The 113596-nt window shown below is 60.8% G+C and carries 104 protein-coding genes and 1 pseudogene (1 of these 105 cut by a window edge); 64 read left to right on the forward strand and 41 right to left on the reverse strand.

Translation table 11 applies throughout. The annotated features are described in order from the left end of the window. Positions 1-1177, reverse strand: a 1177-nt coding sequence (locus BM160_RS08010) for an acyl-CoA dehydrogenase (protein WP_092003225.1), incomplete at its 3' end; no start/stop codon positions are given. Between the two features lie 161 nt (positions 1178-1338). On the opposite strand from BM160_RS08010, the gene BM160_RS08015 reads away from it, so the two are divergent. The 7 genes from BM160_RS08015 to BM160_RS08045 all read left to right on the forward strand — a co-directional run bounded on the left by BM160_RS08015 (position 1339) and on the right by BM160_RS08045 (position 8886). Beyond that, a complete protein-coding gene (locus BM160_RS08015) occupies positions 1339-2232 on the forward strand; it encodes a LysR substrate-binding domain-containing protein (protein ID WP_092003228.1) in 894 nt (297 codons plus the stop codon). A 577-nt stretch (positions 2233-2809) separates the two neighbouring features. After that, positions 2810-3868 (forward strand): beta-keto acid cleavage family enzyme, encoded by a 1059-nt coding sequence (locus BM160_RS08020; protein ID WP_092003231.1) that lies wholly within the window; start codon positions 2810-2812, stop codon positions 3866-3868. A gap of 216 nt (positions 3869-4084) precedes the next feature. Continuing rightward, positions 4085-5065 carry a quinone oxidoreductase family protein gene (locus BM160_RS08025; protein WP_092003234.1) on the forward strand — a complete coding sequence of 327 codons (981 nt, stop codon included), beginning with the start codon at positions 4085-4087 and terminating at the stop codon, positions 5063-5065. A gap of 27 nt (positions 5066-5092) precedes the next feature. Next, positions 5093-6088 (forward strand): Bug family tripartite tricarboxylate transporter substrate binding protein, encoded by a 996-nt coding sequence (locus BM160_RS08030; RefSeq protein ID WP_092003237.1) that lies wholly within the window; start codon positions 5093-5095, stop codon positions 6086-6088. A gap of 443 nt (positions 6089-6531) precedes the next feature. Then, on the forward strand, positions 6532-7848 hold the full coding sequence (locus BM160_RS08035; protein ID WP_092003240.1) for an MFS transporter: 1317 nt from the start codon (positions 6532-6534) through the stop codon (positions 7846-7848). 43 nt (positions 7849-7891) lie between these two features. Beyond that, positions 7892-8542 (forward strand): DsbA family oxidoreductase, encoded by a 651-nt coding sequence (locus BM160_RS08040; protein ID WP_092003243.1) that lies wholly within the window; start codon positions 7892-7894, stop codon positions 8540-8542. Continuing rightward, positions 8539-8886 (forward strand): Rieske (2Fe-2S) protein, encoded by a 348-nt coding sequence (locus BM160_RS08045; protein WP_092003246.1) that lies wholly within the window; start codon positions 8539-8541, stop codon positions 8884-8886. Before BM160_RS08040 ends, BM160_RS08045 begins: the two co-directional genes overlap by 4 nt. Positions 8887-9040: 154 nt before the next feature. On the opposite strand, the pseudogene BM160_RS22180 reads toward BM160_RS08045, so the two are convergent. The 3 genes and pseudogenes from BM160_RS22180 to BM160_RS08055 all read right to left on the reverse strand — a co-directional run. Further along, positions 9041-9145: pseudogene (locus BM160_RS22180) on the reverse strand (IS5/IS1182 family transposase); the annotation flags it as partial. A gap of 69 nt (positions 9146-9214) precedes the next feature. Then, positions 9215-9469: a hypothetical protein gene (locus BM160_RS08050; protein WP_092003249.1), complete on the reverse strand. Its 255-nt coding sequence runs from the start codon at positions 9467-9469 to the stop codon at positions 9215-9217. 10 nt (positions 9470-9479) lie between these two features. Further along, positions 9480-10331, reverse strand: coding sequence for a DNA/RNA non-specific endonuclease (locus BM160_RS08055; protein ID WP_092003252.1), 852 nt, complete (start codon positions 10329-10331; stop codon positions 9480-9482). A gap of 294 nt (positions 10332-10625) precedes the next feature. Here BM160_RS08055 and BM160_RS08060 point away from each other — a divergent pair, with 294 nt between their 5' ends. From BM160_RS08060 to BM160_RS08075, 4 genes are read left to right on the forward strand one after another with little or no spacing between them, the layout of a single operon-like run. After that, positions 10626-10901: a DnaJ domain-containing protein gene (locus BM160_RS08060; protein ID WP_092003671.1), complete on the forward strand. Its 276-nt coding sequence runs from the start codon at positions 10626-10628 to the stop codon at positions 10899-10901. Between the two features lie 45 nt (positions 10902-10946). Next, positions 10947-11510, forward strand: a complete 564-nt coding sequence (locus tag BM160_RS08065; RefSeq protein WP_092003254.1) for a hypothetical protein — start codon at positions 10947-10949, stop codon at positions 11508-11510. 40 nt (positions 11511-11550) lie between these two features. Beyond that, the gene (locus BM160_RS08070) at positions 11551-12309 is read left to right on the forward strand and encodes a hypothetical protein (protein WP_177218953.1); all 759 of its coding nucleotides are present in this window, start codon (positions 11551-11553) and stop codon (positions 12307-12309) included. A 36-nt stretch (positions 12310-12345) separates the two neighbouring features. Beyond that, positions 12346-13641: a hypothetical protein gene (locus tag BM160_RS08075; RefSeq protein WP_092003260.1), complete on the forward strand. Its 1296-nt coding sequence runs from the start codon at positions 12346-12348 to the stop codon at positions 13639-13641. Positions 13642-13653: 12 nt separating this feature from the next. Here BM160_RS08075 and BM160_RS08080 read toward each other — a convergent pair whose 3' ends face one another. Further along, positions 13654-14301, reverse strand: coding sequence for a tRNA-uridine aminocarboxypropyltransferase (locus tag BM160_RS08080; RefSeq protein WP_092003263.1), 648 nt, complete (start codon positions 14299-14301; stop codon positions 13654-13656). A 25-nt stretch (positions 14302-14326) separates the two neighbouring features. Next, positions 14327-14995 carry a fumarylacetoacetate hydrolase family protein gene (locus BM160_RS08085; protein WP_177218954.1) on the reverse strand — a complete coding sequence of 223 codons (669 nt, stop codon included), beginning with the start codon at positions 14993-14995 and terminating at the stop codon, positions 14327-14329. Between the two features lie 259 nt (positions 14996-15254). Between BM160_RS08085 and queC the strand changes: the two genes are divergently transcribed. Next, complete coding sequence (gene queC, locus BM160_RS08090) at positions 15255-15980, forward strand: 7-cyano-7-deazaguanine synthase QueC (protein ID WP_092003269.1); 726 nt, start codon at positions 15255-15257, stop codon at positions 15978-15980. A gap of 209 nt (positions 15981-16189) precedes the next feature. Here the strand turns inward: queC and BM160_RS08095 are convergent, their stop codons facing one another. The 8 genes from BM160_RS08095 to ilvA are packed head-to-tail and all read right to left on the reverse strand — an operon-like array spanning position 16190 to position 24966. Continuing rightward, complete coding sequence (locus BM160_RS08095; protein WP_092003272.1) at positions 16190-17803, reverse strand: MFS transporter; 1614 nt, start codon at positions 17801-17803, stop codon at positions 16190-16192. Further along, complete coding sequence (locus tag BM160_RS08100; RefSeq protein WP_092003274.1) at positions 17803-19632, reverse strand: ABC transporter ATP-binding protein/permease; 1830 nt, start codon at positions 19630-19632, stop codon at positions 17803-17805. The genes BM160_RS08095 and BM160_RS08100 overlap by 1 nt, the downstream gene beginning before the upstream one ends. Before the next feature lie 32 nt (positions 19633-19664). Next, on the reverse strand, positions 19665-20594 hold the full coding sequence (locus BM160_RS08105; protein ID WP_092003277.1) for a 5'-nucleotidase: 930 nt from the start codon (positions 20592-20594) through the stop codon (positions 19665-19667). A gap of 34 nt (positions 20595-20628) precedes the next feature. Further along, on the reverse strand, positions 20629-21183 hold the full coding sequence (locus tag BM160_RS08110) for a histidine phosphatase family protein (RefSeq protein ID WP_092003280.1): 555 nt from the start codon (positions 21181-21183) through the stop codon (positions 20629-20631). A 19-nt stretch (positions 21184-21202) separates the two neighbouring features. Then, positions 21203-22048: an adenosylcobinamide-GDP ribazoletransferase gene (locus BM160_RS08115; protein ID WP_092003282.1), complete on the reverse strand. Its 846-nt coding sequence runs from the start codon at positions 22046-22048 to the stop codon at positions 21203-21205. Between the two features lie 6 nt (positions 22049-22054). Next, positions 22055-23116, reverse strand: a complete 1062-nt coding sequence (gene cobT, locus BM160_RS08120) for a nicotinate-nucleotide--dimethylbenzimidazole phosphoribosyltransferase (protein ID WP_092003285.1) — start codon at positions 23114-23116, stop codon at positions 22055-22057. After that, positions 23079-23333 (reverse strand): cysteine-rich CWC family protein, encoded by a 255-nt coding sequence (locus BM160_RS08125; RefSeq protein ID WP_092003288.1) that lies wholly within the window; start codon positions 23331-23333, stop codon positions 23079-23081. Before BM160_RS08125 ends, cobT begins: the two co-directional genes overlap by 38 nt. A 10-nt stretch (positions 23334-23343) precedes the next feature. Next, complete coding sequence (ilvA, locus tag BM160_RS08130; protein ID WP_092003291.1) at positions 23344-24966, reverse strand: threonine ammonia-lyase, biosynthetic; 1623 nt, start codon at positions 24964-24966, stop codon at positions 23344-23346. A 243-nt stretch (positions 24967-25209) separates the two neighbouring features. Between ilvA and BM160_RS08135 the strand changes: the two genes are divergently transcribed. Continuing rightward, positions 25210-25668, forward strand: a complete 459-nt coding sequence (locus BM160_RS08135) for an OsmC family protein (RefSeq protein WP_092003293.1) — start codon at positions 25210-25212, stop codon at positions 25666-25668. A gap of 87 nt (positions 25669-25755) precedes the next feature. Here the strand turns inward: BM160_RS08135 and coq7 are convergent, their stop codons facing one another. Together coq7 and BM160_RS08145 are read right to left on the reverse strand one after the other, a co-directional pair. Continuing rightward, a complete protein-coding gene (gene coq7 / locus BM160_RS08140) occupies positions 25756-26388 on the reverse strand; it encodes a 2-polyprenyl-3-methyl-6-methoxy-1,4-benzoquinone monooxygenase (RefSeq protein ID WP_092003296.1) in 633 nt (210 codons plus the stop codon). Between the two features lie 104 nt (positions 26389-26492). Next, positions 26493-27737, reverse strand: a complete 1245-nt coding sequence (locus tag BM160_RS08145; protein ID WP_092003299.1) for a porin — start codon at positions 27735-27737, stop codon at positions 26493-26495. A gap of 536 nt (positions 27738-28273) precedes the next feature. Here BM160_RS08145 and BM160_RS08150 point away from each other — a divergent pair. From BM160_RS08150 to BM160_RS08160, 3 genes are all read left to right on the forward strand, one after another. After that, on the forward strand, positions 28274-29377 hold the full coding sequence (locus BM160_RS08150) for a porin (protein ID WP_092003301.1): 1104 nt from the start codon (positions 28274-28276) through the stop codon (positions 29375-29377). Between the two features lie 167 nt (positions 29378-29544). Continuing rightward, positions 29545-30351 carry a DUF3047 domain-containing protein gene (locus BM160_RS08155; RefSeq protein ID WP_092003674.1) on the forward strand — a complete coding sequence of 269 codons (807 nt, stop codon included), beginning with the start codon at positions 29545-29547 and terminating at the stop codon, positions 30349-30351. Between the two features lie 64 nt (positions 30352-30415). After that, on the forward strand, positions 30416-31759 hold the full coding sequence (locus tag BM160_RS08160; protein ID WP_255368732.1) for a M20 aminoacylase family protein: 1344 nt from the start codon (positions 30416-30418) through the stop codon (positions 31757-31759). 114 nt (positions 31760-31873) lie between these two features. On the opposite strand, the gene BM160_RS08165 is transcribed toward BM160_RS08160, so the two are convergent. Further along, positions 31874-32719 carry a MurR/RpiR family transcriptional regulator gene (locus BM160_RS08165; protein WP_092003303.1) on the reverse strand — a complete coding sequence of 282 codons (846 nt, stop codon included), beginning with the start codon at positions 32717-32719 and terminating at the stop codon, positions 31874-31876. Between the two features lie 264 nt (positions 32720-32983). Further along, the gene (zwf, locus tag BM160_RS08170) at positions 32984-34465 is read right to left on the reverse strand and encodes a glucose-6-phosphate dehydrogenase (protein WP_092003306.1); all 1482 of its coding nucleotides are present in this window, start codon (positions 34463-34465) and stop codon (positions 32984-32986) included. A gap of 150 nt (positions 34466-34615) precedes the next feature. Between zwf and tal the strand changes: the two genes are divergently transcribed. Continuing rightward, positions 34616-35563, forward strand: coding sequence for a transaldolase (tal, locus tag BM160_RS08175; protein ID WP_092003309.1), 948 nt, complete (start codon positions 34616-34618; stop codon positions 35561-35563). A gap of 9 nt (positions 35564-35572) precedes the next feature. Next, positions 35573-37150: a glucose-6-phosphate isomerase gene (gene pgi, locus BM160_RS08180; RefSeq protein ID WP_092003311.1), complete on the forward strand. Its 1578-nt coding sequence runs from the start codon at positions 35573-35575 to the stop codon at positions 37148-37150. A 140-nt stretch (positions 37151-37290) separates the two neighbouring features. Here pgi and groL read toward each other — a convergent pair whose 3' ends face one another. Beyond that, positions 37291-38943: a chaperonin GroEL gene (groL, locus tag BM160_RS08185; RefSeq protein ID WP_092003314.1), complete on the reverse strand. Its 1653-nt coding sequence runs from the start codon at positions 38941-38943 to the stop codon at positions 37291-37293. A 49-nt stretch (positions 38944-38992) separates the two neighbouring features. Beyond that, on the reverse strand, positions 38993-39283 hold the full coding sequence (locus tag BM160_RS08190; RefSeq protein WP_092003317.1) for a co-chaperone GroES: 291 nt from the start codon (positions 39281-39283) through the stop codon (positions 38993-38995). 226 nt (positions 39284-39509) lie between these two features. Here BM160_RS08190 and BM160_RS08195 point away from each other — a divergent pair, with 226 nt between their 5' ends. After that, positions 39510-39944 (forward strand): universal stress protein, encoded by a 435-nt coding sequence (locus tag BM160_RS08195; protein WP_092003320.1) that lies wholly within the window; start codon positions 39510-39512, stop codon positions 39942-39944. 101 nt (positions 39945-40045) lie between these two features. Here the strand turns inward: BM160_RS08195 and metK are convergent, their stop codons facing one another. Next, complete coding sequence (gene metK / locus BM160_RS08200; protein ID WP_092003324.1) at positions 40046-41227, reverse strand: methionine adenosyltransferase; 1182 nt, start codon at positions 41225-41227, stop codon at positions 40046-40048. Positions 41228-41394: 167 nt separating this feature from the next. Between metK and BM160_RS08205 the strand changes: the two genes are divergently transcribed. Continuing rightward, positions 41395-42270, forward strand: coding sequence for a lysophospholipid acyltransferase family protein (locus BM160_RS08205; RefSeq protein ID WP_092003327.1), 876 nt, complete (start codon positions 41395-41397; stop codon positions 42268-42270). Continuing rightward, positions 42267-43163, forward strand: a complete 897-nt coding sequence (locus BM160_RS08210; RefSeq protein WP_255368734.1) for a lysophospholipid acyltransferase family protein — start codon at positions 42267-42269, stop codon at positions 43161-43163. Before BM160_RS08205 ends, BM160_RS08210 begins: the two co-directional genes overlap by 4 nt. Positions 43164-43262: 99 nt before the next feature. Here BM160_RS08210 and yihA read toward each other — a convergent pair whose 3' ends face one another. Then, positions 43263-43976, reverse strand: coding sequence for a ribosome biogenesis GTP-binding protein YihA/YsxC (gene yihA / locus BM160_RS08215; RefSeq protein ID WP_092003682.1), 714 nt, complete (start codon positions 43974-43976; stop codon positions 43263-43265). A 191-nt stretch (positions 43977-44167) separates the two neighbouring features. Here yihA and BM160_RS08220 point away from each other — a divergent pair, with 191 nt between their 5' ends. The 5 genes from BM160_RS08220 (at position 44168) to BM160_RS08240 (ending at position 50258) form a co-directional block, all read left to right on the forward strand. Beyond that, positions 44168-44803, forward strand: coding sequence for a c-type cytochrome (locus tag BM160_RS08220; protein WP_092003330.1), 636 nt, complete (start codon positions 44168-44170; stop codon positions 44801-44803). Between the two features lie 176 nt (positions 44804-44979). Further along, a complete protein-coding gene (locus tag BM160_RS08225) occupies positions 44980-47163 on the forward strand; it encodes a cytochrome c biogenesis protein ResB (protein ID WP_092003333.1) in 2184 nt (727 codons plus the stop codon). Further along, positions 47160-48524, forward strand: coding sequence for a c-type cytochrome biogenesis protein CcsB (gene ccsB / locus BM160_RS08230; protein WP_092003336.1), 1365 nt, complete (start codon positions 47160-47162; stop codon positions 48522-48524). The genes BM160_RS08225 and ccsB overlap by 4 nt, the downstream gene beginning before the upstream one ends. Positions 48525-48609: 85 nt before the next feature. Continuing rightward, entirely contained in the window at positions 48610-49608 is a 999-nt protein-coding gene (gene msrP / locus BM160_RS08235) for a protein-methionine-sulfoxide reductase catalytic subunit MsrP (protein WP_092003339.1), read from the forward strand. After that, positions 49608-50258, forward strand: a complete 651-nt coding sequence (locus BM160_RS08240) for a protein-methionine-sulfoxide reductase heme-binding subunit MsrQ (protein WP_092003342.1) — start codon at positions 49608-49610, stop codon at positions 50256-50258. The genes msrP and BM160_RS08240 overlap by 1 nt, the downstream gene beginning before the upstream one ends. A 61-nt stretch (positions 50259-50319) precedes the next feature. On the opposite strand, the gene lysA is transcribed toward BM160_RS08240, so the two are convergent. After that, complete coding sequence (gene lysA, locus BM160_RS08245) at positions 50320-51606, reverse strand: diaminopimelate decarboxylase (RefSeq protein ID WP_092003345.1); 1287 nt, start codon at positions 51604-51606, stop codon at positions 50320-50322. A 138-nt stretch (positions 51607-51744) separates the two neighbouring features. Beyond that, positions 51745-51960 carry an LPS translocon maturation chaperone LptM gene (locus BM160_RS23145; RefSeq protein ID WP_092003347.1) on the reverse strand — a complete coding sequence of 72 codons (216 nt, stop codon included), beginning with the start codon at positions 51958-51960 and terminating at the stop codon, positions 51745-51747. Positions 51961-51972: 12 nt separating this feature from the next. On the opposite strand from BM160_RS23145, the gene cyaY reads away from it, so the two are divergent. Next, the gene (gene cyaY / locus BM160_RS08255) at positions 51973-52308 is read left to right on the forward strand and encodes an iron donor protein CyaY (protein ID WP_092003350.1); all 336 of its coding nucleotides are present in this window, start codon (positions 51973-51975) and stop codon (positions 52306-52308) included. 64 nt (positions 52309-52372) lie between these two features. Here cyaY and BM160_RS08260 read toward each other — a convergent pair whose 3' ends face one another. Then, a complete protein-coding gene (locus BM160_RS08260; RefSeq protein ID WP_092003353.1) occupies positions 52373-54793 on the reverse strand; it encodes a penicillin-binding protein 1A in 2421 nt (806 codons plus the stop codon). Between the two features lie 256 nt (positions 54794-55049). Between BM160_RS08260 and BM160_RS08265 the strand changes: the two genes are divergently transcribed. The 36 genes from BM160_RS08265 (at position 55050) to tatC (ending at position 89702) form a co-directional block, all read left to right on the forward strand. After that, entirely contained in the window at positions 55050-56129 is a 1080-nt protein-coding gene (locus BM160_RS08265) for a pilus assembly protein PilM (protein WP_092003355.1), read from the forward strand. After that, positions 56126-56743 carry a PilN domain-containing protein gene (locus tag BM160_RS08270; protein ID WP_092003358.1) on the forward strand — a complete coding sequence of 206 codons (618 nt, stop codon included), beginning with the start codon at positions 56126-56128 and terminating at the stop codon, positions 56741-56743. The genes BM160_RS08265 and BM160_RS08270 overlap by 4 nt, the downstream gene beginning before the upstream one ends. A gap of 23 nt (positions 56744-56766) precedes the next feature. After that, positions 56767-57441 (forward strand): type IV pilus inner membrane component PilO, encoded by a 675-nt coding sequence (locus BM160_RS08275; RefSeq protein WP_092003361.1) that lies wholly within the window; start codon positions 56767-56769, stop codon positions 57439-57441. After that, entirely contained in the window at positions 57438-57989 is a 552-nt protein-coding gene (locus BM160_RS08280; protein ID WP_092003363.1) for a pilus assembly protein PilP, read from the forward strand. The genes BM160_RS08275 and BM160_RS08280 overlap by 4 nt, the downstream gene beginning before the upstream one ends. Further along, the gene (gene pilQ / locus BM160_RS08285; protein ID WP_092003366.1) at positions 57986-60139 is read left to right on the forward strand and encodes a type IV pilus secretin PilQ; all 2154 of its coding nucleotides are present in this window, start codon (positions 57986-57988) and stop codon (positions 60137-60139) included. The genes BM160_RS08280 and pilQ overlap by 4 nt, the downstream gene beginning before the upstream one ends. Before the next feature lie 151 nt (positions 60140-60290). Further along, a complete protein-coding gene (locus BM160_RS08290; RefSeq protein WP_092003369.1) occupies positions 60291-60854 on the forward strand; it encodes a shikimate kinase in 564 nt (187 codons plus the stop codon). Between the two features lie 51 nt (positions 60855-60905). Further along, positions 60906-62021 carry a 3-dehydroquinate synthase gene (gene aroB / locus BM160_RS08295; protein WP_092003372.1) on the forward strand — a complete coding sequence of 372 codons (1116 nt, stop codon included), beginning with the start codon at positions 60906-60908 and terminating at the stop codon, positions 62019-62021. Between the two features lie 85 nt (positions 62022-62106). Then, positions 62107-63306 carry a deoxyguanosinetriphosphate triphosphohydrolase gene (locus BM160_RS08300; RefSeq protein WP_092003375.1) on the forward strand — a complete coding sequence of 400 codons (1200 nt, stop codon included), beginning with the start codon at positions 62107-62109 and terminating at the stop codon, positions 63304-63306. A gap of 253 nt (positions 63307-63559) precedes the next feature. After that, entirely contained in the window at positions 63560-64684 is a 1125-nt protein-coding gene (locus BM160_RS08305; protein ID WP_255368736.1) for an ABC transporter substrate-binding protein, read from the forward strand. 93 nt (positions 64685-64777) lie between these two features. Then, positions 64778-65476, forward strand: a complete 699-nt coding sequence (locus BM160_RS08310; protein ID WP_092003685.1) for an REP-associated tyrosine transposase — start codon at positions 64778-64780, stop codon at positions 65474-65476. Between the two features lie 192 nt (positions 65477-65668). Further along, on the forward strand, positions 65669-70405 hold the full coding sequence (locus BM160_RS08315; RefSeq protein ID WP_092003381.1) for a glutamate synthase-related protein: 4737 nt from the start codon (positions 65669-65671) through the stop codon (positions 70403-70405). Between the two features lie 98 nt (positions 70406-70503). After that, positions 70504-71970, forward strand: a complete 1467-nt coding sequence (locus BM160_RS08320) for a glutamate synthase subunit beta (RefSeq protein WP_092003384.1) — start codon at positions 70504-70506, stop codon at positions 71968-71970. Between the two features lie 312 nt (positions 71971-72282). Beyond that, complete coding sequence (locus BM160_RS08325; RefSeq protein ID WP_092003387.1) at positions 72283-73122, forward strand: ABC transporter ATP-binding protein; 840 nt, start codon at positions 72283-72285, stop codon at positions 73120-73122. Beyond that, on the forward strand, positions 73119-73913 hold the full coding sequence (gene mlaE / locus BM160_RS08330; protein ID WP_092003390.1) for a lipid asymmetry maintenance ABC transporter permease subunit MlaE: 795 nt from the start codon (positions 73119-73121) through the stop codon (positions 73911-73913). Before BM160_RS08325 ends, mlaE begins: the two co-directional genes overlap by 4 nt. Positions 73914-74051: 138 nt before the next feature. Then, positions 74052-74564, forward strand: a complete 513-nt coding sequence (mlaD, locus tag BM160_RS08335; protein WP_092003393.1) for an outer membrane lipid asymmetry maintenance protein MlaD — start codon at positions 74052-74054, stop codon at positions 74562-74564. Beyond that, complete coding sequence (locus tag BM160_RS08340) at positions 74561-75337, forward strand: MlaA family lipoprotein (protein WP_092003397.1); 777 nt, start codon at positions 74561-74563, stop codon at positions 75335-75337. The genes mlaD and BM160_RS08340 overlap by 4 nt, the downstream gene beginning before the upstream one ends. A 161-nt stretch (positions 75338-75498) precedes the next feature. After that, positions 75499-76155: an MlaC/ttg2D family ABC transporter substrate-binding protein gene (locus BM160_RS08345; RefSeq protein ID WP_092003400.1), complete on the forward strand. Its 657-nt coding sequence runs from the start codon at positions 75499-75501 to the stop codon at positions 76153-76155. A 10-nt stretch (positions 76156-76165) separates the two neighbouring features. After that, a complete protein-coding gene (locus BM160_RS08350) occupies positions 76166-76447 on the forward strand; it encodes an STAS domain-containing protein (RefSeq protein WP_092003403.1) in 282 nt (93 codons plus the stop codon). 101 nt (positions 76448-76548) lie between these two features. After that, positions 76549-77502, forward strand: a complete 954-nt coding sequence (locus tag BM160_RS08355) for an ABC transporter ATP-binding protein (RefSeq protein ID WP_092003405.1) — start codon at positions 76549-76551, stop codon at positions 77500-77502. Beyond that, positions 77499-78254 carry an ABC transporter permease gene (locus BM160_RS08360; protein ID WP_092003407.1) on the forward strand — a complete coding sequence of 252 codons (756 nt, stop codon included), beginning with the start codon at positions 77499-77501 and terminating at the stop codon, positions 78252-78254. The genes BM160_RS08355 and BM160_RS08360 overlap by 4 nt, the downstream gene beginning before the upstream one ends. A gap of 135 nt (positions 78255-78389) precedes the next feature. Then, positions 78390-78635 carry a BolA family protein gene (locus BM160_RS08365; RefSeq protein ID WP_092003410.1) on the forward strand — a complete coding sequence of 82 codons (246 nt, stop codon included), beginning with the start codon at positions 78390-78392 and terminating at the stop codon, positions 78633-78635. A 15-nt stretch (positions 78636-78650) separates the two neighbouring features. After that, positions 78651-79925 carry a UDP-N-acetylglucosamine 1-carboxyvinyltransferase gene (murA, locus tag BM160_RS08370; RefSeq protein WP_092003414.1) on the forward strand — a complete coding sequence of 425 codons (1275 nt, stop codon included), beginning with the start codon at positions 78651-78653 and terminating at the stop codon, positions 79923-79925. Further along, positions 79922-80572: an ATP phosphoribosyltransferase gene (gene hisG / locus BM160_RS08375; protein ID WP_092003417.1), complete on the forward strand. Its 651-nt coding sequence runs from the start codon at positions 79922-79924 to the stop codon at positions 80570-80572. The genes murA and hisG overlap by 4 nt, the downstream gene beginning before the upstream one ends. 17 nt (positions 80573-80589) lie before the next feature. Beyond that, positions 80590-81933 (forward strand): histidinol dehydrogenase, encoded by a 1344-nt coding sequence (hisD, locus tag BM160_RS08380; protein ID WP_092003420.1) that lies wholly within the window; start codon positions 80590-80592, stop codon positions 81931-81933. Next, positions 81930-83015 (forward strand): histidinol-phosphate transaminase, encoded by a 1086-nt coding sequence (gene hisC / locus BM160_RS08385; protein WP_092003422.1) that lies wholly within the window; start codon positions 81930-81932, stop codon positions 83013-83015. The genes hisD and hisC overlap by 4 nt, the downstream gene beginning before the upstream one ends. Continuing rightward, positions 83012-83620 carry an imidazoleglycerol-phosphate dehydratase HisB gene (gene hisB, locus BM160_RS08390; RefSeq protein ID WP_092003425.1) on the forward strand — a complete coding sequence of 203 codons (609 nt, stop codon included), beginning with the start codon at positions 83012-83014 and terminating at the stop codon, positions 83618-83620. Before hisC ends, hisB begins: the two co-directional genes overlap by 4 nt. 99 nt (positions 83621-83719) lie before the next feature. After that, a complete protein-coding gene (gene hisH, locus BM160_RS08395) occupies positions 83720-84388 on the forward strand; it encodes an imidazole glycerol phosphate synthase subunit HisH (RefSeq protein WP_092003428.1) in 669 nt (222 codons plus the stop codon). 67 nt (positions 84389-84455) lie between these two features. Next, positions 84456-85196, forward strand: coding sequence for a 1-(5-phosphoribosyl)-5-[(5-phosphoribosylamino)methylideneamino]imidazole-4-carboxamide isomerase (gene hisA / locus BM160_RS08400; RefSeq protein WP_092003431.1), 741 nt, complete (start codon positions 84456-84458; stop codon positions 85194-85196). A 197-nt stretch (positions 85197-85393) separates the two neighbouring features. After that, positions 85394-86173 (forward strand): imidazole glycerol phosphate synthase subunit HisF, encoded by a 780-nt coding sequence (gene hisF, locus BM160_RS08405; protein WP_092003433.1) that lies wholly within the window; start codon positions 85394-85396, stop codon positions 86171-86173. 127 nt (positions 86174-86300) lie between these two features. Further along, positions 86301-86690 carry a phosphoribosyl-AMP cyclohydrolase gene (gene hisI, locus BM160_RS08410; RefSeq protein ID WP_092003688.1) on the forward strand — a complete coding sequence of 130 codons (390 nt, stop codon included), beginning with the start codon at positions 86301-86303 and terminating at the stop codon, positions 86688-86690. Positions 86691-86704: 14 nt separating this feature from the next. Then, on the forward strand, positions 86705-87097 hold the full coding sequence (locus BM160_RS08415) for a phosphoribosyl-ATP diphosphatase (protein ID WP_092003436.1): 393 nt from the start codon (positions 86705-86707) through the stop codon (positions 87095-87097). 53 nt (positions 87098-87150) lie between these two features. Then, the gene (locus BM160_RS08420) at positions 87151-87501 is read left to right on the forward strand and encodes a DUF4870 family protein (RefSeq protein WP_092003438.1); all 351 of its coding nucleotides are present in this window, start codon (positions 87151-87153) and stop codon (positions 87499-87501) included. 55 nt (positions 87502-87556) lie between these two features. After that, a complete protein-coding gene (locus BM160_RS08425) occupies positions 87557-87916 on the forward strand; it encodes a histidine triad nucleotide-binding protein (RefSeq protein WP_092003441.1) in 360 nt (119 codons plus the stop codon). A 164-nt stretch (positions 87917-88080) separates the two neighbouring features. Further along, positions 88081-88326: a Sec-independent protein translocase subunit TatA gene (tatA, locus tag BM160_RS08430; RefSeq protein ID WP_092003443.1), complete on the forward strand. Its 246-nt coding sequence runs from the start codon at positions 88081-88083 to the stop codon at positions 88324-88326. A gap of 49 nt (positions 88327-88375) precedes the next feature. Then, the gene (gene tatB, locus BM160_RS08435) at positions 88376-88843 is read left to right on the forward strand and encodes a Sec-independent protein translocase protein TatB (protein WP_092003446.1); all 468 of its coding nucleotides are present in this window, start codon (positions 88376-88378) and stop codon (positions 88841-88843) included. A gap of 70 nt (positions 88844-88913) precedes the next feature. Beyond that, positions 88914-89702 (forward strand): twin-arginine translocase subunit TatC, encoded by a 789-nt coding sequence (gene tatC / locus BM160_RS08440; protein WP_092003449.1) that lies wholly within the window; start codon positions 88914-88916, stop codon positions 89700-89702. 413 nt (positions 89703-90115) lie between these two features. Here tatC and BM160_RS08445 read toward each other — a convergent pair whose 3' ends face one another. The 9 genes from BM160_RS08445 to ltrA form a co-directional block, all read right to left on the reverse strand. Next, positions 90116-90721 (reverse strand): histone H1-like DNA-binding protein, encoded by a 606-nt coding sequence (locus BM160_RS08445; RefSeq protein ID WP_092003452.1) that lies wholly within the window; start codon positions 90719-90721, stop codon positions 90116-90118. Positions 90722-90918: 197 nt separating this feature from the next. Next, the gene (locus tag BM160_RS08450; protein ID WP_092003455.1) at positions 90919-92106 is read right to left on the reverse strand and encodes a ribonucleotide-diphosphate reductase subunit beta; all 1188 of its coding nucleotides are present in this window, start codon (positions 92104-92106) and stop codon (positions 90919-90921) included. A gap of 145 nt (positions 92107-92251) precedes the next feature. Continuing rightward, positions 92252-95176, reverse strand: a complete 2925-nt coding sequence (locus BM160_RS08455; RefSeq protein ID WP_092003458.1) for a ribonucleoside-diphosphate reductase subunit alpha — start codon at positions 95174-95176, stop codon at positions 92252-92254. A 419-nt stretch (positions 95177-95595) separates the two neighbouring features. Further along, complete coding sequence (gene ampD, locus BM160_RS08460; RefSeq protein WP_092003691.1) at positions 95596-96198, reverse strand: 1,6-anhydro-N-acetylmuramyl-L-alanine amidase AmpD; 603 nt, start codon at positions 96196-96198, stop codon at positions 95596-95598. After that, positions 96185-97627, reverse strand: coding sequence for a sigma-54-dependent transcriptional regulator (locus BM160_RS08465; RefSeq protein ID WP_092003461.1), 1443 nt, complete (start codon positions 97625-97627; stop codon positions 96185-96187). The genes ampD and BM160_RS08465 overlap by 14 nt, the downstream gene beginning before the upstream one ends. Positions 97628-97631: 4 nt before the next feature. Next, positions 97632-99338 (reverse strand): ATP-binding protein, encoded by a 1707-nt coding sequence (locus tag BM160_RS08470; protein ID WP_092003463.1) that lies wholly within the window; start codon positions 99336-99338, stop codon positions 97632-97634. Next, positions 99339-99578 (reverse strand): PP0621 family protein, encoded by a 240-nt coding sequence (locus tag BM160_RS08475; RefSeq protein WP_092003466.1) that lies wholly within the window; start codon positions 99576-99578, stop codon positions 99339-99341. Further along, positions 99575-100393, reverse strand: coding sequence for a cytochrome C assembly family protein (locus BM160_RS08480; RefSeq protein WP_092003469.1), 819 nt, complete (start codon positions 100391-100393; stop codon positions 99575-99577). The genes BM160_RS08475 and BM160_RS08480 overlap by 4 nt, the downstream gene beginning before the upstream one ends. A gap of 117 nt (positions 100394-100510) precedes the next feature. Beyond that, complete coding sequence (gene ltrA, locus BM160_RS08485; protein ID WP_092003472.1) at positions 100511-102232, reverse strand: group II intron reverse transcriptase/maturase; 1722 nt, start codon at positions 102230-102232, stop codon at positions 100511-100513. Positions 102233-103290: 1058 nt separating this feature from the next. On the opposite strand from ltrA, the gene ffh reads away from it, so the two are divergent. Next, positions 103291-104649, forward strand: coding sequence for a signal recognition particle protein (gene ffh / locus BM160_RS08490; protein ID WP_092003475.1), 1359 nt, complete (start codon positions 103291-103293; stop codon positions 104647-104649). Between the two features lie 110 nt (positions 104650-104759). Here the strand turns inward: ffh and mdoH are convergent, their stop codons facing one another. The 7 genes from mdoH to BM160_RS08525 form a co-directional block, all read right to left on the reverse strand. Next, entirely contained in the window at positions 104760-106739 is a 1980-nt protein-coding gene (mdoH, locus tag BM160_RS08495; RefSeq protein ID WP_092003477.1) for a glucans biosynthesis glucosyltransferase MdoH, read from the reverse strand. Then, positions 106715-108292: a glucan biosynthesis protein G gene (locus BM160_RS08500; protein ID WP_177218955.1), complete on the reverse strand. Its 1578-nt coding sequence runs from the start codon at positions 108290-108292 to the stop codon at positions 106715-106717. Before BM160_RS08500 ends, mdoH begins: the two co-directional genes overlap by 25 nt. Before the next feature lie 170 nt (positions 108293-108462). Next, positions 108463-109878, reverse strand: a complete 1416-nt coding sequence (locus BM160_RS08505; protein WP_092003480.1) for a sigma 54-interacting transcriptional regulator — start codon at positions 109876-109878, stop codon at positions 108463-108465. Then, positions 109875-110531, reverse strand: coding sequence for a hypothetical protein (locus BM160_RS08510; RefSeq protein ID WP_092003484.1), 657 nt, complete (start codon positions 110529-110531; stop codon positions 109875-109877). Before BM160_RS08510 ends, BM160_RS08505 begins: the two co-directional genes overlap by 4 nt. Further along, positions 110515-111936, reverse strand: coding sequence for a sensor histidine kinase (locus BM160_RS08515; protein WP_092003487.1), 1422 nt, complete (start codon positions 111934-111936; stop codon positions 110515-110517). The genes BM160_RS08510 and BM160_RS08515 overlap by 17 nt, the downstream gene beginning before the upstream one ends. A 23-nt stretch (positions 111937-111959) precedes the next feature. Beyond that, entirely contained in the window at positions 111960-113303 is a 1344-nt protein-coding gene (gene miaB, locus BM160_RS08520) for a tRNA (N6-isopentenyl adenosine(37)-C2)-methylthiotransferase MiaB (RefSeq protein ID WP_092003490.1), read from the reverse strand. A gap of 77 nt (positions 113304-113380) precedes the next feature. Further along, positions 113381-113596, reverse strand: partial view of a hypothetical protein gene (locus BM160_RS08525; RefSeq protein ID WP_092003493.1) — the final stretch only. The gene runs 240 nt beyond the window's last position; the window shows 216 of its 456 coding nt (coding positions 241-456); the start codon falls outside the window, past its right edge; its stop codon occupies positions 113381-113383.

Raw genomic sequence — 113596 nt, forward strand, 5'->3', positions numbered from 1 at the left:
AGAAAGCGGCGATGCCGGTGATGGCGCGGCCCAGGATGAGGGCGTGCACGTCATGGGTGCCCTCATAGGTGTTGACCACCTCCAGGTTGACCAGATGGCGGGCCACGCCGAACTCATCACTGATGCCGTTGCCGCCCATCATGTCGCGCGCCACGCGGGCAATGTCCAGCGCCTTGCCGCAGCTGTTGCGCTTGAGGATGGAGGTGACTTCGACCGAGGCCGTGCCCGCATCCTTCATGCGGCCCAGCTGCAGGCAGCCCTGCAGGCCCAGGCTGATGTCGGTCAGCATGTCGGCCAGCTTTTTCTGGATCAACTGGTTGGCGGCCAGGGGGCGGCCGAACTGGTGGCGGTCCAGTACGTACTGACGGGCGCGCTGGAAGCAATCTTCGGCCGCCCCCAGGGCGCCCCAGGCGATACCATAGCGCGCGCTGTTCAGGCAGGTGAACGGGCCCTTGAGACCGCGCACGTCGGGGAAGGCGTTTTCTTCCGGCACGAACACCTCGTCCATCACGATTTCGCCGGTGATAGAGGCACGCAGGCCCACCTTGCCGTGGATGGCGGGCGCGCTCAAGCCCTTCCAGCCCTTTTCCAGGATGAAGCCGCGAATCGCGCCTTCGTCGTCCTTGGCCCAGACGACAAAGACGTCGGCGATCGGGCTGTTGGTGATCCACATCTTGGCGCCGCTCAGCGAGTAGCCACCGGCCACTTTCTTGGCCCGGGTGATCATGCTGCCCGGGTCAGAGCCGTGATTGGGCTCGGTCAGGCCGAAGCAGCCCACCCATTCGCCGCTGGCGAGTTTGGGCAGGTATTTCTGCTTCTGCGCTTCGGATGCAAACTCATTGATGGGCACCATCACCAGGGAAGACTGCACGCTCATCATGGAGCGGTAGCCGCTATCGACCCGCTCGACCTCGCGGGCCACCAGGCCGTAGCAAACGTAGTTCAGGCCAGAGCCGCCATACTGCTCGGGGATGGTGGCGCCCAGCAGACCGAGCTCGCCCATCTCATTGAAGATGGCGCGATCGGTTTTTTCATGGCGAAAGGCGTCCTGCACACGCGGCAGCAGGCGCTCCTGGCAGTAGGCGTGAGCTGCGTCGCGCACCTGGCGCTCTTCATCGCTGAGTTGCTGGTCCAGCAGGAAGGGGTCGGACCAGGAAAAATGGGGGTTCTTGCTCATGGCTTGCCTCTTTACGAAAAATTGTGATGTCTTCATCATACTTTTGAGGTCTCAAGCCAATCAACCGATTGTTTCTCAGTCTCTTATGAGGTTTTGTATTAATTGGGCAGTGCTGATGCAAAATGAGGCGGTCTGCCCAGCTCTTCCATGAGGCTCCACTTATGCGCCGCAAACTTCCTTCCACCCAGGCCCTGAACTGCTTTGAAGCCGCAGCAAGGCACCGTAGCTTCACACGTGCGGCGCAGGAGCTTGCCCTGACGCAAGGGGCCGTATCACGCCAGGTGGCGGCACTGGAGGACTTTGTCGGGGTGACGCTGTTCAAGCGCAGCCAGCATGGCATGACGCTAACCCCTGCCGGGGAGAATTACGCACGCCAGGTGTCGCGCCAGCTGGACTCCCTGGAGCGCGACACGCTGGACCTGATGGGGCATCAGGGCCAAGGCGACAGCCTGACGCTTGCGGCCGTTCCCACCCTGGCGTCGCGCTGGCTGATTCCGCGCCTTCCGGGCCTGGCACGCGAGCAGCCGCAACTGCAGATTCACATCGAAACGCGCACTCGCCCCTTTCTTTTTAGCGATACGGGGGTTGATGCTGCGCTTTACGCCGGTACGCCAGAGCAGATACGCCAATGGGCGGGCACGCACGCCACGCTGCTTTTCCCAGAGGATGTATTGCCGGTATGCAGCCCAGAGTTACTAGCAGATATGGGCGAGGTGAGCCCTGAGATCTTGGCGGGCATGCCCTTGCTGCAGCAGGCCACGCGTCCAGAGGCCTGGCGAGACTGGTTTGACGCTCAGGGAATCTATGCAACCCGCGCCATGGCAGGCCCCAGGTACGAGCTTTTTTCACTGCAGGCGGCCGCTGCGAGTTGTGGCCTGGGCGTGGCACTGATGCCAACGCTGCTGATTCAAGCCGAATTGGCAAGCGGTGCCCTGGTCGTGGCTTGCCCCAGACCTTTGCGAGGTCAACGCGCTTATTACCTGGTGCAGCCCGACTTGCCGGAGAGAGCTGCGCTGATTTGCTTCAAGGAATGGCTGCTGAGACAACCGCATTAGGTGCGCGGTCTCGCAGACTCGCAACGTTTTTTCACCAAGTGGGAAAAAGCGGCACTGCTGCCCTGAACTTCGAAGGGCTACAGAACTTGGCAGCCTTCAAGGCGAGCCGAATCTCATAAATAAATGGCACACCAAGGTGCCGTTTCGCCAAGCGCTCAAAAACCGGCCATCAATCCTTAACAAACGCTTTCTGGCGCTTGTTCTTGACGGCTGGCAGCAGCACAATTACCAGACGCAGCACAGCAGCGTCTGGCAGATGCGAGCGCGTCACAAAAAACGCCCCAGTCGCCGTGTGCCGGCAGTCAGGCGCGGAGCCGGTTTCCCTCCATCCTGGGCCCAGGAGGATCAGGAAAAGGCCCAGCCGCAAGGGAGCGGTTTCGCCGCCCAGGTTGACGAACTTCTAGCTTTTACGCGGGATGGGCTTCTGTCATGAAAAGCCAAGTCAAAGACATGAAAAGACAAGTGAAACATGGCGCAAAGCCAGATGATTCACTCCTCACTACTGATTAATCCTTAAAGTTTTTTCATCTAGTTCGACCTTCTCAATATTGAAATTTCAACTTGGAGACCCTTCATCATGAACTTCCTTGACGGCCATCTTTATCCTGAGAACCAGCAGCCTCTGATCATCACCGCCGCGCCTTATGCGCCGGGCTGGATTCCTTCAGACTTTCCGGAAGATATCCCCATCACCATGGAAGAGCAGATCCAGAAGGCGGTGGATTGCTACGAGGCCGGCGCCACCGTGCTGCATCTGCACGTGCGTGAAGCCGATGGCAAGGGCAGCAAGCGTCTGTCCATGTTCAACGAGCTGATCGCCGGGGTGCGCAAGGCGGTGCCCGACATGGTGATCCAGGTGGGTGGCTCCATTAGCTTCGCACCTGAAGATGATGGCTCGGCCGCCAAGTGGCTGAGCGACGACACGCGCCACATGCTGGCCGAACTCACGCCGACGCCCGACCAGGTGACGGTCACCGTCAACACGACGCAGATGAACGTGACCGAGCATGCGGGCGAAGATGACTTCCGTGGTGTTTCGCGCGGCTTCCCGCACCTGTACAACACCTACAAGGACATGATCGTGCCCTCGAACCCCAGCTGGGCCGAAGAGCACATCCGCCGCCTGAGCGCCGCAGGCATCCAGAGCGCCTTCCAGTGCTACAACATCAACAGCTTTGAAACGATCGAGCGGATGATTCGCCGTGGCGTCTACAAGGGCCCCGTGGTGATGAACTGGGTGGCCATCAGCGGCGGCATGGACCAGGCAAACATCTACAACCTGGCCAACTTCCTGCGTGCTGCGCCCGATAACGCCGTGATCACGGTGGAGAGCTCGGTGCTCAATGTGTTGCCCATCAACATGATCGGCATGGCACTGGGCCTGCATGTGCGTTGCGGCATTGAAGATGTGCTTTGGAACCAGACCCGTACGGGCAAGGCCAGTTCCGTCGATCAGATCAAGCAGTTGGTGCGTATCGCCGGCGAATTTGGCCGTCCGATTGCGACAGGAAAGCAGGCTCGCGAGATTCTGAAGATTGGTGTCTTCTACGAAACGGCGGATCAGACGCTTCAGGAAAATGGCTTTGCGCCCAATCGCAAGGGCGGCAATCAAGGCTTCCTGCGCAAGCCGGACTGAAGCCTATGGGGGAATTGACATCACGTGCAGGATGTGAACCCCCCATGGACCGGACTCCTGGCACTTCCCGATGCAGGAGTCCGTCATGCCCAATGGGCAAGGGAATTCGGCTTACACGTCACCAGCATTGAAGTCTGGGCGTGGAAAAGTCAGGGTGAAGCCAGGAATGGCAAGCCGCAGATGAATTTTGATAGTTGATACATAACAGGAGACAACATGGCAAAAGTCGTGAAATTCTACGAAACGGGCGCGCCCGAGGTACTTCGTTTTGAGGACGTTGAAGTTGGTGAACCGGGGCCGGGAGAGGTTCGCCTGCGTCATGTGGCCGTGGGCCTGAACTTTGCCGATACCTATTTTCGTAGCGGCATCTATCCGGTTCCGCTGCCCAGCGGCATAGGCAACGAGGCGGCCGGCGTGGTCGAGGCCGTCGGTGCCGGCGTGAGCGATTTTGTGGTCGGTGACCGTGTGACTTACACGGGCTTTACCAACACGCTGGGCGCCTACAGCACGGAGCGGCTGATTTCCACCGCACCGCTGATCAAACTGCCCGAAGGCATCAGCTGCGAGACCGCGGCGGCCATGACCATGCGCGGTTTGTCTGCTTCCTACCTGTGCCGCAGGATTTACCCGTTCCAGGGCGGTGAAACCATCTTGCTGCATGCCGCCGCCGGTGGCGTGGGCCTGATCGTGTCCCAGTGGGCCAAGCTTCTGGGCCTCAATGTGATTGGAACCGTCTCCACCGAGGCCAAGGCCGAAGTGGCACGTGCCCATGGTTGCGACCACATCATCAACTACAGCCATGAAGACGTTGCCAAGCGCGTGCGTGAGATCACCAACGGCGTGGGCGTCTCTGTGGTTTTTGACAGCGTAGGCAAAGACACCTTCATGTCTTCGCTGGACTCGCTCAAGCGCCGCGGTTTGCTGGTGTGCGTGGGCACGGCCTCCGGAAAAATTCCTCCGTTCGACCCTGCCATCCTGGCCCGCAAAGGCTCGGCCTACATCACCCGTCCGGGCTTGGCCGACTACATCGCGGATCCGGCCGAAAAGGCGGAACTGGTCGGTGAGCTATTTGGCCACGTGGCGGCAGGTCGCATCAGCATCGAGATCAATCAGCGCTACGCCCTCGAAGATGCAGTGCAGGCGCATCGTGATCTTGAAGGCCGGAAAACAACCGGCTCATCCATCTTCGTTATTTGAGAATTCCGCTTACTAAGGTGAACTTCCATGATATTTAATTCATTGAAACTGCGAGTCCTGGCGATAGCTGCACTGTCCTTCGTAACGGCGGTAACGCCTGCCATGGCGCAGGAATGGCCTAACCAACCCATACGCTTGATAGTCCCTGCGCCGCCTGGCGGCATCATCGACAATGTGGCTCGTTCGCTGGCTGAACAATTGCGGACCAATCTAGGTCAGCCCGTGTTGGTGGACAACAAGCCAGGTGGCTCGGCCGTCATCGCCGAAAGGGCGCTGATGAGCGTGCCTGCCGATGGATACACCTTGATGGTGGCGCCATCGAGTCTCTTGACCGACTTTCCGCTCAGCGTCAAGACGCCTTTTGACCCGGTCAAGACCTTCACTTACGTCGCTGCAGTCGCCAATATGGTTCATGTTTTGGTGGCGAATCCAAATTTCCCGCCAAACGACGTCAAAGAAGTGAATGAATACGCCAAGCGCAATCCCAAGTCAGTCAGCATAGCGAATGTCAGCGTCGGCACACGTTCGCATTTTCTTGGTGAAATGCTCAAGGAAAAAAGTGGCGATAGCATCTTGGTCGTTCCCTACAAGGGCTCGGCTCCTGCCATGGTTGATTTGATGGGCGGCCAAGTTCAACTGAGCTTCGAGACCGTGACCGGTAGCGTTGTCCAAACGATCAAGAGTGGAAAAATCAAGGGACTCGCCGTCATATCGCCCACGCGCTCCCCGTATCTGCCCAATGTTCCCAGCTTTGGCGAACTGGGCTTGTCTGATTTTGTCCTGGCCGATGCGAGCATCGGGGTCTTTGTGCTGAGCAGCATGTCCAAGCCGCTGACCGATCGTATTCAGCGCGAAGTGGTAAAGGCCGTGCATTCACCAAAATTGCGCGAGATGCTTGCTGCGCAAAGTCTTGATATACCCAAAGATGCTTCCATCGAGGAGCTGCGGCAGAAAATGGCCGTGACCACGGAACAAAATCGAAAAATCATAGAAAAACTCAAGCTCCAGATTAATTCCAATTGAGCCTGGCGCCGGCAATCGAGCGGATAGCTGGCGGGGATTGTCGAGCTATCCGTCCGGCCATCCCCACTGGAAACGCTTTGTATGAACAGGCATGGCCTCCACCAAGGAGATAGTGGGGAGTCAGCCTCTAGCCTCGGCATCTTGACCTCTGGTAAATGCGTTACTCCAGACGGGTTTCGGTGGGGCGGTCAGGCTGGCGATTGCCGGCGATGCGGCTGCAGCACGGCAATGCGGCCGTTGGGATGCGTCGGTAGGCGCTCGAACGCATCTCTGAGCTAGACCCAGGGGCTAGGGCGCAGGTGGTGGTCAACAGCGTTGGCCGGAACGCTTTCATGGCGCAGCTCGATTCATCCAAACGCCGCGGCCTGATCAAGACGGCGCCATCCAAACCACAAATTCCAAGCCGCTTAACGCATGGCTAAAGAAGGTATCAGGAGACAAGCATGACCCCTATCGATATGGACACAAGTCCGCAAGACGGCTACCTCGTCGGCCAAAAGCACGCCTGGTTCGCTTTCGCCATGACCTTCGCGCTCATGATGTTTGACTACATCGACCGGCAGGTAATTGCGTCGCTGTTTCCGCACATCAAGGCGGAATGGCATCTTAGCGACAGGGAGCTGGGTGGGCTGGTGTCCATCATCTCTATTGTGGTGGCGGTTGGCAGCATTCCGGTGGCGTTGCTGGCGGACCGTGTGAGCCGTGTCAAGAGTGTGGCGGTCATGGCCACCATCTGGAGTTTGGCCACCATCTCCTGCATGTTTGCGGGCAGCTACGCCCAGCTGTTTGTGGCGCGGGCCGTGGTGGGTGCGGGCGAGGCCGGATACGGCTCCGTGGGTGCGGCGCTGATCTCCAGCCTGTTTCCCAAGCGTCTGCGTGGCGCCTTGCTGGGCGCCTTCTTTGGCGCGGCCTCGGTAGGCTCGGTGCTGGGTGTGTTACTGGGTGGCGCCATTGCCGCCAAGTGGGGCTGGAAGACCGCCTTTGGTGTGGTGGGCGTGCCCGGACTGGTGTTGGCCTTGCTGTATCTGTTGGTGCGCGATTACAAGACGGTGGCACTGACCCCCAAGCTGGACCAGGTCACCCGTTCGACCAGCGGCACCATCAAGCACATCTGCAGCGCCCTGGCGCGCACCCGCACCCTGCTATGGGTGTGCTTGGGAGGCGCCATGCAACTGATTGTGGTGTCGGCCGTCTGGTCCTGGATGCCCAGTTACCTGAACCGCTTCCATGGTATGACCCCTCATGAGGCCTCCACACAGGCGGCGATTGTGATTCTGGTGAGTGCGGTGGGCAATGTGTTCTGGGGCTATGTGGTGGACCGTATGGGCCTGCGCCGCTCCCGCAACAAGCTGACCTCGCTGGCGGTTTTGTGTGTGATCACCACGCTGGTGTTGGTGGTGGCTTTTTCCGCCACTCAGTCGGGTGCGGCGCAAATCAAGCTGATATTGCTGGGCTGCTTCTTCATGACCTGTACCCTGGGTGCGGCGTCTGGCATCGTGATCGATGTCGTTCACCCCGGCATGCGCTCCACCGGCTCTGCCGTGCTGGCGCTGTTCTCCAATCTGTTGGGCCTGGCCATAGGCCCGATACTGGTCGGTGTGCTGTCCGACATGTGGAACCTGCAGCAGGCCATGCAGGTGGTACCTGTCTTCAGCGTGGTAGCTGCCGTGTTCTTCATAGCCGCCGCGCGCTGCTATGACCGTGATGTAAGCCGCGTCCAGGGCATCCATCTGGATGCTCTTCCAGCCCACGCGACCTGATCTTTCATCTGGTCTTTTACCTGAACTGAAGCGAGATTGAAACGTGAGCCAAGAACTTGTCATTGATGTTTATGTCGACCTGATCTGTCCCTGGTGCCTGATAGGCAAGCGCCATTTGGACCAGGCGCTGGCAGAGCTGGCCCGGACCGATCCTGAGGTGGCGGTGGAGGTGCGCTGGCATTCGGTGCAGTTGCTGCCGGAGCTGCCAGTGCAGGGCAGGGATTTCACCGAGTTTTACATTCAACGCAAGGGCAGTGCACAGGCGGTACGCCAAGGCCAGGAGCGGGTTCAGCAGGCAGCCTTGGCTGCCGGGGCCGAGGTGAATTTCGCCATCATCGCCCGCATGCCCAATACGCTGCTGGCGCATCAGCTGCTGGCGTTTGCCCGTACGCGCCAGACGCCCCCTCAGCATGTGCAATTGCTGGAGCGTTTGCTGGCAGCGCATTTCAGCCGGGGCGAGGATTTGGGCGAGCGCGCCACCTTGTTGGCCATTGCCCAGGACTTTGATCTGCCCTTGGCGGAGTTAAGCCACTGGCTGGAGTCCGGCATGGGCAAGCCTATGCCTTTGGACGTACCCGGCGTGCCCTTCTTTGTATTCAATCAGCGGCTCGCCCTGTCTGGTGCGCAGCCGCCCGAGCTGCTGCTCACTGGCATGCGCGAAGCCCTGGAGGCACCTCTCTCGCTGCGTGCATGAGCGAGCTGGTGCACATACCGCAGCACAAGCTGCCTGCACCGGGCAGCCGTTCCATCGTGCGCGAAGCTGGCCTGTGCCTGGCCTTGTTCCACGTGGACGGCAAGCTCTATGCCATTGATGACTCCTGCCCACACGCCGGCGGCTCGCTGGTGATGGGTCTGCTCGAAGACATGCAGGTGCGCTGCCCGGCTCATGGACTGAAATTTGATATCCGCACCGGGTGCATGCCCTATGGAGGTGGCATGCGCGTGCGCAGCTATCCGGTCACTGTGGTGGATGGGCAGACTTTTGTCAGCCTGCACCAAACTCCCGAATGCAAAACCGGAAGATTAGGGGCATTCTGATCAAGCCCTGCCGGACATCCGGCGCTAATGTTGTCGGCACTCAAACCTGCTGTTCAAGCTGAATTGGCGCCTTGGGCGAGGCTTTGACTCCCTCCCCGGCAGGTTGGCTCCTGGCACCTACCGCCACATGGGCCTTCATGCCGAAATACCATTACTGCTTGCCCTTCTTGCTCTGGAGCATCTAGGGATCCCGGCTCTGGCTGCCGTTCTTGGTGGAGCTGGGGGCGGCGATCAAGGATGCATCCATGATGGTGGCAGCGGTGCGATCTTGTTTCAGGTCAAGGTGGATTGATCAGACCGCTGCCGCACACCAAACGGTTTTCAGACCTCAGGCAAACGGATTTTTCACCGTTTGAGCGGGCTGGATCTCAATGCTTTGCGGCAACTGGCTTTGCGCCTCCAGGGCTTTAAGCACCTGGCCTATCAGCGATTGCAGCTCTTTGGCCAGAGCCAGGCCCGCCAGGTCTTTGGTCAGCACCAGCTCGCCGCTGAGGCTCACGCGGTCGAGCCGATTCTCGAGCTCGAGGCCGCCCAGTCGAATGACGTCGGCTTCGTTCTCGAAGGGCTTGAAATGATGGTGCATGGCGGCTTTCCTATTGGGCTGCTTTGTGGATGGCGTCAAGAATACGCCGGCCGAAATCGCGCAGGGGAAATTCCTCTTCGGGCTGATTCTTGCGCTTCTTGCCGCGCTGGGCGCTGGGCTTGGGCAGCGTCATGCCGGCGTCGCGAATTTTCTGCGGCAGCCCTGGCAGCAGGCTGACACCAATCATCTTTTCCAGATCCGTCACCGTCAGCGCCGAATATTCGCTGGTTTCGTCGTTGGTGATCAGGTAGGCGCCGGCGCGTTGCTGCTTCGGGCTGTAGAGCATTTTCCAGAGATGCGTGGGCACCAGCACATTGCCGATTTTTTGCAGCTCACCGCCTAGGAAGGCCGGCCCGGAGATGACGTAAAGCTCGCCTTCCTTGCTGGCCAGTTGCCGGGTCGCGCCTTCTATGGCGGCCCACACGCCGGCGTTGTTGGCATGAACCTGCGGCACCATGTTGGCCAGGCTGAAGCTTTCGGCCTGGGCGGAACGGCTCGGCATGTCGGCATTGGGGCTCAGGTGGCCGCGGTCATAGCCGGAACGCGCGTAATCGCTGAGCTCGGCGCGCTGGCTGGCGGGCAGCGCGGTTTCGGCATGAAAGGAATCGCGACGCGACAGGGTTTTGGCCGCCTCCAGGTTTTGCCGGGTCAGGTACTCGGCCGAATAAAGCGGGGTGCGGCTGATGCCCGAATGCAGTATGGCAAAGGCCTGAAAGCAGACCTCCTGGGTGCGTGGCTGGAGCTTGGGGTTGGTGATGCTGGGCGACTGACCGGCGGGGAAATGCTGGGGGCAAGCGGTTTTTGACCAGGCTGATGCGCAGACGCATGCAGCCAACGAAACGAAGGCTAGAACTCGAAACATGTGGGAAATGGGGTTGCATGTGCAACCAAGAAAAAGGAGCTGCACTATAGTGCACGCAGCCAGCGCCGAATGCCCTTCAAGCCGCGGGAAGCGATTTTTTATTCTTCTGGCGCAGGGCAATACGCCTACGCATGCGCAGTCTTTAACGGGTGCTGAAGGTCCGGTTTGCGCCAGTCAAGCATAATTAGCACCTTGCGCCTCGCGCATTTCGGTGTAACCCTTCAGGCCAAGGGAACCGTTCAGCATGCCGTGTTTGCCTCGCGCTTCCGGTTTCAGCAAAAAACCACGGCACGCATGACAGATCACTACAGCACCCTTGGGCTCAGCAGCGCAGCGACGCTGGCAGACGTTAAAAAAGCCTTTCGCCAGCAGGCATCCCTCTGGCACCCCGACAAAAATCCGGCTGCGCAAGCGGCAGAGCGTTTTCGGGCGGTGCAAGAGGCTTACGACGTGCTCTCTGATGCCGACAAGCGCCAAGCTTACGACGACAACCGCCGCCGCAACCTGCTCGACAGTCCTATCGATACGGCACGCGAGATCTGGAAAAACTATTTAAAGCCACTGGTGTGATGCCAGTGCGACAACCAAGACCCCAGCCATGAAGACCTCAGCCGAATGACGATTTCTCCCTTTTTCCTCAATTTGCGATCGGCCTACCGGGCTGAAATGGATGACTTGCGGTTTGACTCCGACGGCCGCGATGTGTTGCGCCAGCGGCTGACCGAAAAACGCCGGGAAATCGGCTTTCTCATTCAGATGATGGAACTCAGCCCCGAGATGGTGGCGGTGATTTTTCATCAGGGCTTTGCCTTCAGGCAGCCGGCCGTGATGGATCAGTTGCTCCGCCATGACGTCGATGCCTTTCCGGACTGGCGCAGCGTGGCCGAGGGCATTGATCTGGCGCCCTGGGCGCAGGACCTGGCCCAGGTGGTGCTGGATGCGCCAGGGGGCGAGCGCTTTCTGACGGTGGCTGCGGCGCTGCACTACATGGCTGGCAAGCCCGATGCGCATGCCGGTCATGGCGGGCATGAGGATGCCGACGCCGATGACAACGACAGTGATGATGATTTGGACGAGTTCGATGCCGATGAAGACGGCGACGCGCCGGGCGACGCCCGTGCCCGCAATGAGGCCGGTGCCGACTGGCTGGTGGCACAGGGCTTCGAGCGCAAAGACTGAGTCCCGCAATTGACAGACCGACTAGAAAAGAGACGCCTTGATGAACCACCTTGCCCTGATTGAAAAAACCCAGTCCCTGATTGCTGCCGGCGATATCGTGGCGGCCGAATTTGCCCTGGTCGAGCTGGCTGACACCGAAGGTGATGCGGCGCTGATGGTGGTGTTGGAGCAGCTTCCGCCCAAGGACATCCTGGCTGTGATACGCGAATACGACAACTCCAAGGAGTCGGTGGTCAATCTGCTGGTGACGCCCGAGCAGTTCGCGCGCGCGGTGGTGATTGAAAAGCAATACAAGGACCTGACCCGCACTCACTTGCGGGGCATGGTCAATTCCATCATCTTCAGGGAGGGCGCCGATCCGCTGGAATTCCTGAATGCGATCGGCGACCTGGAAGGCGGCAGCGAAGCCTTGGCCGACTACTTCACCGAGAAATGGGATCGTGTCGAATCCTTTGCCTGCACCGGCACGTTTGACGCGATGCGGGACACCGGCGAGCTGCTGTCCAAGGCCGCGCTGCTGGCTTCGGCCTACGAGAGGCCGCAGATCGAACAGGATGAAATTGCCGACCACGACTGGATGGAGCTGGCCTGGCTGTTGCGCTATCAGTGTCCGGACCTGTTCATCGAAATGCTGACCGTGCTGCGCGCCAAGGCCCGCGCCCACGCCGCCGGACTTGAAGAGGACGAAGACGAAGAGGAAGAGCTGGAAGAAGATGATGGCAAGGTCGAGACCGGCGATACCGATAGAGGCAAGGCCACGCCTGCCGCGCGCGATTCTGACGAGGAATCTGCGATCTGATGCGGCGCTGAGCCTAGATTTCAACCACTGTTCACCATGCCCATGCAAGCTTGCGTCTCGCCCGCTGCCGTTTCGCTCTACGATGCGCGGCCATTTTTTGAAAAAGCGCTGCAGTTCGGCGTGCAAAACGGCATCCTGGATCGCCAGAAACTCGACGCCATCAGCACTGACGCCCCCAAAGGCATGGTGCAGATTGCGCGTTATTTCGGCAACGAGTTTTTGCGCCCGGATCTGGAAAAGGCCAAGGACCGCATCGTCAATCTGGTCAGCCTCTACCTTGAAAGCAGCAGCGGTGGAGACTTGCGGCTAGCCGCCGAGTCGCTGCGCGACCATTCCTTTTTGTCCCGCTCCAAGGGCGGCTCGGACATGCTCAAGGCGCTGCTGGCCTTGCCCGAGAGCAATGGCTTTGACGCCGAGCTTGAGCAGAGCGATCCGGGCGCCCCGGTGAAGGGCCTGGCCGAGTGGTCGCTGAAAAGCCTGGCCGACTACCAGGCCGAGTTGGCCAGACGCCAGCCCATCAAGCAGGAAAAAGACGCCGCCATCTGGCTGGCCGGGCAGCTGGGCCTGGAGCTGGCCGAATTGGAAGACGCCCACACCCATGCCGAAGCGGTGATTCGCACGGCGCTGCTGGTTTTTTCCACCAAGGGCTCGGAATGGCCCGATTGGGTCGAGTTTGAAAAGATGCTGGCCGGGCTGCGCACGAAGAGCCGACCGGCGCCAAACAGCGTCGCTGGCAAAACAGAGAAGGCCGCAAAGACGGGACGTTTTTCCATGGTCGTGCCGGAAAACCTGCCCGATGAATTCAGGGAGGTGGTGCTGGCGCTTCAGCCATCCATCCTTGCCGACCTGGCGCTGCTGCTTGACAGCCCGCTGCCCGCCAGGGCGCTGTTTGCCATGGATGGCGATGAGCAGGCGCCGCCGCTGCTGGGCCGTTATTTCTGGCTGGAAGACCTGGCCAGCGAACTCGATCACCATGAGCGCAGCGTCTCCGCCGCCTGGGACAAGGTCACCGGCGGCAACGGCGACGAAGGCTCGCTCCTGACCCTTCTCGTCTGTGTGGCGGCCGGTGCCGCACCCAAAACCGTGCTGAGCGAAAAAAGCGCCGCCGCTCTGGTGCGCAAGATTCAGAAAGCCGGCGCCAAGCCAGGCTTTGATCCGGCGCTAAGCAGTCAGTACCTACGGGACTGGGCGCCCGCCCATTACCAGGACGACTATCTGCAGCTATGGGCGGACTTTGTGGAAGAGTCGCAGTCCACCTTGCAAAGCGATTCGACTTTTGCACTGCAAGATGCCTTGGCCTTGCTGCGGCGCGAGTGCCATGTGAAGTCGTGAGCCGGTGAAACGCTAAGCCCGATAGTCCCACTGCTGCGCGACAAAGCCGTCAAACGCCGCCAGCAGGGGGGCATAGGTTTGGGCATCTCCCTCCAGCTGGGCCAGCGCGGCGCAGGTCGCCTCCAGGGTAGATAGCTGGTCGGGTTTGTGGGCCTTGCGAATCCGGTAGTGCGAGGCTGGCATGTCCTGCAGCGCCAGCCGTGGCAGCTGTTGCAGCAAGGGGTTGCAGTAGAGCATCTTGCGGCTCTTGCGCCAGGTGCCATCGAGCACGATCAGCCGCAATTGGGACGGCTCGTGCAGCAACCCGGGCGCCAGGGCCGGCGGCGCGGGCAGGCCCAGCGCCTGCTCTTGCGGCGAGTCCGGATACAACAAAATCGTCTGCGCCGGTACCTGCGCCCTGGCCTGTGGCTGCAGGGGCGCGCTGATCAGGGCTTGCAAGATCTCCTCAGTAAATACTTCACCGCAAACCAGGGCGCTGTGCGGCAAGCTCAGGTGCAAGAGCCGCGCCGTGCCCTTGGCCTGCTTGACTTCCAGGGGATGCTGCAACACCACCACCTCTACCTGGTGGGCCACGGGCGTGATCCACTGGCAGATGCAGCTGCTTTGCGGGCGCAGGCAGACGGGGCAGTGCCGGCGTTGAACTGAGCTCGAAGCAGTCATCAGTGTTGGATTAATGGGAGCGTGCTCATGGCTGCCTGGCCGCAGCAAAGCTCAGCTCAAAGCGGGCCAACCCGCCATAGTCGAAACGCACGCGGCGCTGCAGGGGCAGCTCCAGCACGCCGGCATAGGAGCCGGTGATGACGGTTTGCCCGGCCAGCAGGCCCAGGCCGCGCTCGCGCAGAAAGTTGGCCAGCCAGTAAAGCGGCGCGCGCGGCTGGCCGTTCGGGTGGCGCGCCTGAGCCTGCTGGACCGGCTCGCCCTCGATTTGCCAGCTCAGCTCAAAGGCCGGCGCTTCCGTTGCAGCAAGTGCCGGGCCCAGCCACAGGCCGTCGTTGACCAGGCCATCGGCCAGCAGTTCGGGGAAGGGCAGGTCGGCAAGGCTGAGGTAGCGGCTGGCGCAGATTTCCAGGGCGGCGTGTACCGAGCCCACGGCCGCATCCACTTCCTGCTCGCTATAGGCCTGCGCGCGCGCCGGCAGGTCCCGGGCCACCACATAGGCGATTTCCGGCTCGACCTTGACGCTGTCCACGCCAGGCCGGGTCAACACGGCCGCCTGCTGGCTGATGCCGGGGGCGTAAATCGGCGCCACGACCAGCTTGCCGGGGCCGGGCAGGGCGGCTTTCCAGCCGCCTATGGTCAGTGCCAGGCGGCGGCTCACTTCTTGTTGCACCTGCCAGCCGTCTTCTAGATCCACGGGGCGGCAGTTCTCGGGCAAACGCGGCCCGGCCATGGCGTGCTTGCGCCTCACTATTAATTCGATAGCTGCTTGGGCAATATATTCGGACGCTAGAGGCATATTTGATGATAGATTCAGCTGAACAACGGCCTTGGAGAAAGGCGCCAAGGCCTGGGTGAGGCGCTGGGCCTCATAGGTATTTCAGTGTAGTGCGGGCGTCCCGGGCATTACCGGCTTAGTAAAATCAGTCCTGGCCTGCTTTCAAAATCACACAAATATGCACACCTCAGCACTGGTTCTTTTTTCGGGCGGTCAGGACTCGACCACCTGTCTGGCGCAGGCGCTGTCCAAATACGAGCGCGTCGAAACCATCGCCTTTGACTACGGCCAGCGCCACAAGGTGGAGCTGGAATCGCGCCTCAATGTGCTGCGCGAGATCAAAAGCCGGTTTCCGCAATGGGCCAGCCGTATGGGCGAAGACCACCTGCTGGATATGGCCGTGCTGGGCCAGGTCAGCGACACCTCGCTGACACGCGACATGGCTTTCAAAATGGAAAGCTCTGGCCTGCCCAACACCTTTGTGCCCGGGCGCAATCTGTTATTTTTGACGCTGGCCGCGGCCCTGGCCTACCGGCGCGGCCTGCAGGTGCTGGTCACCGGGGTTTGCGAGACGGACTTTTCGGGCTACCCCGATTGCCGCGACGACACCATGAAGGCCATGCAACTGGCGCTGTCGCTGGGCATGGACAAGCGCTTTCTGATCGAAACGCCCTTGATGTGGATTGACAAGGCCGACACCTGGGAGCTGGCCCATGCGCTGGGCGGCGATACCCTGGTCGAGCTGATCATTGAGCACACCCACACCTGCTATCTGGGCGACCGCATTCACCGCCATGCCTGGGGTTATGGCTGCGGTCAATGCCCGGCCTGCGAGCTGCGCGCGCGTGGCCACGATCGCTATGCCGAGCGGCGCCTGTTTGCCACCACCTTCCAGGGGAAATAGGCGGCCAGAAAGGCCGCAGGCGTGGCGACAAGCGTGGGGCAAGGGCCGCAGCGCAGGGCCGCCCCAAGCCAGGCCAGCCCCCTCGGGGGGCAGCGCAGAATGCGTAGCGATAAGCGTGAGGGCTATCTTCGCCGCCGGGCCGCCCCAAGGCGAAGACGCCCCCTCGGGGGGCAGCGCAGTACGCGTAGCGACAAGCGTGGGGGCCTTATTTACTCCGCCCGCATCAAGTCTTCCACCACGCAACGGGTGATCAGCGGCGGCTCCGCGCCTAGGTGAAAGGCCAGTTTGCGTTCGCGCAGTATCACGTCGCTGGTCGTCACACGGTCAAAGCGCCGCAAGTGCTCGGTCCATGACTCGTCCACGATGTGCTCCAGGAAACGTCCGGGCTGATTCACATCGCGCAGCAATTCCCACTCCAGCGCCCCCTGGCGCAGGCGGCTGCGGCGGCTTTCATGCATCAGCGCGCGAAACTCGTCGCTGCGTTTCGGATCAATCAGGTATTCAATCGTGATGATCATGCGGCCCACGCCGGGCGGTGCCTCGACCACCGGTGTTTTGCTATCGCGCGAGGGCGTCAGGTCTTCCTCGGTGCTGAGGCCGGGCACCAGGCGCTGGGCCAGCAGCATGGAGATGCTGCCGCTGACGGCCGCCACCAGCAGGCCGGTGGAGATGCTGCTGAGCGTGGCCACCTGGCCCCACAAGGCGGCGCCCAGAGCGCTGGCACCCATGATGGCCATCTGGTACATCGACATACCGCGGGCGCGCACCCAGTCGGGCAGCGAGAGCTGGGCCGACACGCTGAGCGAGTTGGCGCAGGTAATCCAGGCCATGCCATTGAGCAGCATGGCCGGCACGGCGATATAGGCATTCGGCGCCAGAGCCATGGCGACAGTGGATACCGACTGCAGCATGGTGGCGCGCAGCACCAGCGTGCCCGGCGTCATCATCCGGCGCAGGCGCGGCAGATACATGGCGGCGACAATGGCACCGGCTCCCATGGCGGCCAGCAGCAGGGTGAAGGTGCCGGCACCGCCGCCGTGTAGGCCGCGTGCCACCAGCGGTAGCATGGCCAGCAGGGCGGTTGAGTGCAGGAAAAACAGCGCCACTTGCAGCAGCACCGAGCGCAGCTGGACGGACTGGCGCACATACTGCAAACCCACGCGCATGGCGCTGCCCAGGCGCTCGCGACCCAGCGGGTGGGGCACATGTTCGCGGCGCCAGCGCATCAGGGCAAAGCCCGAAGCCACCGACAGCACGGCATTGAGCACGAAGACCCAGTGGGTGCCGGCGCTGGCAATCAGGGCGCCGGCCGCCAGTGGGCCAACGATGCGCGAGGCATTCATGGCCACGCCGTTCAGCGCCAATGCCGCCGGCAGTTGCACGCGCGGCACCAGCTCGGGAATGATGGCGGAAAATACCGGCCAGCGCATGGCCAGGCCAACGCCGTTGGCAAAAATCAACGCCAGCAGCAGGGGCGGCGTCATGACGTCGGCGATCACGGTGATGCACAGCACGGTAGCCACGCCCGCGACCCAGAACTGAGTCATGATGAAGTAGCGCCTGCGGTCCAGGATGTCGGCCAGCGCACCACTGGGCAGGCCCAGCAGGAACACCGGCAGGGTCGAGGCCGACTGCACCAGCGCCACCCACAGCGGCGAGCTGGTCATGGAGGTCATCATCCAGGCGGCCGCCACGTCGTTCATCCACATGCAGGTGTTGGCAACCAGCCAGGTGCCCCACAACAGGCGAAACGCCGGGTGCTGGATGGGCGCCCAGGCCGACAGGGCGTCGGCCGGCGGCGGCTGGGTGCTGTGTTCTGACATCAGCGGTTGTCCTGTATCTGGCTTTCCTGCAGGTGGAACAGGGCGGGCGAGTTGGGCGGCAGTTTTTCCAGTTCCCAGCGCTTGCCGTGAAACGCCGCCACGGCCGGCCTGTGGGCAATCGACACCAGGCTGCCATGCATGGCCTTGACCTGGGCCAGCAGCTTTTCGTAAAGGGTCTTTTCGGCCGCCTCGTCCAGCGCGCTGGTGGCTTCGTCGGCAAAAATCCAGCTTGGTTTTTTCAGCAGCACCCGGGCAATCGCCAGGCGCTGCTGCTCGCCGCCCGAGAGCTTCTGGGTCCAGGCGTCTTCATCATCGAGCCGGCTGGTCAGCTGCGGCAGCAGTGCCTCCACCAGCGCCTGCTTCAAGGCCTCGTCGCTGTATTGCGCGGCCGGCTGTGGATAGGCCAGTGCATCGCGCAGGCGGCCATCGGGAAAATAGGGGCGCTGCGGAATGAACATGGCGTTGGCCGGCAGCTGGGTCTGGCCTCTGGCGAAGGGCCAGATGCCCGCCAGGGCACGAAACAGCGTGGACTTGCCGCTGCCGGACGGGCCTTTGAGCAGCACGCTCTCGCCCGGGCCGGCCCGCAGCGACACACCGCTCAGCAAGGTCACGCCGGTCGGCAGTTGCAAGGTCAGCTGGTGGGCCGCCAGGGAGTCAATGCCGGCCAGTGGAGTTTCTCTGTTTGCTATTAAATTGCTAGCTGTCTGCGCGCGTCCCTGTTGGGCTACACGCGTAATATTATCTTCAAAACTGGTCAGGCGGTCGGTCGTGGCGCGCCAGGCGGCCAGGCTGCTGTAGTTGTCGACCAGCCAGCTCAGCGAGTCCTGCACGCGGCCAAAGGCCGAGGAGATCTGCATCAGCTCGCCCAGCTGGATGGCGCCGCTGAAAAAGCGCGGCGCCGCCACGATGAAGGGAAAGACCACGGCGGCCTGGCCGAAAAAGCTGGTGAACCAGACCAGATTTTTCTGCTTTTTGATCAGCTTGAGGTAGTTGGCCAGCACGGCGCCAAAGCGGGTATCGAGCTGCGCACGTTCCACGGTTTCGCCCCGGTCCAGCGCAATTGATTCGCTGTATTCGCGCACCCGCACCATGTGATGGCGAAAGTCGGCCTCGTAGCGCTGCTGCTGGTAGTTGAGCTTGATCTGCGGCCGGCCTATGTAGTGCGTGATCAGGCTGCCGACGGCGCAGTAAAGCACCGCCATCCAGACCATAAAGCCCGGAATGCTGTAGCTGCTGCCGCCCAGGCTGAAGGCGAAGACGCCCGAGAGCGACCACAGGATGCCGACAAAGCTCAGCAGCGTGACCACGGCATTCAACAGCCCCATGCTGAGCGAAATGCTGTAGGTGGTGAAGAGGTTGATGTCTTCCTGAATCCGCTGATCCGGGTTGTCGGGCGTGCTGGCGGCGTCTTTGTCGCTGCCGGAAAAGCGCGCCAGCTCCAGCTGGTAAAAGGCATGGTTGGTGAGCCAGCGCTGCAGGTAGTGGCCCGTCATCCAGGCGCGCCAGCGCAACTCCAGCAACTGCGTCAGGTAGAAGCGGTAAACGGCGATCAGGATGAAGGCAAAGGCCAGGTAGGTGAAGCGCCCCAGCTGCGTCCAGAACACCGGCTGATTCTTGTTTTGCAGCGCGTCGTAAAACACCCGGTTCCAGTCGTTGAGCAGCACCAGCATGTAGACCGCTGCCAGGTTGAGCAGCACGATGGCGGCCAGCAGGCCGCGGGCCTTCCATTTTTCCTCGGAATGGAAGTAAGGGGCCGACAGGGCCCAGACCCGGGCACCGAAGTGTCTGAAGTCTCTGAATTTTTGGGCTAGGCGTGAAAGCAGGTTCATGCAGGCGTCTCTTGCTCGATGTTGTTATGAAATCAGTGCTGCGGATTGGCAACGCCGCTGGCCACATGGCCGGACGGCACATGCTGGGCGGCCGAATCGACGTGGCCGGTCTGGTCGTCAAAGAAAAAATCGGGTTCGAACTCCTTCAGGAATTCGCCCTTGGGCAGGCCGCCCAGAAACATGGCTTCATCGACCTCGATGTTCCAGTCCATCAAGGTGCGTATGGCGCGCTCGTGCGCCGGGGCGCTGCGGGCCGTGACCAGCGCGGTGCGTATGCGCATTTGCGGCGTGCCCTCTTGCTGCAGCCGGTGCAGCGCCTTGAGCAGCGGCATGAAGGGGCCGGGCGGCAGCGGCTTGGCCGCCAGCTTGCGCTCATGCTTTTGAAAGGCGTCCAGGCCGTCGCGTTGGAACACTCGCTCGGCCTGGTCGGAGAACAGCACGGCGTCGCCGTCAAAGGCAATGCGCACCTCGTTGGGATAGCTGTTCCTGGCGTGGACAGAGTGCGTGGCGACGGTGGCGGCGGCAAAGCCGGCCACCAGCGCAGAGCGCACGTCTTCGGGGTTGGCCGACAGGAATAGATTGGCCTGCAGGGCGCGCAGGTAGTTGTAGGGCGCTCTGCCCTTGGTGAACACGCCGCGCTCGAGCTTGAGCTTGTTGACATCGGCCGAGCGAAAAACCCGCAGGCCGGACACCGGGTCGTTGCGCGACAGCATCACGACTTCCACCCGCTTCACATCGGTGTTGAAGGCCAGCAGCTTCTTGATCAGCGAAAAGGCCACGCCGGGCTTGGCCGGCAGATCCAGCCGCTCCAGTTGCAGCTTCATGTAGGCGTCGTCCGGGTGGCTGCCTTGTGCCGGGGCTTGCGCCTGCGCGGCTTCATAGACGCGGTTTTCCTCTTCAAAATCGAACAGGGCGCGCGAGGAGATCGCCACCACAAGCTGACCATCGAGATTTGCTGCCATAGGAATGCTTTGACCTTGGTCTGTAATGTGCGGGTTAGCCGATTGGCAAATCCACTGTCTGCCATTGTCCATATTTCGGCGCCTCCAGCGGCCACTGCGCGGCACTGGCGATGTGGCGCTGGCCGCGGCTCAGCAGTTGCACTGCCCGCATCACGCCGGCGTGGGTGATCCACAAGGTGTCGCCAGTCGCAGGCAGCGCATCGAAGGCCCAGGCGATGCGGGCCATGAAGGCGCTGACACTTTCGCCATGCCGGCCCACGGCGTAGTGCGCAAAGTCATCGGTCCAGGCTTGCAGCTCGGACTGTGCAATCGCCTGCCAGGCCAGGCCTTCCCAGCGGCCAAAATCCATTTCTCGCAGGCGGGCGTCGGTTTTATAAGTCAAATCTGGCCTTAGCCCTTGCAGCGCCTGCGCAAGCTGCTCACATCTTTGTAGCGGAGAGCTGACCACATGGAGGCCGTGGGGGAGCTGCGCGGCGAGTTGCAGGGCGCAGGCGGCGGTCGCGCCGGCGTCGGCCGCTACATCGAGTTGGCCGTAGCAAATACCCGCTGCAATCAAGGGCTGAGCGTGACGGACCAGCCAGAGTTTCATGAGCGTTGGGTTTGTGTTGTCACAAACTAACGGCCAGACCCAGGTAAAAAGCGATTTCGCAAACCTGCTGCGTGGCGCCCAGGCAATCGCCGGTAAAGCCTTGCAAGCGGCGCGTGAAAAAGCGCAACATCCACAGCAGCGCCAGCCCGGCAAAACTGCAGGCCACTAATAAATTCATAGCGTCCAGCGCAAGGCTGGCAAGGGCTAGGGCCGAAAAACACCATGAAAAAGCAACCAACAAGCTGGCCAGCGAAATCTGGTCGGCCAGCGGCTTGGATTTGGAGCTGGCGGTGTCGCCCACATGCGGCAGCAGGCGAATCATCAGCAGCGGCAGACCGCGCGAAACGACATGGCCTATCCACAGCGCGGCGCAGACATACCAGCCGTCAAAGGGTGATGCATCCCCGGCGACCGGTGTGCCTTCCACCGTGCCCAGCAAGGCCAGCAGCGCGGTTTTACAGAGCAGCACCAGCACCAGCGCCATGGCGCCAAAGGCCCCCACGCGCGAGTCCTTCATGATGTCCAGCGCACGCTCGCGCTGGTAGCTGCCGCCCAGGCCATCGGCCACGTCGGCCAGGCCGTCTTCATGAAAGCCGCCGGTCAGCAGCACCGTGGCGACAGTGGAGAGCGCGGCGGCCACCAGCGGCGTGAAGGTGCTGTCGGGCAGCAGGGCTTGCAGCAGCGTATAAACCGCCGCCGCCACCGTGCCCACCACCACACCGACGCCGGGAAAGTGGCCGGCGCTGGCGCGCAGCAGCTCGGGGCTGTAGCCGACCCAGTCGGCCAGCCGTCCGGTGATGGGGATGCGGGTGAAGAACTGAACGGCCAGCAGATATTGACGCAGGAACTGGCTGATCGACGTCATGGGGGGTTATTCGCCGGCTTTGGCGCTGATGCCGGCGGATTCGAAGCTGGCCATCTGGTTGAGGAAGTTGGCGGCCGACTGCAGCAGCGGCCAGGCCAGCAGCGCCCCCGTGCCTTCGCCCAGGCGCAAATCAAGTTCCAGCAGCGGCTTGGCCTGCAGCTGCGCCAGCAGCAGGCGATGGCCGGTTTCGGCGGAGCGGTGGCAAAACACCAGGTAGTCGCGCACGGCCGGCACCAGGGCGTGGGCGACCAGCGCGGCGGCGCCGGCGATGAAGCCGTCGACCAGCACGACGCGGCGCTGGCTGGCCGCCTGCAGCATGGCGCCCGCCATCATGGCGATTTCAAAGCCGCCCAGGGCCGCCAGTTCGGCCAGCACATCCAGCGGCTGGCTGGCGGGGTGGCGCGCCAGGGCCAGTTTGAGCACGCCCTGCTTGTGCAGCAGCTGCGGGTCGCTCAGCCCGGTGCCGCGTCCGGTCGCGTCTTCGATGCGCGTGCCGGCCAGCCGCGCCAGCAGCAGCGCCGCCGCCGAGGTGTTGGCAATGCCCATCTCGCCCAGGGCCAGCACATTGCCCGGCAGGGCCTGCACCACCGCCATGCCGGCGCTCAGCGCCGCCTCGGCCTCGGAGCGCGACATGGCCGCTTCATGGCAGAGGTTTTTGGTGCCGTAGGCGATCTTGCGCGGCAGCAGCTGCGGATGCGCCGGCAACTCGGCCGCCACGCCGGCGTCCACCACCTGCAGCGCAAAGCCGTGCTGGCGGGAAAACACATTGATGGCGGCGCCGCCGGCCAGCATGTTGGCCACCATTTGCACCGTCACGGCCTGCGGGTAGGCCGACACGCCTTCGGCGGCAATGCCGTGGTCGGCGGCGAACACCAGCATTTGCGGCGCATGCAGCGCAGGCGATTCGCTGCGCTGGATCAGGCCCAGCTGCAGCGCCAGGTCTTCCAGCGCCCCCAGCGCGCCCAGCGGTTTGGTTTTGTGGTCTATCTTGTGCTGCAGCCTGGCCGCCAGCGCGGCATCGTTGGTGGGCTCAATCGGGGGCAGGCGAAAGGGCGTTTTTTCGTTCATCGGTGATTTGTTTCAGGCAGGCGGGGCAATAGCAGGAGGCGGCTGCCGCGCCGTCCTGGCTTGGCGCGGGCGGCTTGCGGGCTTCCGGCACCGGCATCACATGCGGCAGTTGCATGCACCAGCATTCGGCGTCGCCCGCCACCATGCCGCAGCGCAGGCCGGCGCCGCAACGCGGGCAGACCGAGGTGTTGGGCAGGGTGGGCGCTGGCGAGGTCATGACGATGGCTTTAGCTTTTCAGAAACAGCCGGTACACCGGATTGTCGGTTTCTTCCACGTGGGGGTAGCCCAGAGTGTCCAGAAAGGCCTTGAAGGCCTTGTTGTCGGCCTTGGGCACTTGCAGGCCGACCAGAATCCGGCCGTAGTCGGCGCCCTGGTTGCGGTAGTGAAACAGCGAGATGTTCCAGCCTGGCCGCATGCTGGACAAAAACTTCATCAGCGCGCCGGGACGCTCGGGAAAGACAAAGCGCAGCAGGCGCTCATCTTTGGACAGCGCGCTGTGGCCGCCCACCATGTGGCGGATATGTTCCTTGGCCAGTTCGTCGTGCGTGAGGTCCAGCGCCTTGAAGCCGTGGCGTGAAAAATTGGCCGCAATCCGGGTGCTTTCGCCCCTGGCCGAGGTGGTCAGGCCGACAAACACATGAGCTTGGGCCGCGTCATTGATGCGGTAATTGAACTCGGTGACGCTGCGCGGGCCGCCGGGCAACTCGCCAATCACCTCGCAAAAGCGCCGGAAGCTGCCGCGTTCCTCAGGAATCGTCACCGCGAACAGCGCTTCGCGCTCCTCGCCCACTTCGGCGCGCTCGGCGACAAAGCGCAGGCGGTCGAAGTTCATGTTGGCGCCGCACAAGATCGCGGCATAGGTTTCGCCCTTGGTCTTGTGCGTGGCGACGTATTGCTTGATGGCGGCCACGGCCAGCGCGCCGGCCGGCTCGACAATGCTGCGGGTGTCGACGAACACATCCTTGATGGCGGCGCAGACGGCGTCGGTATCGACGGTGATGAAGTCGTCCACCAGGTCACGGCTGATGCGGAAGGTTTCCTCGCCCACCAGCTTGACCGCCGTGCCGTCCGAGAACAGGCCCACGTCGTTGAGGGCAACGCGTTTTTTCGCGCTCACCGACTGCATCATGGCGTCGGAATCGTTCATCTGTACGCCTATGACCTTGACCTCGGGTCTTACCGCCTTGATGTAATTGGCCACGCCGGAAATCAGCCCGCCGCCGCCTATGGCGACAAATACCGCATCGAGCCGGTTGGAACCCAGGGTTTGCAGCTGGCGCAGGATTTCCATGGCAATCGTGCCCTGGCCGGCAATCACGTCCGGGTCGTCAAAGGGGTGGACAAAGGTCAGGCCGCGTTTTTTCTCCAGCTGTACGGAATGCGCATAGGCGTCCGAGTAGCTGTCGCCGTGCAGCACGACCTCGGCGCCCCAGCCTTTGACGGCGTCTATCTTGAGCTGCGGCGTGGTGGTGGGCATGACCACCACGGCACGCGTGCCCAGTTTTTGTGCGCTCATGGCCACGCCCTGGGCGTGGTTGCCGGCCGAGGCGCAAATCACGCCCTTCTTAAGTTGCGCCGGGCTCAGGTGCGCCATCTTGTTGTAGGCGCCGCGCAGCTTGAAGCTGAACACCGGCTGCTGGTCTTCGCGCTTGAGCAGCACCGTGTTGTTCAGGCGCTGGCCCAGGTTTTTTGCCGGCTCCAGCGCCGACTCCACGGCCACGTCGTAGACGCGTGCCGTCAGGATTTTTTTCAGGTAGTCAGCGGGTGTGAGCTTCTTGGGAGCGGGTTTCCCGGCCGGCTTGGCGGAGGAAGATGAGGGGCTGGCAGAAGGTTTTGTCTTGGATGGCATGTTTTTTCTCGCAGCCGGACATCATAGCGGGCAAGAAAAAAGGCCCAGACCTTGCGGTCTGGGCCTGTAAATCCACCCTTTGAGGAGGTGGAGGAGACAACCAGTGCAAAAATACGAAAAATCAGTATTGATGCGATGGTGTAATTATAGAGGAGTGATGTTGCGCCGCAGCATATGTGTGCAGCGAAAATGTCACGTTTTCCGACTTTTAACCATGAATATTTTGCATAAGGAGTGACGGTAATGGAATGCACAGTGAGCTGGACAGGGAACAAGGCCGCCACCGGGTCGAGCTCCGGCATGACTTTTCTGGCTGAAACCGGCAGTGGCCACACCCTGGTGATGGATGGCGCGCCCGATGCCGACAAGCCGGAAAACGGCGGCGCGAATCTGGCACCGCGTCCCATGGAAACCGTGCTGGCGGGCACTGGTGGCTGCACCGCTTATGACGTGGTGTTGATTCTCAAGCGCGGACGCCACGATGTGCGCGGCTGCTCGGTCAAGCTCAGCTCTGAAAGGGCGAGCACCGAGCCCAAGGTGTTCACCAAGATTCACATGCACTTCGTGGTCACCGGGCACGGCCTGACGGCCAGTGCTGTGGAGCGCGCCATTGCCATGAGCCACGACAAATATTGCTCGGCCACCATCATGCTGGCCAAGACGGCAGACATCACCACCAGCTTCGAACTCATCGAAGTTTGAAGCTGTTTTGGCCTCTGGCGCCCGTCTGACGGGCGCTGCCAGCTATTTAAATAGTAGCAATGGCGGACCTTAAACCTGGCAGCGGTTTCAGATGTAGTGCGCGGTGCCGGTCATGACCCTGGCCGCCGAACGCATCAGCGCCTTGACCGGCGCCGGCAGTGGCAGTGCGCCGGCACCCTCCGCCTCGCGGGCATGCGCCGCTTCGTCGTCCTTCATTTGCGCCACGATGGCGCGCGACTCGTGATCGCCTTCGGGCAGGCGTTCCAGGTGGCTGGCCAGGTGGGCTTCAACCTGGCGTTCGGTTTCCACCACGAAACCCAGGCTCAGGCGGTCGCCCCCCAGCCGGCTGGCCAGCAAGCCCAGACCGAAGGCGCCGGCGTACCACAGCGGATTGAGCAGTGAAGGCCGCGCCCCCAGTTCGTCCAGCCTGTCCTTGGTCCAGGCCAGGTGATCGCCTTCTTCGCGGCTGGCTTGCAGAAAATGCTGGCGCAGCAGCGGGTCGCGCGTACCCAGCGCCTGCGCCGCGTACAGCGCCTGTGCGCAGACCTCGCCGACATGGTTGACCCGCATCAGCGCGCCGGACAAGGCCTTGTCCTGTGTGTTCAGCTCGGTACTTTGGCTGGGTAGGGTGGGGCAGGGTCGGCTGGCGCGGGGTTTGGCAAACAAGGTACGCAGCGCGCCGTCGGCAGCGTTCAGGGCGGTATCAAGGGCTGGTGTCATGGGCCAATGTTAGCGCCCTCTTGAAAAGTCGGCGGCCACAAAAAAGCCCCCGAAAGGGGGGCTTGGTCGCTGGCCGTGTCCGGGCGTCAGGCCGGAACCGGGTTTTAGAAGGAGTGGCGAATGCCCAAGGCCAGGTTGGTGGAGCCCACGCCAGCCGCAGAAGTCACGCCGCCCAGAAAGCCGTTGCCGCCTGGGGCAGCCTGGCCGGTGCCCTTGTTGTTGAAGCGTGTCAGCACGGCGTTCAGGTTGGTGCGCTTGGACAGCGCGTAGGTGTAGGTTGCACCGTAGGAGTCGGTGTCGGCGTTGACCGGGCGTTTGTCATCCAGTCGGTTGAAGGCCACCACAATGGTGTGCGGTCCCGTCGTCACTCTGTAGCCGATATGCATCAGCTTGGCATCCTGACGAAACGCTATGTTGTAGGCGTTTTGGAACACCGGTCCAGCGGTAACAAAAAATGGCGTCAGGCCGGTGGGGTTGTCGTCTTTGATGGTGGCGTAATGACCATACACAGTGCCTGGTCCGAGGTCGATGGTGGCGCCCAAGACGTTGTTGGTCAGGGATTTTTGGCCATTTTCGTTTTTCTTCTCGTTGTGACCAAAGCCGACGGAAAAGCCGTTGCCCTTGTACATGGCCATACCGCCCAGGAAACGGCCGGTCGGGTTGCTGGCGCTGGTTTCTGCGGCGCCGTACATCAAGGTGGCGGTGAGGCCGCCGGTTTGAATCCCGTATTGCAGCGTGTTGCTCAGGCGGATGTCAAACGCAGCCGGTAGGCTGGCAACTTGGCCGGCAGCCAGGCTGGATTGAGTTTGCGATGCGTCGAAAGCGGCCCCGGTCAGATAGGCTGGCGTGTACTGGCGGCCCAGCGTGAAGGCGCCAATTGGCGTAATCAATCCGGCGAATGCCTGGCGATCAAACAAATTGCCGGCAAGATTGACGCCAAATGCGTTGGCGCCAATGGCATTGTTGATGGCGGTGACGGTTCCGTTCGCCACGGGTGCTGGAATGACGCCGGGTAAATTGGCCAAAACAGTCGCTGAAACACGGTCTGGAAGTTGACCGATAGGCGAGTTGGGGCGATTCGTGACGGATCCCGTATCCAGCTCAAGACGGTTTTCCAGTGTAAAGATGGCCTTGTAACCACCGCCCAGGTCTTCGGTACCACGCAGACCGAAGCGCGAACCTTCCATGATGCCGCTGGCAATACCGTTGAAAGAGCCATTTTTCAGGCCGCTGACGTGGTTGAAGCCGGCGTCAAGCAGTCCATAAACGGTCACGGTGCTTTGCGCCATGGCGGCCGAAGCAGACAAAAGTCCCATCACCGCAGTGGCGACAAGCGTCAGTTTTTTCATGGAATCTCCAGGAGTTGTAGTTAGGGAGCGTTGCGCGGCGACCCTGAAGCACGCAAGGCCGGCCCGACGACTTGAAGGTTAGTAGTGACACCACAAGCCGTAAAGAGTGGTGTTGTCCGGTGTATCTCTTTGACGACAGGGGAAAACCCTGCGTTGACTACGACGACCTGAGTCTGAAGCGTGGGAACGCTGATGCTGCTGGGCGGCCGCTTTTCCGCTCTGTCGCGCCAGGCTTTTACGCTATGCGCGGTGCTCTGTCATGAGCACATGGTTCGCCGAGATGGTGTTAATTAGGCCTTCAGCTCTATTCTTTGCGCTGTGTTGTATAGGCTTCACGGTGAAATATGAATTGTTGTGCACATGCAACGAATGCGGCGGTTTTTCCATGATTTTTTTGCGAAACGGGGCTGGGTCTGGTGCAATAGACCCAACTTCCCGAAAGGGGGTTGGCCCGGGACTCTGGGGGAGTCAAGAAGACGTAAGTCGGAATAAGTCCCCGTGCCGGAGCCCTATGTTTAACCTTGGAGAAATTTTCAATGAAAAAGACCCTTATCGCTTTGGCCGCTCTCGGCGCAATGGCTGGTGCCGCTCACGCTCAATCCACCGTGACCCTGTACGGTTTGCTCGACGCTAACTTCCAAAGCTACAAAACCAACATCGTCGGTGCTGGCGGCGTGGTTCAAAACATCACCCAGACCAAAATTGACTCCGGCGGCCTGAATGGTTCCCGTTGGGGCCTGCGCGTCAGCGAAGACATCGGTGGCGGCATGGCCGTGATCGGTAACGTTGAAAGCGGTTTTGACCTCTCCACCGGTGGTTCCAGCCAGGGCGCCCTGTTTGGCCGTCGTGCCAACGTTGGTATCTCCAGCGGCTTCGGCAAGCTCGAAATCGGTCGTAACACCAGCTCGTACGACGACGTCGGCGCTGATTACACCATGATGGGCGCTACGATTTTTGATCCATCGGGCACCAACAACGGCGTTGCAGCCAATGCAACCGGTGTTGCTTCGCTGATCGGCGGCCACAACACGACCTGGATTGGTTACAACTCGCGTTTCAACAACAGCGTCAAGTACACCAGCCCTAACTTCAGCGGCTTCAGCGCTGGCGTCATGTACGCTTTCGGCGAAGACAAGACCCAGGCTAACAACGCCAGCAAAACCGTGTCGGCTAACCTGAAGTACGCTAACGGCCCTCTGCTGGTTTCCGGCGGCTACCAGTCTGAAGCGGCACAAAACTCCGTGGGCACCCTGGGCGGCAAGCCTGCTCTGGAAAACACGCTGTTGAGCGTTGCGTATGACTTCGGCGTTGCCAAGGTCGGCGCTGGCTTCAACCGTGCCAAGTTCAAGGACTTCGCTGTTGGCAAGTCTTTGGCTGCACAAAAAGAGTGGAGCTTGAGCGTGGCCGTGCCCCTGGGCGCTACCACCATCAGCGCTGGTTACGCACAGTCCAAGGGTGACGATCTGGGCAAGAGCACCGGCTACGGTATCCAAGCTCTGTACTCTTTGAGCAAGCGTTCGACCCTGTACGCAGGTGCCGCAAGCTCCAAGACCTACGACAAGCTGGCTGCTTTGGCTCCTGTCGGCAGCAACGTCGGTCGTACCACGACCTACGGTGCTGGTCTGCGCCACACGTTCTAATTTGAAGCTGGCTTAACGCCAGTTTTGAATCAGGATCTAAGCCACCTCGGGGTAACCCGGGGTGGCTTTTTTTATGACGAAGGCGGGCTGCGCATCGGCGTAGGCCTTCTCCCTGCCCAAGCAGCGCAGCGCTCGTCAGGCCATTCCCTACTCAGCTATTGGTGACCATGAGTTTTTTACCCGGTTTTGATGCAGTGAGACGGCCGCAATACTTGTTGGTGGCCCTGTGCTTGGGCTTGCTCGGCGCCTGCTCCAGCCTGGCCCCCCAGGAAGCGGCGAATCAGGATATTGAGTGGCTGGCGGCAGCGCCAGCCAAGGGGGCGTCGGCCACGTGGCAGCAGCATAGGTTTCCGGGCAAGCAGGCGACGCTTTACCGGGCCACCCGGCTGGATGGCCGCCAGGCGATTCAAAGTGTTTCCGACAATTCAGCCAGCATGCTGCGGCAGAGCTTGCGGGTCGAGCCCGCCGACTTGGGGGCGCTGCGGTTTTCCTGGAAAGTGCCTGAACTCATCAAGGGCGCGGATTTGAGCCAACGCGATTCCGGCGATTCTCCGGTACGGGTGGTACTGGCGTTTGAGGGCGACCGGTCGAGTTTCTCTGCCAAAAATGCCATGCTGTCGGAGTTGGCGCAGGCCTTGACGGGCGAGCCCCTGCCTTATGCCACGCTGATGTATGTCTGGGGCAATCATCGCGAGCCTGGCAGCCTCATCATCAATCCGCGCACCGATCGCATCCGCAAGCTGGTGCTCGAATCGGGGCCGCAGCACTTGGGCCGCTGGCTGGATTACGAGCGCGATATTCGCGCTGACTATGAAAAGGCTTTTGGCGAGGCACCCGGTGCACTGGTGGGCATAGGCATCATGACGGACAGCGACAACACCCGGCAGCGCAGTACCGCCTGGTATGGTCCGCTGACCTTGCTGGCCAAGCCCGTGGCTGGGGCGACACAGTCTGTGGTATCTAGCCAACCCTGAGGCTTACGGTGTCAAGCTTTCGGGGCTAGTATTTGACTCTTGCTGAACTCGGAATTGAACTGACATGCGCACTCCGGCCCTTTTTGAAAAAAACTTATCGTCTGTTCCTGCTGATGGGGCCGATGCCTTGTCTGTCGAGGCCGGCAGGGGGCCTGCCCAGTGGCGCGCCAGCGGCCGTGCCTTTGCCCAGATCGCGCAATTCCATCCCGAGCTGACGGCGTTTCGCCGTGATCTGCACGCGCACCCCGAGCTGGGCTTTGAAGAGGTCTATACCTCCAGCCGCGTGGCCCACGCGCTCAAGCTGTGCGGTGTGGATGAGGTGCACACGGGCATAGGCAAGACCGGCGTGGTGGCGGTCATCAAGGGCCAGCAAAACGGCGGCAGCTCAGGCTCCGGCGTTAGGCCCATGGTGGGCTTGCGTGCCGACATGGATGCGCTGCCCATGACGGAGCACAACGAGTTTGGCTGGAAGTCCGCCAAGCCTGGGCTGATGCATGGCTGCGGTCACGACGGCCACACCACCATGCTGGTGGGCGCGGCCCGCTATCTGGCCGAAACCCGGGCCTTTGCCGGCGATGCCGTGCTGGTGTTCCAGCCCGCCGAAGAGGGGCGCGGCGGCGCCGATGCGATGATCAAGGACGGGCTGTTTGAGCGCTTCCCGGTGCAGGCGATTTACGCCATGCATAACTGGCCGGCCATGCGGCCCGGCACCATAGGCATCAACCCCGGACCCATGATGGCGGCGGCCGATCGCGTCACGATTGAGATTACCGGCAAGGGCGGCCACGGCGCTCATGCCTACCTCACGATAGACCCGGTGCTGGTGGCGGCGCACATCATCACGGCGGTGCAGAGCATAGTCTCGCGCAATGTGAAGGCCATGGACAACGCGGTGGTGAGCCTGTGCGCCATGCACGCGGGAGATCCCGGCGCCATGAGCGTGGTGCCCGGCAGCGCCACCCTGGTGGGTACTGTGCGCACCTTCAAGCCCGAGGTGCAGGATTTTGTGGAGCGGCGCCTGAGTGAGCTGTGCACTGCGGTGGCTCAGGGCTTTGGTGCCACCGCCACGGTGACCTATGAGCGCATTTACCCGGCCACCATCAATTCGCCGGCCGAATACACGCTGGCCGCCAGCGTGGCCGATCAACTCGTCGGCCCGGAAAACGTGGTGCGCGATCTGGAGCCCAGCATGGGCTCTGAAGACTTCTCCTTCATGCTCAAGGTCAAGCCGGGTGCCTATCTGCGGCTGGGGCAGGGGGAGCAGTTGCCCGACGGCCAGGGCGGCCTGATAGGCGGTGTTGGCAGCCGCTTTTTGCATAACAGCTGCTACGACTTCAACGACAGCGTGCTGCCGCTGGGCTCGGCTCTGTTTGCCGGCATTGTGGAGCGCTCACTGCCCTTGCCCTGAAGTCTGCAGTTTCTTGAGTGCTATTGATTAAGTAGCTTCTTGCGCTTGCTGTGATTGCGCTACAGCCACTTTTTATTAAAATTTCAAGAACTGGCGCCGGCCACAAGATGACGCTCAGGCGTAGCGTTTGTTGCGCAAATTGTTTTTCATTTCCTGCAGCAGTGGCTGCAGCTTGGCGCCTATGCGCAGCGCCACGCAGGTCGCCAGAATGTCGATGATCATCAGGTGCATCAGGCGCGAAACCATGGGGCTGTAGCGGTCATAGCCTTCGGGGTGGTCGGCCGCCAGATGGATGTGACCGGCCGCAGCCAGCGGTGAGCCGGTGACGGTGATGACGATGGCGGTGGCGCCGTTCTTGCGGGCAATGTCGCAGGCATCCATCAGGTCACGCGTGCGGCCGGAGTTGGAAATCACCACCACGCAGTCGCCCGGCCCCAGTAGCGAGGCGCTCATGACCTGCATGTGGCCGTCGCTATAGGCAATGCTGGTGATGCCCAGGCGGAAGAATTTGTGCTGCGCATCCTGCGCCACGATGCCGGAGTTGCCAACACCGAAAAACTCTATGCGCTTGCCGCTGTGATAGGTGGCCAGCAGCGCCTGCTCGGCTTTTTCGAGGGCGCTGCTGCTGGCGTCGTTGCGGTATTTCAGGAAGGCCGCCACAGTGTTGTCTATGACCTTGACCAGCACGTCGCCGGTCTTGTCGTCGGCGTCCACGCTGCGATGAATAAAGGGCACGCCCTCGCTGACGCTGCCCGCCAGTTTGAGCTTGAAGTCTGACAGACCGTCATAGCCCATGCTGCGGCAAAAGCGCACCACGGTGGGCTTGCTGACATGCGAACGGCTGGCCAGCTCGGTGATGGGCAGGTTGGCAAAGGCGCGCGGATCGACCAGCACCAGGCGGCCAACCCGCTGCTCGGCCGGGGCCAGCGAGGGCAGGGAGGCTTTGATTCGGTCAAGCATTGGAATGGCCCCCACGGTTGTTCACTGCGTGTAACTCCCTGCCCCCTGAGGGGGCCGCCCCGCCTGCGGCCCGGCAAAGCCGGTTCCGCGGCTCGGACTGGGGTGTTGAAGACCAGCGACTTGCAACGTACAGAGCACCACACGCAGCAAGCCATCGTGGGGATGGATGCTGCAAGCCGGGGCCGCGGGACTGGCTTTGCCAGACCGCAGGCGCAGCGGCCCCCTCAGGGGGCAGCGCATTACGCGCAGCGAAAAGCGTGGGGGTTAACATTCTTCGCTCCAGCAGTAGTTGTCCCGGGCAATCATGGCACTGGCGGCACTCGGCCCCCAAGTGCCCGCTGCATAGGGGCGTGGCCTGGTCGGCTCACTGTTCCAACTGTCCAGAATCGGCTCGACCCAGCGCCAGGCTTCTTCCTGTTCGTCGCTGCGCACAAACAGGTTGAGCCGCCCGTCAATCACATCCAGCAGCAGCCGCTCGTAGGCGCCCACGCGTCCCGAGCCAAAGCGCTTGTCAAAATCCAGGTCCAGCTGAACCGGCGCCAGGGTGGGTATGCTTTTGCCCGGCCCATTGCCGGGCCGCTGGTCGGCGCCCTGCGCCAGCAAATGCAGTTCCAGCCCGTCCTTGGGCTGTAGATTGATGACCAGCCGGTTGCCCACGTTGGGGCTGCTCAGTGGCACCTTGAAAATCGCATGCGGTGCCGGCCGGAAGTTGACCTCAATATGCGCATCAGCGGCGGCCATGCGCTTGCCGGTGCGTATGTAAAACGGCACGCCGGCCCAGCGCCAGTTGGCGATCTCGGTGCGCAGGGCGACAAAGGTTTCGGTGCGGCTGTCCGGGTTCACGCCTTTTTCGTCGCGGTAAGCGGGCACCGCCTCGCCGGCCATGGTGCCCGCGGCATATTGGCCGCGCACCACATGCTGGCTGAGGGTTTCGGGCGTCCAGGCTTTCAGCGAGCGCAAGACCTTGAGCTTTTCGTCGCGAATGGCGTCAGCGTGCGAGTTGATGGGCGGCTCCATGCCGATGGCGCAAAGCAGTTGCAGCGCATGGTTTTGCACCATGTCGCGCAGCGCGCCGGTGCTGTCGTAAAAGGCGCCGCGTTTTTCCACGCCCAATTCTTCGGCAATCGTGATCTGGATGTTGGCGATGTGCTCGCGCCGCCACAGCGGCTCAAACAGCGCGTTGCCAAAGCGCATGGCAAACAGGTTTTGCACCGAGGGCTTGCCCAGGTAGTGATCGATGCGAAAGATCTGCTGCTCGGTCAGCACGCTGCGCACCGTCTTGTTGATGGCGCGGTTGGAGGCCAGGTCGTGGCCCAGCGGCTTTTCCAGCACCACCCGGGTCTGCGGGCCGTTCAGGCCGGCCGCGGCAATCTGCTCGCAGACCGTGGTGAAGAGGGTGGGCGCGGTGGCCACATACATCACCACCACATCGGCGGACCGCTGCTGCAGCTTGGCGGCCAAACTGGCGTAGTCGGCCGGGTTGGCCAGGTCCATGCGCAGAAAGCTGAGCAGGGCCGCAAAGCGCGAAAACTCCTCTTCGCTGGGGCGCTTGGCCAGCTCAACCTGGTCAAAGCGGGACTTGATGAGTGCCCGGTACTGCTCGTCAGTCAGATCGTCGCGTGCCACGCCCACAATCCGGCCGTCGCTGGGCAGCGAGCCATGGCGAAAGGCCTGGAACAGGGCGGGCATGATTTTTCGCCACGCCAGATCGCCCGTGCCGCCAAACAGGATGAGGTCAAAACTCATGGTGAAAATTTGCCTTGGTAATTAAGTTTCACATTCTATGGGCATAATGGTAACTAAGCGCCGGCCATGGGTTGCGATCCTTGTGAATCACCGTCCCATGCCCCCGGAACAACCTGGACAAACTTTGCGCCTACACCAGACGCTGATGCCATGACACAACTCGACGCCCTGAAACAGTTCACCACCGTAGTCGCCGACAGCGGTGATTTCAAGCAGTTGGCCCAGTTCAAGCCGCAAGACGCTACAACCAACCCCTCGTTAATCCTCAAGGCGGTGCAAAAAGCCGATTACCAGCCGCTGCTCAAGGACACGGTGGGCCGCTTCAAGGGCCGGACGCTGGACGAGATCATGGACCGCTTGCTGGTGCGCTTTGGCTGTGAAATCCTGTCCATCATTCCGGGCCGCGTCTCCACCGAGGTCGACGCCCGCCTGAGCTTTGACGCCCATGCCAGCTATGCGCGCGGCGAGCGCATCGCCGAGCTGTACCAGGCCGAGGGCATACCTCTTGAGCGGGTGCTGATCAAGGTCGCCGCCACTTGGGAAGGCATACAGGCGGCCGAAAAGCTGGAGCGGCGCGGCATACGCACCAATCTCACGCTGCTGTTCTCCTTTGCCCAGGCGGTGGCCTGCGGCCAAGCCAAGGTGCAGCTGATTTCGCCCTTTGTCGGGCGTATTTACGACTGGTACAAAAAATCGGCCGGTGCGGCCTGGGATGAGGCCGCCATGGCCGGCGCCAACGACCCCGGCGTGCAGTCGGTGCGCCAGATTTACAACCACTACAAGCATTTTGGGATTGCCACGGAAGTCATGGGCGCGAGTTTTCGCAATGTCGGCCAGATCAAGGCGCTTGCCGGTTGCGACCTCTTGACCATCAGCCCCGAGCTGCTGGCCCAACTGGCCGCCTCCGAAGAGCCGCTGGCCCGCGCGCTCGACCCCAAGGCCGCGGTGGCGCTGGAATTGCCCGCGGTGAATTATGACGAAGCCGGTTTTCGCTATGCGCTCAACGAAGACGCCATGGCCACCGACAAGTTGGCCGAAGGCATACGCGCTTTTGCCGCTGACGCTGTCAAGCTCGAGCATCTGCTGTTGGCCGCGTAAGGGTTGCGCATGAAAGCATTGCGTTGCGATCAGACCCCAGCGTGGGCGGCCTTAGAGGCTAGTTTTGAAACTTCGGGCAAACATTTCGATCTGCGCCAGGCCTTTGCGGCCGACCCGCAGCGCTTTGCCAGCTTCAGCCAGGAAGCACCGCATGTCTTTGCCGATCTGTCCAAAAATCTGATCGATGACGACAGCCAGGCGCTGCTGCTGGCGCTGGCGCGGCAGTGCGGGCTGGAGTCGCGCCGCGACGCCATGTTCGCCGGCGAACGAATCAACCGCACCGAGCAGCGTGCGGTCATGCACTTTTTATTGAGAAATCCGCCTCTAGCCCAGGAGGGACATGCGCAGTCAGCTATTAATAACATAGCAAATGAACGGGCGCAGGTGCATGCCACGCTGGACGCCATGCTGAGCTACGCCGAGAGGCTGCGTGACGATGCGTCGATTACCGATGTGGTCAACATCGGCATAGGTGGCTCGGACCTGGGACCGCAGATGGCGGTACTGGCGCTGGAGGAGTTTGCCAACACGGGCAAGCGCTTTCACTTTGTCTCCAACGTGGATGCAAACGAGCTGACGCACGTGCTCAAGGGTTTGAAGCCGCAGAGCACGCTGTTCCTGATTGCCTCAAAGACCTTCACCACCGCCGAGACCATGATCAATGCGCACTCGGCCAAACGCTGGTTCGAGGCGCAGGGCGGGCAGGACATCGGCCGGCATTTCGCCGCGCTCACCACCAATGTGGCGGCGGCGAAAGAGTTTGGCATCGGCACCACCTTCGGCTTTTGGGACTGGGTCGGCGGGCGTTATTCGCTCTGGTCGGCCATCGGTTTGCCGATTGCCATTGCCATAGGCGCAGCCGGTTTTCGTGAGCTGTTGGCCGGTGCCCACGCCATGGACGAGCATTTCCGCACGGCGGCGCTGGAGCGCAATCTGCCGGTACGGCTGGGCCTGCTCGATGTCTGGTACCGCAATTTCCATGGCTTTGGCAGCCGCAGCATTGCCCCCTACAGCAGCGCCCTGCGCCGCTGGCCGGCGTATTTGCAGCAGCTTGAAATGGAAAGCAATGGCAAGCGTGTGGACATGGACGGTCAACTCCTGCCTTTTGATACCTCTCCGGTGCTATGGGGCGAGCCCGGCACCAACGGCCAGCACGCCTATTTCCAATTGTTGCATCAGGGCACGGCGGTGGTGCCGGTGGAGTTCGTGGCGGTCAAGCGGGCCGCCGCCCATCTGCAACACTTGCCGGAGCACCAGAGCAAGCTGCTGGCCAATGTGCTGGCCCAGGCGCAAGCGCTGATGCTAGGGAAAAACGATGTGGGCGGCCACAGGCATTTCCCCGGCAACCGGCCCAGCACTGTGCTGCTGCTGGAGCGGCTCACGCCAGCCAGCCTGGGCGCGCTGATTGCCCTGCAGGAGCACCGCGTGTTTGTCAGCGGTGCGATCTGGGGCATCAACAGCTTTGACCAGTGGGGCGTGGAGTTGGGCAAGATGCTGGCCAGCGATATAGAGCCGCGCCTGCAAAGTGGCGATCTCTCGGGTCTGGATGCGTCGACGTCCGGCTTGCTGCAGCGTCTGCGGGCCTAAGACCGGCCTCCAAAGACCCATTAAAAAGGCCCGCAGTGTTTGCACACTGCGGGCCTTTTTGCGTCTGGGTAGCGCAAAAAGCGTGGGGTCTGCGTCCAGGTGCTCTTGCGGCGCCTGGCATCCGTCCCCACTGCTTTTGTTTACATACCCATGTCGCCCATGCCGCCCATGCCGCCCATGCCACCAGGCATGCCGCCGCCGGCAGATGCTTCGTCTTTTGCAGACTCAGCCACCATGCATTCGGTCGTCAGCATCAGCGAGGACACGGAAGCCGCGTTTTGCAGCGCGGTACGGGTCACTTTCGTGGGGTCCAGAATACCCATTTCGATCATGTCGCCGTAGGTGTCGTTGGCCGCATTGAAGCCGTAGTTGCCCTTGCCAGCCATCACAGCTGCGACCACCACAGAGGCTTCGCCGCCTGCGTTGTAAACGATTTCGCGCAGAGGCGCTTCGATGGCCTTGAGCACCAGCTTGATGCCGGCGTCTTGGTCAGCGTTGTCGCCCTTGATGACGCCAGCGGTTTGCTTGGCGCGCAGCAGAGCCACACCGCCGCCAGCCACGATGCCTTCTTCCACAGCAGCGCGGGTAGCGTGCAGGGCGTCTTCAACGCGGGCTTTTTTCTCTTTCATTTCGACTTCGGTGGCAGCGCCAACCTTGATCACGGCAACACCGCCGGCCAGCTTGGCCACGCGCTCTTGCAGTTTTTCACGGTCGTAGTCGCTGGTCGCTTCTTCGATCTGGACACGAACCTGCTTGACGCGGGCTTCGATGTCAGCGGCTTGGCCGGCACCGTCGATGATGATGGTGTTTTCCTTGCCCACTTCGATGCGCTTGGCTTGGCCGAGGTCGGCCAGCGTCACTTTTTCCAGCGACATGCCGACTTCTTCGGCGATAACCTTGCCGCCGGTCAGCACGGCGATGTCTTCCAGCATGGCCTTGCGACGATCGCCAAAGCCTGGAGCCTTGACCGCCACCACTTTCAGGATGCCGCGCAGGGTGTTGACCACCAGCGTTGCCAGGGCTTCGCCTTCGACATCTTCAGCAATGATCAGCAGCGGACGGCCAGCCTTGGCAACTTGCTCCAGCGTAGGCAGCAGGTCACGGATGTTGCTGACCTTCTTGTCGTAGAGCAGAACGAAGGGGTTGTCCAGCAGTGCGGACTGCTTTTCAGGGTTGTTGATGAAGTAAGGGGAGAGGTAGCCGCGGTCAAACTGCATGCCTTCGACGACGTCGAGTTCGTTTTGCAGTGATTTGCCGTCTTCCACGGTGATCACGCCTTCTTTGCCCACTTTGTCCATGGCATCAGCAATGATCTTGCCGATGGATTCGTCGGAGTTGGCGGAAATGGAGCCAACTTGAGCGATTTCCTTGGAGGTGGTGGTGGGCTTGGAAGCCTTCTTCAGCTCTTCGGTCAGGGCCAGAACAGCCTTGTCGATGCCGCGCTTCAGGTCCATCGGGTTCATGCCGGCGGCCACGTATTTCATGCCTTCGCGCACGATGGCCTGAGCCAGCACGGTAGCGGTGGTGGTGCCGTCGCCAGCGTTGTCAGAGGTCTTGGAAGCGACTTCCTTGACCATCTGCGCGCCCATGTTCTGCAGCTTGTCCTTGAGTTCGATTTCCTTGGCGACGGAAACACCGTCCTTGGTCACGGTAGGGGCGCCGAAAGAGCGCTCCAGCACCACGTTACGACCTTTAGGGCCCAGGGTAACCTTGACGGCGTTGGCCAGGATGTTGACACCCTCGACCATGCGTGCGCGGGCTTCGCCGCCGAAAATGACGTCTTTTGCTGCCATGTTTAATTCTCCGGAATTCAGTTAATGAGGGATTGAAAGCGCTGAGAAATTACTTCTCGACCACTGCAAAGAGGTCTTCTTCTTTCATGACCAGCAGCTCGTCGCCACCGACCTTGACGGTCTGGCCGCTGTATTTGCCGAACAACACGCGGTCGCCGACTTTCACGCCCACGGGGCTGATCTCGCCCTTGTCGTTTTTCTTGCCAGGGCCAACAGCCAGCACTTCACCTTGATCAGGCTTTTCAGCGGCGCTGTCAGGAATGACGATGCCCGAGGCGGTTTTGGTTTCGTTTTCCACGCGTTTGACGATCACGCGGTCGTGCAAAGGACGAAGTTTCATGAGAGCTCCTTGTTTTAAAACAATGGTGTTGGGAATCAAAAAGCACCTGGCCGAGAGCCAAGTGCTTGCCATCGGGTGATATTGAAGGCTTGTTAGCACTCAACATCATCGAGTGCTAATGATAAGGGCGTTTTGTGACGGTTTCAAGGCCTGTTGCACAATGCCGACCTGAGGTTTATCCTGAGTTTTGCTGGTCTAGCGTCTCTTTTTCACCTGGAGGTGCCATATGTACAAGCGCATTGTGTTGGCTTATGACGGCTCTGTGGCGGGGCAAAAAGCCTTGCTGGATTGCCGTGATATTGCGCAGTGGAGCCATTCCTCCCTGTTTCTCGCAGCCGTCATGCCACTTAATATGGGGCTGATCGGGGTTGAGAGTGGCGTCTATAGCGGTGGCCTGGTCGAGCAGGAGCGGGAGAAATATCAGGCTACCCTCGACGAAGGGGTGCGCCGACTGGCGGACGCAGGCCACCAGGCCCGTGGCGAGGTACTGGTCGGTGAAACCATCAACGAAATTACCCGGTACGCGAGCAAGATGGAAGCCGACCTCATCGTGGTGGGGCACAAGCACCTGGATAGCTGGGCTGCGCGCTGGTGGCGGGGGTCCATTTCGGCCAGCCTGATTGAACACGCGCCCTGTAGCGTGCTGGTGGTCATCATCTGAGCGGAGCCAGACTTGCTTCGTTTTCAGGGGCGCCTGTCTATTTTGATAAACAAAAAACCACCCGAAGGTGGTTTTTTGTTTGAGTTGCCCGAAGGCGTGGGTTAGCGTCCGACGGCGGCGCGCAGCGCGGCGGCCTTGTCTGTTTTTTCCCAGGTGAATTCGGGTTCGTCGCGGCCAAAATGACCGTAGGCGGCGGTTTTTTCATAAATCGGGCGCAGCAGGTCCAGCATCTGGATGATGCCTTTGGGGCGCAGGTCGAAGTATTCGTTGACCAGCGCCGCAATTTGCGCATCCGGGATCACGCCCGTGCCTTCGGTGTACACCGTCACGTTCATGGGGTGGGCCACGCCAATCGCGTAGGCGACCTGAATTTGGCACTGCTTGGCCAGGCCGGCCGCAACGATGTTTTTGGCAACGTAACGCGCTGCATAGGCGGCAGAGCGGTCCACCTTGCTGGGATCCTTGCCGCTGAAGGCACCGCCGCCGTGCGGGCAGGCGCCGCCATAGGTGTCGACGATGATCTTGCGGCCGGTCAGGCCACAGTCACCCTGCGGGCCGCCAATGACGAAGCGGCCGGTCGGGTTGATCAGGTATTTGGTGTCTTTGAGCCACTCCTTGGGCAGCACCGGCTTGATGATTTCCTCGATGATGGCTTCGATGAACGAGGCCTTCATCTTGTGTTGGTTTTCGCTCTGGTCGGGGCTGTGCTGGGTCGACAGCACCACGGTGTCAATGCTGTGCGGCTTGCCGTCGACATAACGCATGGTGACCTGGCTTTTGGCATCCGGGCGCAGGAAAGGTAGGCGGCCGTCCTTGCGCAACTGGGCCTGGCGCTCGACCAAGCGGTGCGCGTAATAAATGGGCGCGGGCATCAGCTCTGGCGTTTCGTCGCAGGCATAGCCGAACATCAGGCCCTGGTCGCCGGCACCGGTGTTCAGGTGGTCGTCGGATGCGTGGTCCACGCCCTGGGCGATGTCGTTGGACTGCTTGTCGTAGCAGACCATGACTGCGCAGCCCTTGTAGTCGATGCCGTATTCGGTGTTGTCGTAACCGATGCGTTTGATGGTGTCGCGTGCGACCTGGATGTAGTCGACATGCGCGTTGGTGGTAATTTCACCAGCCAGCACGACCAGACCGGTGTTGGTCAGGGTTTCGGCGGCAACGCGCGAGAGCGGGTCCTGCTTGAAGATAGCATCGAGGATGGCATCGGAAATCTGGTCGGCGACCTTGTCGGGATGGCCTTCGGAGACGGATTCGGAAGTAAAGAGAAAATCGTTCGCCATTGCGTACACTCCATTTAGTTTGTCGGCGCGTTGCCAGCTGGGGTGCTTTGGCGAACGCTTTAGCAGTTTGGTTTAATGTCGCCCTGCAAGTTGTTCAGTAACTCGGCGACAGCTTCAATTATAAGACACCGTGGTTTTCGCCGGATTCGCTTTTAAACACCCCTTACATGCTCTGGTTATTCCGTTTTTTCGCCCTTTGGCCGCTGGCCGCCTTGCATGCGCTGGGTGGCGCGCTGGGCTGGCTGGTCTGGGCCCTGAGTCCGCGCTACCGAGCCCAGTTTCGGGCTCATGTGGCGCAGGCCGGCCTGCCGTTTGAGCGAGCCAGGCCAGCGATTGCCGAGGCCGGGCGCTTTGTCGCCGAACTGCCCAAGCTGTGGCTGCGACCGGCCTCTCAGTCCTGCCTGGAGCAGGTTAGTGTCGAGGGTCAGACACATGCCGAGCAGGCTTTCGCGCAGGGCAGGGGGGTGATTTTTTTCGGCCCTCATTGCGGCAGTTTTGAGCTGGGGCCGCAGGCGCTGGCCGAATTGTATGGCCCGCTGCATGGCCCCATTACCGCCATTTACCGGCCGGCGCGCCAGCCCTGGCTGGCCCGGCTGGAGCGCATGGCCCGCGACCGTCCCCTGCTGAGAGTGCTGCCCGCCAGCCTGAGCGGCATCCGCCTGATGCACAAAAGCCTGAAGGCCAATCAGGCGGTGGCCTTGCTGACCGATCAGGTGCCGCCCGAAGGGCTGGGGGTCTGGGCGCCGTTTTTTGGCCGGCCGGCCTACACCATGACTCTGGCGGCCCGGCTGGCCTTGCAAAGCGGCGCTACCCTGTTGCCCGTGAGTTGCGAGCGCCTGCCCTGCGGGCGGGGCTATCTACTGAAAATCTGGCCGGCGTTGGCCGGCCTGGACGATGCCCAGGCTTCGGGCAAGCCGCGTGCCGACCTGCTGCAGGTCGTGACGCTGATCAACCAGGCGATCGAGTCCATTGTGCTCAGTCAGCCCGGCCAATATTTGTGGGGCTATGCGCGCTACAAGACACCTCGCAAGGAAGCACTTTGAAAATAGTCAGTCAGTGGTTCGCCGAACTCCCCAGCCGGGCGGGTATCGCCTTTATGCAGGCCTTGGCCTTTTTGCCATTTTCCTGGATACGCGCCCTGGGCACGGCGCTGGGCTGGGCCTTGTACGCGCTGGTCGGCTCACGCCGGCGCGTGGTGCAGACCAATCTGGCCCTGTGTTTTCCCGAGCGCTCCGAGGCCGAGCGGCGCCGGCTGGCGCAACAGACCTTTGTCTATTTCGCCCAAGCCTGGCTGGACCGTGCCTGGCTGTGGCATGCACCGCAGGCCTGGGTGCAGCGGCGGGTGCGGCTGACCGGCGCGGTGCAGGAACTGGCGGGCAGCGAGGCGACGGTGGTTTTTTGCCCGCATTTTGTCGGTCTTGACGCGGCCTGGGCCGCCATCGCCCTGGCGGTGCCGCGTCAGTCGACCACCATTTACACCGACCAGTCGAACAAGCTGGTGAACCAGTGGATTTTGCGTGGCCGCCAGCGCTTTGGCCATTTGCGCCTGTTTGGCCGTATCGATGGCGTCAAACCCATAGTGAGCGCGCTGCGCGAGGGGCAGCCTCTGTATTTGTTGCCAGACATGGATTTTGGCCCCGACGACTCGGTGTTCGTGCCGTTTTACGGCCTGCCGACGGCGACCGTGCCTTCGCTGTCGCGCTTTGCCCGGCTGGGCCGGGCCAAGGTGGTGCCGCTGCTGCCGCGCATTACCGCCGGCGGTTATGAGATACAGGTCCTGCCGGCCTGGACCGACTTTCCGACCGACGACCTGGTGGCCGACACGGCGCTCATGAACGCCCGCCTGCAGGATTACATCGCCACCATGCCGGCCCAGTACTACTGGGTGCACAAGCGCTTCAAGACCCGGCCGGACGACATGCCGTCTATGTATTGATCCCGCTTCTTAAGACTTTTAGGGATTTTTTGCATATGAGGCGGGCGCTGGCAGCTACTAAATTGATAGTAATGGCGTCGAGCGCCAGCCCGGACGGGCTCAGGCCGCGGCGTCGGGTGGGCTGTCTGACTCGGCTTTAGGCGCCTTGGCCGGTTTTTCCACCGGATGAGCCCAGTTCCACAGATGCTGGGCCACTTCTTCAACGCCGCGCCGTTTCAGCGAGGAAAACAGTTTGACATCGCCGCCGCCGGCTTGCAGCTTGACGATTTGCAGCGCCTTGGCGGCATCGGTCTTGTTGAGCTTGTCCGACTTGGTGAGTAGCACCAGAAACTTCAGGCCTTCTTCCACCCGCGGGCGGATCACGTCGAGCAGGATTTCATCCAGCTCGGTCAGGCCCAGGCGCGGATCGCACAGCAGCACCACGGCCTTGAGGTTGTCGCGCGTCTGCAGGTAGTTGCCCATCACCTGCTGCCAGCGGTATTTGGCTTCCTTGGGCACGGCGGCATAGCCATAGCCCGGCAAGTCGGTCAGAACGGCGTCGGTCACACCCTGTTTGCCGAGTGAAAACAGGTTGATGCTTTGGGTGCGGCCCGGTGTTTTCGAGGCAAAGGCCAGCCGGTGCTGCTGCGTTAGGGTGTTGATGCAGGTGGATTTGCCGGCGTTGGAACGGCCCACGAAAGCGATCTCTGGCACTTCCAGCCGTGGCAGGTGCTTGAGCTCGGGGGCGGTGGTCAGGAATTTGGCCGTGTGCAGCCAGCCCATGGCAATTTTGGGATCGGGTGTGGAGGGAGCTAAAGCGGTGGATGCGGTCATGATGGGCGGTCCCTGGAGGTCTGTGGCATGCGGGTGCACGCGGTGCGGGAAGGGGGCGGCTAGCGCCCGGTGCTGGTGTGGGCCATTGGCCGGCTGCCACGGCAAGCCCTCAATTATCGCAGGCTGTCTGCAAGCCATTGTAAAATCAGAAAGTTCCAAGTTTTGTGCGCCAACTAATTAAAAGCCCCGATATGAAGCTGTTCGCTACTTCCCTACTGGCCGCCATGCTGGCCATGTCCACCATGTCGTCATTTGCCGCCGGTGAAGCCGCCCCGGCCAAAATCGCAAAGCCTGACCTGGTCAAGGGCGAGGCTCTGTTTGCAGCCAACTGCGCCAGCTGCCACGGCGCCGACAGCAATTCCACGACGCCGGCCTATCCCAAGCTGGCGCAGCAGCATCCCGAATACCTGCTCAAGCAATTACAGGAATTCAAATCCGGCAAGCGTAAAAACGCCATCATGCAAGGCTTTGCCGCGACGCTGTCCGATGACGACATGAAGAATGTGGCTTACTGGGCCAGCTCGAAAAAGGCCAAGGCCGGTTTTGCCAAGGACAAAGAACTGGTGGCACTCGGTGAGCGCATTTACCGCGGTGGCGTGATGGATCGCCAGATTGCTGCCTGCGCCAGCTGCCACAGCCCGAGCGGCAGCGGCATGCCTGTGCAGTATCCGCGCCTGAGCGGCCAGCACGCCGAATACACCGCCGCGCAGATCACCGCTTTCCGCGATGGCGGCCGCCAGAACAGCCTGCCCATGAGCCAGGTGGCAGCCAAGCTCAATGACCGTGAAATCCGGGCCGTGGCCGACTACATTGCCGGCTTGCGCTGAAGCACGGGGTTTGCCAGTGTGGCAAACCATTTTTTCGCGAAAATCATCTGCTGCATTGAACCCAAGCCTCTAAAAGCAATCACATCAAGGCGGGTCTTTCTGAAGAAAGCCCGCCTTTTTCTTTTTCCCCCGACTTCTTTCAACCATCACCTGCGCCGCCGGGCCTGATTTCACGCATGACAGTTTCCACCGAAGGTATGAAAGTCAAATGGGGCTCCCGCGCCTTGCGGTCGTCCGTGGAGTTGCTGTCGTCGATGCGATTTGCCATTTCGCTGCTGACCGTCATCTGCATTGCCTCCATCATTGGGACGGTGCTCAAGCAGGCGGAGCCGCTGAGCAATTACGTCAACCAGTTCGGCCCCTTCTGGGCTCAGGTGTTTGGCCTGGTGAGCTTGAACACGGTCTACAGTGCCTGGTGGTTTTTGCTGATCCTGGCCTTTTTGGTCATCTCCACCTCTTTGTGCATTGCGCGCAACACGCCCAAAATTCTGGCCGACTTGAACCATCTCAAGGAAGATGTTCGCGAGCAAAGTCTGAAGGCCTTTGGCCACCGTGCGCAGGCTGAGCTGGCCGAGTCACCCGAAGTGGCGGCCCAGCGCATTGGCCAAACCCTGGTGCAAAGCGGCTGGAAGGTCAAACTGCAGCAAAGAAACGCCGGCTGGATGGTGGCGGCTAAAAAAGGCGCGGCCAACAAGCTGGGCTATATTGCCGCGCACAGTGCGATTGTGCTGGTCTGCATAGGCGGCTTGCTCGATGGCGACATGATGGTGCGGGCGCAGATGTGGTTGGGTGGCAAGTCCATTTACACCGGCGGCGGCCTGATTGCCGATGTGCCAGCGGCGCACCGGCTGAGCGAGCGTAACCCGACGTTTCGTGCCAACCTCATGGTGTCTGAAGGCACACAGTCCAGCACGGCCATCTTGAACCAGCCCGGTGGTGTGCTGTTGCAGGAGCTGCCGTTCTCGGTGGAGCTGAAGAAATTCATTGTCGAGTATTACTCCACCGGCATGCCCAAGCTCTTTGCCAGCGACATCATCATCCATGACAAGGAAACCGGCAGCAAGACACCGGCACGGGTGGAGGTCAATCATCCGGCCAATTACAAGGGCGTGGAGATTTATCAATCCAGCTTTGACGACGGCGGCTCCAGCGTCACGCTCAAGGCAGTGCCCATGGCGGCCGCCGTCAAGCCCTTTGAAATCCAGGGCACGATTGGCGGCAGCAGCAGCCTGAGCAACGGCCAGGGCGAGGGGGCAGAAAAACTCACGCTGGAATACACCGCGCTGCGCATCATCAACGTTGAAAACTTTGCCGACGGCAGCACCATGGGCGGCGCTTCCGGAACCGATGTGCGCAAGGTGGATCTGCACAAGGCCATTGAAACGCGGCTGGGCGCCGCCAACAAGACCGTGACGCAGAAAGAGCTGCGCAACGTCGGCCCCAGCGTGAGCTACAAGCTGCGCGATGCGGCCGGTCAGGCCCGCGAATTCAACAACTACATGCTGCCGGTCAAGATGGATAGCAACCCGGACAGTCCATCCATGTTTCTGATGGGCGTGCGCGAAAATCTGGCTGCTAGTTTCCAGTATTTGCGTATTCCAGCCGATGCCGAGGGCAGCATGGAGACCTTTTTGCGGCTGCGCGCCGCGCTGGCCAATCCGGCGCAGCGTGAGTTGGCGGTCAAGCGCTATGCCGCCCTGGTGATAGGCTCGGAGCGTCCGGAGTTGGCCCAGCAACTGGTGGCCTCGGCATCGCGAGCGCTCACCCTGTTCGCCGGTTCCGAGTCAGGCCCGGATGGGATGACCGGCGACAAGCTCAAGCCGGTGGCGGGTTTGCAAGCCATTTCCGATTTCATGGAAGCCAATGTGCCCGAGGCCGAGCGCAACCGTGCCGGCGAGGTGCTGGTCCGCATCCTTAACGGCGTGCTGTTTGAGCTGACCCAAATGACGCGTGAGCAAGCCGGCCTCAAGCCGCTGGCGCAGGACGAAAAGACCCTGGCCTTCATGTCGCAAATGGTGCTCAGCCTGTCGGACGCACCGCACTACCCGGCGCCCATGGCGTTTGAGCTGAAGGACTTCACACAGGTGCAGGCCAGCGTGTTCCAGGTGGCGCGCGCGCCCGGCAAAAACATTGTGTATCTGGGCTGCCTCTTCCTGATTGTGGGGATATTCGCCATGCTTTATGTGCGCGAGCGGCGCATCTGGGTCTGGCTGGCGCCGGCTACCAGCGACGCCGGGCATTCAGTGCCAGAATCTGGAAAAAGCCAGGCCACCATGGCCTTGTCCACCAACCGTAAAACCATGGATGGTGACAAGGAGTTTGAGATGTTGAAAACGAAACTGTTGCAGGCAACCCTATGACGACCAACACCACCACCCTGACGGCTGGGCGTGACACCACCCTGAGCCTGAATGAAGGCTATTTCGCCAAACGTAATGCGCTGGACTGGGTGTTTGCCGCTCTGGTCGCCGGGGGCTTTTTGTATGCCTTTGCGCGCTACAGCGCTTACATGGATGTGTATGAAAAAGGCATCTTGCTGAGCGCCATTCCGGCCACCATCGCGATGGGCTGGTTTTGGAGGCCTTTGCGCGTGCTGATGATGGCGGTCGCCGCTTTTGCCCTGCTTGGCATCAACTCCTACCAGGTCGATGGCGTTGGCAATCTGGCGCGGGCCGAGCAGTTGTTCTGGCTCAAATATTTTCTCTCCAGCCAGTCGGCCATTTTGTGGATGAGCATGCTCTTTTTCATGAGCACCATTTTTTACTGGCTGGGCATGTTCGCCAAAGGCCAGAGCGAAACGCTGGAATCGCTGGGCTCCAAAATTGCCTGGGTGGCGGTGGGCATGGCGCTGATAGGCACGCTGGTGCGCTGGTATGAAAGCTATCTGATAGGCGCCGATGTCGGTCATATCCCGGTCAGTAACCTGTATGAAGTATTTGTGCTGTTTTGTTGGATGACGGCGGCCTTTTATCTGTACTTTGAAGCGCAGTACAAGACGCGTGCGTTGGGCGCCTTCGTCATGCTGGTGGTGAGTGCTGCGGTTGGATTCCTGCTTTGGTACACCGTGATACGCGAAGCCCACGAAATTCAGCCGCTGGTGCCGGCGCTCAAGAGCTGGTGGATGAAGCTGCATGTGCCGGCCAATTTCATTGGCTACGGCATGTTCGCGCTGGCCTCCATGGTGTCGCTGGCTTATCTGGTCAAGCAGCAGGCCAGCGAAACCCGCTGGTACAAGCTCACTCCTTTGTGGATGCTGGGCGTGGTGCTGTGTTTTGTGCCGATTGTGTTTCGCAGCAAATCACCGGTTGAAACTGGCGGCAGCAATTATTGGCTGGGCTATTTGCTGGTGTCTGGCCTGATTGCCGCCGGCATTTTGCTGGGCCGCAAGCGCATCGCTGCTCGCCTGCCCAGCTTTGAAGTGCTGGACGATGTGATGTACAAGGCGATTGCCGTTGGTTTTGCCTTCTTCACCATTGCCACCGTGCTGGGCGCGCTCTGGGCGGCCGAGGCCTGGGGTGGCTACTGGAGCTGGGACCCCAAGGAAACCTGGGCGCTGATCGTCTGGCTCAATTACGCTGCCTGGCTGCACATGCGGCTCATGAAGGGTTTGCGCGGCACCGTTGCCGCCTGGTGGGCTTTGGTGGGCGTGGGCGTGACCAGTTTTGCTTTTCTGGGCGTCAATATGTTTCTCTCGGGCCTGCATAGCTACGGAACCTTATAGCCGCGCACGGGATCCTTGTCATTGAATCTGTGTAAGAAAAGACGGCGTAGCCAGACTAAGTAATTAGCAAGTTTCAAGGATCACCATGCTCATCAAGACCCATGCACGCGGCTTCGACCATTTGGTTCCGAGCGAGATCACCTCGCAAGGCATTTATCAAGATCGCCGTGAGCTGATCAAGCTGATGGCCACGGGCGCTGCCGGCGTGGCGCTGGCCGGTTGGGCCGGGCGCCAGGCGCTGGCACAGACGGTGTCCAAGCTGGGCAAGCTGGCGCCATTGGCCGGCGGCAAGTCGGCGGTGGCCGGTGCGGTGACTATGGAAAAGATCACCGACTACAAGGACGCCACCAGCTACAACAACTTCTACGAATTCGGCACGGACAAGGCTGACCCGGCCAAGAATGCCCACACGCTGGTGACCAAGCCCTGGTCGGTAGCGATAGAAGGCCTGGTCAAGCAGCCCAGAAGTTATACGCTGGAAGAGCTGCTCAAGCTCAGCCCGCAGGAGGAGCGCATTTACCGCCTGCGCTGCGTTGAAGGCTGGTCCATGGTGATCCCCTGGGTGGGTTACTCGCTGTCCGAGCTGATCAAGAAAGTCGAACCCCTGGGCAGTGCCAAATACGTCGAGTTTGTGACCCAGGCCGATCCCAAGACCATGCCTTTTGTGGGCTCGCGCGTGCTCGACTGGCCTTATGTCGAAGCCCTGCGCATGGACGAAGCCATGCATCCGCTGGCCTTGCTGAGCTTTGGCATGTATGGCGAGGTCTTGCCGAATCAAAATGGCGCGCCTGTGCGCATGGTTCTGCCCTGGAAATACGGTTTTAAAAGCGGCAAGAGCATCGTCAAGATTCGCTTCACCGACAAGGAGCCCAAGACCGCCTGGAACAAGGCCGCGGCCAATGAATACGGCTTCTATTCGAATGTGAACCCGAATGTGGACCACCCGCGCTGGAGCCAGGCCACCGAGCGACGCATTGGCGAAGATGGGCTGTTTGCGAAAAAGCGCAAGACGCTGATGTTCAACGGCTACGAAGCGCAAGTCGGCCAGTTGTACGCCGGCATGGATCTCAAGAAGAACTTCTGATGATGTCCCGGCAAAAGCTCTTGCTGCATCCGGCGGCAAAGCCTGTGCTCTTCACGCTGTGCCTGCTGCCATTCGTTTGGCTGTTTTTCCGGACCTTTGCCAATCAGCTGGGCGCCAATCCGGCCGAAGCGCTGATTCGCGCCACCGGCGACTGGACGCTGCGCTTTCTTTGCATTGTGCTGACGGTGACGCCATTGCGGGTGATCTCGGGCACGCCTGCGCTGGCGCGCTTTCGCCGCATGCTGGGCCTGTTTACCTATTTCTATGTGCTGCTGCATCTGTTGAGCTACAGCTGGTTCGACATGGGTTTTGAGCTGTCCGATATCGCCAAGGACATTGCCAAGCGGCCCTTCATCTTGGTGGGCTTCAGCGCCTTTTTGCTGCTGACGCCGCTGGCGGCCACGTCGTTCAATGCCGCCATCAAGGCCCTGGGCGCCAAGCGCTGGCAGTGGCTGCACAAGCTGGTTTACCTGATTGCCGGTCTGGCGCTGCTGCACTTCTTCTGGATGCGGGCCGGCAAGAACAATTTCACCGAGGTGTTTGTCTACGCCGGCATCATTGCCGCCCTGCTGGCTTGGCGCTTGCTTCAGTTTTTAAGGAAAAAGAGGCTGCAGCGCCCACCCAATATGCGCAAGCCGCTATCTATTTGATAGTATTTTGATTGAACGAGGCACGCCAGTCAGCGTGCCTTTTTTGTGCCTTGGCCGTGCTTCAAACTGCTGGCAGCTGTTCCTGGCGAATCTGGTCTTGCAGGGTTTCGCGCCGGCGAATCAAGTGGGCTTTGTCGCCATCGACCAGGACCTCGGCGGCCCGACCGCGGCTGTTGTAGTTGCTGGACATGCTCATGCAATAAGCCCCCGCCGACAGCACCGCCAACTGGTCGCCGGCCGCCACGCTCAAGTCGCGGTCGCGGCCAATCCAGTCACCGCTTTCGCACACCGGTCCGACCACGTCATAGGTGCTTGCCGTGGCAACTGCGGCCGCCTGAGTCAGCGGCACGATGGCGTGAAAAGCCTGGTACATGGCCGGGCGCGGCAAGTCGTTCATGGCGGCATCGATGATGCAGAAATTCTTCTGCTCGCCGGGCTTCACATAAAGCACCTCGGTCAGGCAAACGCCGGCATTGCCGACCAGGGAGCGGCCCGGCTCTATCATCAGTTTTTTAGCGCCATAGCCGCGCGCATCCAGTTTGGCCAGCAGCAGCTGCCATAGTGCGTCGGCTTCGGGCGGGGCATCGTTGTTGTAGTTGATGCCCAGGCCGCCGCCGAAATCAATGTGCTCCAGCGCAATGCCGGCGGCTTCTATGGCATCGACCAGATCCAGCACCCTATCCATGGCATCCAGATAGGGCGTGGTGTCGGTAATTTGCGAGCCGATGTGGCAGTCGATGCCGACAACCTGCAGGCCTTTGAGTGATGCCGCATGCTGGTAGATGCGCAGGGCGTCTTCATGAGCCACGCCGAATTTATTGCCCTTCAGGCCGGTGGAGATATAGGGGTGGGTCTTGGGGTCGACATTGGGATTGACGCGTATGCTGACAGGGGCGCGCAGCTTCATGCTCAGCGCGACATCGGACAGCACATCGAGCTCTGCTTCGCTCTCGACATTGAAGCAGCCAATGCCGGCGAGCAGCGCCTGGCGCATTTCGGCGCGGGTCTTGCCGACGCCGGAAAAGATCACCTTGCCGGCCTCGCCGCCGGCCGCCAGTACCCGCTCGAGTTCGCCACCCGAGACAATGTCAAAGCCGCAACCGGCCTGGGCAAACACCTGCAGCACGCCCAGCGAAGAGTTGGCCTTCATGGCATAGCAAATCTGTGCCTGGCGCCCGGCGAAGCCGCGCTGGTAGGCGGCCAGGGCCGACAGCATGGCGGCCTTGGAGTAGACAAACAGGGGCGTGCCGTGGATGCTGGCCAGCTCACTCAGGCGCAGGCCTTCGGCAAACAAGTCCTTGTCGCGGTAGGCAAAATGGGGGTGACCGGGAAGGGTGTGTGTTGTCATGGGTAGAAGGCTGTGGTGAAGACGGTCTGGGTGAGAGTTATTGATCTTATGCAAGACCGGGTCGGCAGGCCATGGCTGATGAGCGTTGGCGAGCGACCAAAACCTTCAGATGCAAATTTCAAGGGGCCGGCGAGGCCTTCATGGCGTGGCCGAGGCCGGCGCTAGCGGTGCGGGAGCGGCCGAGTTGGGCTGCGCTGGGATCGCTGGCGCCGCCAGTTTGGGCGGCTGCGGGAGGAATAGCGGGCCTTTCTGGCCGCAGCCGGCCAGCGCAGCCGTACCAAGCACGAGGGCAACAAGACCATGCTTGGCAAGAAAAATGCGAAGCCGACCTAAAATTTGAACTGAAAAAACCATAACAGGATTGTAATGACGGACCTTGAATACCTGGATCTGGCCGAGCGCGCGCTCAAGGCGATCGAGTTGGACTGCGACCGACTGAACGATGAGACCGACGTTGATATCGACAATCAGCGCACCGGCGGCATGATCACGCTGACATTTTCAAACCGCAGCCAGATCATCATCAATCTGCAAAAACCGCTGCAGGAAATCTGGATGGCCGCCAGGGCAGGTGGTTTTCACTATAAGTTCAATAGCGGAAAGTGGACGGATACCAAGGACGGCAGCGAGCTTTTTGCCGGTTTGTCGCGCTATGCCAGCGTGCAGGCCGGGCAGGCGCTGGTGTTCGGGGCGCCGGCCTGATGCGCTGAAATGCTTCAGAAAAACGGGCCCGCGCGGGGCCCGTGTCGGCTTGCTGGGCTGATCATCAGTTCTTGAACAGGTCCAGAATCCGTTTCTTTTCATCGGAGGGTGGCAGGACCTGGATGGGGCTGCCCGGGCCGGCCGGCTGGCTCTCGCTGGTCGCCTCTGGCTGCATGCCCACGTTGCTGACCCCCGAACCCTTGGCATATTCGCTGTAATACCACTCGCCGCCGAGGTTCACGACGCCCTCGGGCGCGTGATATTCAGTGACGGGAACCCCTTTGAGCGCGTACTCCATGAAGTTGATCCAGATGGGCAGGCTCAGGCCGCCACCGGTTTCCCTGTCGCCGAGTTTCTTGGGGGTGTCGTAACCCATCCAGACCGCTGCTGTCAGCGTGGGCTGGAAGCCCACGAACCAGGTGTCTATAGAGTCATTGGTGGTACCGGTCTTGCCAAAAATATCCGGCCGCTTGAGCATCGCCTGGGCCTTGGCTGCCGTACCCGAACGGGCCACATCCTGCAGCAGGCTGTCCATGATGAAGGCATTGCGGGCATCAATGACTCGGGCTGACTCATTCAACACGGGGGGCGGGGTGTCCAGCAAGACCTTGCCGCGCTGGTCGGTAATCTTGGTCACCAGATAGGGATTGACGCGGTAGCCGCCGTTGGCAAACACGGAATAGGCCGTGGCCATTTGCATGGGCGTGACTGAGCCGGCGCCCAGCGCCATGGTGAGGTAGGCCGGATGCTTGTCTGCCTCAAAGCCGAAACGGTTGATCCACTCCTGTCCATATTGGGGGCCTATGGCTTGCAGGATGCGGATGGACACCATGTTCTTTGATTTTTTCAGGCCGGTTCGCAAGCTCATGGGGCCTTCGAAGTTGCCGTCGTAGTTCTTGGGCTCCCAGGGCTGACCACCGGTGACGCCGGCATCGAAAAACAGCGGTGCGTCATTGATCACGGTGGCAGGGGTGAAGCCCTTCTCTAATGCCGCCGAGTAGATGAAGGGTTTGAAGCTGGAGCCGGGCTGGCGCCAGGCCTGGGTCACGTGGTTGAATTTGTTCTTCTCGAAATCAAATCCACCGACCAGCGCGCGAATGGAGCCATCGCGTGGGTCCAGCGCCACAAAGGCCCCTTCAACTTCAGGCAGTTGGGTGATTTCCCAGGTGTTCTTGGGCGTTTTGGCCACACGGATCAGGGCGCCGCGGCGGATCTTGATGTTTGGGCCAGCCTTGTCGGCGAGGCCGGACTGCGCCGGCTTCAGGCCTTCTCCGGTGATTTCAACCGTTTCGCTGTTCTGGCGCTTGGCCAGAATCCGTTTGGGGCTGGCTTCCAGCACCACGGCCGACATCACGTCGCCGTTGTCGGGGTTGTCGGCCAGCGCGTCGTCAATCGCGTCTTCCGTTTCCTGGGGGTTGGACGGCAGGTCTATGAATTTTTCGGGCCCACGGTAGATTTGCCGGCGCTCGTAGTCCATGATGCCTTTGCGCAAGGCCTTGTAGGCTACGGTCTGGTCGCTGGCGCGCAAGGTGGTGTAGACATTCAGGCCGCGGGTATAGGTTTCGTCGCCGTACTGGTTGTAGACCAACTGACGTACGGTTTCCGCCACGTATTCGGCATGCACGCGTCCGGTGTTGGGGCCGGTTCTGACCTTCAGCTCTTCTGCCTTGGCTGCCGTGGCCTGATCGGCCGTGATGAAGCCGTTTTCCTGCATGCGCTCAATGATGTAGAGCTGGCGGGATCTGGCGCGGGTTGGGTTGATGATGGGGTTGTAAGCCGAAGGGGCTTTAGGCAGGCCGGCCAGCATGGCGGCTTCGGCGATGGAAATATCCTTCAGGGGTTTGCCAAAGTAAGCCTCGGAAGCGGCGGCAAAGCCGTAAGCCCGGTTGCCCAGAAAGATCTGGTTCATATAGATCTCAAGGATCTGATCTTTGGTCAGCAAATGCTCCAGCTTGAAGGTCAGCAAAATTTCATAAATTTTGCGGGTGTAGCTTTTTTCCGTCGACAGGTAAACATTGCGGGCTACCTGCATGGTGATGGTGGAGGCACCCTGACTTTTTGCCCGGCCCATATTGGCCAAGCCGGCCCGGATGACGCCCAGGTAGTCCACGCCGCCATGGGAGAAGAAGCGGGCATCCTCAATGGCCAGCACCGCATCTTTCATGACCTGTGGGATGTCCTTGATCGGCGTGAGGCTGCGGCGTTCTTCGCCAAACTCTCCAATGACCACCCCGTCTGCCGAGTAAATGCGCAGCGGTAGCTTGGGCCGGTAATCGGACAGGTCTGAAATGTCCGGCAAATTGGGATAGGCCACCGATAGCGCTACGGCGATAAATAGCAGCAGGGCGACCAGTCCCGCCAGCGCCAGACCCATGCTCCAGGTAAAGAGCTTGATCAGCAAGCGCTGCCAGGAAGGCTTGCTAGAGGGCCGCTTCCCCTGCTTTGGGTCAGTGCCGGAAGAGGGGGAGGGAGGAGTAGGGTGCATGTAGGACACGTGAGTATTATAAAAATCCGGAACCCAGAACGTATCTGGCGCCCTTCAAAGCGCCACGCTCTTACGTTTGCAGACAGAGTTTTGCCTTGGCTTGTCCCTGCACGACTTATCAAAATCGTCTACTTTTGACAACGTTCCTGATGTAAGAGCTAGGAAAAATCGTTACAGCACAAAGGGCTTGCTGCTACTATTCAAGCGATTTCTTAAGTATGCAGGGCTACATATTAGCCGTCATTTGGGGACTGCCTTGATCTCTCTGGGATCGTTATTCAATCGTCAACAGCCCGCGCTGCTGGGTCTTGATATCAGTTCGTCCAGCGTCAAGCTGGTGGAGTTGAGCCGTGACAAAGCCGGTAACCTGGTGCTGGATCGCTGTGCGATTGAGCCCCTGGAGCAGGGCTGGATCACGGATGGCAATGTCGAAAAGTTTGACGAGGTGGCCGATGCTGTTCGCCGTCTGGTGAAAAAAAGCGGAACGCGCACCAAAAACGTGGCGATGGCACTGCCCGCCTCGGCAGTCATCAGTAAAAAAATCATTTTGCCAGGCGGTCTGAGTGATGCCGAGCTAGAAATTCAGGTCGAGTCCGAGGCCAATCAATATATTCCGTTTTCGCTCGATGAAGTTAGTCTTGACTTCTGTGTAGTGGGGCCCAGCACCACATCCAGTGGCGATATTGAAGTGCTGATCGCGGCCTCGCGCAAGGAAAAAGTGCAGGACAGGCAAGGTCTGGCGGAGGCTGCCGGCCTCAAACCCATTGTGGTTGATGTGGAGTCTTATGCCTCGCGTCTGGCCACCGCACGGTTGATTGAAAACCTGCCTAACAAGGGGGCGGACACCCTGGTCGCCTTGTTTGAGGTGGGCGCCTTGACCACCAGCATGCAGGTCATCCGCAATGATGAGGTCTTGTATGAGCGCGACCAAGCCTTTGGCGGCGCACAGCTGACCCAGTTGATTGTCAGGCAGTACGGTTTTTCTTCGGAAGAGGCAGAGAGTAAGAAACGCAGCGGTGATTTGCCGGAAGACTATGAGACCGGGGTCTTGAAACCCTTTGTGGAGGGCATGGCTCAGGAAATAGGGCGGGCGCTGCAGTTCTTCTTTACCAGTACTCCGCACAACAAGGTGGACTATGTGATGCTGGCCGGTGGTTCCTCGGCCTTGGCCGGGTTGACTGACTCGGTGACACAACAGACTTCGTTTGCCTGTCTGCTGCTCAACCCTTTCGAGGGCATGGAGCTCGGCAATGGCATACGGGAAAAGAAAATGCGGCGTGAGGCTTCGTCTTATCTGACTTCCTGTGGTCTGGCCTTGCGGAGGTTTTTGCAGTGATTCTGATCAATCTTCTTCCGCACCGGGAAGCGGCTCGCAAGCGCAGGCGCGAGGCATTTTTTGCGACGCTGGGTCTGGCTGCGCTTGCCGGTGGGCTGATTTGTGGCGCCACGTACTCTTGGTACCAGGCTCAGATTGAAAGCCAGCAGGGGCGAAATACGTTCCTGAAATCAGAAATTACCCGTCTGGAAGAGCAGATCAAGGATATTGCGACTTTGCAGGCCGAGATTGCCTCACTAAGGGCGCGCCAGAATGCAGTAGAGGATTTGCAGGGAAACCGCAATTTGCCGGTGTACCTGTTGAGCGAGCTGACTAAGCAATTGCCCGATGGCGTGTACATCAGCAGCATGAAACAGGACAACCAGACTGTCCTGATTACCGGTGTTGCGCAATCCAATGAGCGGGTTTCCGAGCTACTGCGTAACTTCTCCAATCACAGCCCCTGGCTGACCAAACCGGAACTGGTTGAAATCACGGCCAGCACCGTCGCGCTGACCCAGCGTGATCAGCGGCGAGTCGCCAATTTCTCCATGCGCGTCGGACTTAAACGAGCCAGTGATCCGCAAGCGGCCAGTTCTGCCACATCAAATGCAGCGCCTGCGGCCAAGATATGAAGCGGGGTTGAACGAGACTGATCATGGCAAAAATTGCAAAACCCTCTATCAACTTCACAGAAATTCAAAGTAATTTGAAGGCCCAGTTCAGCGGCCTTGATCCGAATGATCCCCCTTCCTGGCCGGCTGTTCCTCGCTATCTTTTCTGCCTTGCCGTTACGGTATTTGTCGTCGTTGGCCTTTGGTTTTTATGGCTCAGTACCTCTGACGAGGAACTGACCGCAGAAAAGGCAAAAGAAGTTCAGTTGCGGGAGGACTACAGCAAGAAGTTGGCGCAGGCGGTGAATCTGGAAGCGCTGAGGAAGCAGCGCGAGCAGGTTCAGCAGTATGTCACGCAGCTTGAAAAGCAGCTGCCCAGCAAGGCTGAAATGGATGCATTGCTGTCCGATATCAACCAAGCCGGGCTGGGGCGCAGCCTGCAGTTTGAATTGTTTCGACCGGGCCAGGTCAGCGTGAAGGAGTATTACGCGGAGTTGCCGATAGGGGTGCGTGTGACCGGGCGTTACCACGATATCGGGGCTTTTGCGGCCGATATTGCCAATCTTTCCCGCATTGTGACCTTGAATAATCTAAACATTGCACCGGCAAAGGATGGCAATTTAGTCATGGACACCACGGCCAAGACCTTTCGCTACCTGGACAGTGAAGAGGTCGCCTTGCAACGCAAGAATGCGCCGGCCAAGGGAGCAAAAAAATGAGAGGCATTCACCATGCGTTGGGTGTCAGCCTGATGCTTGTCTTATTTGGCTTAGCAGGTTGTGGCTCATCCGAACAGGCGGAGTTGCAGCAGTGGATGACCGAGCAACGCAATGCGGCCCGGCCCAAGATAGTCCCTTTGCCCGCACCTACAAAGTTCTCACCCCAGGCTTACGGCGAGGGGGCTTCCATCGAGCCTTTTAGCACTCAGAAGCTGACACAAGCGCTGAAGCGCGACTCCAGTCAGGCTACTGCCAACGTGGCCCTGATAGCGCCTGAGCTGAATCGACGCAAAGAGCCGCTGGAGGCATCGCCGCTTGATGCCGTCGCCATGGTCGGCAGCCTGATCAAAGCTGGTCAGCCCGTGGCGCTGGTCAGGGTCGACAACCTGATTTACCAGGTGAGAGCCGGAAACTATCTTGGACAGAACTACGGTCGCATCACCAAAGTCACCGAAACCAGTCTTGCCTTGCGTGAAATCGTGCAGGATGCAGCTGGTGAGTGGATAGAGCGGCCGGCGACTTTACAGCTTTTAGAGGGAACAAAATGAACAAGCAGACATGGGCATCAGAGGCAAAGGCGATCAGGGTGCGTCTGCACGGCTTGCTTCAATTCGTGCTGGGCTGTCTGTCGATCAGCGTCGGGCTGGGCTTGTTGCCATTCGCGGCAAGCGCGCAAACACCCAATGTGATTCAGGCTGTTTCCGGTTCGGTGCAAAGTGGCTTGGAAGTGATCCGGATTGATCTGGCCCAGCCTTTGACGTCTGTGCCTACTGGTTTCAGCATACAAACTCCGGCCCGTATTGCGCTTGATTTTCCCGGCGTTAGCAATGCTATCGGACGGTCCAGCGTTGATTTGAATGTAGGTAATTTGCGCTCTGCCAACGTGGTCGAGGCTGGCGACAGAAGCCGTGTGGTACTTAACCTCAAGGCGGCGACCACCTACAAAGCCGAGATCCAGGGGAAATCGTTGTTGATCACGCTTGCCCCCGTGGTGGTGGCCGCTGCTTCTGCCGGGACGCCGCCTGTATTTGCAGAAAATCGTAATCGTGATGTCTTGCTGCTCAAGGATATTGACTTCAGGCGTGGCGTCGACAGTTCCGGTCGCATCGTGGTGGATCTTGCGAATAACCAGGTTGGCGTGGATATTCGCCAGCAAGGTCAAACACTGGTTGTTGAATTCCTTAAAAGTGCCCTGCCAGAAGGCTTGCGTCGCCGTCTGGACGTATCCGACTTTGGTACTCCGGTGCAAAGCGTGACCACCTTCCAGTCCGGTGACAAGGTGCGCATGGTGGTTGAACCCAAAGGCCAGTGGGAGCATAGCGCTTATCAAAGTGACAACCAGTTTGTGCTGGAAGTGCGTCAGCAAAAAGTTGATTCAAGCAAATTGACTCAGGGAGCAGGCTACAACGGTGAGAAGTTGTCCCTGAACTTCCAGAATATTGAAATCAGGTCACTTCTGCAGGTGATTGCCGACTTCACCAACTTCAATATTGTGACTTCAGACACGGTCACGGGGGCGGTTACCTTGCGCTTGAAGGATGTTCCCTGGGATCAGGCGCTGGATATCATTTTGCAGGCCAAGGCTTTGGGAATGCGAAAGACCGGCAATGTCTTGCTGATCGCGCCCAAGGATGAGCTTGCTGCCAAAGACAAGCTCGATCTGGAGTCGCGCAATGCGGTTCAAAGCCTGGAACAAGTGCGTACGCAGGACTTCAAACTGAACTATGCCAAGGCCTCGGATATTGCGGCTGGGTTGATGGGAAGCGGCGCCGTAGGAAGCACCAAAATACTGTCTGCCCGTGGCAGCGTCATCTCGGAGTCCCGTACCAACCAATTGTTTGTCACCGATATCCCGTCCAAGCTGGAGCAAGTGCAAAGTCTTATTGCCAAGCTTGATATTCCCGTGCGTCAGGTCTTGATTGAGGCGCGAATCGTCGAAGCTTCCGACTCTTTCGGAAAGTCCCTCGGCGTCCGATTGGGCGGGCGACCGTTCTCGCTGAATGGAAACCGCAATTCCATGTTTGGCAACACCTATATCGCTCCGAATATCCCATCGGGAACAGCACCTATCCCAGGGGGGAATTTTGGTACCAATGCCGGTGATTTTGTGAACATGCCAGGCGTAGGTCAAAACGGCTACCCAGCGGCCACGTTTGCGGTGTCGCTTTTCAACTCTTCGATGACCCGGCTTTTGAATCTTGAGATTTCCGCCTCGGAAGCAGATGGGAAAACCAAAATTGTCTCCAGTCCTCGCATCGTGACGGCCGATCAGGTGAAGGCTTTGATTGAGCAAGGGACCGAGCTTCCTTACCAGCAGGCGACTTCCAGTGGCGCCACTTCAATTGCTTTCCGAAAAGCCAATCTGAAGCTCGAAGTGACGCCGCAAATCACCCCGGAAGGCGGCATTATTTTGAACGTCGATGTGAACAAGGACAGCGTCGGACGTGAAACTACCAATGGCTTCGCGATTGACACCAAGCACATTCAGACCCAGGTGCTGGTGGAAAATGGCGGCACCGTGGTGATTGGCGGAATTTTTGAGCAGAATGACCGCAACAATGAAACCAAAGTGCCCTTGTTAGGCGATTTGCCCGGGGTGGGCAATCTGTTTAAAACCACCACACGCTCGGCTACCAAGTCGGAGCTTCTGGTGTTCATTACGCCTAAAATGCTGGGCAGTGGGGCGGCACTGCGCTAGGCGCGGGACGAGTTCAGCGCGCTCCGGCACTGATCGGTCAGGGCTGTTCCGAGGCAGGGGGTGACTCTCTTGCTTGTCTGGATCAGTTCTGAGCGGTCAATTTTTTGTCCTCGCGCTGGCCGCACCATAGACTCAAGTGACTCAAAACCTGTTGAAAATTGCCTGTGTGGGTTTGCCCGGCTCTGGAAAGTCCACGGTCGGCCGACAGCTGGCGCGCAGATTGGACCTGCGCTTCATCGACTCGGATCAGGTCATAGAGCAACGCATTGCCTGCTCGATCCGCGAATTTTTCGAGCGTGAAGGTGAAGTCGCGTTTCGTGACCTGGAGCAAGAGGTTATTGATGAGTTGACCCGGGGTGAGGCTTGCGTGCTTTCCAGCGGGGGGGGCACGGTGCTGCGCCCTGTCAATCGCCAGCATCTGCACGAACGCACGCAGGTGATCTATCTGCACTCTTCTCCGGAAGAAGTGTTTCGGCGTTTACGGCATGACCAGAGCCGGCCTTTGCTCCAAGTGGCGGATCCCTTGGCCCGTCTTCGTGATCTTTACCTCGCCCGCGATCCGCTGTACCGGGAAACCGCCCACTTTGTGATTGAAACTGGTCGTCCTTCGGTAGCTACGCTGGTCAACATGATGGCCATGCAGCTGGAGCTGGCAGGTATCGTGACGGCAGATTCGCCGACCTCAAACCATGGTCAGGCCGGTCGGCCGGAGTAAAAACCCCCGTATGCATCTGCCGGGTGGCTGTGTGCCTCTACACTTTGACTTATGCAAGCAAATTCCTCTCCCATGTCGGCGCAGGTTCAGATTGAGCTGGCCGAGCGCAGCTATCCTATCGTTATCGGCTCTAAGTTACTGGGCGCGGCGCTGACTTACCAGCAGTTGCCCAAGGCAGCTTGTGCGCTGGTGGTATCGAATACGACGGTGGCACCTCTTTATGCCGCGCAACTGATGCAGGCGCTGCAGTCGCACTATGGACAGGTGCTGCTGCTGACCTTGCCCGATGGTGAGGCGCACAAGGACTGGCCGACCCTGCAACTGATATTTGATGCCTTGCTGGAGAACGGCTGCGACCGCAAGACCGTGCTCTTCGCACTGGGCGGTGGCGTGGTCGGCGACATGACCGGCTTTGCCGCCGCCAGCTATATGCGCGGCGTGCCTTTTGTGCAGATTCCAACGACGCTGCTGGCTCAGGTGGACTCCTCAGTGGGGGGCAAGACGGCCATCAATCACCCGCAGGGAAAAAACATGATCGGCGCGTTTTACCAGCCGCTGCAAGTCGTCTGCGATCTGGACGTGTTGCAGACGCTGCCAGACCGCGAGCTGAGTGCCGGTCTGGCTGAGATTATCAAATACGGGCCGATTGCCGACATGGCCTTTTTCGCATGGCTGGAAAGCAATCTTGACGCTTTGCTGGCCAAGGAGCCCGCCGCGCTGGCGCATGCGATTCGGCGCAGCTGCGAAATCAAGGCCTGGGTCGTGGGTCAGGACGAACGTGAATCGGGCTTGCGGGCCATTTTGAATTTCGGCCATACCTTTGGCCATGCCATCGAGTCCGGCCTGGGCTATGGCGAGTGGCTGCACGGCGAAGGCGTGGGCTGCGGCATGGTCATGGCTGCGCATCTATCGCAGCGCCTGGGCTTGGTCGATCTGGCCTTTGTCGAACGGTTGACCCAATTGGTCAGCCGTGCCGGCCTGCCCGTCAAGGGGCCTATGCTGTCTGCCACCGACAATGCCGGCCGCTACCTGGAGCTGATGCGCATTGATAAAAAATCCGAGGCCGGTGAAATCCGTTTCGTGGTGATAGATGGTCCCGGCCAGGCGGCGGTGCGCGCGGCGCCCGATGCGCTGGTGCGTGAAGTCATCGATTTGTGCTGCGCCTGATCCGTGACAAAACCGTGTGACTATTAATTTGATAGCTGCTTGCGCCCGTACTGATTGGGCTGAGGGCATTTTTCATGCATAAATCATGACGCTGGCCCATTACGCCTGTGATCCGTTGCTGACGCGCGGTCGCCGCATCCCCGAGCCGGTCGCGCCCACGCGCTCTGACTTTCAGCGCGACCGCGACCGGATTGTGCATTCCACCGCCTTTCGCCGCCTGGTCTACAAAACCCAGGTCTTTCTGAACCACGAGGGCGACTTGTTCCGTACGCGCCTGACGCATTCGCTGGAAGTGGCGCAGCTGGGGCGTTCCATCGCCCGTACGCTGCAGCTCAACGAGGACCTGGTGGAGGCGATTGCGCTGGCGCACGACCTGGGCCATACGCCTTTTGGCCATGCCGGCCAGGATGCGCTGAACGCCTGCCTCAAGGCCCATAACCCCGGTAGCGCCGGCTTTGAGCACAATCTGCAAAGTCTGCGCGTCGTCGATGCGCTGGAAGAGCGCTACCCGGCCTACAACGGCCTGAACCTGAGTTTCGAGACGCGCGAGGGCATTTTGAAGCATTGCTCCAGGCGCAATGCCCGTCATATCGAGGCCCGCGAGCCGAATGGCGTGGCCCAGCGCTTCATTGAGCAAAGCGGCACCGGGCCGCGGTGGCTGCAGCCCAGCCTGGAGGCGCAACTGGCCAATCTGGCGGATGAGATTGCTTATAACGCCCACGATATTGATGACGGCGTTCGCTCCGGCCTGCTGACGCTGGAGCAACTGGACGATGTGCCGCTGTTCAGCCAGTACCGCCGTGAAACGCTGCAGTCCTATCCCGAATTACAGGGTAGGCGGCTGCTGTTTGAAACCATACGGCGCATGCTAAGCGCGCAGGTCTACAACGTGATGGATGCGACCCGGCTGGCCTTGGAGCGGGCGGCGCCGGCCGATGTCCAGGCCGTCCGCCAGCTCCCGGTATTGCTGTGTTTTTCTGATGAAATGGCCTTGAAGTCGGCGTCCCTCAAGCGCTTTCTGCTACAAAATTTATACCGCCACCGGCAAGTGGTGGAAACCACGCAGGCCGCCAAGCAGGTGGTGCGCGATCTGTTCGAGGTCTATATGGCCGACCCGGCACAAATGCCGCAAGCCCATATCGACCGCTTTGACGGCATCGCCATGGCCCACGCTGCCGGCGCCAAACCCGAGCGTGTGGTGGCCGACTACATCGCCGGCATGACCGACCGCTTCGCCGCCAAGGAACATGAGCGCCTCAAGGGGCGCAGCACTTTTCCCGGTTGAGGGCGGGGCAAGGTGCTGGCCTGCTCATTTTCGCGATAACGGGACGGTGGTAGACATGGTTTTGATGTGATGTAGGCCGTTTCAATACTGATTGTTATGCTGTAAGCACATTAGGTTGCATTGCATACATGTGTTTTTGTAACTTTGATGTTAATGCCGGCGGCTTAAATCACGGCGCAGGCCTCGAATTTGCTTGGACTACTTCAAATTTCAAAGGGGTGTTGTTATGGGCTTTAGTCGGCGTCAATTGGTTTTGAGCGGTATTTCTGCGGCAACCGTGGTTGCCAGCCCTGCGCTCTGGGCCCAGAGTTCCAAAAGCGGGCAAAAGCTGGTGTTGGGTCAGTCTGTACCGCTGACGGGTGCGGCGGACCAGATTGGCCTGGCTTACCTCAACGGGGCCAAAATGTACTTTGATGTCATTAATGCCAAAAATGGTGCGGCGGGTTACAAGATCGACGTCAAGGTGCTGGATGATGGCTACAACCCTGCCAAGGCCGCCAGCAATGCAAAGCAGTTGCTCAATGAAGGGGTTGATGCGCTGTTTGGCTTTGCCGGTACCGCCAGTTGTGATGCGGCTTTTGCCGTGGCCAAGCCGGCCGGCGCTCTGTTTTTTGCACCTTTTGCTGCCTCGGATGCCCTACACGATCCGGCTTTGGCCAATGTGTTTCATGTGCGTCCGGCGCTCGCCGATGAGGCCTACAAGGTGGTGCGCCACTGTGCGACGCTCAATCAGGACCGTATCGCCGTGTTTGCCGAAGACGATGCCATGGGTCGCGCCGGCCTGGCCGCCGTCAATCAGGCCTTGATAGACCTGAAACGTCCTCCTATTGTGGCCAGTGCCATGTCGCCCGTGAACAGCGACAAGGTCGATGCGGCGGCGGCCCTGTTGATGAAGGCGCAGCCTCAGGCCATTATTCAGGTCAGCCTGTTCAATTCCTCGGCGGCCTTTATCCGCAAGATGCGCCAGACCGGCTATGGCGGCCAATTTCTGAACTTCTCGGTGGTGGGCATAGATCCCTTGTTCAGTGCGCTGGGCAAAGAGATTGGTGGCATTGTGATTTCGCAGGTTGTCCCCTCACCGCGCAGCACCGGCACGCCCATCGTCAAGGAGTATCTTGATGCGCTGAACCAGACCGACCAGGCGCCCAGCTATGAAAGCATGGAGGGCTATATCGCCGCCCGCAGCTTTGCCGAGGGCGTGCGCCGTAGCGTGTCAGGCGGTGGCAAGCCTGATCGCGCCGGCCTGAAAAAGGCGTTTGAGTCCATGAGTGATTACGACATGGGTGGGTTCCGCGTCAATCTGCGTCCCAAGAAGTATGAGTCGGTGCGCGCCATTGATCTGGTCAGTATCACGCCCGACGGAAAAATCGTTCGCTAGGCCGGCAGCTCAAGAGGCTTGACCTCTTGAGGCTTCAAGCTATTCGGGGTCAGATTCCAATTATCATGAGGCAAACTCCCGGTATTGCAGCTCATGGCCCGTCTTCCCCGTCTCACGCTTCCCGGTTACCCCCATCACATCATCCAGCGGGGCAATAACCGGCAGCCCATCTTTGCCTCGACCGCCGATTACCAGATGCTGCTGGCGCTGCTGGATGAAAACGCCCGCAAATTTGGCGTGGCCTTGCATGCGTATGTGCTGATGGGCAACCACTTTCATTTGCTGGCCACGCCGACCACTGGCGACGGCCTGCCGCAGATGATGCAAGCAGTGGGTCGTCGCTATGTGCGCTACTTCAACGACAGGCAAGGGCGTTCAGGCACCTTGTGGGAGGGACGTTATCGCTCGACGCTGATAGAAACAGATCGCTATTTGCTGGCCTGCATGGCCTATATGGATCTGAATCCCGTGCGTGCCGGCCTGGTGGCCGAGCCAAAAGACTACCCCTGGTCCAGTTACGGCCACTATGTAGGCGCCCGGACGGACAAGCTGTTGACACCGCATGCCTTGCTCTGGGACTTGGGCAACACACCTTTTGCGCGCGAAGCGGTCTATGCCAACCTGGTGCGCGCCGGCATCACGCCGGTGCAAGAAGAGGCCTTGACCCGCTCGGCGCTCAAGGGCTGGGCTTTGGGCGATGAAAAATTTGTCGCTGATTTGCAAAAGCGTACCGAGCGGCGCGTTCAAAAGACCCAGGCAGGGCGGCCTGTCAGCAAGCCAGTAGTCGAATAAAAGTGGTGGTTATCACTATATCCATTGAGCTTTTTGCTATTAATTTTGATATGTCACTAATTATTTCTTGAGTAATTTGATTGGTGATTAATTAGAATCTGACCCTAATTAAAATGCTTGGCATTGTTGTTGCAGTGCACTATGCTCCGATTCCCTGCGGAAAAATCTGAACCCCATAGACGAGGAATTGCCATGACCACGGCTGCTGAAATCAAGCACTTTGAACAACACGGTTTGTATGACGGTGCCAATGAGCACGATGCCTGCGGCGTCGGCTTTGTGGCCCATATCAAAGGTCACAAGAGTCACGCCATCGTCCAGCAAGGCCTGAAGATTCTTGAGAACCTGGATCACCGGGGTGCTGTGGGGGCTGACAAGCTGATGGGTGACGGTGCCGGCATCCTGATCCAGCTGCCCGATGCCTTGTACCGCGAAGAAATGGCCAGTCAGGGCGTGTCCTTGCCGCCACCGGGAGAGTATGGCGTCGGCATGGTGTTTTTGCCCAAGGAACACGCCTCGCGCCTGGCCTGTGAGGAAGCGCTGGAACGCGCCGTCAAGGCCGAGGGCCAAGTGTTGCTGGGCTGGCGCGATGTGCCCGTAGACCGTGACATGCCGATGTCGCCCAATGTGCGCAAGAAAGAACCCATACTGCGGCAGATCTTCATTGGCCGCGGCAACGACGTGATCGTGCAGGACGCGCTGGAGCGCAAGCTCTATGTGATCCGCAAGACCGCCAGCGCCGCGATTCAAAATCTGCACCTGACGCACAGCAAAGAGTATTACGTGCCCAGCATGTCCAGCCGCACAGTGGTCTACAAGGGCCTGCTGCTGGCCGACCAGGTCGGTACCTATTTCCTCGACCTGAAGGACGAGCGCTGCGTCTCGGCGCTGGGCCTGGTGCACCAGCGCTTCTCCACCAACACCTTCCCCGAGTGGCCGCTGGCCCACCCCTACCGCTATGTGGCGCACAACGGCGAGATCAACACCGTCAAGGGCAACTACAACTGGATGAAGGCGCGCGAAGGCGTGATGTCTTCGCCGGTGCTGGGTGCTGATCTGCAAAAGCTCTACCCCATTAGCTTTGCCAGCCAGTCGGATACCGCCACTTTCGACAACTGCCTGGAGTTGCTGACCATGGCCGGCTACCCCATCAGCCAGGCCGTGATGATGATGATTCCCGAGCCCTGGGAGCAGCACACCACCATGGATGAACGCCGCAAGGCCTTCTATGAATACCACGCTGCCATGCTGGAGCCATGGGACGGCCCGGCGTCCATCGTCTTTACCGACGGCCGCCAGATCGGCGCGACGCTGGACCGCAACGGCCTGCGTCCCTCGCGTTACTGCGTTACCGACGACGACCTGGTCATCATGGCCTCCGAATCCGGTGTGCTGCCCATCCCCGAACACAAAATCGTTCGCAAATGGCGTTTGCAGCCCGGCAAGATGTTCCTGATTGATCTGGAACAGGGCCGCATGGTGGACGACGAGGAAATCAAGGCCACGCTGGCCCACAGCAAGCCCTACAAGCAGTGGATTGAAAACCTGCGCATCAAGCTTGACGATCTGCCCGGTCAGGACGCGCCGGCCGCCAGTGTCGATCAGACCGCAGCCGCCGAGCTCTCCTTGCTGGATCGTCAGCAGGCCTTTGGCTACACCCAGGAAGACATCAAGTTCCTGATGTCGCCCATGGCCACCAATGGCGAGGAAGCCACAGGCTCCATGGGCAATGACAGCCCGCTGGCCGTGTTGTCCAACAAAAACAAGCCGCTCTACAACTACTTCAAGCAGTTGTTCGCGCAGGTGACGAATCCGCCGATCGACCCGATCCGCGAAGCCATCGTGATGTCGCTGGTGTCCTTCATTGGCCCCAAGCCCAATCTGCTGGACATCAACCAGGTGAATCCGCCGATGCGGCTGGAAGTCAGCCAGCCGGTGCTGAACAGCGCCGACATGCAAAAGCTGCGCGACATCGAAGCGCACACCCAGGGCAAGTTCAAGAGCTATACCCTGGACATCACCTATCCGCTGGTCTGGGGCCGCGAAGGCGTGGAGGCCAAACTGGCTTCGCTGTGCGCCGAAGCGGTCGATGCGATCAAAACCGGAAAAAACATCCTGATCGTCAGCGACCGTGCCGTGAGCAGCACGCAAATCGCCATTCCGGCCCTGCTGGCGCTGTCGGCGATTCACCAGCATCTGGTGAAAGAAGGCTTGCGTACCACCGCCGGTCTGGTGGTGGAAACCGGTTCGGCCAAGGAGGTGCATCACTTTGCCGTGCTGGCCGGTTATGGCGCCGAGGCGGTTCATCCCTACCTGGCGATGGAGACCCTGGCCGAGCTGTCCAAAGGCTTGCCGGGCGACCTGAACACCGACAAAGCGGTTTACAACTACACCAAGGCCATAGGCAAGGGCCTGTCCAAGATCATGTCCAAGATGGGCGTGTCCACCTATATGAGCTATTGCGGCGCCCAGCTGTTCGAGGCGATTGGCCTGAACCGCGACACGGTGAACAAGTTCTTTACCGGCACCTCCACCCAGGTCGAAGGCATGGGCGTGTTCGAGATTGCCGAAGAAGCGCTGCGCATGCACAAGGCCGCCTTCGGTGACGACCCGGTGCTGGCCCACGCGCTGGACGCGGGCGGCGAGTACGCCTGGCGCGCGCGCGGCGAAGACCACATGTGGACGCCGGACGCGATTGCCAAGCTGCAGCACTCCACCCGTTCCAACAACTGGAACACCTACAAGGAATACGCCCAGCTCATCAATGACCAGAACCGTCGCCACATGACCTTGCGCGGTCTGTTCGAGTTCAAGATCGACCCGAGCAAGGCGATTTCGATTGACGAAGTCGAGCCGGCCAAGGAAATCGTCAAGCGCTTCGCCACCGGCGCCATGTCGCTGGGTTCCATCAGCACCGAGGCGCACGCCACGCTGGCCGTGGCCATGAACCGCATTGGCGGCAAGAGCAACACCGGCGAGGGCGGTGAAGACCCGGCGCGTTATCGCCAAGAGCTCAAAGGCATTCCCATCAAGCAGGGCGAGACGCTGAAAAGCGTGATTGGTGCCAAACAGGTCGAGGTCGATCTGCCCTTACAAGACGGTGACTCGCTGCGTTCGCGCATCAAGCAGGTGGCGTCGGGCCGTTTTGGCGTGACCGCCGAATACCTGGTCTCGGCCGACCAGATCCAGATCAAGATGGCGCAGGGTGCCAAGCCCGGCGAGGGCGGCCAGCTGCCAGGCGGCAAGGTCAGCGAATACATAGGCGCGCTGCGCTACTCGGTGCCCGGCGTGGGCCTGATTTCGCCGCCGCCGCACCACGACATTTATTCGATCGAGGATTTGGCGCAGCTGATCCACGACCTGAAAAACGTCAACCCCCGCGCCAGCATCAGCGTCAAGCTGGTCAGCGAAACCGGCGTCGGCACGATTGCCGCCGGTGTCGCCAAGGCCAAGGCCGACCATGTGGTGATCGCCGGTCACGACGGCGGTACCGGCGCCTCGCCCTGGTCGTCCATCAAGCATGCTGGCTCGCCCTGGGAAATCGGTCTGGCCGAAACCCAGCAAACGCTGGTGCTCAACCGCCTGCGCGGCCGCATTCGCGTGCAGGCCGACGGTCAGATGAAAACCGGCCGCGACGTCGTCATTGGCGCGCTGCTGGGCGCTGACGAGTTCGGCTTTGCCACCGCGCCGCTGGTGGTCGAGGGCTGCATCATGATGCGCAAATGCCACCTCAACACCTGCCCGGTCGGCGTAGCCACGCAAGACCCGGTGCTGCGCCAGAAATTCAGCGGCAAGCCCGAGCATGTCGTCAACTATTTCTTCTTTGTCGCCGAAGAAGCGCGTCAGCTGATGGCACAGCTGGGCGTGCGCAGCTTTGACGAGCTCATCGGCCGTGCCGACCTGCTCGATACACAAAAAGGCATTGAACACTGGAAGGCCGGCGGCCTGGATTTCAGCCGCCTGTTCTACCAGCCGCAAGTGCCCGCCGACGTGCCGCGCCTGCACATGAGCGAGCAAGAGCATGGGCTGGAAAAAGCGCTGGACGTGCGCCTGATTGAAAAGTCCAAGGCGGCGCTGGAAAAAGGCGAAAAAGTCCAGTTCATCGAGGTGGCGCGCAACGTCAACCGCACCGTGGGCGCCATGCTCTCGGGCGAGCTGACCCGGCTGCGCCCCGAAGGCCTGCCCGACGATACCTTGCGCATCCAGCTTGAAGGCACGGGTGGCCAGTCGTTCGGCGCCTTCCTGGCCAAGGGCATCACCATGTACCTGATTGGCGACGCCAATGACTACACCGGCAAGGGCCTGTCGGGCGGCCGCATCATTGTGCGCCCCAGCATCGATTTTCGCGGTGAGTCGCATAAAAACACCATCGTCGGCAACACCGTTCTCTACGGCGCCACCACTGGCGAGGCCTTCTTCAGCGGCGTGGCCGGCGAGCGTTTCGCGGTGCGGCTGTCGGGCGCCACGGCGGTGGTCGAAGGCACGGGCGACCACGGCTGTGAATACATGACGGGCGGCACCGTGGCCGTGCTGGGCAAGACCGGCCGCAACTTTGCCGCCGGCATGAGTGGCGGCGTGGCCTATGTGTATGACGAGGACGGCCAGTTTGCCTCGCGTTGCAACACCGCCATGGTGTCCATGGACCGCGTGGCCAGCACCGCCGAGCAGCATGCCCACGATGCCTCGGACTGGCATGCCGGCGAAAGCGACGAAGAGCAGCTCAAGCGCCTGCTGCAGGACCACAACCGCTGGACCGGCAGCAAGCGCGCCCGCGAGTTGCTGGACAACTGGAGCGAGTCGCGCCTGAAGTTTGTGAAAGTGTTCCCGAATGAGTACAAGCGGGCCCTGATAGAGCGCAAAGAGCGCCGCCTGGAAGCGGCAACCGAAACCACCAGTTCGCAGGTGGCCACCACGGTGCTGGCCGCTTAAGGCGAAGTCAGGAATTTACTACTGTATTGATAGCTGCCTGCGCCTATAAATAGGGCGCTAGAGGCATAAAACGCTTAAAGAATTGCACAGGACTCATCATGGGAAAAATCACCGGCTTCATGGACTACGAGCGCATCGAAGAGGGCTATAAGCCCGTGCCCGAGCGCTTGAAGAACTACAAGGAATTCGTCATCGGACTGAATGATGCGCAGGCCAGTCAGCAGGCGGCGCGCTGCATGGACTGCGGCACGCCGTTTTGCAACAGCGGCTGCCCGGTCAACAACATCATTCCCGACTTCAACGACATGGTGTTTCGCGCCGACTGGAAAAACGCCATCGACACGCTGCACAGCACCAACAACTTTCCCGAATTCACCGGCCGCATCTGCCCCGCGCCCTGCGAGGCGGCTTGCGTGCTGAACGTCAACAACGACGCGGTCGGCATCAAGTCCATAGAGCACGCCATCATCGACCGCGCCTGGTCCGAAGGCTGGGTCAAGCCGGTGCAGGCCAAGCACACCACCGGCAAGACGGTGGCGGTGGTCGGTTCAGGCCCGGCCGGCATGGCGGCAGCGCAGCAACTGGCGCGCGCCGGCCATGCGGTCACGCTATTTGAAAAAAACGACCGCATCGGCGGCCTGCTGCGTTACGGCATTCCCGACTTCAAGATGGAGAAAATCCATATTGACCGCCGCGTCGAGCAAATGCAGGCCGAAGGCGTGAAGTTCCGCACCGGCGTGATGATTGGCAGCCTGCCCAAGGGCTCTAAAGTGACCAACTGGGCCAAGGAAACCATCACTCCCGAGCAGCTGCAAAAAGACTTTGACGCCGTCATCCTGACCGGCGGCGCCGAACAGTCGCGCGACCTGCCGGTGCCGGGCCGCGAACTCGACGGCGTGCATTTCGCCATGGAATTCCTGCCCCAGCAAAACAAGGTCAATGCGGGCGACAAGATCAAAGGCCAGCTGCGCGCCGATGGCAAGCATGTCATCGTGATCGGCGGCGGCGACACCGGTTCCGACTGCGTCGGCACCAGCAACCGCCACGGCGCGGCCAGCGTGACCCAGTTCGAGCTGATGCCCGAGCCGCCCGTCGAGGAAAACCGTCCCATGACCTGGCCCTACTGGCCGATCAAGTTGCGCACCAGTTCCAGCCATGAAGAAGGCTGCGAGCGCGAGTTCGCCATCTCGACCAAGGAGTTGATCGGCGAAAAAGGCAAGGTCACCGGCCTGAAAACCGTTCGCGTCGAATGGGTGGGCGGCAAGATGGTCGAGGTGGCAGGCTCGGAGCAAATCCTCAAGGCCGACCTGGTGCTGCTGGCCATGGGTTTTGTCTCGCCGGTTGCCTCCATTCTGGAGGGCTTTGGCGTGGAAAAAGACAACCGCGGCAACGCCAGGGCCAGCACCGACTTCATAGGTGGCTACACCACCAATGTGCCCAAGGTGTTTGCCGCGGGCGATATCCGGCGCGGCCAGAGCCTAGTGGTGTGGGCGATTCGCGAAGGCCGCCAGGCCGCGCGTGCGGTGGATGAATTCCTGATGGGTTACAGCGACTTGCCACGCTAAGGACTGGATCGCCCCGACAGCCCGCGCTGCACCCGTGCTGCGCGGGCTGTTTGCATGTCAAGCTTAGAAAACCTGTGGCGCAGTAGATACATCGTGTGATGCTATTGAATTAATAGCTTCTTGCGCCCGTGCTGATTGGGCTGGCGCTTGATTTTGTAAAAAATCATTTACAAATCCTGAGCGTGCGATGCCCTACAGGCGTCTGGGAGACGGCGGCTTGAGGCGGTTTGCAGGCTCAAATTGGCCCGCAGCCCTTATCATCAGGGTCTTCCCCTAGCAACGCCGACGCCTCCGTTGGCCCTTTTCTTCTCAATGGCCGACCTTCCCGTTTCTTCGCTGCTTGAGTTCAAGGATGTGACTTTTTCCTACCCGGGCTCTGCGGGGGATCGCGTCATTCTGGACCGCATGACGCTGTCCGTGCCCAAGGGCAAGGTAACGGCCATCATGGGCGCTTCGGGCGGTGGCAAAACCACGGTGTTGCGCCTCATAGGCGGGCAGCAAAAAGCCAATAGCGGCGAAGTCCTGTTTGACGGCAAGAACGTTGGCAAGCTGACGCAGTCCGAGCTTTACGCGGCGCGGCGCCGCATGGGCATGCTGTTCCAGTTTGGCGCGCTGTTCACCGATCTGAGTGTTTTCGACAACGTCGCTTTTCCGCTGCGCGAGCACACCAGCCTGCCCGAGGCGCTGATCCGCGACATCGTGCTGATGAAGCTCAATGCCGTCGGCCTGCGCGGTGCACGTGATCTCATGCCCAGTGAAGTCTCCGGCGGCATGGCCAGGCGTGTGGCGCTGGCCCGCGCCATCGCGCTGGACCCCGAACTCATCATGTACGACGAGCCTTTTGCCGGCCTGGATCCGATCTCCCTGGGTACGGCGGCGCAGCTGATTCGCCAGCTCAACGACGCCCTGGGCATCACCAGCATCGTCGTGTCGCACGATCTGGAAGAAACCTTTCGCATCGCCGACAAGGTCATCATTCTGGCCAATGGCGGCATCGCGGCGCAGGGCACACCCGATGAGGTCAGGCATTCCACCGATCCGCTGGTGCACCAGTTCGTCAATGCCCTCAGTGAAGGCCCGGTGAAATTCCATTACCCGGGGCCGGATGTGGCAACCGATTTTGGCCAGCGCGGCCAGGGCGGGCGTTTATGAGCCGCTTCAGCCCCGTCCGCCTGCTTTCCAATCTGGGTTATGCGCTGCGTTGCCAGCTGGCCGAGATCGGCAATGCGACCCGGCTGATGCTGCGCCTGCTGGCGCTGACCATGCCGGCCCTGAAGCGCTTTGGCCTGGTGCGCGATCAGATTTTTTTCCTGGGCAATTATTCGCTGGCCATCATCACGGTGTCCGGCCTGTTTGTTGGTTTCGTGCTGGGCCTGCAAGGCTATTACACGCTGCAGCGCTATGGCTCATCCGAGGCGCTGGGCCTGCTGGTGGCGCTGAGCCTGGTCAGGGAGCTGGGCCCGGTGGTGACGGCGCTGCTGTTTGCCGGTCGGGCCGGCACGGCGCTGACCGCCGAGATCGGTCTGATGAAAGCCGGCGAGCAGCTCTCAGCCATGGAAATGATGGCGGTCGATCCGCTGCGGCGGATTCTGGCGCCGCGCTTTTGGGGCGGCATCATTGCCATGCCGCTGCTGGCGGCGGTGTTCAGCGCCGTTGGCATCCTGGGCGGCTGGCTGGTCGGTGTGGTGATGATTGGCATAGACCCCGGTTCCTTCTGGAGCCAGATGCAGTCGGGCGTGGATGTCTGGCGCGATGTAGGCAATGGCATGGTGAAAAGTTTTGTGTTCGGCGTGACCGTGACCTTTGTGGCCCTGCACCAGGGTTTTGAGGCGCAACCCACACCCGAAGGCGTGTCGCGCGCCACCACCCGCACCGTGGTGGTGGCTTCGCTGGCCGTGCTCGGACTGGACTTTTTACTCACCGCCTCGATGTTCAGCCTATAAGGACAGCCTCTCACCTATTGAAAGCACTCATGCGAAAATCCCTGCTAGCTATGGCCGCCCTGCGTTGGCTCGCCATGGCAGAAAAGCCGGCCGGCATCACGCCACCGCTGCCTTTTCGGGGCGACTGAAAGAAATAAGATGCAACGCTCAAAAAACGATTTATGGGTTGGTTTGTTTGTCCTCATTGGGGCCATCGCCATCCTCTTCCTGGCGCTCAAGTCCGCCAATCTGCTGACCTTGAACTTCGACACCTCCTACAGGATCACGGCCAAGTTTGACAATATCGGTGGCCTCAAACCCCGTGCCGCGGTTAAAAGTGCGGGCGTGGTGGTGGGGCGGGTTGAAACCATTACGTTTGACGACAAGGCCTACCAGGCCAGCGTCAATCTGGCCATGGACAGCCGTTTCGTCTTTCCCAAGGACAGCTCGCTGAAAATCTTGACCAGCGGTTTGCTGGGCGAGCAATATATAGGCGTGGAGCCCGGCGGAGATGAGAAAAATCTTGCCGCCGGTGACGTGGTAAAACAAACCCAGTCCGCTGTGGTGCTGGAAAATTTAATCAGCCAGTTTTTGTTCAATAAAGCGGCAGACAGCAGTGCAAGCACAGAGGCAGAGCCAGCACCCAAGTCGGCGACCGCAGAAAAAAAATGACAACACGAATCGCGATGAAACAGCCGTCCTGCTGGGCGGCGGCAGTCCTGGCCCTGGCTTTGCTCCAGGGCTGCGCAAGCGGCCCCAATGCCAACCCGGCCGACCCGCTTGAGCCCTTCAACCGGACCATGTACTCCTTCAACGAAGGCGTGGATCGTGCGGTTCTCAAGCCGGTGGCGACGGCCTACAAAGAGGTCACGCCAGCGCTGGTGCGTACCGGTGTCGGCAACTTCTTTGGAAATATTTCCGATGTCCTGTCCCTGTTCAACAACGTGTTGCAGTTTCAGCCCGAAGAGGCCATGGACAGCTTTTTCCGCGTGACCACCAACACGCTTTGGGGCTTGGGCGGAATTTTCGACGTGGCCAGCGACATGGGGATTCCCAAGCACAGCCAGGATTTCGGTCTGACGCTGGGGCGTTGGGGCTTTTCTTCCGGTCCTTACGTGGTGCTGCCGCTGTTGGGGCCTTCCTCGGTGCGGGACTCCGTTGGCCTCCTGGTGGACGCCGAGACCAGTGCGCTCAACGCGGTGGACAATGTGCCCGTCCGTAATTCCCTGGTGGGCCTGCGCGTGGTGCATATCCGCGCCAATTTGCTGCAGGTGGGCGATGTGCTGGACGAAGCCGCGCTCGATAAATACAGCTTTATTCGGGACAGCTACCTGCAGCGCCGCAGCAGCCGGATCGGCCGTGAATACCTGGTTCCGACCGAGGAACGCTACGACCTGCCGGAAGCGGCACCCGAAGCCGGTGCGCCGGCCCCGGCCGTCAAGTAAGCGGCCCGGGTAAACAATATTTACAACAACGCTGCAAAACTTCACCGTAGGCCGCACCGCAATTCCGCAAAATACCCTCGAAGCAGCGGTATGGGTAGAGGGCAGAAATGTTTCTGCAGCACTCGCCAGCACCGCCTGCTTCGCCTCTAGAAGGAAAAGCCATGAACCGTAGAGCCCTCGGCCGTTTATTGACCGCCTCACTCAGCCTGGCCTTGCTGGCCTTGGCGCCAGTCGTTCGCGCCGCCGACGAGGCGCCCGATGCCCTGATCAAGCGGGTGTCCTCCGAAGTGCTGGACAGCATCAAGTCTGACCAGGCCGTGAAGACCGGCGACATGAGCAAGGTGCTGGCGCTGGTGGACGGCAAGATCATGCCCAATGTGAATTTCACGCGCATGACGGCCGCAGCCGTCGGACGCAGCTGGCGCCAGGCCACACCCGAGCAAAAGACCCGTCTGCAAGATGAGTTCAAGACCTTGCTGATTCGTACCTACTCCGGCGCCCTGTCGCAGGTCAAGGATCAGACGCTGAACGTCAAGCCCTTGCGCGCAGCGCCGGCGGACACCGAGGTGGTGGTGCGCACCGAGGTCCTGGGTCGTGGCGACCCGATCCAGCTGGACTACCGCATGGAAAAAACCGCCACGGGGTGGAAAATCTATGACCTCAATGTGCTGGGCATCTGGCTGGTGGAAACCTACCGCACGCAGTTTGCCCAGGAAATCAACGCCAAGGGCGTGGATGGCCTGATCGCGTCGCTGGCTCAGCGCAACAAGTCCAATGGGGGCGACAGCAAGCCCAATGCGGCCGACAAGAAGCCTTGATGCGACGGTCATGCTGACACTCCCGTCCGTCCTGACGCACGCCGTGGTGCCTGATTTTGTCCGTGCTATGGGGCCGGCCATGCAATCGCATCAGGCGGAACTGGTGGTTGATGCCAGCGCCCTGAAGCAGTTTGACTCGTCCGCGCTGGCACTTTTGCTGGAGTGCCGGCGCCAGGCGCTGGCCGCAGGCCAGGGGTTTTCGGTGCGCAACGCACCAGCATTGCTGCGCCAGCTGGCCGGCCTTTATGGCGTAGCCGAGTTGATTCCTGCTGCGACGAATTCTCCGGCCTGAGTCGGGCGCGCTGGTTTTTACCAGCCGCTTTGTGCCAGTTGCGGGGGCTTAGTGTCATGCGGGCAAAGCAAAAAGGCATCAGCCCTTAAAATGGGGAGCTCATGCCAGCCATCTCATTTCAGTCCGTCTCCAAAACCTATCCCTCCGCGCGAATTCAGACCGACCCGGCTGTCAGGGCGCTGGACGATGTGAGTTTTGACATTCAACCGGGCGAGTTTTTTGGCTTGCTGGGCCCCAATGGTGCCGGCAAAACCTCACTCATCAGCATACTGGCCGGCCTGTCCCGCGCCAGCGCCGGCCGGATCCTGGTGCACGGCAGCGATGTGCTGAGCGATTACGCCAACGCCAGGCGCAAACTCGGCGTCGTGCCGCAGGAGCTGGTGTTCGACCCATTTTTCAGCGTGCGCGAAACGCTCCGCATTCAGTCGGGTTATTTCGGCATCAAGAGAAATGACGCCTGGATTGACGAGTTGCTGGACAGCCTGGGCCTGGCCGACAAGGCCAATGCCAATATGCGCCAGCTCTCGGGCGGCATGAAGCGCCGCGTGCTGGTGGCGCAGGCGCTGGTTCACAAGCCGCAAGTGATTGTGCTGGACGAGCCCACGGCCGGCGTCGACGTGGAGTTGCGCCAGACCTTGTGGCAATTCATTGCCAAACTCAACAAGCAGGGCAGCACCGTTTTGCTGACCACGCATTATCTTGAAGAGGCCGAGGCCTTGTGCAGCCGTATTGCCATGCTCAAGCGGGGGCGGGTGGTGGCGCTGGCGCAGACCTCCGAGCTGCTCAAGGCGGCTTCCTCGAATGTGCTCCGCTTCAAAGTTGATAGCGAGCTCCCTAGTCATTTGGCGGCTCAAGCCCGTATTACAGGACGAATTGTGCAGTTTCCAGCGAACAATGCGCACGAGATAGAGCAATACCTGGTGGCGATTCGTCAGGCAGGCCTGGTGGCCGAAGACGTGGAAATCCGCAAGGCTGATCTGGAGGATGTGTTTCTTGACGTGATGAACGGAAAAACCGTCGAACAACCCCAGGCCCTTGCTGGAGTCGCCAAATGACCGGCTGGCAAACTCTGTTGTACAAGGAAGTGCTGCGCTTCTGGAAAGTTGGTTTTCAGACCGTGGGCGCGCCCGTGCTGACGGCCGTGATGTACATGCTGATTTTTGGCCATGTCATGCAGGGCAAGGAGCTGGTCTACGGGCAGGTCAGCTACACCGCTTTCCTGGTGCCTGGCCTGGTCATGATGAGCGTGCTGCAAAACTCCTTTGCCAACAGCTCTTCGTCGCTGATCCAGAGCAAGATCATGGGCAGCCTGGTGTTTGTGCTGCTCACCCCGCTGTCGCATTGGCACTGGTTTTTCGCCTATGTGGGCTCCTCGGTGGCACGTGGCCTGCTGGTTGGCCTGGGCGTGTTTGCCGTCACGGTATTTTTTGGCCAACCCGGCTTTGTGGCGCCGCTGTGGATTGTGGTGTTTGCCGTTCTGGGGGCTGCCATGCTGGGCGCGCTTGGCGTGGTGGCCGGCCTGTGGTCAGAGAAATTCGACCAGATGGCCGCCTTCCAGAATTTCGTCATCATGCCCATGACTTTTTTGAGCGGTGTCTTTTATTCCATCCATTCGCTGCCGCCGTTCTGGCAAAGCGTCAGCCACCTGAACCCGTTTTTCTACATGATCGACGGCTTTCGTTACGGCTTCTTTGGCGTCAGCGATGTGTCGCCCTGGCTCAGCCTGAGCGTTGTGCTGACGGCCCTGCTGCTGGTCAGCGCCGTGGCGGTCAACATGCTGCGCACCGGCTACAAAATTCGACACTAGAGATATGGCCCCACGTTCGCGCACTTCGTGTCGCTCTCTGCCCCCCCGAGGGGGCGCTGCGCCTGCGGCCTGGCGAAGCCAGTTCCGCGGCCCCTGCTTGCGAAGACACTCGTCTCATGCCCCAATAAGTAACCTATGACCAGCGAAGAACTTCAATCCATCATTGCCGCAGGCCTGGCCTGCGAACACCTTGAGCTGTCCGGCGACGGCCGGCATTGGTATGCCACCATTGTTTCCTCTGCTTTTGAAGGCCAGCGCCTGATCCAGCGGCACCAGCGGGTCTATGCCACGCTGGGCGGCCGCATGCAGACCGACGAGGTGCATGCCCTGTCCATGAAAACCTATACGCCCGCCGAGTGGGCTGCCAACAACGCGCAATAAAGAAGAAGCACCAGCATGGACAAATTACTGATTCGAGGCGGCAAGACACTGGCCGGTACGGTCGAGATTTCCGGCGCCAAAAACGCCGCCCTGCCCGAGCTGTGCGCGGCCCTGCTGACCGCAGACACCGTGACGCTGGAGAACGTGCCGCGCCTGCAGGACGTGGCCACCATGCTCAAGCTGATCCGCAACATGGGTGTGCAGGCCGAGCGCAGCCAGGCGCAGCCCAGCACCGTCACGCTTAATGCCGGGCCTTTGAGTTCGCCCGAGGCACCCTACGAGCTGGTGAAAACCATGCGCGCCTCGGTGCTGGCGCTGGGCCCGCTGCTGGCGCGGTTCGGCGAAGCCACGGTCTCGCTGCCCGGCGGCTGCGCCATTGGCTCGCGGCCGGTGGACCAGCACATCAAGGGCATGCAGGCCATGGGCGCCGAGATCGTGGTGGAGCACGGCTACATGATTGCCAAGTTGCCGGCTGGGCAGCAGCGTTTGAAAGGCGCCAACATCACCACCGACATGGTGACGGTGACCGGCACCGAGAACTTCCTGATGGCCGCCACCCTGGCCGAGGGCGAGACAATTCTCGAAAATGCGGCGCAGGAGCCAGAGATCGGCGACCTGGCCGAGATGCTGATCAAGATGGGCGCGAAGATTGAAGGCCACGGCACGCGCCGCATCCGCATCCAGGGCGTGGAGCGCCTGCACGGCTGCACCCACCAGGTGGTGGCCGACCGCATTGAAACCGGCACCTTTTTGTGCGCCGTCGCCGCTGCCGGCGGCGATGTCGTGCTCAAGCATGGCCGCGCCGATCACCTGGACGCCGTGATTGAAAAGCTGCGCGAGGCCGGTGCCGTCATCACCGCCGGCGACGGTTTCATCCGCGTGCAGGCCCAGGGCCGCATGAAGGCGCAGTCTTTCCGCACCACCGAATACCCGGGTTTCCCGACCGACATGCAGGCCCAGTTCATGGCGCTCAACGCCATTGCACATGGCACCAGCACCGTGACCGAGACGATTTTTGAAAACCGCTTCATGCACGTCAACGAGATGCTGCGCCTGGGCGCCAAGATCCAGATCGAAGGCAAGGTCGCGGTCATGGAAGGCGTGGAACGGCTTTCCGGCGCCACGGTGATGGCCACCGATTTGCGGGCTTCCGCCAGCCTGGTGATCGCCGGCCTGGTGGCCGATGGTGAAACCCTGGTGGACCGCATCTACCATCTGGACCGCGGCTACGACCAGATGGAAGCCAAACTGCGCGGCATAGGCGCTGATATTGAAAGACTGCAACCATGATCACGCTCGCGCTCTCCAAGGGCCGCATCTTCGACGACATCTTGCCGCTGCTCAGATCGGCCGGCATCGAGGTGCTGGATGATCCCGACAAGTCCCGCAAGCTGATTCTCGATACCAACCAGAGCGACCTGCGCGTGGTGCTGGTGCGCGCCACCGACGTGCCGACCTATGTGCAGTACGGCGGCGCCGATATCGGCGTGGTCGGCAAGGACACCTTGCTGGAGTCCGGCAGCCAGGGCCTGTACCAGCCGCTGGACCTGCAAATTGCCAAGTGCCGCATCAGCGTGGCGGTGCGCGAGGGCTTTGACTACGCCGCCGCAGTGCGCCAGGGCTCGCGCCTGAAAGTGGCGACCAAGTACGTGGCGATTGCGCGCGATTTCTTCGCCTCCAAGGGCGTGCACGTGGACCTGATCAAGCTCTACGGCAGTATGGAGCTGGCGCCCCTGACCGGCCTGGCCGACGCGATTGTCGACCTGGTGTCTACCGGCAGCACGCTCAAGGCCAACCACCTGGTTGAGGTCGAGCGCATCATGGACATCAGCTCGCATCTGGTGGTGAACCAGACCGCGCTCAAGCTCAAGCAAGCCCCCATACGCAAACTCATTGACGCCTTCTCATCGGCGTCGGCCTCCGCCACAAAGAACTAGCCTGGAATCGAATTGCTATGAATTTGGTAGCTACTCCCGCCCGACTATCAAGCGTTGCAGCCACTTTTGATGCTGAATTCAAGGCGCGCCTGCATTGGTCGGCCGATACCGATGCGGCGATAGAGCAGCGTGTCGCCGACATCCTGGCCGACGTGCAGCGGCGCGGCGACGCCGCGGTGCTGGAATACACGGCGCGTTTTGATGGCCTTGGCGTGGCAACTATGGCCGAGCTGGAGCTCACGCAAGCCGAACTCAAGGCCGCCTTCGAGGCGATTCCCACGGCCCAGCGCGAGGCCTTGCAGGCGGCGGCGCGGCGCGTGCGCAACTACCACGAGGCGCAAAAAAAGGCCTGCGGCGAGAGCTGGAGCTATCGCGACGAAGACGGCAGCTTGCTGGGCCAGAAGGTCACGCCGCTGGACCGCGTCGGCATTTATGTGCCCGGCGGCAAGGCGGCTTATCCCTCCTCTGTGCTGATGAACGCCATTCCCGCCCATGTGGCCGGCGTTGGTGAAATTATCATGGTCGTGCCCACGCCCAAGGGCGAGAAAAACGCCCTGGTGCTGGCTGCCGCCTACGTGGCCGGCGTGACCCGCGCCTTCACCATAGGTGGTGCGCAGGCCGTGGCGGCGCTGGCTTACGGCACGGCCACCGTGCCCAAGGTCGACAAGATCACCGGCCCCGGTAACGCCTACGTGGCCAGCGCCAAGAAGCGCGTCTTTGGCACCGTGGGCATAGACATGATTGCCGGGCCGAGCGAGATTTTGGTGCTGGCCGACGGCACCACGCCGGCCGAGTGGGTGGCCATGGATTTGTTCAGCCAGGCCGAGCACGACGAGCTGGCGCAAAGCATTTTGCTGTGCCCCGACGCCGCTTATATAGCCGCCGTGCAGGACGCGATTAACCGCCTGCTGCCGGCCATGCCGCGCGCCGCCATCATCGCCAAGTCGCTCAGCGACCGCGGCGCGCTGATCCACACGCGCAGCATGGAAGAGGCTTGCGCCATCAGTAACCGCATCGCGCCCGAGCATTTGGAAGTCTCCAGCCGCGAGCCGCACAAATGGGAGCCGCTGCTCAAGCATGCCGGCGCCATCTTTCTAGGCGCCTACACCAGCGAAAGCCTGGGTGACTACTGCGCCGGCCCGAATCACGTGCTGCCGACCAGCGGCACGGCGCGCTTTTCCAGCCCGCTGGGCGTGTACGACTTCCAGAAGCGATCCAGCCTGATCGAGGTGAGCGAAGCCGGCGCCCAGGTGCTGGGCCCCATCGCCGCCGAACTGGCTTATGGCGAAGGCCTGCAGGCGCATGCGCGCGCCGCCGAGATGCGTTTGCAGACCGTGCCCGATATGAGAGTGACCCCATGACTGAGCTTGATTCGAAATTCAAAAAACTGATTCGCCAGGACGTGCAGTCCATGCACGCCTACGCCATCCAGGACTCGGCCGGCATGGTCAAGCTGGACGCCATGGAGAACCCGCACCGCCTGCCCGCAGATCTGCAGGCCAAGCTGGGCGAGCGTCTGGGCGCGCTGGCGCTGAACCGTTATCCGGACGGCCGTGTCAACGACTTGCGCGCCGCGCTGGCCGACTACGCCGGTATGCCCGAGGGCTTTGACATCATGCTGGGCAACGGCTCGGACGAGCTGATCTCGCTGCTGGCCATGGCCTGTGACGTGCCCGGCGGCAGCATTCTGGCGCCCATGCCGGGCTTTGTGATGTACGGCCTGAGCGCGCAGCTGCAGGGGCTGAAATTCATAGGCGTGGAGTTGACGCCAGACTTCGAGCTCGATGAAGCCGCCATGCTGGCCGCCATTGCCCAGCACAAGCCCTCCATCGTTTACCTGGCCTATCCGAACAACCCCACGGCCAATCTGTGGGACGACGCGGTGATAGAAAAGATCATTGAGGCCGTGGGCGAGCAGGGCGGTCTGGTGGTGATGGACGAGGCCTACCAGCCCTTTTCCAGCAAAAGCTATATCGACCGGATCGCCAGGCACGGCCATGTGCTCCTGATGCGCACCCTGAGCAAGTTCGGCCTGGCCGGTGTGCGGCTGGGTTACATGATGGGCCCGAAAGCCCTGATCGCCGAGGTCGACAAAGTGCGCCCGCCCTACAACATCAGCGTGCTCAATTACGAGTGCGCGCTGTTTGCGCTGGAGCACCGCGAGGTGTTTGCCGCGCAGGCGCACGAGCTGGTGGCGCAGCGCGCAGCGCTGTTTGCGGCGCTGAGCGCCCTGAAGGGTGTCAAGGCCTGGAAAAGCGATGCCAACATGATCCTGGTCCGTGTGCCCGATGCCACCAAAACCTTTGAGGGCTTGAAGCAGCGCAAGGTCCTGGTCAAGAACGTTTCTAAAATGCATGTACTGCTGGCCAATTGTTTGCGCCTGACCGTCGGCACTTCCGAAGAAAATGCGCAAATGCTCGCCGCGCTTGAAGAATCACTATGACTACCCCCACCACCGCCCCCCGTATTGCCGAGGTCTCGCGCAACACCGCCGAAACCAAGATCACCGTCAAAGTCAACCTGGACGGCACCGGCCAGGCCAAGCTGTCCACCGGCATAGGCTTTTTTGACCACATGCTGGACCAGATCGCCCGCCACGGCCTGATCGATCTGGATATTCACGCCGAGGGCGACCTGCACATCGACGGCCACCACACGGTGGAAGACGTCGGCATCACGCTGGGCCAGGCCGTGGCCCAGGCCATTGGCGATAAAAAAGGCCTGCGCCGCTACGGCCACGCCTATGTGCCGCTGGATGAGGCGCTGAGCCGCGTGGTGGTTGATTTCTCGGGCCGGCCCGGCCTGGACATGCATGTGCCCTTCAAGAGCGGCATGATCGGCACCTTTGACAGCCAGCTGGCTTACGAATTTTTCCAGGGCTTTGTGAACCACGCCTTTGTCACGCTGCATATCGACAACCTGAAGGGCGAGAACGCCCACCACCAGGCCGAAACGGTGTTCAAGGCCTTTGCCCGTGCCCTGCGCATGGCACTGGAAATTGATCCGCGTGCCGCTGGCGTGATTCCTTCGACCAAGGGCACGCTCTAGGAGCGCCGCCTCTCGGGCATGAAATCAAGTCTTTTTGGCCTCCAGTCCTTATGGGCTGAGCGCTAATAGCTATTAAATTCATAGTACTTACCGATTCAAATGGCTAAATTGAAAACCGTGGCGGTGGTCGACTATGGCTCGGGCAATCTGCGCTCGGTGTCGCAAGCCGTCCAGCATGTGGCCCAGGACAGCGGCTACGAGGTGGTGGTGACATCGCGGGCGCAGGATGTGCTGGACGCCGATCGCGTGGTGTTGCCTGGCCAGGGCGCCATGCATGACTGCATGCGGGCGCTGGCCGAATCCGGCCTGCAGGACGCGGTCTTGCACGCCGCCGCGCACAAGCCGTTGTTTGGCGTCTGCGTCGGCATGCAAATGCTGCTGGACCAAAGCCAGGAAGGCCTGGCCGGCGCGCCCACGCCAGGTTTGGGGCTGATTCACGGCGAAGTCGTCAAGTTTGAGCTGGCCGGCCAAATCCAGCCCGATGGCAGCCGTTTCAAGGTGCCGCAAATGGGCTGGAACCAGGTTTACCGAACCAGCCCGGCGCACCCGCTGTGGGCTGGGGTGCCGGATGGCGCCTATTTCTACTTCGTGCACAGCTTTTACGCCCGTCCGTCGGATGCGCGCCACATTGCGGGCGAGGCCGACTACGGCGGGCGCTTTGCTGCGGCGATTGCACGCGATAATATTTTCGCCACCCAGTTCCATCCCGAGAAAAGTGCTGACCACGGACTGAGCCTGTACCGCAATTTTCTGCATTGGAAGCCCTGACCCGTTCTGACGACATCGCTGGAGCGAGTTTTTTTCAACCCCTTCATCCGTTTTCCTCTACCCCAACATGCTACTCATCCCCGCGATTGACCTGAAAGACGGTCACTGCGTTCGCCTGAAACAGGGCGACATGGATCAATCCACCGTTTTCAGCGAAGACCCGGCCGCCATGGCGCGCAACTGGGTGGACAAGGGTGCGCGTCGCCTGCACCTGGTGGATCTGAATGGAGCGTTTGCCGGCAAGCCCAAGAACGAGTTGGCCATCAAGCGCATCCTGGCCGAAGTGGGCACGGAAATCGACGTGCAACTGGGCGGCGGCATTCGTGATCTGGACACGATTGAGCGCTACCTCGACGCCGGCCTGCGCTACGTCATCATAGGCACGGCCGCGGTGAAGAATCCGGGCTTTTTGCAGGACGCCTGCACCGCTTTTGGCGGCCACATCATCGTCGGCCTGGATGCCAAGGACGGCAAGGTCGCCACCGATGGCTGGAGCAAGCTGACCGGCCATGAAGTGATCGATCTGGGCAAGAAATTCCAGGACTACGGCGTTGAGTCCATCATTTACACCGACATCGGCCGCGACGGCATGCTCAGCGGCATCAATATGGAAGCCACCGTCAAGCTGGCGCAGGCGCTGACGATTCCCGTCATCGCCTCTGGCGGCCTGTCCAATATGGCAGACATTGAAGCGCTGTGCGCGGTGGAAGACGAGGGCGTTGAAGGCGTGATCTGCGGCCGCTCCATCTACAGCGGCGACCTGGACTTTGCGGCGGCGCAAGCGCGCGCCGACGAGCTAAACGGCTAGAGGCTCCCATAAATCCGATTCTCGGGCGCATGGCTGCGTTGCGCGGTGCTCTGAATCCTCATGCACGGGAGTGCATTCCGGTTCCTGTGCTCCCCTCGTATGAGCCCAAAGGGCGATACGACACGCGCCTTGCCCTGAATCCCGATAGTCGAATTTCTGGCAACCTCTAAATTCCGCAAACCTACTGTCTAAAGTCCATGCTCGCCAAAAGAATTATTCCTTGCCTTGACGTGACCGGCGGCCGCGTCGTCAAGGGCGTCAACTTCACCCAGCTGCGCGATGCCGGCGACCCGGTGGAAATTGCCGCGCGCTACAACGAGCAGGGTGCCGACGAGCTGACCTTTCTGGATATCACCGCGACCAGCGACGGTCGCGACCTGATCCTGCACATCATCGAAGCGGTGGCTTCTCAGGTCTTCATCCCGCTGACGGTGGGTGGCGGCGTGCGCACCGTCGACGACGTGCGTCGCCTGCTCAATGCCGGCGCCGACAAGACCAGCTTCAACTCGGCCGCGCTGGCCAATCCGCAGGTGATCAGCGACGCCTCGGCCAAATACGGCGCGCAGTGCATCGTGGTGGCGATTGACGCCAAGCGCCGCAGCGAGGAAGACGCCAAGACGCGCGGCGCGGGCTGGGATGTCTACAGCCACGGCGGGCGCAAGAACACCGGCCTGGATGCCGTAGCCTGGGCCAGCGAGATGGCACGGCGCGGCGCCGGCGAAATTTTGCTGACCAGCATGGACCGTGACGGCACCAAGGCCGGCTTTGACCTGGCCTTGACGCGCGCCGTCAGCGACGCCGTCAGCGTGCCGGTGATCGCTTCGGGTGGCGTCGGCAATCTGGATCATCTGGCCGACGGCGTGCAAATTGGCGGTGCCGATGCGGTGCTGGCGGCCAGCATCTTTCATTACGGTGAATACACGGTGCAGCAGGCCAAGCGCCACATGGCCGAGCGCGGTATTCCGGTCCGGCTCTGAATTTCAAGCCTTTTAGGCCACTAGCCCATAAGGGACGGTCGCTGCCAGCTATCGATTTGGTAGTAAGCTCGGGTGCTCCCGGCATCTGCCAAAACACAGCGGCGCACAATCACGGACAATGCAAATCATGAATTGGTTAGACGAAGTCAGCTGGGACGACAAGGGCCTGGTCCCGGTCATTGCTCAGGAGGCCGTCAGCGGCGATGTGCTGATGTTTGCCTGGATGAACCGCGAGGCGCTGCAAAAAACCGCCGAACTGGGCCAGGCCGTGTACTTCAGCCGTTCGCGCGGGCGTTTGTGGCACAAGGGCGAGGAATCGGGCCACCTGCAAACGGTGCACGAAATCCGGCTCGACTGCGACAACGACGTGGTGCTGCTCAAGGTGACGCAGCTCGGTCATGAGCCGGGGATTGCCTGCCACACCGGCCGCCACAGCTGTTTTTTCAGCCTTTACCGGGATGGCCAATGGGTTGTCACCGAGCCGGTCTTGAAAGACCCGAGCAGCATCTACAAATAGTTTTTATACCCAGCATGTCCTCCAACGATACCCTTGAGCGCCTGGCGCAAATCATCGAAACCCGCAAGCCGGCCAACGGCGGCGATCCGGACAAAAGCTATGTTGCCCGCCTCCTGCACAAAGGCCCGGATGCCTTTTTGAAGAAAATCGGTGAGGAAGCCACCGAAACCGTGATGGCCGCCAAGGACATCGATTACGCTGGCGCCACGACGGAGCTCAAGGCCAAACTGGTCGGTGAAGTCGCCGACTTGTGGTTTCACTCGCTGGTTGCGCTGGCGCACTACGGCCTGCGCCCGGCCGATGTGATGGCCGAGCTGGAGCGCCGTGAAGGCATCAGCGGCATAGAGGAGAAAGCCTTGCGCAAAGCGCTGGACCGCCAAGCCGGCGAGACGGCGGAGAAGTCCTGAGCAGGTAAGCTGCCTGTCCCTTGTTGTCGTTCTTTTGAGAGGAGCAAGCAACCATGGAAACTGATTTGGCTGAGTTTGAAATGAAAACCCCTCAAAACCGCGTCGTCATGCACGTCTTGTATGGCCTGCATACGCTGGCCTGGTTCAGCGGCGGTGTTTTCGCCGTGATCGCGCTCATCATCAACTATGTGCAGCGTGCCGACGAGTCGGATGTGCTTTACCTCAACCACCACAACTACATGATCGCCACCTTCTGGTGGACGGTGCTGTGGCTGGCATTGCTGTCACCCTTGTGGCTGCTGTTTATTTTTCCCGGTGCGATTGCCTATGGCATCGTCTGGCTCTGGTATTTGTACCGCTGCGTGCGCGGCTGGATGCATTTCAATCGCGACCGCTTGCCCTGAGCGCAGCCCCATCCTCACCTTCCCGTGCCTGTTTTGACTGATTCCGAATTAACGCATGAGCCACTCTGACACCTGCATTTTCTGCAAAATCGCCGCCGGCGCCATTCCCTGCCGCAAGGTCTATGAAGACGACGAATTGTTCGCCTTTCACGACATTCATCCCTGGGCGCCGGTGCATTTCCTGATCATTCCCAAGGCGCATATACCGTCCATGGCGCAGGTGGAGCCCGAGCATGCGGCGCTGCTGGGCCGCATGATGGTGCTGGCGCCCAAGCTGGCCATGGAGCAGGGCTGCAACCCCTATCCGAAAGGGGGTTTCCGCATTCTGACCAATACCGGCACCGAAGGCGGTCAGGAAGTGCATCACCTGCATTTTCATGTCATAGGCGGCCCGCGGCCCTGGCTGAAAGGCTGACAGCGGCTTTGGCGGCCTCGTTAGGGAACCCTGGCGGCAGGTGCCGACACTAACTCAATGCTGCAGGCTTAAAGGGTCATTGGCATCGTGTCACGCAGGGCCTTTAGAATCGGGTTTGTGGCGTGCATATTCGCACATCGGCAATTACAGATTAGGAGAGAAACATGGGTGGATTTTCCATTTGGCACTGGTTGATCGTGCTGTTGATCGTCGTGATGGTGTTTGGCACCAAAAAGCTCAAAAACATGGGCAGCGATCTCGGTGGTGCGGTCAAGGGCTTCAAAGACGGCATGAAAGAAGGCGGGCAAACGGCTGCTGACGACAAACCTGCGGCACCGGCCGGCCAGGTTACCAATGCCCAGTCCGTCGACAAGACGACGATTGACGTCGAAGCCCGGCAAAAATCTTGAATCGGGGCCGCATGTCGCACGCCCTGAAATTTTTCCGGCATGAGCATCAGTGATTGATCTCGGCATCTCCAAAATTGCGTTGATCGGCGCTGTGGCGCTGATTGTGATCGGCCCGGAAAAATTGCCGCGCGTGGCTCGCACCGTGGGTACCTTGCTGGGCAAGGCGCAGCGCTATGTGGCCGACGTGAAGCAGGAAGTCAGCCGCTCCATGGAGCTCGATGAGCTCAAAAAAATGAAGGAAAACGTCGAGGACGCGGCCCGCGACGTTGAGCATTCGTTACAGACCAGCGCCAGTGATTTCGAGAAATCGTGGGCGGAAACCACCGGCAGCGCATCCTCCGGTGAGCTGCCCGGCATGGAAGTATTCCCCGAATACCGGCATCCGAAAAAGAAATGGCGACTCAAGCAGGGCGCCACACCGCAGTGGTACAAGGCGCGTTCCGGCGTGCGCAGCAAGGCGCAATCCGGTGCCGCCCGCGTGGCTCGCTTTCGTCCGCAGCCGGGTCGCAAAGCCTGATTTTTCTTTCTTTCTGATTTTTCCTTATTCGCGCGCATCCCGGCGCAAACCCTAGGCGCACACTCCCGTCATGAGCGATCCCAATACCGACAAGCCCGACGAACTCGCGGGCACCGAGCAGCCCTTTGTGCAGCACCTGATGGAGCTGCGCGACCGGATGATCAAGGCGGTGATCGCGATCGGCATTGTGGCGGCCCTGCTGGCGCTGTTTCCCGGCCCTGGCGCGCTCTACGATATTTTGGCCGCGCCATTGGTGGCGGCCCTGCCCAAGGGCGCCACGCTGATCGCCACCAACGTCATCTCGCCTTTTGTGGTGCCTATCAAGATTCTTTTCATGGCGGCCTTTATGGTGGCGCTGCCGGTGGTGCTGTACCAGGTCTGGGCCTTTGTCGCGCCTGGCCTGTACTCCCATGAGAAAAAACTGGTGATGCCGCTGGTGATTTCCAGTACCTTGCTGTTTTTCATCGGCGTCGCCTTTTGCTACTACTTCGTGTTTGGCCAGGTGTTCAAGTTCATACAGAGCTTCGCCCCCAAGTCCATCACCGCTGCGCCTGATATCGAGGAATACCTCAATTTCGTGCTCGGCATGTTTCTGGCCTTCGGCCTGGCTTTTGAGGTGCCTATTGCAGTGATCCTGCTGGTGCGCATGGGGGTACTCAGCGTTGCCCAGCTGCGTGAGTACCGCGGTTATTTCTGGGTCGCTGCAGCGATTGGCACGGCCCTGGTTACACCGCCGGATGCCGGCTCCATGATCATGCTGCTAATGGTGGTGGGCGGTTTGTACGAGGTCGGCATTCTGGCGGCCCAGGTCCTGGTCAAGCGCACCAAAGCACCTGATACCGACACCGAAGCAGCCTGAGTCGCGGATCGGGTTTGGCGGCCCTGATTTCGCTGCCAACCCTGAATGGTCGGGCGCCGGGTTGGCTTGCCCGCCTGGCGTCTCTTTGTGCACCAGGTGAGCGCGTCTTTGGCCGCACGCATCCAGGCAGTCGACCAGCTATTTAATCAAGACCTGATTGGCCTTGCCATCCACCGGCAGGGCATGCAGCCACAAGGTGCAGTGCCTGCCGGCCTTCTTCGCCATTGGCAGAGGCGGGCGTCCCATGCACAAGGCTCCGCACATCACCGTTCTTTTTCAATCGCAAAAAGGGTGCCCGGTGGCGTCCAGTCTGGCTTCATGGCTGAGTGAGGCGTGCTGCGGAAAAGTCAACCTGAAATGAAAAAAGCCCGGTGTCTTGCGACATCGGGCTTCAGGTTCAAACGTCTGAAGGCTTACGGCTTGCTGGCGGTTGGAAATGGCCAGGCAGCTTGTGGGTTCAGCGTTGTTTGAGCGGCAAGGCCCGATGCTGCAGTAGCTACTTTGGCAGCGGGGCTCTTCGCGGCTTTCTTGGCGGCTGGTTTTTTTGCGGCTTTTTTGGCTACAGGTTTTTTGGCTGCAGGCTTTTTGGCTGCGGCGGTCTTGGCAACGGCGTTTTTAACAGCAGCTTTTTTCGCTGCTGGCTTTTGTGCCGTCACTTTTTTAGCCACTACTTTTTTAGCAGGAGCTTTTTTAGCCACGACTTTTTTCGCCGTTACTTTTTTGGCAGGTGCTTTTTGGGCTACTACTTTTTTAGCAGGAGCTTTCTTTGCGGCGACTTTCTTTGCAGCGACTTTTTTAGCCGGTGCTTTTTGGGCCACTACTTTTTTAGCAGGAGCTTTCTTTGCAGCGACTTTTTTAGCGGCGACTTTTTTAGCCGGTGCTTTTGCAGCTACTACTTTTTTAGCAGGAGCTTTCTTTGCAGCGACTTTCTTTGCTGGCGCTTTTTTTGCCGCTACTTTTTGAGCCGGTGCTTTCTTCGGGGCAGCTTTTTTAGCTGCTGGTTTTTTCGCAGTTGCCATGGTTTTCTCCTTGATTACGTTGCAAAGAGCACTTCACGATTGGAGTACGTGAAGCGATTCATGGCGTTGGGCCTTTGGATAACCAGGCCCAGCGCCACGAACACAGGAGCAAAGCCCCATGCGCACTCTGCGGTGCTGGCATGGATCATTGCAATTCTAGAAATCATTGTTGTGCTTGTTGCTGGCGTTTATTTGAATCAATCCCAAGACAGGGCACCACCGGATTGGTACTCGATCACGCGGGTTTCAAAAAAGTTGCGCTCTTTTTTCAGGTCGATCATTTCGCTCATCCACGGAAACGGATTCTCCTCGTTGGGGAAGAGAGTTTCAAGCCCAATCTGCGTGGCGCGACGATTGGCGATGTAGCGCAAGTAGCCTTTGAACATGGAGGCGTTCAGCCCAAGCACGCCACGCGGCATGGTGTCTTCGGCGTAGCGGTACTCCAGTTCGACGGCTTTCATGAACAGTGCGTTGATTTCGGCCTTGAACTCCGCGGTCCAGAGATGCGGGTTCTCCAGCTTGAGCTGGTTGATCAGATCAATGCCGAAGTTGCAGTGCATGGATTCGTCACGCAGGATGTACTGGTATTGCTCGGCGGCGCCGGTCATCTTGTTCTGGCGGCCCAGGGCCAGGATCTGCGTGAAGCCGACATAGAAGAACAGGCCTTCCATCAGGCAGGCAAACACGATCAGCGACTTGAGCAGGGTCTGGTCCGCCTCCGTGGTGCCGGTCTTGAAGCTGGGGTCAGAGATGGCTTCAATGAAAGGGATCAGGAACTGGTCCTTGTCCTTGATGGACTGCACTTCGTTGTAGGCGTTGAAGATTTCGCCCTCATCCAGGCCGAGTGATTCGGTGATGTACTGGTAGGCGTGGGTATGAATGGCTTCTTCAAAGGCCTGGCGCAACAGGAACTGGCGGCATTCGGGCGCGGTGATGTGGCGGTAGGTGCCCAGCACGATGTTGTTGGCGGCAAGCGAGTCGGCCGTCACAAAAAAGCCGAGATTGCGCATGACCAGGCGACGCTCGTCGTCGGTCAGGCCGTTCGGGTCTTTCCATAGCGCGATGTCGCGCGTCATGTTGACTTCCTGCGGCATCCAGTGGTTGGCGCAAGACGCCAGGTATTTTTCCCAGGCCCATTTGTACTTGAAGGGCACCAGCTGGTTGACGTCGGTCTGGCCGTTGATGATGCGTTTGTCCGAGGCCTTGACGCGCTTGGCCTTGGCGGGTGCCGCGGCGGCGGCTACGCCGTCATTAAGCGTCTGCACCTGGGTTGGCTGGGTTGACGTAAAAGATAGAGGCGGGAGTTCCATCGAGCGGCTGTCGGACAGGTCGCTGGCAGATGTTTTTTGCAACGATGGTGTGACTTCTTCGTCCCAGGTCAACATAGAGATTTCCAATACTTGGGGATTATGAAAGCAGCAATACAAAATGAAAAGTGTTCATTCACATCGCTGCTAATTTGTGTTGCTCAATTACATCGAGTTGGCATCGAATCGTGCGGAGAATTTTCAACGCACGACTCGATGCTCTTTACTGACAGGCCTCGCAACCTGGATCGTCGATGGCGCAAAACTTGATATCGGTCGCGGGCGACGCATCCATCTGCGCTTGCGCTGCAGTGGCGGCTGCTTCAAGCATGCTGATGCCGCCGACGCGTGCGGTCTCTGGCCCTGCTGCCGCAACCGATGACACCGCGTTCATCTTGCCCGCTTGCACTGTCGATTTCTCGGCGTGCGTGGCGCTCATGGTGCGCAGGTAGTAGGTGGTTTTTAAGCCGCGCACCCAAGCCAGCTTGTAGGTTTCGTCGAGCTTCTTGCCCGAGGCGCCGGCCATATAGATGTTGAGCGACTGGGCCTGGTCAATCCATTTCTGGCGGCGCGATCCGGCTTCCACAATCCACGAGGTTTCGATTTCAAAGGCGGTGGCGTACAAGGCCTTGATGTCGTTCGGAACGCGGTCTATGGGGCGCAGCGAGCCGTCAAAATGTTTCAGGTCCACCACCATGACATCGTCCCACAGGCCCAGGCGCTTGAGGTCGCGGACCAGGTAGTGGTTGATGACGGTGAATTCGCCAGACAGGTTGGACTTGACCGAGAGGTTGCCGAAGCAGGGTTCGATGCAGGCATCCACGCCAATGATGTTGGAGATGGTGGCCGTGGGCGCAATGGCGACGCAGTTGGAATTGCGCATGCCGTCCTGGGCAATTTTCTTGCGCAGGGCATCCCAGTCCAGGGTTGCGGAGCGATCAACGTCTACATAACCGCCGCGTTCTTTGGCCAGCATGTCCAGCGTATCCAGCGGCAGGATGCCCTGATCCCAGAGCGAGCCCTTGTAGCTGGCGTACTGGCCGCGTTCCTTGGCCAGTTCGGTCGATGCCCAGTAGGCGTGGTAGCAAATCGCTTCCATGGACTGGTCGGCAAACTCGACGGCGGCCTGCGAGGCGTAGGGCACGCGCAGCTCGTACAGGCAGTCCTGAAAGCCCATCAGGCCCAGGCCGACTGGACGGTGGCGCATGTTGGAGTGGCGGGCTTTTTCCACCGCGTAGTAGTTGATGTCGATCACGTTGTCCAGCATGCGCATGGCGGTGGTGATTGTTTTCTTCAGCTTGTCGTGGTCAACCGCACCGTCCTTCAAGTGCTGAACCAGATTGACCGAGCCCAGGTTGCAGACGGCGGTTTCGGTTTCGCTGGTGTTGAGCGTAATCTCGGTGCACAGGTTGGACGAGTGCACGACGCCGGCGTGCTGCTGCGGCGAGCGGATGTTGCAGGCGTCCTTGAAGGTGATCCAGGGATGGCCGGTCTCGAACAGCATCGAGAGCATCTTGCGCCACATGTCGGTGGCCTGCAGTTTGCGCGACGGCTTGAGCTCGCCGCGTTCGGCGCGCGCTTCGTAGGCGACATAGGCTTTTTCGAAATCCGTGCCGAACTTGTCGTGCAGGTCTGGCGTGTCGGATGGTGAGAACAGCGTCCAACTGCCTTTTTCCATGACGCGGCGCATGAAGAGGTCGGGAATCCAGTTGGACGTATTCATGTCGTGCGTGCGGCGACGGTCATCACCGGTGTTCTTGCGCAGCTCTAGGAACTCTTCGATATCGAGGTGCCAGGTTTCCAGGTAGGCGCAGACCGCGCCCTTGCGCTTGCCGCCCTGGTTGACCGCCACGGCGGTGTCGTTGACGACCTTCAGGAAGGGCACCACGCCCTGGGATTCGCCGTTGGTACCCTTGATATGGGCGCCCATGGCGCGCACCGGGGTCCAGTCGTTGCCCAGGCCGCCGGCAAATTTGGACAGCAGCGCGTTTTCCTTGATGGCGTCGTAAATCCCGCCCAGGTCATCGGCCACGGTGGTGAGGTAGCAGGACGACAGCTGCGAGCGCAGGGTGCCGGCATTGAACAGCGTGGGCGTGCTCGACATGAAGTCGAACGACGAGAGCACTTCATAGAACTCTATGGCTCGTTCTTCGCGGTTTTTTTCATTGAGCGAGAGCCCCATAGCCACGCGCATGAAGAAAGCCTGTGGCAATTCAATGCGCTGCTTGCGCACATGCAGGAAGTAGCGGTCAAACAGGGTCTGCAGGCCGAGGTAGTCAAACTTCAGATCGCGCTCTGGTTTGAGGGCCGCACCCAGGCGAGCCAGGTCAAACTGCTGCAGTTGTTCGTCCAGGAGTTCGTTTTTGACGCCTTTGGCAATGAATTCGGGAAAGTAGCTGGCGTAGCGGATCGCCATGGCTTCCTGATTCACTTCCTCGCCCAGCACTTCCTTGCGGATGGTGTGCAGCAGCAGGCGGGCAGTGGCGTAGGTGTAGTCGGGATCTTTTTCAATCAGCGTACGCGCCGCCAGGATGGAGGCTTTGTAGACTTCCTCAATGGGGACGCCGTCATACAGGTTGCGCATGGTTTCCGCAACGATGGGGTCTGGTTTGACATCGGCGCCCAGATTGGCGCAGGAGGCCTCAATCAGTGCCTGCAGGTTGCGGATATCCAGCGCCACCTTTTTGCCACCGTCCATCACGTGCAGCAGTGGGGTCGCAGGCGTTTGGGTTTGCACCTGCTTGGCGCGTTCTTGATTGTGTTTTTCACGGTAAAGCACATAAGCGCGGGCAATCTCGTGGTGTCCACCGCGCATCAGGCCCAGTTCAACCTGATCCTGCACATCTTCAATATGAAACGTGCCGCCGCTGGGGCGTGAACGCATCAGGGCCCGGACAACGGCCTGGGTCAGGGTCTCTACCGTCTCGCGCACGCTGGCCGATGCCGCTCCCTGGGTGCCGTGAACGGCCAGAAAGGCCTTCATCACAGCCACGGCGATCTTGTTGGGCTCAAAAGGAACCACCGCGCCATTGCGGCGAATGATCTGGTAATGGGCGAGAGTATTGGAGGCTGCGCTGGCGTGATTGTTGGCGGAATCGCTCGCGGGAACGCCGGACGGCACGGGCACGACATGTTGTGCTGTTTGCATGATTTCCTCTTTTGCTGTGTTGTGTGACGGGCTTGATGCGTGGTTCGGGGCAGTTTTAAAGCTACCCAAGGCCGGTTCAAACGATGAACAGATACCTTGAGAAATTGGCCCGAATGCATCAACCTGCGTTAGGGCTTAGACACTATAGCTAGTGTGCTGGGGTAATACAAGCCACTACCTGTAGTGTACTTTGACGGAATAAGCTTGTGCTCCGGGAGGGTTTTTTGGGCCTGTCTTTACGCCTGATTCGGCCTCGGGCCTGATGCCTTCTGGCTTGCGCAAAAAAAACGGAGTGCGGATGCGACTCCCCGCAGACTTTGGGCTGCAAACCTTGATCAGTACTTGCTGGGCAGGGTTGGCGACCTTGAGTTTTCAAGCCAAAAAATGCCACCACGGCATGGCGGCGGATTCGAATTGTCTCAGATTTTTAAGGGGAAACCCTGATCTGTGGCTGCCAGTGAACTTTGGAGTTGCCGCCAGTCAAATCCGGCGCCGGGGTCGTGCTTGCGTCCCGGTGCAATGTGCTCATGTCCGGCAATGTGGGCAATGGGATAGGCCTGCAGCAGCGCCGCGCAAAGTCCTGCCAGGGTTTCGTATTGAGGGGCTTCAAACAGGCCGCCCTCCAGTCCTTCCAGCTCAATGCCTATGGAGTCGTCATTGCAGTTGCTGCGCCCCCGGTAGCTGGATGGCCCGGCATGCCAGGCCCGCTCATCGGCGCTGACAAATTGCCAGAGCGAACCGCCGCGGGTGATAAAAAAGTGGGATGAAACCTGCAAGCCACGAATCCCCTGGAAATAAGGATGGGCATCCCAGTCGAGCTGATTGCAAAAGAGGCGCTGTACGTTGCCGTTGCCGAACTCCCCGGGCGGCAGGCTGATGGAATGAATGACGATCAGGTCAATCGGCGCCTGGAGCGGGCGGGGACCGAAGTTGGGTGATGCCAGGGCGCGGGCATAACGGTACCAGCCCTTGTGCCACAGGGGCTGGCTGCTTGTGGGGTTTAGAGGCTCAGGCGGGTTCATCGGCTGCGTCGCCTGCATCATCGTTGCCGGGCGTGGCGATTTCCAGACGGGCGATGCGGTAGCGGATCTGGCGCAGGCTCAGGCCCAGTTTGGCGGCCGCGGCCGTGCGGTTAAAACCGGTTTCCTGCAAGACCTTGATCAGGATATTGCGCTCTTGCTGATCCAGAAAATCCTGCAAATTTTCGGGGATCACCACATGGCTTTCCGGTGCTGCGTCGAAATGCAGACCGCTGTCTTCGCCAAGAGCCACGGCACGGTGCAGTATGTTTTCCAGCTCCCTGACGTTGCCATTGAAGGGCCGCGAGCGCAGTTGCTCCAGCATGGGCGGGCTCAACTCTGGAGGGGCGAAGCCGGACTCCTGGCAGATTCGGCAGAGCAGGGCCTGACAAAGCGCTGGCAAATCTTCAAGCCGCTCGCGCAGCGCCGGCATCACAATCTCAATCACATTGAGGCGGTAATACAAATCCTGGCGAAAGCTTCCGGCCAGGACTTCCGCCGCTAGGTCTTTGTGCGTGGCGCTGACGATGCGTACGTCTACCGTGTCTTCCTGGGTTGATCCCAGCGGCCGCACGGTGCGCTCCTGAATGGCCCGCAGCAGCTTGGATTGCATGGTCAGGGGCAAGTCGCCAATCTCATCGAGAAACAGGGTGCCGCCCTTGGCCGTCTGGAACAGCCCCAGCCTATCCTGCGTAGCGCCGGTGTAAGCGCCTTTGCGGGCGCCAAAAAACTCGGCCTCCAGCAGGTTTTCCGGAATGGCGCTGCAGTTGACCGCGACAAACGGGCTGGCGGCCCGGTGGCTGCAGTCATGTACCGCGCGCGCCACCAGCTCCTTGCCGGTACCGGATTCGCCCTGGATCAAGATCGGCGCCATGCTGCCGGCTACTTTGACGATGCGAGCCTTCACCGCCCGCATGAGCGGCGATTCGCCGACCAGTTTTGCAAGAGCCGAGGCGTCGCCTGGTTTGGCCGCCGTAGCAGTCGGCCCGGCGACCGGCGCCGGCATGCGTGCTTCGCCCTGGAGCAAGGGGGGCTCGAAGTTTTTGCTGCCTTGAATCGCAGAAGCCACGACGCTGCGGAACTGCTTCAGGTCGACCGGTTTGGTGAGGTAGTCAAAGGCCCCTGCCTTGAGCGCTTCCACCGCATTTTCGGCCGAGCCATGCGCCGTGATGACCACGCAGCGCTCGCTGCGTTGCTGGGTCGCCAGGTCGCGCAGCAGCTCCAGCCCCAAGCCGTCGGGCAAGCGCATGTCTGTGATGACGGCGTCAAAGCGCTGTTCCTTGAGGTGTTCGCGGGCCTGCAGCAGATCGCCGGCCGCTTCCACCCGATAGCCTTCCCTGAGCAGCGTCAGTTCATACAGGGTGCGCAAATCCGGCTCGTCATCAATGACAAGAATGCGGGCGGGGGCAAAAGCAGGTGCTTGCAGGCTCATGGTCTCAGACAAGTACGGAGTCGAAAGAATACTGGCCGGGATTCAAGGAGTGTGATGCCGGCCGGAAGATGACAAAAAATTCGTTGCCCTCGGTAGCTGCGCGCAGTGCACGCTGATAACCAATCAGGGCGCCGTAGCGCTCGCACAGCTCCCTGCATATATAAAGGCCCAGCCCGCTGGAGCGGCTTTCGGAGGAAAAGAAGGGCTCGAACAGATGCGTCTGCACCGTAGACTCCAGCGGCTGGCCGTCGCTCCACACTGCCAGCCTGGCCTGGCCAGCTGCCACCAGTTGGGTGCTGATTTCAATCGCATGGCTTGAATCGCTGGTGTAGCGCAGGGCATTGTCCAGCAGATTGATCATCAGGCGCCGCAGGTGTTCGAAGTCGAAGTAAACCGCCGCCTGGCTGGCGCCGGTGATGAGGCGGATTCGTTCCGAGGCGGCATTTTGACCTATCCAGTCGGCGGTGATGCGGGCAACTGCCTCGTCCAGCACCAGCAGCGTGGTCTGGGGCGCAGGAATTTGCGCCTGGGCACGTGAAATGTCCAGCACCTCATCGACGATTTTGGCCAGGCGCTGGGCGTTTTGCCTGACCATGGTCGTCAGCTGGCGCTGGCCGGTGTCAATCAGGTCTTCTTCCAGCAAGGCATTGGCTTGTGAAATGGCGGCCAGCGGGTTTCTGATTTCGTGGGCGACTGCCGCCGACATGCGACCCATGGCGGCCATTTTTTCCAGGCGCACGCGGGCTTCCATTTCCCTCAGGTCTTCAAGAAACATCACGCAGCGGTTCTCGTGCGTGCCGTCCTGCGAGGCGGCCAGGCGGGTGCGCACCTGCAGCCGCCTGGCGTTGCGGGCCGGATCCTCGAGGCTGATGTCCGCCTGCTGCGGCGACAGGGTGATAAAAGTGCGATGAATCAGCTCGACCAGCGGTTGCCAGGCCGCTTGTGCTGTCAGCAGGAAGGGCGCGGCATGATTCGTTGCCAGCAAGCGCCGGGCGGCTGGATTTGCCGAACGCACCGTGCCCTTGACGTCCACCACCAGCACGCCGTCGCCCAGGGCTTCAATCACCAGCTCGTTGACCTGGGTTTGCATGCGGGCCGCAGACTGACCGCGTCTGGCCCGCCGCTCTTCCCGTGCCAGCCGCAGGGCCAACTGGTTGGCCAGCAGGGCCACTAGAAAAAAGCCCGAGCCGCTCAGGCCCGCCTGCAGAAAGCTGGCATTGAAATCTCCGCTGCCGTGCAAAGAGCGCCACCAGGCGTCGGCCAGCAGCAGCAGTGTGACGCTGGCGGCCGTACCAAAGGCCAGCAAAATCGGGCCCAGCACAGAGGACAGCAATACTGGCAGGGCAAACAGCGGGGTGTAATTGATGCCACTGGACTGCAGGAAGTTGAGCAGCGAGAAGGCGATGACGTCCACGCCAATCGTTGAGAACCATTGCGCATCCATGGTGCGGCCGGGCGGGCGTGGCCGTGCCCACAGCTTGACCGCCAGCGTGGCGCACAGATAGGCGGTGCAAACGGCCATGGCGCCGTGAGGGCTGGTGCCCAAGGCATAGACGGCGGCCTGCAGCGACACCAGCACGGCGGCAATGGCGATGCGGGCCGTCATGAAGACCCGCCAGAGTCGGCCGAAGGAGCTTTGTTCGGGTTGGCGCTCCCAGGCTCCGGACGTTTCTTCTGCCGATTCGAGCCAGGCGTTGATTCTGTGGTTCATCTAGCCACCGGCCTGGCGGCGGTGGGCATCACTGCAGTAAATGCCGTGGCTGCCTATCAGAGCCTCAGACTTGGGTAGATGGACCTGGCACAGATCGCAGGCAACGATTTCCGTGACCCCCTGGCCTTTTGGCTGGGGCGCAGGAGCGGCCGGCTTGGCCTCTTTTATTTCGGCTTGCCGGTTGTGGCGCCAGAGCCAGGCCACCACTAGCACCAGCGCCATGACCAACAGATACTTCATGTGCGCCTCAGAATGACTTCAAGCACAAAGTGCGAACCCGCGTAACCCAGCAGCAGCAGGCCGGCGCCCAGGTAGAGCACCCGAGTCGCCTTGCGGCCGCGCCAGCCCAGGCGCGCGCGGCCTATCAGCAAGCCGGCGAAGACCAGCCAGGCCAGCACTGAAAACACCGTTTTGTGACTCCACTTCCAGGCCAGACCCGGGCCATAAAGCGTTTCGGCGAACAGCCAGCCCACAGCCAAGGTGGCGGACAACAGCACAAAGCCGGCTTCCACAAAACGAAAGGTGAGGCGTTCCAGTGTCAGCAGCGGCACACCGGCATCGGTTTGCGTGGCCTGCCGCATCGAGCGTTCGGCCCGAATCATCAGCCAGCCGTGCACCACCGCCGCCGCAAACAGTCCGTATGAAGCGATGCCCAGTGCCCAGTGCAGCGGCAACCAGGGCGAAGCAATCATGTGGTAGCTGGTGCCCGGAAAAATCAGCGCCAAAATGACGGCGGCGCTGCCCAGGCCGGCCAGTGCCCAGTGTGCATGCAGCTGCGGAAACAGCCGGCGTTCAATCGCATAAACCGACAGCACCAGCCAGACGGTCATCGATAGTGCGGGGGCGAAACCAAAGCGCGGCGGCGTGCCCAGCAGGCCGTCCGCCAGGGTCAGCGCATGCAGCAGCCAGGCTGCCAGCAGCAGGCCGCGGATAGCGCGGGCGCCCAGTCGCTGAGTGGCCAGCGCCAGCACGGCATAGGCGATGGCGGCACCGGCTGCCGCCGCAAGACCCCACCAGGCGCTGAAAGCTAAAATGGAGGGTAGGAAGGATTTCATTGCTGAAACCCCTCCCCCCTAAGAACCGTACGTGCGCCTTTCAACGCATACGGCTCAAGCACAACCACTGGCTTGATAGATTTAACGAGCTGCATGGCTCTAGTCTATCGCGCCAGATTAAAGTCCCCGTGCAGGGACCGGCTTGGTTACCTCCAAACCTAGGGCGTGGACACGCACATGACATACTCGGTGGAGCAAAACCCTGTTGCTCAATGCGTCGCTTCCCCCCAACTGCCGATAAACGATATGGTGGTCGTCGCAGTCCTCGAGGTCATCGATTGGCACTTTGCACAGGGCACAGTCCCCGGTCTGACTCATCCACAGCCGCAAGCGTTGGGCGTCACGAATGACTTGCGACATCCGTTTTTCCCTCAGCTGTTCACCGTAAACGAGCCATTCTTTGTCAAAGGGGTTGTAAGCCCCCTTGATTTTCTTGTGTCGAACAATCGGTGTGTCCGCCAGCTTGATTAGAACCAGCGAATCCGACGTCTGATCACACTCGTTTGAACTGGACATAAAGTCCCAGCGCCCGCGTGGGCGCTTCCAGTAGTGTTCCAACACCCACTTGGCGCTTTTTCGGGGATGGCGCCTGAGCCCCCAACGCATCAACCGCCAGTAGATCAGGTAGTCGAGCTTTGAGAAGGTAGCTTTTGCAACCACTCCTTTGTGATACGTTGCCCAACCCCGCAAAAGCGGATTCAGGCGATTTATCAGCACGTCAGTGGGCACCGCAAGCGAAGTACTAATGATTTCCTTGACCTTGCCGTAGAACGCTTTCGCGTTTTTCTGGCTCGGTTTGATCAACATTTTTTCTCCGTATTTTCGGAAATTCCATCCTAAGAAATCAAAGCCTTGCTCGATATGAACGACTCGTGTCTTCTCCTCCGATAGCACAAGTCCCCGCTCGCGCAGGAACTCAACCACCCAGGGTTTGACAATTGTTTCCAGCAGCACTTGCGAGCTGCCGGTCACAACGAAATCGTCGGCATACCGCACTAAATGAACTTTTGCTTTTGTGGCTTGACAGGCCCCCAGCTTGTGGCTGAGGTAATTGTGCAAACCAGTTTCCAGTCCGTTAAGCGTGATGTTAGCCAGTGTGGGCGAGATGATGCCTCCTTGTGGGGTGCCCATCTCGGTGCGTGCGAAGTGTCCTTTGTCAACGACACCCGACTTCAACCACTGCTGCAGGATGCGCTTGTTCATGGAGACCTTGCGCATCAGCCAGTCGTGATTGATGTGGTCGAAGAATCCCTTGATGTCTGCGTCGAGTACCCATTGGGCCGAAACCTTTTGAGACAAGCACACAAACAACTGGCTGCGCGCATCGTGGGTTGATCGCTCTTTCCTGAATCCATAAGAGTTCGGGTCAGAGTTGCATTCCACGATGGGTTCCAGCCCGAGCAGATGTAGGGCCTGCATCGCCCGGTCAAACATGGTCGGGATGCCCAGAGGGCGTTCCTTTCCGTTTGATTTCGGGATGTAAACGCGCCTGAGCGGTGAGGCTCTGTAGCATCTACAGTTCAGTCGACACACCGCTTCCCATTTGCTCTCTGGCGTGTCCCATAGTTCGCGGTCGATGCCACTCGTCCGCTTCCCTTGGTTTGTCGTAACTTTCCTGACGGCCAATGCCTTGGCTTGCCAGGAACGAACAAGACTTCTCTGAAGTCGCGAGACTTTTCGATGATCCTGCTCTTTTTCTGCCTGCGCGATGCACATCTGCGCCCTCCCGACAAACTTCGCCACCAGACTCCAATCAATGGAGTGCCAGTTGCTGGGTTTGCCCGGAGACGCAGCATCTTTGTCGCGAATGTTGCCATTCACTTCTGGGATGTTTTCCATACTTTCTCCGGTTTGGTGAACCCAAAACGGAATGCGACCCACGAGGGGTATTGCACCCCGTAGGTCGTTTTGAAGTCCGCAGCGGCCTTGCGCCGTTGCACCTGTAGCAAGTCAGCCTGCTTTCACAGCAAGGTAAATTTTGAGCCTCTATGCCGTCCATTACAAACGGCCATTCGCTTTTTGCTACTTCCTCTGCCCCCTGCATCATGGCCGTTGCTTGCGCTTCGGTTGCCTGGCGACCCCTTGCGGAGACGTCAGGCGGTGCATGGGGTTTACCTCGTTTCCCAGCGTATCCACCCGGACGGCTATCCGGGCGATGGGGTTAGGGACGCTCTATCCGCCGCACGTGTTGGGGAACCCACTGCAGTCCATGACAAGCAGCGGCCTACGCGGTGCCTTTTGGCTACAGCTCCTCAGTTTGCACCGAGAGACAAGCGTTAGCTGTTTACTGTTAACGACGGTTTAGTCGAGCGTTCACATGTGTTTCCCGTACCCTTTACCTCAGCATTCCCGACAGTCTTGTTTATGTCGCCTGGGCAATCCTCACGGACTGCTTGGCCGCATGGGCTTGTAGCCCTTGCGCAGAATGTTTATCCGCAGCTTCGCACCCCGCAGTTACTTGCGACGCACGTGCAGTTGAGGTCACTTCGTTCCGGAAGTGGTTTCAGTTAAGTAGAAACAAGACACGCTGAGTGGTGTCATTTATGAAGCGGGATAGAAAATTGTTTCACGGTGAAAAAATTCCTGCCAACCGAGAATCCTCACGAATTTCGTAGCATATGCACAACAGAGATCGGGGCCAATGGCTCTGATTCCTATGCCTGGCTATCCCAATGGGACAACGAAGCTAGCTGAAATATTCCTATTTCAGGTCATTTTTCCGTTCGTTTCCCGAGGGAAACGCCATGCTCTCTCAGAGGGAAAGCTGCCTCATTACAATACTGGCTGACCCAGTAATGGACGACTTCGAGTCGCACCATGGCTACAGTTTAGCGCCTGGCCAAGTCTGTCTTGGCCTTTTCGCTCCCTTGCCGCGCCCCGTTTCAGGACCCTCACTCATGGCTTCAGCCCTTACCGACAAGTTATCCCGCCTCGTCAAGGAGATGCGCGGCCAGGCCCGCATCACCGAATCCAATGTGCAGGACATGCTGCGCGAAGTACGCATGGCCTTGCTGGAGGCCGACGTGGCCCTGCCGGTGGTGCGCGACTTCATCACCCGGGTCAAGGAAAAGGCGCTTGGCCAGGAGGTGATGGGTTCGCTCTCGCCCGGCCAGGCGCTGGTCGGCATCGTCAACCGCGAACTCGCCGCCACCATGGGCGAGGGCGTCAGCGACATCAACCTGGCGGCGCAGCCGCCGGCGGTGATCCTGATGGCCGGCCTGCAGGGTGCGGGTAAAACCACCACCACCGCCAAGCTGGCCAAGCACCTGATTGAAAAGCGCAAGAAAAAAGTGCTGACCGTCTCGGGCGACGTTTATCGCCCGGCCGCCATAGAGCAGCTCAAGACCGTTACCGCGCAGGCCGGCGCCGAGTGGTTCCCCAGCACGCCGGACCAGAAGCCGGCCGACATTGCCCGCGCCGCCATTGATTACGCGCGCCGGCATTTCTTCGACGTGCTGCTGGTCGATACGGCCGGCCGCTTGGCGATTGACGAAGCCCTGATGGCCGAAATCAAGGAGCTGCATGCCATCCTGAACCCGGTGGAAACCCTGTTCGTGGTCGATGCCATGCAGGGTCAGGATGCCGTCAACACCGCCAAGGCTTTCAAGGAAGCGCTGCCGCTGACCGGCATTATCCTGACCAAGACCGACGGCGATTCACGCGGCGGTGCCGCACTTAGCGTGCGCCAGATCACCGGCGCGCCCATCAAGTTTTCCGGCACCAGCGAGAAGATCGACGGTCTGGAAGTGTTTGACGCCGAGCGCCACGCCGGCCGCATTCTGGGCATGGGCGACATCGTCGCGCTGGTCGAGCAGGTGGCGGCGGGCGTGGACATGGCTGCGGCGCAAAAGCTGGCCGCCAAGATCAAGTCCGGCGACGGTTTTGACCTCAACGATTTCCTCAATCAGCTGCAGCAGATGAAGAACATGGGCGGTCTGTCCAGCCTGATGGACAAGCTGCCGGCGCAAATGGCCGCCAAGGCCGGTCAGATCGACATGGGCAAGGCCGAGAAAGACATCAAGCGCAAGGAAGGCATCATCCAGAGCATGACGCCGCTGGAGCGCCGCAAGCCCGAACTCATCAAGGCTACGCGCAAGCGCCGCATCGCCGCTGGCTCGGGCGTGCACGTTCAGGAAGTCAACCGCTTGCTCAATGAGTTCGAGCAGATGCAGGGCATGATGAAAAAGATGAAGGGCAGCGGCATGATGAAGATGATGAAGCGCATGGGCGGCATGAAGGGCATGCCGAAGTTCTGATAGCCCCAGTTTTTAAGCAAAATGAGGCGCTAGCCCAATCAGGACGGGCGCAAGGAGCTATTGAAATAATAGCTTCTTGCGCCCGTTTTCATGTCCGCGTGGCTGGCCGCTCAGGCCGCTCTTAGCTGCGGCTTGGTGCGCCGGCTGGCGTGCAGCCAGGCCCGGCGCAGCACCGCCGGCGAACGGGTTTCCTCGGGAATCAAGAGGTAGTTGTGGGCCCGCATGGCGGCGCCCACGCCGACCTGGCTGGTCAGCACCGTCATGGGAATCGCCAGCAGCAGCGGCAGGCCGACCGGCAGCAGCCAGACCAGCGCGCTGGCATCTATCAGCGCAATGCCGGCGGCCAGCAGCGCGATCACGCCGCTCATGGGCGCGAGCTGCTGCAGCGCGTGCTTCCACGGCACGGCGGCGGCTTCACGCGGCGGGGACTTCCACTCCAGCTTCAGGCCGGTCATGGCCACCACCACAAACAGCGAATGCGCCAGCATGCGAATCGGCGCTTGCAGCAGGGCGATCAGGGTTTCCAGCAGGGCGCTGCGCAGCAGGCTGGCGGTGCCGCCATAGGATGCCTGCTGACGCTTGATCAGCACGGCGGTCAGGCCCAGAATGCGCGGCAAAAACAGCATGGACAGGGTCCAGGCCCAGAGCGACGCCAACTCGCCGGGCAGCACGGCCCAGTCGCTCACCATGGGCGAGCCCGACAGCCACAGCGCGGTGCCCATGGTCATGAAGCACAGCCACAGCGGCGCCGACAGGTAGGCCATGGCGCCGGTGGCGAACATGGAGCGGTGCACCGGGTGAATGCCGGGCTCGGCAATCAGGCGCGAGTTCTGCAGATTGCCCTGGCACCAGCGGCGGTCGCGCTGCAGCTCGGACAGCAGGTCGGGCGGCTGCTGCTCGTAGCTGCCGACCAGGTCGGCCACCAGCCAGACGTGGTAGCCGGCGCGGCGCATCAGCGCGGCCTCGACAAAGTCGTGCGACATGATGCTGCCCGCCATGCCGCCCGTGCCCTTGATGCGGGCCAGTGCGCAATGCTGCATAAAGGGTTCAATGCGGATGATGGCGTTGTGGCCCCAGTAATGCGACTCGCCCATTTGCCAGTACTGCATGCCCAGCGTGAAGAGACGGCCGGTGACGCGCGAGGCGAACTGCTGCGCCCGCGCATGCAGGGTGACGTGGCCTATGGCCTGGGTGGCGGTCTGGATGATGCCGGCCTTGGGGTTGGCCTCCATCAGCTTGACCATGCTCACCAGGCAGTCGCCGCTCATCACGCTGTCGGCGTCCAGCACCACCATGTAGTGGTAGTCCTTGCCCCAGCGGCGGCAAAAGTCGGCCACGTTGCCGGCCTTGCGGTCGCTGCGGCGTTTGCGCAGGCGGTAATAGACCTCGATCTGCGGCTGCTCCGGCTGGCTGGCCAGCTGGCTACGCAGCTCTTCCCAGGCCGCGCGCTCGGCCTGCTGGATCGCCGGGTCGTAGCTGTCGGACAGCACGTACACATCGAAGGCCTTGACGTGGCCGGTCAGCGCGACGGATTCACAGGTGGCGCGCAAACCCGAAAACACCGTGCGCACATCTTCGTTGCAGATAGGCATGATGATGGCGGTGCGGGTGGACGGGTCCAGCGTGTGATGCTGCACCTTCTTGGCCGACAGCGTATGGGCATCGCCAAACAGCGTGACGTAAAAGCCCATCATGGCCGTCATGAAACCGGTCACCACCCAGCCCGACAGCAGGGCGAACAGGGCCAGCTGGCCGTATTTCAGCCAGGCGTTGTCGTAGTGGGGCTGCATGTCGGCAAACAGGCTGGTGGCCAGCGCGGTACTGATCAGGGTCAGCAGCAAGAACACCGCTCGGCGGCGCTTGGCGGCATATTGCCAGGGCGCCAGCGCTTGCGCCGGTGCGCGTGGCGGCGCTGCCGCAGCGCCCGGCCTGAGAAAAGGCAGCAGTGCGGCCGTGCCCAGGCTGTTCCAGAAACCGCGCCACGGGCGTGGTGCCATGGAGCCGCGCTGCACCGGCGGCGCGGTCAGCGCGTTGGGGTGACGTTCTTCGCGCAGCAAGCTGCGTGTCATTGGGTAATCAGGTTGGTCCATGTTTCTGTCAGGGTGTGGGTGTCGTGTTGCAGGAAGGCGCGCAGTTCCACGGGCTCGCCGTTCAGTCGCTGTACGCGTAAATTCATGCGCCAGGCGCCGGTGGCCGGGTTGCGAAAGGCCAGGCTTTCCAGCACGCGGGCGTTGCTGCCGGCCGTCGTGATGGCCTCGACCTTGGCGTCTGCCGGCAGGGCGTCCAGCGCCGGCCCGGCAAAGTCGATGGCAAACTGGACTTGCTGCTTGAGCTCGTCGGCGCCGAGCTTGGAATAACCGGTGCCGCGGCGCGACTGGGTGACCCAGCCGTTGGGCGGCAACTGCTGGTTTTTGCCCTGCCAGGCAATCTGGTAGGACAGCTCCAGCGACTCGCCGGGGGCCGGCATTTTTTCGGGCACCCAGTAGGCGGCCACGTTGTCGTGGGTTTCGTCGGGCGTGGCAAATTGCAGCAGCTCGACCCGACCGGCGCCAAAACCGCTGAGCGGCGTGACCCAGGCGCTGGGCCGCAGCTCGTAGCGCGCCTCGGTGTCTTCGTAGCTGGCAAAAGCCCGGTCGCGCTGCATCAGGCCAAAACCCTTGAGGCTTTTCATGCTGAACGACGTCACCAGCGGCGATGCCGGGTTTTGCAGCGGGCGCCACAGCCATTCGCCGCCGCCTTTGCCGTCATCGGTGGCGATCATCAGACCGTCCGAGTCGTGCACCTCGGGCCTAAAGTCGCCGGGCCTGGGCTGGTTCTCGCCAAAGAAAAACATGCTGGTCAGCGGTGCAATGCCTAGCGTGGTGACCGGCTTGTCGGTCGGCCGCATATAAATGCGCGCACGGACTTCGGTCATGGTTTGCTCGCCCGGCTTGACGTCAAAGCGATAGGCTCCCGTCATGCGCTCCGAATCCATCAGGGCATAAATGGTCAGCGGGCCGCCTTCGACGGCGGGCTTTTCCAGCCAGAAGTCGGTGAAGCGCGGAAATTCTTCCTTGGCTGGGCCTGCCGTGTTCACGGCCAGGCCGCGCGCCGACAGGCCATAAAGCTGGCCGGCACCCAGGGCGCGGAAATAGCTGGCGCCCGAGAAAACGATCAGCTCGTCCTTGTAAGTGGGCGAATTCAGGTTGCTGAAAGCGCGCACGCCGCCATAGCCAATGTCGCCCCAGGTTTTGGGCGACAGTTTGTTTTTGCCGAAGTCGAAGCTGGCCGGATCGTAGGGAGTGCGTTTGACGCCAGCGGACGTGATTTCATGGACGCGCACCGAGTCGCCATGGCGGCCGACGTGGAAAAAATTCACTTCGTAAGGCAGCTTGTCGGCGCGCCACAGCATGCCTTCCGGCTTGAAGCGGATGTCGCGGTAATCGTCGTACGCCATCCGGGCCAGCTCGGCCGGGACGGCATGGGGCGCTTCCTTGAATGGGGTCTGGGCACGCTGGCTGGCGAGTGCGGCCACGTCGTCAAGGCCGAAGGCATGGGCTTGGGCGGTCGTCAAGACAAGCGCCGCGGCGCAGGCCAGGGCGGCAAAACGCGCCGGTGGCATCAAGCCGCTGGCGCGTTGAGAAAGACCGAAAAAAGCTTGCATCAACTGACTAGGGCAAACCCCATGCCAGTTTGAATAAACCTTTTTAAATCAACAGCTTGCGCGCCTCAAAAAATTCTTGCCGGAAATCCATCGGGAAATGGCCGGCAAATCCGGAATTTTGTCGCTGTACAGCGACAAGATGCGGGGTAAGGGAAAAAATTCCTTATAAATCAAGCACTTGGCTTGTCGCCTGAAAGCGACTCCTGGGGCGGCGCAACGCCATCAGACTTGAAGAGGCCGGGGCTCAGTCCGTGCTTTTGCATCAGGCGATAGAACTCGGTGCGGTTGCGATCGGCCAGGCGGGCCGCGTCGGCCACATTGCCGTCGGTCAGCTTGAGCAAGCCGACCAGGTAGTCGCGCTCGAAACGCTGCTTGGCCTCGGCGAAAGTGAGCACCGGCACGCTGGGAGAGCGCAGCGCGCGCTGCACCAGCGCCAGCGGCACCAGCGGCGTGGTGGAAAGGGCGCAAACCTGCTCCACCACGTTGTGGAGCTGGCGCACATTGCCGGGCCAGGCCGCGGTGCTCAGGGCTTTCAGCGCTTCGGGAGCAAAGCCACTCAGGCGCTTGCCGTATTTGCTGGCCAGCTTGAGCAGGAAATGGTTGGCCAGCAAGGGAATGTCTTCGCGGCGCTCGGACAGCGGCGGCAAGGTCAGCGTGACGACGTTGAGGCGGTAGTACAGATCGGCGCGAAACTGGCCCTCGGCCATGGCCGCGTCCAGGTCGCTGTGGGTGGCCGAAATAATGCGCACATCCACGGCGATCGACTGGCTGGCGCCGACCGGCCTGACCTCGCGCTCCTGCAACACGCGCAAAAGCTTGACCTGCAGCGCCGGCGGCATGTCGCCGATTTCATCGAGCAGCAAGGTGCCGCCGTCGGCCGCCTGGAACAGGCCTTTGCGATTGCTCGCGGCATCGGTGAAGGCGCCCTTGACATGGCCGAACAGCTCGGACTCCAGCAAGGCCTCGGGAATGGCGCCGCAGTTCACCGCAATAAAGGGTTTGCCGGCGCGTGCGCTGGCCAGGTGAATCGCCTGGGCCAGCATCTCCTTGCCGGTGCCGCTTTCGCCGCGCAGCAGTACGCTGGCGTCGGAGTGCGCCACCATGCGGGCTTCGGCCAGGGTTTCGGCCATGCGGCTGGAGCGGCTGATGATCTGGCTTTGCCAGGCCTCGGGGCTGCCGCGCTGGGGCGTATGGGCGGGCGCGCTTAGGGCCAGCGCCTGGGCGATCTTTTCCAGCAGGCTTTTGCCGTCGAAAGGCTTGGTTAGGTAGGTGAAGACGCCGCGTTCGGTTGCTTCGACCGCATCGGGAATGGTGCCGTGCGCGGTCAGCAAAATCACCGGCAGTGAAGGGTGCTGGGCGCGAATCTCGTCAAACAGCGCCAGCCCGTCCTTGCCGGGCAGCTGCACGTCGCTGAGCACCAGTTGCGGTCGCTCGATATGCAGCTGGGTCAGTGCCACTTCGGCCGAGGTGACGGCCGTGACGCGGTAACCCGCCGCCGTGAGCCGCATGGTCAGCAGCCGCAGCATGTCGGCGTCGTCGTCAACCACCAGCAGGTGGGGCGCGGATGGCAGGGAAGCGGTGCTCATGGCGTGGCGGGGCGGGTGCGTCTGGCGGGCGCCGGCGCTGAGGCGGCGGGGCGGCTGGTCAGGCTGCGCTCTATCGCCTTGAGCGCCTCCAGCCTGTCATTGGTCTGATCCAGCCGGCGCTGCAACTCGCGCAACTGCTGGGCTTGTTTGTCCAGCTGCTCCTCCAGGCGGCGTTGCTCGCCGTAGCGCGCGGCCAGCAGGCGGGCCAGCGGATGCAAGGCCTGGGCTTCGGGATTGGCCAGCAGACGGGTCAGCAGTTCCTGGGCCCGTATCAGCTCTGGTAACTGGCGCAGCTGGCTCAAGGCCAGCGCCAGTTGCAGCTGAGCGGTCGGGCTGGTTGGGCTGGTGGAAGCCTCGCCCAGCCGCGCTACTTCCTGGTTGATGTCAGCGGCTGGCAGCTGACGCAGCCGGTCCGCGTAGGCCAGCATGCGCTCGGCGGCGTCCTTGGTCGGCGTTTCGGCCTGGCTGGGCTGGGCCGGCCCGGCGCGATCGGCCAGGACCGGGGCTGGTGCCGCCGCCCGACCCACCGCGGCTTCGGCGTGGCTGGACGGGCCGGCGCTACAGGCGCTGAGCACCGCTGCGGCCAGCGACAGCAGCGACGCCAGCAGGCCGGTACGGGCAAGGCGGCTTAAACAATCAGGATTTGAAAACATGGGGAAACTCGATTCTGAAATGTGCGCCCGACTCGCCAGGCAGCAGTTCTATGCGTCCGCCGTGCGCGGCGATGTATTCGTGGACTATGGACAGGCCTATGCCGCTGCCGCGCGCCACGTCGCCGGGCTGGCGTTCGCCGCGGTAAAAGGGCTCGAAGATGCGCTCCCTGTCGGCCGGCGCCACGCCAACGCCCTGGTCCTGGATGTCCAGGCGCGCCAGTCCGGGCTGCTCGCTCAGGCTCAGGTGTATCACGCCCTTGAGCGGCGAGTAGCGGATCGCATTGGACAGCAGATTGGCCAGCGCCGTGCCGATTTTCTCGGGATCGACTTCCATCTTGAGTGGCTCGCCGACGATGCTGAGCGACAGCTCGCGTGCGCGCCATTGCAGGCGTTGCGCGTCCACCTGTTCTTCTATGAGTTGCAGCAGATCGACATTTTGCCGGCGCAGCTGGCGGGCCTCGAAAGCCGCCGTGTTGAAACGCAGCAGGTCTTCAATCTGGCCTTGCAGCACAACGGTGTTGTGACGCAGGATTTGCGCGATTTCACGCTGGTCCGGGCTGAGGCTGCCGGCCACGCCATCTTCCAGCAGCGACACGCCTTCGCGCAGCGAGGCCAGCGGGGTTTTCAATTCGTGAGAGATGTGGCGCAGAAAACGCGACTTGTCGGCATCGAGCTCGACCAGCCGCAGCCGCAGCCAGTTCAGGCGTTGCCCGACCAGCGCCAGATCGGCCGGCCCCTGAATCGCGATCACCTGATCGAGCCGGTTTTCGCCCAGGCCGACGATGGCATTTTCCAGGCGCTTGAGCGGCAGGGTGAACCAGATGCCAAAGGCCAGCGCCATGGCCACGGCCAGGACGATGGCCCAGGTCACCTGTTGCGCCAGTTGCTGGCGACTGGCTTCCAGCTTGTCTTGCAGCGACTGGTTGCGCTGCTGTATGGTTTGCTGCGCCTGTAACGCGATGGCGGTGTTGATGCCCTCGAGCTCACGAAAGGCCTGCGCCAGCTGGCGCTCCCGCTCCAGCGCGGTCGCGGACGGGCCGGTCAGCAGCTTGTCCATGGTTTGCAGGTGGGCGCGCCACTGCCGGGCCCTGGCACTGGAAATGCCTTCCTGCGTCAGGCGGCCCAGAAGGTTGAGGCTTTCCTTGGCTTCGTCCCTGAAGTGTTCGCGCAGGATGCGGTCGTCCAGCACCACCGACTGCCGTGCGGTGCGTTCCATGGACAGGCTGCGCTCGCTCAGCGACTGGGCCGCGCCGCTGAGCTCCAGGGCGCGGGCCGCGTTGTCACGGCTTTGCAGCGTCAGGTCTTCCAGGGTGAACAGGGCGCGCAGCGAGGCCGCGCCCAGTAGGGCGGCAATCAGCAAAAACGCGATGACGAGAAGCTGCCGGAACGAAAATCGCTGCAGCATGGATCTGGCGCCGGCCGCTGGGCTCAGGCCGGTACGGCGTGGTCTCGGGTCAGGACCTCGCCGCGCAACGAGCGCTGCGGTGCCTCGGTGATCTTGACATCCACCAGCTGCCCGATCAGGCGATCCGGGCCGTTGAAGACCACGGCGCGGTTGCATTCGGTGCGGCCGAACAAGGCGTTCTCGGTTTTACGCGCCGCGCCTTCGACCAGCACGCGCTGCACCGTGCCCAGACGGCTGGCGCTGATGGCGCGCACGCTGTCGTCCAGCACGGCTTGCAAATGCTGCAGACGCTTGAGCTTGACGGCGTGCGGTGTGTCGTCTTGCAGGTTGGCCGCCGGCGTGCCGGGGCGCGGGCTGTAGATAAAGCTGAAGGAGGTGTCGTAGCCGACATCGTCCACCAGCTTCATCAGTTTCTGAAAGTCGTCTTCGGTTTCGCCGGGGAAGCCGACGATGAAGTCGCTGCTCATGGCCAGGTCGGGGCGGATGGCGCGCAGCTTGCGGATGGTGCTCTTGTATTCCATGGCCGTGTAGCCGCGCTTCATGGCCATCAGGATACGGTCGGAGCCGTGTTGCACCGGGAGGTGCAGGTGGTTCACCAGCTTGGGCAGCTTGGCGTAGGCATCTATCAGGCTTTGCGTGAATTCATTCGGGTGGCTGGTGACATAGCGTATGCGCTCGATGCCGGGGATGTCGGAGACATATTCCAGCAAGGTGGCGAAGTCGGCGATCTCGGCCGTGCCGCCCATGGGGCCGCGGTAGGCATTGACGTTTTGCCCCAGCAGCGTGACCTCTTTCACGCCCTGGTCGGCCAGGCCGGCGACTTCGACCAGCACGTCGTCAAAGGGCCGCGACACCTCTTCGCCGCGCGTATAGGGCACGACGCAGTAGCTGCAGTACTTGGAGCAGCCTTCCATGATGCTGACAAAGGCGCTGGCGCCTTCGACCCTGGCCGGCGGCAGGTGATCGAATTTTTCGATTTCGGGAAAACTGATGTCGACCTGTGGCTTGTTGAGCCGGGCCCGGCTGGCCAGCATCTGCGGCAGGCGGTGCAAGGTTTGCGGACCAAACACCACGTCGACGTAAGGGGCGCGCTGGATGATGGCTGCGCCTTCCTGGCTGGCGACGCAGCCGCCCACGCCGATCAGCACGCCTTTTTCTTTCAGGTGCTTGACGCGGCCCAGGTCGCTAAAGACTTTTTCCTGCGCCTTTTCGCGCACCGAGCAGGTGTTGAACAGGATCAGGTCGGCTTCGTCAACGTTTTGCGTCGGCTCGTAGCCCTCGGCGGCATGCAGCACGTCGCTCATCTTGTCCGAGTCGTACTCGTTCATTTGGCAGCCGAAGGTTTTGATGAAGACTTTTTTACTCATGATTTACTACTGAAATAATAGCTGTCTGCGCCCAATGGTATTGGGCTAGAGGCTCTTTGATGCTTGAGGCTAAGGGTTTAGCGCGAGTAGGCCGGCAGCTGCCCGTAAGGCGTCTTGCCGTTGTCGGCCGGCGCGGCCGTGTCGCTGTCGAAAGTGAACAGCGAAGCGCTGGCGCCAGGGCGCTTTTCCTTGGCTTCTTCGCTATTGAGCAGCCAGACCTGATGCACCTGGCCATTGCCTTCGCGCAGGTAGTTCACCAGCAGTTTCTGGTTGACGATGGCGCCCGACAGCAC

Source organism: Polaromonas sp. OV174, assembly GCF_900112285.1.
GTDB lineage: Bacteria > Pseudomonadota > Gammaproteobacteria > Burkholderiales > Burkholderiaceae_C > Polaromonas.

Coding starts and splice junctions, on each gene's coding strand:
- BM160_RS08325 (WP_092003387.1), top strand. CDS start 72,283: ATGGCCGACCTTCCCGTTTCTTCGCTGCTTGAGTTCAAGGATGTGACT.
- tal (WP_092003309.1), top strand. CDS start 34,616: ATGACACAACTCGACGCCCTGAAACAGTTCACCACCGTAGTCGCCGAC.
- BM160_RS08150 (WP_092003301.1), top strand. CDS start 28,274: ATGAAAAAGACCCTTATCGCTTTGGCCGCTCTCGGCGCAATGGCTGGT.
- BM160_RS08095 (WP_092003272.1), bottom strand. CDS start 17,803: ATGTCAGAACACAGCACCCAGCCGCCGCCGGCCGACGCCCTGTCGGCC.
- BM160_RS23145 (WP_092003347.1), bottom strand. CDS start 51,960: ATGGTTTTTTCAGTTCAAATTTTAGGTCGGCTTCGCATTTTTCTTGCC.
- BM160_RS08450 (WP_092003455.1), bottom strand. CDS start 92,106: ATGTTGACCTGGGACGAAGAAGTCACACCATCGTTGCAAAAAACATCT.
- cyaY (WP_092003350.1), top strand. CDS start 51,973: ATGACGGACCTTGAATACCTGGATCTGGCCGAGCGCGCGCTCAAGGCG.
- BM160_RS08300 (WP_092003375.1), top strand. CDS start 62,107: ATGACGCTGGCCCATTACGCCTGTGATCCGTTGCTGACGCGCGGTCGC.
- queC (WP_092003269.1), top strand. CDS start 15,255: ATGCACACCTCAGCACTGGTTCTTTTTTCGGGCGGTCAGGACTCGACC.
- BM160_RS08145 (WP_092003299.1), bottom strand. CDS start 27,737: ATGAAAAAACTGACGCTTGTCGCCACTGCGGTGATGGGACTTTTGTCT.
- BM160_RS08420 (WP_092003438.1), top strand. CDS start 87,151: ATGGAAACTGATTTGGCTGAGTTTGAAATGAAAACCCCTCAAAACCGC.
- BM160_RS08050 (WP_092003249.1), bottom strand. CDS start 9,469: ATGCACCATCATTTCAAGCCCTTCGAGAACGAAGCCGACGTCATTCGA.
- BM160_RS08075 (WP_092003260.1), top strand. CDS start 12,346: ATGCCCATGCAAGCTTGCGTCTCGCCCGCTGCCGTTTCGCTCTACGAT.
- ffh (WP_092003475.1), top strand. CDS start 103,291: ATGGCTTCAGCCCTTACCGACAAGTTATCCCGCCTCGTCAAGGAGATG.
- BM160_RS08465 (WP_092003461.1), bottom strand. CDS start 97,627: ATGAGCCTGCAAGCACCTGCTTTTGCCCCCGCCCGCATTCTTGTCATT.
- coq7 (WP_092003296.1), bottom strand. CDS start 26,388: ATGACACCAGCCCTTGATACCGCCCTGAACGCTGCCGACGGCGCGCTG.
- tatC (WP_092003449.1), top strand. CDS start 88,914: ATGAGCGATCCCAATACCGACAAGCCCGACGAACTCGCGGGCACCGAG.
- hisH (WP_092003428.1), top strand. CDS start 83,720: ATGGCTAAATTGAAAACCGTGGCGGTGGTCGACTATGGCTCGGGCAAT.
- hisG (WP_092003417.1), top strand. CDS start 79,922: ATGATCACGCTCGCGCTCTCCAAGGGCCGCATCTTCGACGACATCTTG.
- groL (WP_092003314.1), bottom strand. CDS start 38,943: ATGGCAGCAAAAGACGTCATTTTCGGCGGCGAAGCCCGCGCACGCATG.
- ltrA (WP_092003472.1), bottom strand. CDS start 102,232: ATGGAAAACATCCCAGAAGTGAATGGCAACATTCGCGACAAAGATGCT.
- BM160_RS08445 (WP_092003452.1), bottom strand. CDS start 90,721: ATGGCAACTGCGAAAAAACCAGCAGCTAAAAAAGCTGCCCCGAAGAAA.
- mlaE (WP_092003390.1), top strand. CDS start 73,119: ATGAGCCGCTTCAGCCCCGTCCGCCTGCTTTCCAATCTGGGTTATGCG.
- BM160_RS08060 (WP_092003671.1), top strand. CDS start 10,626: ATGACAGATCACTACAGCACCCTTGGGCTCAGCAGCGCAGCGACGCTG.
- BM160_RS08155 (WP_092003674.1), top strand. CDS start 29,545: ATGAGTTTTTTACCCGGTTTTGATGCAGTGAGACGGCCGCAATACTTG.
- hisF (WP_092003433.1), top strand. CDS start 85,394: ATGCTCGCCAAAAGAATTATTCCTTGCCTTGACGTGACCGGCGGCCGC.
- BM160_RS08510 (WP_092003484.1), bottom strand. CDS start 110,531: ATGTTTTCAAATCCTGATTGTTTAAGCCGCCTTGCCCGTACCGGCCTG.
- hisD (WP_092003420.1), top strand. CDS start 80,590: ATGAATTTGGTAGCTACTCCCGCCCGACTATCAAGCGTTGCAGCCACT.
- BM160_RS08035 (WP_092003240.1), top strand. CDS start 6,532: ATGACCCCTATCGATATGGACACAAGTCCGCAAGACGGCTACCTCGTC.
- pilQ (WP_092003366.1), top strand. CDS start 57,986: ATGAACAAGCAGACATGGGCATCAGAGGCAAAGGCGATCAGGGTGCGT.
- zwf (WP_092003306.1), bottom strand. CDS start 34,465: ATGAGTTTTGACCTCATCCTGTTTGGCGGCACGGGCGATCTGGCGTGG.
- BM160_RS08350 (WP_092003403.1), top strand. CDS start 76,166: ATGCTGACACTCCCGTCCGTCCTGACGCACGCCGTGGTGCCTGATTTT.
- BM160_RS08220 (WP_092003330.1), top strand. CDS start 44,168: ATGAAGCTGTTCGCTACTTCCCTACTGGCCGCCATGCTGGCCATGTCC.
- BM160_RS08365 (WP_092003410.1), top strand. CDS start 78,390: ATGACCAGCGAAGAACTTCAATCCATCATTGCCGCAGGCCTGGCCTGC.
- BM160_RS08190 (WP_092003317.1), bottom strand. CDS start 39,283: ATGAAACTTCGTCCTTTGCACGACCGCGTGATCGTCAAACGCGTGGAA.
- tatA (WP_092003443.1), top strand. CDS start 88,081: ATGGGTGGATTTTCCATTTGGCACTGGTTGATCGTGCTGTTGATCGTC.
- BM160_RS08480 (WP_092003469.1), bottom strand. CDS start 100,393: ATGAAATCCTTCCTACCCTCCATTTTAGCTTTCAGCGCCTGGTGGGGT.
- BM160_RS08070 (WP_177218953.1), top strand. CDS start 11,551: ATGAACCACCTTGCCCTGATTGAAAAAACCCAGTCCCTGATTGCTGCC.
- BM160_RS08260 (WP_092003353.1), bottom strand. CDS start 54,793: ATGCACCCTACTCCTCCCTCCCCCTCTTCCGGCACTGACCCAAAGCAG.
- BM160_RS08320 (WP_092003384.1), top strand. CDS start 70,504: ATGGGAAAAATCACCGGCTTCATGGACTACGAGCGCATCGAAGAGGGC.
- BM160_RS08225 (WP_092003333.1), top strand. CDS start 44,980: ATGACAGTTTCCACCGAAGGTATGAAAGTCAAATGGGGCTCCCGCGCC.
- cobT (WP_092003285.1), bottom strand. CDS start 23,116: ATGAACGAAAAAACGCCCTTTCGCCTGCCCCCGATTGAGCCCACCAAC.
- BM160_RS08160 (WP_255368732.1), top strand. CDS start 30,416: ATGCGCACTCCGGCCCTTTTTGAAAAAAACTTATCGTCTGTTCCTGCT.
- BM160_RS08505 (WP_092003480.1), bottom strand. CDS start 109,878: ATGAGCACCGCTTCCCTGCCATCCGCGCCCCACCTGCTGGTGGTTGAC.
- BM160_RS08475 (WP_092003466.1), bottom strand. CDS start 99,578: ATGAAGTATCTGTTGGTCATGGCGCTGGTGCTAGTGGTGGCCTGGCTC.
- BM160_RS08280 (WP_092003363.1), top strand. CDS start 57,438: ATGAGAGGCATTCACCATGCGTTGGGTGTCAGCCTGATGCTTGTCTTA.
- mdoH (WP_092003477.1), bottom strand. CDS start 106,739: ATGGACCAACCTGATTACCCAATGACACGCAGCTTGCTGCGCGAAGAA.
- mlaD (WP_092003393.1), top strand. CDS start 74,052: ATGCAACGCTCAAAAAACGATTTATGGGTTGGTTTGTTTGTCCTCATT.
- aroB (WP_092003372.1), top strand. CDS start 60,906: ATGCAAGCAAATTCCTCTCCCATGTCGGCGCAGGTTCAGATTGAGCTG.
- ilvA (WP_092003291.1), bottom strand. CDS start 24,966: ATGCCATCCAAGACAAAACCTTCTGCCAGCCCCTCATCTTCCTCCGCC.
- BM160_RS08315 (WP_092003381.1), top strand. CDS start 65,669: ATGACCACGGCTGCTGAAATCAAGCACTTTGAACAACACGGTTTGTAT.
- BM160_RS08115 (WP_092003282.1), bottom strand. CDS start 22,048: ATGACGTCGATCAGCCAGTTCCTGCGTCAATATCTGCTGGCCGTTCAG.
- BM160_RS08515 (WP_092003487.1), bottom strand. CDS start 111,936: ATGCTGCAGCGATTTTCGTTCCGGCAGCTTCTCGTCATCGCGTTTTTG.
- miaB (WP_092003490.1), bottom strand. CDS start 113,303: ATGAGTAAAAAAGTCTTCATCAAAACCTTCGGCTGCCAAATGAACGAG.
- BM160_RS08340 (WP_092003397.1), top strand. CDS start 74,561: ATGACAACACGAATCGCGATGAAACAGCCGTCCTGCTGGGCGGCGGCA.
- BM160_RS08065 (WP_092003254.1), top strand. CDS start 10,947: ATGACGATTTCTCCCTTTTTCCTCAATTTGCGATCGGCCTACCGGGCT.
- BM160_RS08455 (WP_092003458.1), bottom strand. CDS start 95,176: ATGCAAACAGCACAACATGTCGTGCCCGTGCCGTCCGGCGTTCCCGCG.
- msrP (WP_092003339.1), top strand. CDS start 48,610: ATGCTCATCAAGACCCATGCACGCGGCTTCGACCATTTGGTTCCGAGC.
- BM160_RS08415 (WP_092003436.1), top strand. CDS start 86,705: ATGTCCTCCAACGATACCCTTGAGCGCCTGGCGCAAATCATCGAAACC.
- BM160_RS08470 (WP_092003463.1), bottom strand. CDS start 99,338: ATGAACCACAGAATCAACGCCTGGCTCGAATCGGCAGAAGAAACGTCC.
- BM160_RS08275 (WP_092003361.1), top strand. CDS start 56,767: ATGGCAAAAATTGCAAAACCCTCTATCAACTTCACAGAAATTCAAAGT.
- BM160_RS08055 (WP_092003252.1), bottom strand. CDS start 10,331: ATGTTTCGAGTTCTAGCCTTCGTTTCGTTGGCTGCATGCGTCTGCGCA.
- BM160_RS08100 (WP_092003274.1), bottom strand. CDS start 19,632: ATGAACCTGCTTTCACGCCTAGCCCAAAAATTCAGAGACTTCAGACAC.
- hisB (WP_092003425.1), top strand. CDS start 83,012: ATGACTACCCCCACCACCGCCCCCCGTATTGCCGAGGTCTCGCGCAAC.
- BM160_RS08425 (WP_092003441.1), top strand. CDS start 87,557: ATGAGCCACTCTGACACCTGCATTTTCTGCAAAATCGCCGCCGGCGCC.
- BM160_RS08030 (WP_092003237.1), top strand. CDS start 5,093: ATGATATTTAATTCATTGAAACTGCGAGTCCTGGCGATAGCTGCACTG.
- ccsB (WP_092003336.1), top strand. CDS start 47,160: ATGACGACCAACACCACCACCCTGACGGCTGGGCGTGACACCACCCTG.
- BM160_RS08125 (WP_092003288.1), bottom strand. CDS start 23,333: ATGACCTCGCCAGCGCCCACCCTGCCCAACACCTCGGTCTGCCCGCGT.
- BM160_RS08080 (WP_092003263.1), bottom strand. CDS start 14,301: ATGACTGCTTCGAGCTCAGTTCAACGCCGGCACTGCCCCGTCTGCCTG.
- BM160_RS08110 (WP_092003280.1), bottom strand. CDS start 21,183: ATGAAACTCTGGCTGGTCCGTCACGCTCAGCCCTTGATTGCAGCGGGT.
- BM160_RS08195 (WP_092003320.1), top strand. CDS start 39,510: ATGTACAAGCGCATTGTGTTGGCTTATGACGGCTCTGTGGCGGGGCAA.
- BM160_RS08360 (WP_092003407.1), top strand. CDS start 77,499: ATGACCGGCTGGCAAACTCTGTTGTACAAGGAAGTGCTGCGCTTCTGG.
- BM160_RS08135 (WP_092003293.1), top strand. CDS start 25,210: ATGGAATGCACAGTGAGCTGGACAGGGAACAAGGCCGCCACCGGGTCG.
- yihA (WP_092003682.1), bottom strand. CDS start 43,976: ATGACCGCATCCACCGCTTTAGCTCCCTCCACACCCGATCCCAAAATT.
- lysA (WP_092003345.1), bottom strand. CDS start 51,606: ATGACAACACACACCCTTCCCGGTCACCCCCATTTTGCCTACCGCGAC.
- BM160_RS08205 (WP_092003327.1), top strand. CDS start 41,395: ATGCTCTGGTTATTCCGTTTTTTCGCCCTTTGGCCGCTGGCCGCCTTG.
- BM160_RS08025 (WP_092003234.1), top strand. CDS start 4,085: ATGGCAAAAGTCGTGAAATTCTACGAAACGGGCGCGCCCGAGGTACTT.
- metK (WP_092003324.1), bottom strand. CDS start 41,227: ATGGCGAACGATTTTCTCTTTACTTCCGAATCCGTCTCCGAAGGCCAT.
- BM160_RS08020 (WP_092003231.1), top strand. CDS start 2,810: ATGAACTTCCTTGACGGCCATCTTTATCCTGAGAACCAGCAGCCTCTG.
- ampD (WP_092003691.1), bottom strand. CDS start 96,198: ATGAACCCGCCTGAGCCTCTAAACCCCACAAGCAGCCAGCCCCTGTGG.
- pgi (WP_092003311.1), top strand. CDS start 35,573: ATGAAAGCATTGCGTTGCGATCAGACCCCAGCGTGGGCGGCCTTAGAG.
- BM160_RS08105 (WP_092003277.1), bottom strand. CDS start 20,594: ATGGCAGCAAATCTCGATGGTCAGCTTGTGGTGGCGATCTCCTCGCGC.
- hisC (WP_092003422.1), top strand. CDS start 81,930: ATGACTGAGCTTGATTCGAAATTCAAAAAACTGATTCGCCAGGACGTG.
- hisI (WP_092003688.1), top strand. CDS start 86,301: ATGAATTGGTTAGACGAAGTCAGCTGGGACGACAAGGGCCTGGTCCCG.
- BM160_RS08310 (WP_092003685.1), top strand. CDS start 64,778: ATGGCCCGTCTTCCCCGTCTCACGCTTCCCGGTTACCCCCATCACATC.
- BM160_RS08240 (WP_092003342.1), top strand. CDS start 49,608: ATGATGTCCCGGCAAAAGCTCTTGCTGCATCCGGCGGCAAAGCCTGTG.
- murA (WP_092003414.1), top strand. CDS start 78,651: ATGGACAAATTACTGATTCGAGGCGGCAAGACACTGGCCGGTACGGTC.
- BM160_RS08165 (WP_092003303.1), bottom strand. CDS start 32,719: ATGCTTGACCGAATCAAAGCCTCCCTGCCCTCGCTGGCCCCGGCCGAG.
- BM160_RS08355 (WP_092003405.1), top strand. CDS start 76,549: ATGCCAGCCATCTCATTTCAGTCCGTCTCCAAAACCTATCCCTCCGCG.
- hisA (WP_092003431.1), top strand. CDS start 84,456: ATGCTACTCATCCCCGCGATTGACCTGAAAGACGGTCACTGCGTTCGC.
- BM160_RS08345 (WP_092003400.1), top strand. CDS start 75,499: ATGAACCGTAGAGCCCTCGGCCGTTTATTGACCGCCTCACTCAGCCTG.
- BM160_RS08015 (WP_092003228.1), top strand. CDS start 1,339: ATGCGCCGCAAACTTCCTTCCACCCAGGCCCTGAACTGCTTTGAAGCC.
- BM160_RS08045 (WP_092003246.1), top strand. CDS start 8,539: ATGAGCGAGCTGGTGCACATACCGCAGCACAAGCTGCCTGCACCGGGC.
- BM160_RS08500 (WP_177218955.1), bottom strand. CDS start 108,292: ATGCAAGCTTTTTTCGGTCTTTCTCAACGCGCCAGCGGCTTGATGCCA.